This is a genomic window from Acidobacteriota bacterium, from assembly GCA_026393755.1.
Classification (GTDB): domain Bacteria; phylum Acidobacteriota; class Vicinamibacteria; order Vicinamibacterales; family JAKQTR01; genus JBAXOX01.
In genome coordinates this window covers 1-115343 of the sequence record JAPKZO010000028.1, presented here as the reverse complement: position 1 = coordinate 115343, position 115343 = coordinate 1, and the positions used below count along the sequence as shown (strand labels likewise).

At 65.1% G+C, this 115343-nt stretch carries 91 protein-coding genes (1 of these 91 running past the window's edge); 54 read left to right on the top strand and 37 right to left on the bottom strand.

Features of this window, described 5'->3' with window-relative positions:
• Nucleotides 1–2055, top strand: partial view of a DPP IV N-terminal domain-containing protein gene (locus NTV05_11020; GenBank protein MCX6544925.1) — the 3' portion only. The gene continues 759 nt to the left of window position 1, outside the view; 2055 of the gene's 2814 nt are visible here — the last part of the coding sequence; the start codon falls outside the window, past its left edge; the stop codon is at nucleotides 2053–2055.
• A gap of 53 nt (nucleotides 2056–2108) precedes the next feature.
• Here NTV05_11020 and bcp read toward each other — a convergent pair whose 3' ends face one another.
• The 7 genes from bcp to NTV05_10985 form a co-directional block, all read right to left on the bottom strand.
• A complete protein-coding gene (gene bcp / locus NTV05_11015) occupies nucleotides 2109–2576 on the bottom strand; it encodes a thioredoxin-dependent thiol peroxidase (GenBank protein MCX6544924.1) in 468 nt (155 codons plus the stop codon).
• Nucleotides 2577–2677: 101 nt separating this feature from the next.
• Nucleotides 2678–3316 carry a response regulator transcription factor gene (locus NTV05_11010; protein ID MCX6544923.1) on the bottom strand — a complete coding sequence of 213 codons (639 nt, stop codon included), beginning with the start codon at nucleotides 3314–3316 and terminating at the stop codon, nucleotides 2678–2680.
• A complete protein-coding gene (locus NTV05_11005) occupies nucleotides 3313–4659 on the bottom strand; it encodes a sensor histidine kinase (GenBank protein MCX6544922.1) in 1347 nt (448 codons plus the stop codon). The genes NTV05_11010 and NTV05_11005 overlap by 4 nt, the downstream gene beginning before the upstream one ends.
• 63 nt (nucleotides 4660–4722) lie before the next feature.
• Nucleotides 4723–4920, bottom strand: coding sequence for a sulfur carrier protein ThiS (thiS, locus tag NTV05_11000; GenBank protein MCX6544921.1), 198 nt, complete (start codon nucleotides 4918–4920; stop codon nucleotides 4723–4725).
• 6 nt (nucleotides 4921–4926) lie between these two features.
• Complete coding sequence (locus NTV05_10995; protein ID MCX6544920.1) at nucleotides 4927–7134, bottom strand: aldehyde:ferredoxin oxidoreductase; 2208 nt, start codon at nucleotides 7132–7134, stop codon at nucleotides 4927–4929.
• Nucleotides 7135–7296: 162 nt separating this feature from the next.
• Nucleotides 7297–8022: a YdcF family protein gene (locus tag NTV05_10990; GenBank protein MCX6544919.1), complete on the bottom strand. Its 726-nt coding sequence runs from the start codon at nucleotides 8020–8022 to the stop codon at nucleotides 7297–7299.
• Between the two features lie 14 nt (nucleotides 8023–8036).
• A complete protein-coding gene (locus NTV05_10985; GenBank protein MCX6544918.1) occupies nucleotides 8037–9443 on the bottom strand; it encodes a glutamine synthetase in 1407 nt (468 codons plus the stop codon).
• A gap of 112 nt (nucleotides 9444–9555) precedes the next feature.
• On the opposite strand from NTV05_10985, the gene NTV05_10980 reads away from it, so the two are divergent.
• The 8 genes from NTV05_10980 (at nucleotide 9556) to phoU (ending at nucleotide 20163) form a co-directional block, all read left to right on the top strand.
• Complete coding sequence (locus tag NTV05_10980) at nucleotides 9556–10926, top strand: M14 family metallopeptidase (GenBank protein ID MCX6544917.1); 1371 nt, start codon at nucleotides 9556–9558, stop codon at nucleotides 10924–10926.
• On the top strand, nucleotides 10923–12035 hold the full coding sequence (locus tag NTV05_10975; GenBank protein MCX6544916.1) for a hypothetical protein: 1113 nt from the start codon (nucleotides 10923–10925) through the stop codon (nucleotides 12033–12035). Before NTV05_10980 ends, NTV05_10975 begins: the two co-directional genes overlap by 4 nt.
• Nucleotides 12036–12180: 145 nt before the next feature.
• Nucleotides 12181–13485, top strand: coding sequence for a hypothetical protein (locus NTV05_10970; protein MCX6544915.1), 1305 nt, complete (start codon nucleotides 12181–12183; stop codon nucleotides 13483–13485).
• Between the two features lie 159 nt (nucleotides 13486–13644).
• Nucleotides 13645–14601, top strand: a complete 957-nt coding sequence (locus NTV05_10965; protein MCX6544914.1) for a PstS family phosphate ABC transporter substrate-binding protein — start codon at nucleotides 13645–13647, stop codon at nucleotides 14599–14601.
• A 104-nt stretch (nucleotides 14602–14705) separates the two neighbouring features.
• Complete coding sequence (locus NTV05_10960; protein ID MCX6544913.1) at nucleotides 14706–16922, top strand: ABC transporter permease subunit; 2217 nt, start codon at nucleotides 14706–14708, stop codon at nucleotides 16920–16922.
• Nucleotides 16922–18529: a phosphate ABC transporter permease PstA gene (gene pstA / locus NTV05_10955; GenBank protein ID MCX6544912.1), complete on the top strand. Its 1608-nt coding sequence runs from the start codon at nucleotides 16922–16924 to the stop codon at nucleotides 18527–18529. The genes NTV05_10960 and pstA overlap by 1 nt, the downstream gene beginning before the upstream one ends.
• Before the next feature lie 105 nt (nucleotides 18530–18634).
• A complete protein-coding gene (gene pstB, locus NTV05_10950; protein MCX6544911.1) occupies nucleotides 18635–19465 on the top strand; it encodes a phosphate ABC transporter ATP-binding protein PstB in 831 nt (276 codons plus the stop codon).
• Nucleotides 19465–20163: a phosphate signaling complex protein PhoU gene (phoU, locus tag NTV05_10945; protein ID MCX6544910.1), complete on the top strand. Its 699-nt coding sequence runs from the start codon at nucleotides 19465–19467 to the stop codon at nucleotides 20161–20163. The genes pstB and phoU overlap by 1 nt, the downstream gene beginning before the upstream one ends.
• 87 nt (nucleotides 20164–20250) lie before the next feature.
• On the opposite strand, the gene NTV05_10940 is transcribed toward phoU, so the two are convergent.
• Both NTV05_10940 and NTV05_10935 read right to left on the bottom strand, forming a co-directional pair.
• Nucleotides 20251–22026 (bottom strand): ATP-binding protein, encoded by a 1776-nt coding sequence (locus NTV05_10940; protein MCX6544909.1) that lies wholly within the window; start codon nucleotides 22024–22026, stop codon nucleotides 20251–20253.
• A complete protein-coding gene (locus NTV05_10935) occupies nucleotides 22023–22757 on the bottom strand; it encodes a response regulator transcription factor (GenBank protein MCX6544908.1) in 735 nt (244 codons plus the stop codon). The genes NTV05_10940 and NTV05_10935 overlap by 4 nt, the downstream gene beginning before the upstream one ends.
• 125 nt (nucleotides 22758–22882) lie before the next feature.
• Between NTV05_10935 and NTV05_10930 the strand changes: the two genes are divergently transcribed.
• From NTV05_10930 to NTV05_10870, 13 genes are all read left to right on the top strand, one after another.
• Nucleotides 22883–23944 carry a M14 family metallopeptidase gene (locus tag NTV05_10930; protein MCX6544907.1) on the top strand — a complete coding sequence of 354 codons (1062 nt, stop codon included), beginning with the start codon at nucleotides 22883–22885 and terminating at the stop codon, nucleotides 23942–23944.
• Between the two features lie 311 nt (nucleotides 23945–24255).
• On the top strand, nucleotides 24256–24609 hold the full coding sequence (hisI, locus tag NTV05_10925) for a phosphoribosyl-AMP cyclohydrolase (protein ID MCX6544906.1): 354 nt from the start codon (nucleotides 24256–24258) through the stop codon (nucleotides 24607–24609).
• Nucleotides 24606–25493: an ATP phosphoribosyltransferase gene (gene hisG / locus NTV05_10920; protein ID MCX6544905.1), complete on the top strand. Its 888-nt coding sequence runs from the start codon at nucleotides 24606–24608 to the stop codon at nucleotides 25491–25493. Before hisI ends, hisG begins: the two co-directional genes overlap by 4 nt.
• A gap of 7 nt (nucleotides 25494–25500) precedes the next feature.
• Complete coding sequence (hisD, locus tag NTV05_10915; GenBank protein ID MCX6544904.1) at nucleotides 25501–26742, top strand: histidinol dehydrogenase; 1242 nt, start codon at nucleotides 25501–25503, stop codon at nucleotides 26740–26742.
• Nucleotides 26739–27782 carry a histidinol-phosphate transaminase gene (locus tag NTV05_10910; protein MCX6544903.1) on the top strand — a complete coding sequence of 348 codons (1044 nt, stop codon included), beginning with the start codon at nucleotides 26739–26741 and terminating at the stop codon, nucleotides 27780–27782. The genes hisD and NTV05_10910 overlap by 4 nt, the downstream gene beginning before the upstream one ends.
• On the top strand, nucleotides 27767–28354 hold the full coding sequence (hisB, locus tag NTV05_10905) for an imidazoleglycerol-phosphate dehydratase HisB (GenBank protein ID MCX6544902.1): 588 nt from the start codon (nucleotides 27767–27769) through the stop codon (nucleotides 28352–28354). The genes NTV05_10910 and hisB overlap by 16 nt, the downstream gene beginning before the upstream one ends.
• A gap of 2 nt (nucleotides 28355–28356) precedes the next feature.
• Nucleotides 28357–28998: an imidazole glycerol phosphate synthase subunit HisH gene (hisH, locus tag NTV05_10900; GenBank protein MCX6544901.1), complete on the top strand. Its 642-nt coding sequence runs from the start codon at nucleotides 28357–28359 to the stop codon at nucleotides 28996–28998.
• Between the two features lie 2 nt (nucleotides 28999–29000).
• Nucleotides 29001–29777, top strand: coding sequence for an imidazole glycerol phosphate synthase subunit HisF (hisF, locus tag NTV05_10895; protein ID MCX6544900.1), 777 nt, complete (start codon nucleotides 29001–29003; stop codon nucleotides 29775–29777).
• 9 nt (nucleotides 29778–29786) lie between these two features.
• Nucleotides 29787–30479, top strand: coding sequence for a HisA/HisF-related TIM barrel protein (locus NTV05_10890; protein ID MCX6544899.1), 693 nt, complete (start codon nucleotides 29787–29789; stop codon nucleotides 30477–30479).
• A 9-nt stretch (nucleotides 30480–30488) separates the two neighbouring features.
• On the top strand, nucleotides 30489–31169 hold the full coding sequence (locus NTV05_10885; protein MCX6544898.1) for an HAD-IB family hydrolase: 681 nt from the start codon (nucleotides 30489–30491) through the stop codon (nucleotides 31167–31169).
• A gap of 72 nt (nucleotides 31170–31241) precedes the next feature.
• Nucleotides 31242–32183: a 2-dehydropantoate 2-reductase gene (locus tag NTV05_10880; protein ID MCX6544897.1), complete on the top strand. Its 942-nt coding sequence runs from the start codon at nucleotides 31242–31244 to the stop codon at nucleotides 32181–32183.
• 4 nt (nucleotides 32184–32187) lie between these two features.
• Nucleotides 32188–33012 (top strand): sulfite exporter TauE/SafE family protein, encoded by an 825-nt coding sequence (locus NTV05_10875; protein MCX6544896.1) that lies wholly within the window; start codon nucleotides 32188–32190, stop codon nucleotides 33010–33012.
• Nucleotides 33009–33317 carry a DUF1634 domain-containing protein gene (locus NTV05_10870; protein MCX6544895.1) on the top strand — a complete coding sequence of 103 codons (309 nt, stop codon included), beginning with the start codon at nucleotides 33009–33011 and terminating at the stop codon, nucleotides 33315–33317. Before NTV05_10875 ends, NTV05_10870 begins: the two co-directional genes overlap by 4 nt.
• Before the next feature lie 98 nt (nucleotides 33318–33415).
• Here NTV05_10870 and bfr read toward each other — a convergent pair whose 3' ends face one another.
• From bfr to NTV05_10855, 3 genes are all read right to left on the bottom strand, one after another.
• The gene (gene bfr / locus NTV05_10865) at nucleotides 33416–33880 is read right to left on the bottom strand and encodes a bacterioferritin (GenBank protein ID MCX6544894.1); all 465 of its coding nucleotides are present in this window, start codon (nucleotides 33878–33880) and stop codon (nucleotides 33416–33418) included.
• Nucleotides 33881–34108: 228 nt separating this feature from the next.
• Nucleotides 34109–37501 (bottom strand): N-6 DNA methylase, encoded by a 3393-nt coding sequence (locus tag NTV05_10860; GenBank protein MCX6544893.1) that lies wholly within the window; start codon nucleotides 37499–37501, stop codon nucleotides 34109–34111.
• Nucleotides 37498–40083, bottom strand: a complete 2586-nt coding sequence (locus tag NTV05_10855) for a DEAD/DEAH box helicase (GenBank protein MCX6544892.1) — start codon at nucleotides 40081–40083, stop codon at nucleotides 37498–37500. The genes NTV05_10860 and NTV05_10855 overlap by 4 nt, the downstream gene beginning before the upstream one ends.
• Nucleotides 40084–40285: 202 nt before the next feature.
• On the opposite strand from NTV05_10855, the gene NTV05_10850 reads away from it, so the two are divergent.
• Together NTV05_10850 and NTV05_10845 are read left to right on the top strand one after the other, a co-directional pair.
• Nucleotides 40286–42328 (top strand): S9 family peptidase, encoded by a 2043-nt coding sequence (locus tag NTV05_10850; protein MCX6544891.1) that lies wholly within the window; start codon nucleotides 40286–40288, stop codon nucleotides 42326–42328.
• 20 nt (nucleotides 42329–42348) lie between these two features.
• On the top strand, nucleotides 42349–43005 hold the full coding sequence (locus NTV05_10845) for a peptidylprolyl isomerase (GenBank protein MCX6544890.1): 657 nt from the start codon (nucleotides 42349–42351) through the stop codon (nucleotides 43003–43005).
• Nucleotides 43006–43022: 17 nt separating this feature from the next.
• Here the strand turns inward: NTV05_10845 and NTV05_10840 are convergent, their stop codons facing one another.
• Nucleotides 43023–43574 carry a hemerythrin domain-containing protein gene (locus NTV05_10840; protein MCX6544889.1) on the bottom strand — a complete coding sequence of 184 codons (552 nt, stop codon included), beginning with the start codon at nucleotides 43572–43574 and terminating at the stop codon, nucleotides 43023–43025.
• 60 nt (nucleotides 43575–43634) lie between these two features.
• On the bottom strand, nucleotides 43635–43982 hold the full coding sequence (gene queF, locus NTV05_10835) for a preQ(1) synthase (GenBank protein MCX6544888.1): 348 nt from the start codon (nucleotides 43980–43982) through the stop codon (nucleotides 43635–43637).
• A 186-nt stretch (nucleotides 43983–44168) separates the two neighbouring features.
• Here queF and NTV05_10830 point away from each other — a divergent pair, with 186 nt between their 5' ends.
• A complete protein-coding gene (locus tag NTV05_10830) occupies nucleotides 44169–44468 on the top strand; it encodes an HU family DNA-binding protein (GenBank protein MCX6544887.1) in 300 nt (99 codons plus the stop codon).
• 72 nt (nucleotides 44469–44540) lie between these two features.
• Here the strand turns inward: NTV05_10830 and NTV05_10825 are convergent, their stop codons facing one another.
• The 4 genes from NTV05_10825 to NTV05_10810 all read right to left on the bottom strand — a co-directional run bounded on the left by NTV05_10825 (nucleotide 44541) and on the right by NTV05_10810 (nucleotide 51135).
• Nucleotides 44541–46367 (bottom strand): sensor histidine kinase, encoded by a 1827-nt coding sequence (locus NTV05_10825; protein ID MCX6544886.1) that lies wholly within the window; start codon nucleotides 46365–46367, stop codon nucleotides 44541–44543.
• Nucleotides 46364–47890, bottom strand: a complete 1527-nt coding sequence (locus NTV05_10820) for an ABC transporter substrate-binding protein (protein ID MCX6544885.1) — start codon at nucleotides 47888–47890, stop codon at nucleotides 46364–46366. The genes NTV05_10825 and NTV05_10820 overlap by 4 nt, the downstream gene beginning before the upstream one ends.
• A gap of 160 nt (nucleotides 47891–48050) precedes the next feature.
• Nucleotides 48051–49472, bottom strand: a complete 1422-nt coding sequence (locus NTV05_10815) for a radical SAM protein (protein MCX6544884.1) — start codon at nucleotides 49470–49472, stop codon at nucleotides 48051–48053.
• Nucleotides 49473–49758: 286 nt separating this feature from the next.
• Nucleotides 49759–51135 carry a sigma-54 dependent transcriptional regulator gene (locus NTV05_10810; GenBank protein MCX6544883.1) on the bottom strand — a complete coding sequence of 459 codons (1377 nt, stop codon included), beginning with the start codon at nucleotides 51133–51135 and terminating at the stop codon, nucleotides 49759–49761.
• A 304-nt stretch (nucleotides 51136–51439) separates the two neighbouring features.
• Here NTV05_10810 and lpdA point away from each other — a divergent pair, with 304 nt between their 5' ends.
• The 5 genes from lpdA to NTV05_10785 all read left to right on the top strand — a co-directional run bounded on the left by lpdA (nucleotide 51440) and on the right by NTV05_10785 (nucleotide 58584).
• Nucleotides 51440–52855, top strand: coding sequence for a dihydrolipoyl dehydrogenase (gene lpdA, locus NTV05_10805; protein MCX6544882.1), 1416 nt, complete (start codon nucleotides 51440–51442; stop codon nucleotides 52853–52855).
• A gap of 119 nt (nucleotides 52856–52974) precedes the next feature.
• The gene (locus tag NTV05_10800; GenBank protein ID MCX6544881.1) at nucleotides 52975–54348 is read left to right on the top strand and encodes a dihydrolipoamide acetyltransferase family protein; all 1374 of its coding nucleotides are present in this window, start codon (nucleotides 52975–52977) and stop codon (nucleotides 54346–54348) included.
• 110 nt (nucleotides 54349–54458) lie between these two features.
• Nucleotides 54459–55121, top strand: a complete 663-nt coding sequence (gene lipB, locus NTV05_10795; protein ID MCX6544880.1) for a lipoyl(octanoyl) transferase LipB — start codon at nucleotides 54459–54461, stop codon at nucleotides 55119–55121.
• A 167-nt stretch (nucleotides 55122–55288) separates the two neighbouring features.
• Nucleotides 55289–55939, top strand: coding sequence for a sigma-70 family RNA polymerase sigma factor (locus NTV05_10790; GenBank protein MCX6544879.1), 651 nt, complete (start codon nucleotides 55289–55291; stop codon nucleotides 55937–55939).
• 119 nt (nucleotides 55940–56058) lie between these two features.
• Nucleotides 56059–58584 (top strand): protein kinase, encoded by a 2526-nt coding sequence (locus tag NTV05_10785; GenBank protein MCX6544878.1) that lies wholly within the window; start codon nucleotides 56059–56061, stop codon nucleotides 58582–58584.
• A gap of 35 nt (nucleotides 58585–58619) precedes the next feature.
• Here NTV05_10785 and NTV05_10780 read toward each other — a convergent pair whose 3' ends face one another.
• The gene (locus NTV05_10780; GenBank protein ID MCX6544877.1) at nucleotides 58620–59594 is read right to left on the bottom strand and encodes a threonine/serine dehydratase; all 975 of its coding nucleotides are present in this window, start codon (nucleotides 59592–59594) and stop codon (nucleotides 58620–58622) included.
• A gap of 33 nt (nucleotides 59595–59627) precedes the next feature.
• Here NTV05_10780 and NTV05_10775 point away from each other — a divergent pair, with 33 nt between their 5' ends.
• Nucleotides 59628–60269, top strand: a complete 642-nt coding sequence (locus tag NTV05_10775; GenBank protein ID MCX6544876.1) for an MBL fold metallo-hydrolase — start codon at nucleotides 59628–59630, stop codon at nucleotides 60267–60269.
• Here the strand turns inward: NTV05_10775 and NTV05_10770 are convergent.
• Nucleotides 60260–60574: an FHA domain-containing protein gene (locus tag NTV05_10770; GenBank protein MCX6544875.1), complete on the bottom strand. Its 315-nt coding sequence runs from the start codon at nucleotides 60572–60574 to the stop codon at nucleotides 60260–60262. The genes NTV05_10775 and NTV05_10770 overlap by 10 nt on opposite strands.
• The gene (locus NTV05_10765; protein MCX6544874.1) at nucleotides 60546–62240 is read right to left on the bottom strand and encodes an alpha/beta fold hydrolase; all 1695 of its coding nucleotides are present in this window, start codon (nucleotides 62238–62240) and stop codon (nucleotides 60546–60548) included. The genes NTV05_10770 and NTV05_10765 overlap by 29 nt, the downstream gene beginning before the upstream one ends.
• Nucleotides 62241–62293: 53 nt before the next feature.
• On the opposite strand from NTV05_10765, the gene NTV05_10760 reads away from it, so the two are divergent.
• The gene (locus NTV05_10760; GenBank protein MCX6544873.1) at nucleotides 62294–63331 is read left to right on the top strand and encodes a hypothetical protein; all 1038 of its coding nucleotides are present in this window, start codon (nucleotides 62294–62296) and stop codon (nucleotides 63329–63331) included.
• Nucleotides 63332–63520: 189 nt separating this feature from the next.
• Here NTV05_10760 and NTV05_10755 read toward each other — a convergent pair whose 3' ends face one another.
• Both NTV05_10755 and NTV05_10750 read right to left on the bottom strand, forming a co-directional pair.
• Entirely contained in the window at nucleotides 63521–63925 is a 405-nt protein-coding gene (locus tag NTV05_10755; protein ID MCX6544872.1) for a (deoxy)nucleoside triphosphate pyrophosphohydrolase, read from the bottom strand.
• Between the two features lie 59 nt (nucleotides 63926–63984).
• Complete coding sequence (locus NTV05_10750; protein ID MCX6544871.1) at nucleotides 63985–64713, bottom strand: A/G-specific adenine glycosylase; 729 nt, start codon at nucleotides 64711–64713, stop codon at nucleotides 63985–63987.
• 127 nt (nucleotides 64714–64840) lie between these two features.
• Here NTV05_10750 and NTV05_10745 point away from each other — a divergent pair, with 127 nt between their 5' ends.
• The 6 genes from NTV05_10745 (at nucleotide 64841) to NTV05_10720 (ending at nucleotide 71563) form a co-directional block, all read left to right on the top strand.
• Nucleotides 64841–65374 (top strand): cob(I)yrinic acid a,c-diamide adenosyltransferase, encoded by a 534-nt coding sequence (locus NTV05_10745; GenBank protein ID MCX6544870.1) that lies wholly within the window; start codon nucleotides 64841–64843, stop codon nucleotides 65372–65374.
• Nucleotides 65371–66264, top strand: coding sequence for a squalene synthase HpnC (gene hpnC, locus NTV05_10740; protein ID MCX6544869.1), 894 nt, complete (start codon nucleotides 65371–65373; stop codon nucleotides 66262–66264). Before NTV05_10745 ends, hpnC begins: the two co-directional genes overlap by 4 nt.
• A gap of 9 nt (nucleotides 66265–66273) precedes the next feature.
• Nucleotides 66274–67149, top strand: coding sequence for a presqualene diphosphate synthase HpnD (hpnD, locus tag NTV05_10735; protein ID MCX6544868.1), 876 nt, complete (start codon nucleotides 66274–66276; stop codon nucleotides 67147–67149).
• On the top strand, nucleotides 67146–68501 hold the full coding sequence (gene hpnE, locus NTV05_10730) for a hydroxysqualene dehydroxylase HpnE (protein MCX6544867.1): 1356 nt from the start codon (nucleotides 67146–67148) through the stop codon (nucleotides 68499–68501). Before hpnD ends, hpnE begins: the two co-directional genes overlap by 4 nt.
• 283 nt (nucleotides 68502–68784) lie before the next feature.
• Nucleotides 68785–69981 (top strand): tRNA 4-thiouridine(8) synthase ThiI, encoded by a 1197-nt coding sequence (gene thiI / locus NTV05_10725; GenBank protein MCX6544866.1) that lies wholly within the window; start codon nucleotides 68785–68787, stop codon nucleotides 69979–69981.
• 148 nt (nucleotides 69982–70129) lie between these two features.
• On the top strand, nucleotides 70130–71563 hold the full coding sequence (locus NTV05_10720) for a class II fructose-bisphosphate aldolase (GenBank protein MCX6544865.1): 1434 nt from the start codon (nucleotides 70130–70132) through the stop codon (nucleotides 71561–71563).
• Nucleotides 71564–71569: 6 nt separating this feature from the next.
• On the opposite strand, the gene NTV05_10715 is transcribed toward NTV05_10720, so the two are convergent.
• Nucleotides 71570–72202, bottom strand: coding sequence for a hypothetical protein (locus NTV05_10715; GenBank protein MCX6544864.1), 633 nt, complete (start codon nucleotides 72200–72202; stop codon nucleotides 71570–71572).
• On the opposite strand from NTV05_10715, the gene def reads away from it, so the two are divergent.
• From def to NTV05_10690, 5 genes are all read left to right on the top strand, one after another.
• The gene (def, locus tag NTV05_10710; protein ID MCX6544863.1) at nucleotides 72201–72767 is read left to right on the top strand and encodes a peptide deformylase; all 567 of its coding nucleotides are present in this window, start codon (nucleotides 72201–72203) and stop codon (nucleotides 72765–72767) included. The genes NTV05_10715 and def overlap by 2 nt on opposite strands.
• Nucleotides 72768–72831: 64 nt before the next feature.
• Entirely contained in the window at nucleotides 72832–74367 is a 1536-nt protein-coding gene (locus NTV05_10705; protein MCX6544862.1) for an FAD-dependent thymidylate synthase, read from the top strand.
• Nucleotides 74364–75575, top strand: coding sequence for an MFS transporter (locus NTV05_10700; GenBank protein MCX6544861.1), 1212 nt, complete (start codon nucleotides 74364–74366; stop codon nucleotides 75573–75575). Before NTV05_10705 ends, NTV05_10700 begins: the two co-directional genes overlap by 4 nt.
• Nucleotides 75575–75985 carry a thioesterase family protein gene (locus NTV05_10695; protein MCX6544860.1) on the top strand — a complete coding sequence of 137 codons (411 nt, stop codon included), beginning with the start codon at nucleotides 75575–75577 and terminating at the stop codon, nucleotides 75983–75985. The genes NTV05_10700 and NTV05_10695 overlap by 1 nt, the downstream gene beginning before the upstream one ends.
• The gene (locus NTV05_10690) at nucleotides 75982–77427 is read left to right on the top strand and encodes a sodium:solute symporter (GenBank protein ID MCX6544859.1); all 1446 of its coding nucleotides are present in this window, start codon (nucleotides 75982–75984) and stop codon (nucleotides 77425–77427) included. The genes NTV05_10695 and NTV05_10690 overlap by 4 nt, the downstream gene beginning before the upstream one ends.
• Nucleotides 77428–77642: 215 nt before the next feature.
• Here NTV05_10690 and NTV05_10685 read toward each other — a convergent pair whose 3' ends face one another.
• The 3 genes from NTV05_10685 to NTV05_10675 are packed head-to-tail and all read right to left on the bottom strand — an operon-like array spanning nucleotide 77643 to nucleotide 80967.
• Entirely contained in the window at nucleotides 77643–78440 is a 798-nt protein-coding gene (locus tag NTV05_10685) for an alpha/beta hydrolase (GenBank protein ID MCX6544858.1), read from the bottom strand.
• Nucleotides 78437–79990, bottom strand: coding sequence for a long-chain fatty acid--CoA ligase (locus NTV05_10680; protein ID MCX6544857.1), 1554 nt, complete (start codon nucleotides 79988–79990; stop codon nucleotides 78437–78439). The genes NTV05_10685 and NTV05_10680 overlap by 4 nt, the downstream gene beginning before the upstream one ends.
• A 2-nt stretch (nucleotides 79991–79992) precedes the next feature.
• Complete coding sequence (locus NTV05_10675) at nucleotides 79993–80967, bottom strand: alpha/beta hydrolase (GenBank protein MCX6544856.1); 975 nt, start codon at nucleotides 80965–80967, stop codon at nucleotides 79993–79995.
• Between the two features lie 255 nt (nucleotides 80968–81222).
• Between NTV05_10675 and NTV05_10670 the strand changes: the two genes are divergently transcribed.
• The 7 genes from NTV05_10670 (at nucleotide 81223) to NTV05_10640 (ending at nucleotide 90090) form a co-directional block, all read left to right on the top strand.
• Nucleotides 81223–84015: a TonB-dependent receptor gene (locus NTV05_10670; GenBank protein ID MCX6544855.1), complete on the top strand. Its 2793-nt coding sequence runs from the start codon at nucleotides 81223–81225 to the stop codon at nucleotides 84013–84015.
• Between the two features lie 172 nt (nucleotides 84016–84187).
• Nucleotides 84188–85183 carry a ketoacyl-ACP synthase III gene (locus NTV05_10665; protein MCX6544854.1) on the top strand — a complete coding sequence of 332 codons (996 nt, stop codon included), beginning with the start codon at nucleotides 84188–84190 and terminating at the stop codon, nucleotides 85181–85183.
• Nucleotides 85184–85185: 2 nt separating this feature from the next.
• A complete protein-coding gene (fabG, locus tag NTV05_10660) occupies nucleotides 85186–85971 on the top strand; it encodes a 3-oxoacyl-ACP reductase FabG (GenBank protein MCX6544853.1) in 786 nt (261 codons plus the stop codon).
• Between the two features lie 48 nt (nucleotides 85972–86019).
• On the top strand, nucleotides 86020–87228 hold the full coding sequence (locus NTV05_10655; protein ID MCX6544852.1) for a thiolase family protein: 1209 nt from the start codon (nucleotides 86020–86022) through the stop codon (nucleotides 87226–87228).
• Between the two features lie 21 nt (nucleotides 87229–87249).
• The gene (locus NTV05_10650) at nucleotides 87250–87876 is read left to right on the top strand and encodes a TetR/AcrR family transcriptional regulator (GenBank protein MCX6544851.1); all 627 of its coding nucleotides are present in this window, start codon (nucleotides 87250–87252) and stop codon (nucleotides 87874–87876) included.
• 178 nt (nucleotides 87877–88054) lie between these two features.
• Nucleotides 88055–88675, top strand: coding sequence for a TetR/AcrR family transcriptional regulator (locus tag NTV05_10645; GenBank protein MCX6544850.1), 621 nt, complete (start codon nucleotides 88055–88057; stop codon nucleotides 88673–88675).
• A 32-nt stretch (nucleotides 88676–88707) separates the two neighbouring features.
• Nucleotides 88708–90090 (top strand): dipeptidase, encoded by a 1383-nt coding sequence (locus NTV05_10640; protein MCX6544849.1) that lies wholly within the window; start codon nucleotides 88708–88710, stop codon nucleotides 90088–90090.
• 90 nt (nucleotides 90091–90180) lie between these two features.
• Here NTV05_10640 and NTV05_10635 read toward each other — a convergent pair whose 3' ends face one another.
• The 10 genes from NTV05_10635 to NTV05_10590 all read right to left on the bottom strand — a co-directional run bounded on the left by NTV05_10635 (nucleotide 90181) and on the right by NTV05_10590 (nucleotide 104648).
• Nucleotides 90181–93234: a carboxypeptidase-like regulatory domain-containing protein gene (locus NTV05_10635; protein ID MCX6544848.1), complete on the bottom strand. Its 3054-nt coding sequence runs from the start codon at nucleotides 93232–93234 to the stop codon at nucleotides 90181–90183.
• A 264-nt stretch (nucleotides 93235–93498) separates the two neighbouring features.
• A complete protein-coding gene (locus NTV05_10630; GenBank protein ID MCX6544847.1) occupies nucleotides 93499–94152 on the bottom strand; it encodes a DUF1684 domain-containing protein in 654 nt (217 codons plus the stop codon).
• A 24-nt stretch (nucleotides 94153–94176) separates the two neighbouring features.
• Nucleotides 94177–95964 carry an acyl-CoA dehydrogenase family protein gene (locus NTV05_10625; GenBank protein ID MCX6544846.1) on the bottom strand — a complete coding sequence of 596 codons (1788 nt, stop codon included), beginning with the start codon at nucleotides 95962–95964 and terminating at the stop codon, nucleotides 94177–94179.
• Between the two features lie 98 nt (nucleotides 95965–96062).
• Nucleotides 96063–97244 carry an acetyl-CoA C-acyltransferase gene (locus tag NTV05_10620; GenBank protein ID MCX6544845.1) on the bottom strand — a complete coding sequence of 394 codons (1182 nt, stop codon included), beginning with the start codon at nucleotides 97242–97244 and terminating at the stop codon, nucleotides 96063–96065.
• 29 nt (nucleotides 97245–97273) lie between these two features.
• Nucleotides 97274–97966: an alpha/beta fold hydrolase gene (locus NTV05_10615; protein MCX6544844.1), complete on the bottom strand. Its 693-nt coding sequence runs from the start codon at nucleotides 97964–97966 to the stop codon at nucleotides 97274–97276.
• Nucleotides 97963–98778 (bottom strand): alpha/beta hydrolase, encoded by an 816-nt coding sequence (locus tag NTV05_10610; GenBank protein MCX6544843.1) that lies wholly within the window; start codon nucleotides 98776–98778, stop codon nucleotides 97963–97965. The genes NTV05_10615 and NTV05_10610 overlap by 4 nt, the downstream gene beginning before the upstream one ends.
• Before the next feature lie 10 nt (nucleotides 98779–98788).
• Nucleotides 98789–101080 (bottom strand): 3-hydroxyacyl-CoA dehydrogenase NAD-binding domain-containing protein, encoded by a 2292-nt coding sequence (locus NTV05_10605; protein ID MCX6544842.1) that lies wholly within the window; start codon nucleotides 101078–101080, stop codon nucleotides 98789–98791.
• On the bottom strand, nucleotides 101077–101859 hold the full coding sequence (locus NTV05_10600; protein MCX6544841.1) for a TetR/AcrR family transcriptional regulator: 783 nt from the start codon (nucleotides 101857–101859) through the stop codon (nucleotides 101077–101079). Before NTV05_10600 ends, NTV05_10605 begins: the two co-directional genes overlap by 4 nt.
• A 390-nt stretch (nucleotides 101860–102249) precedes the next feature.
• A complete protein-coding gene (locus tag NTV05_10595; GenBank protein ID MCX6544840.1) occupies nucleotides 102250–103650 on the bottom strand; it encodes a sodium:solute symporter family protein in 1401 nt (466 codons plus the stop codon).
• A 2-nt stretch (nucleotides 103651–103652) separates the two neighbouring features.
• A complete protein-coding gene (locus NTV05_10590) occupies nucleotides 103653–104648 on the bottom strand; it encodes a P1 family peptidase (protein MCX6544839.1) in 996 nt (331 codons plus the stop codon).
• Nucleotides 104649–104884: 236 nt separating this feature from the next.
• Between NTV05_10590 and NTV05_10585 the strand changes: the two genes are divergently transcribed.
• From NTV05_10585 to NTV05_10570, 4 genes are all read left to right on the top strand, one after another.
• Nucleotides 104885–106144: a tetratricopeptide repeat protein gene (locus tag NTV05_10585; protein ID MCX6544838.1), complete on the top strand. Its 1260-nt coding sequence runs from the start codon at nucleotides 104885–104887 to the stop codon at nucleotides 106142–106144.
• A gap of 258 nt (nucleotides 106145–106402) precedes the next feature.
• On the top strand, nucleotides 106403–109570 hold the full coding sequence (locus tag NTV05_10580) for a TonB-dependent receptor (protein ID MCX6544837.1): 3168 nt from the start codon (nucleotides 106403–106405) through the stop codon (nucleotides 109568–109570).
• Between the two features lie 239 nt (nucleotides 109571–109809).
• Complete coding sequence (locus tag NTV05_10575) at nucleotides 109810–112266, top strand: DUF1343 domain-containing protein (protein MCX6544836.1); 2457 nt, start codon at nucleotides 109810–109812, stop codon at nucleotides 112264–112266.
• A gap of 79 nt (nucleotides 112267–112345) precedes the next feature.
• Nucleotides 112346–115201 (top strand): carboxypeptidase regulatory-like domain-containing protein, encoded by a 2856-nt coding sequence (locus NTV05_10570; GenBank protein ID MCX6544835.1) that lies wholly within the window; start codon nucleotides 112346–112348, stop codon nucleotides 115199–115201.
• Nucleotides 115202–115343 lie beyond the last annotated feature (142 nt).

The window sequence follows — 115343 nt, the reverse complement described above, 5'->3', positions numbered from 1 at the left end:
CGACCACGATGGGTGCAGATGTCGCCTGACGAGAAGACGATCGTGTTCGCGCGAAACCACAACCTGTTCATGATGGATGCGGCGAGTTTCGCGCTGGCGGAGAAGAAGGCCGACGATCCGAAGATCGTCGAGGTGCAGCTCACCAAGGACGGCGAGGAGAACTACAGTTACGCGCGAACGGCGCCGGTCGGCGGCCAGATCGAGCAGCAGCAGCAGGAAGAAGACCAGCAGCAGGCCGAAGGCGATCAGGCGGCGGTCGACAAGAACGCCCGCGTTGCGGCCATCGGGGTGATCTGGTCGCGAGACTCGAAGAAGTTCGTCGTCGTTCGCCGCGACCAGCGGAAGGTCGCCGATCTGTGGGTGATCGACTCGCTGGCCTCGCCGCGCCCGAAGCTCGAGACCTACCGGTACGCGATGCCCGGCGAAGCCAACGCGCCGCAGTCGGAGCTCAACGTGTTCGATCGCGACACCAAGGCGATGGTCAAGACGAAGATCGACAAGTTCAAGGATCAGACCGTGTCGATCGCCACCATGCCGACTCGTGGCGGCGGCGGCGGACGCGGCGGGCAGGGCGGCGGCGCCGCCACCGGACCGGATGCGCCTCCGCCTCCGCAGTGGCTGAGCGAGACCACCGACAAGCTCTACTTCACGCGCATCAGCCGGGACCTGAAGAAGGTGGACGTCTGTGTGGCCGACCCGGAGACGGGAGACGTGAAGGTCCTCATCGAGGAGCGGCTGAACACCTATATCGAGACGAAACCGCTCCGCCTCATCAACAAGGGCACCGAACTGGTGCACTGGTCAGAGCGGACGGGCTGGGGACACTACTACCTCTTCGACGCCGCGACGGGCGCGCTCAAGAACGCCATCACGTCAGGGGAGTTCGTGACGACCAGTCTCGATGGCGTCGACGAGAAATTGCGAGTTGCCTTCTTCACGGCCCTCGGCCGGGAGGCGGGCGAAGATCCCTACTATCCGCATCTCTATCGCACGAATCTCGACGGCACCGGTCTCAAGCTGCTCAACCCGGGTGACGCGTCGCACGCGGCCACCCTGGCGGAATCCAACCGGTACTTCGTTGACAACGCTTCGCGCATCAACTTGGCGCCAACCTCGGCGCTCTACGACGCCATGGGCACGCTGGTCACGCCGCTCGAGACCACTGACGTCAGCGCCCTTGTCGACGCCGGCTTCAAATACCCGGAGCCGTTCAAGGTGAAGGCCGACGACGGGATCACGGACTTGTTCGGAGTGATGTACAAGCCGTTCGACTTTGATCCGGCGAAGAAGTACCCGGTGATTCTCTACGTCTACCCGGGTCCGCAGCAGGAGAGCGTCACCAAGACCTTCAATCCGAGAAGCAACAGCATGTCGCTCGCCCAGTTCGGCTTCATCGTCGTCGAGGTCGGGAATCGGGGCGGCAGCCCGCAGCGGTCGAAGTGGTACCACAACTACGGGTACGGCAACCTGCGCGACTACGGCCTGGCCGACAAGAAGGCGGCCGTCGAGCAGTTGGCCCGCAAGAACACGTTTATCGACATCAACAAGGTTGGCATTTGGGGCCACTCGGGCGGAGGGTTCATGTCCACCGCCGCCATGCTGGTGTACCCGGACTTCTTCAAGGTGGCGGTGTCGGAATCAGGCAACCACGAGAACAACATCTACAACAACACCTGGAGCGAGAAGCACCAGGGCGTGAAAGAGGTTGTCGGCAAGGATGGCAACGTCACGTTCGAGTACAACATCGAGAGGAACTCCGAACTCGCCAAGAACCTCAAGGGCCACCTGATGCTGTCGACCGGGGATATCGACAACAACGTGCATCCGGCGAACACCTACAGGCTGATCGACGCCCTGATCAAGGCGAACAAGCGGTTTGATTTCGTCGTGCTGCCGGGTCAGCGGCACAGTTACGGGTCGGCCGCCGCGTACTTCAACATGGTGCGGGCGGACTACTTCTGCCGCTGGCTGCTCGGCGAAGCGTCCGAGAGCGTGGACATCGTGGAGCTGAACCGCGAACGCGAGCAGGTTGGCGACAAGCCCGTGAGACGGTAGATCGGCGCAAGCGGAGACGTCCGCCCGCGCCGCGTCCCCGCTCACACAGGCGCTTAGACGCTTCGGAGCGCGGCGATGGCCAGCGGCACGGTGTCGTCAGGTGACACCTTGTACCAGGCGTGCGCGATCTTGCCTTTCTCGTCGATGAGGAACGACGAGCGGATGATGCCGAAGTACTTCTTCCCGTACATCGACTTCTCGCCCCACACGCCGTACGCCTCCGCCACCGAGTGATCGGTATCGGCCAGGAGCGGGAAACCGAGCTTGAACCTGGTGTCGAACTTCTGCTGCGCCTCGGGCTGGTCCGGGCTGATGCCGAGGGCGGCAACGCCAAGTTGGCTGAGGTTCGGTCTCGCGTCGCGCACGTTGCACGACTGCGTCGTGCAGCCGGGCGTGTCGGCCTTCGGATAGAAGTAGACCAGAACCTTCTGGCCCTTGAATGCAGAGAGCTTCACGGTTTCCCCCTGCTGGTTCTTGAGCGAGAACGCGGGAGCCTTATCGCCCGTCTTCAGTTGCGGCATGGTCGTCTCCTGGGGTGCATGATGATGATAGCAGGAGCGAGTTAACATCGAGGAGATCCGGCGCGACGACAGGGAGTGCCGTCATGAAATCCGTCTGGCAACTAATCGAGTTCGTCGAGCGAGATCAGACTGCGCTTCAGCGCCTGCACGATAGCCTGGGCGCGATTCTCCACGCCCAGTTTGCCGAGCAGGTGACCGACGTGCGTCTTGATGGTCTCCTCGCTGACCGACAGCGCTTCTGCGATGTCCTTGTTTGACAGGCCCAACGCCACATGACGCAGCACTTCGCGCTCGCGGGCCGTCAACTCCTCGTGGGCTGTCGCATCCTCGGCGACACGACAAGCCACGTACGGGTCGATGAACGTCCTCCCGCGCGCGACGGCGCGAATCGCCGCGAGGAGAGTTTCCGGTTCTGCGTCCTTCCTGATGTAGCCGGTTGCGCCGGCCCTCAGTGCGGCCATCATGCGTCCCTCGTCTATTGACGCGGTGAGAGCCACGACCCGTATCGACGGCTCACGGGCAAGCGCCCGGCGGGTTGTTTCGATGCCGTCGATGCCGCCCGGCAAGAGCAGATCCTGGACGACAACCTGCGGGTGCCAGTCGGACAGGTGCTCCAGGAGTTCCTCGCCACTTGCCGCGATGCCTACCACGCGAAGATCGGGAAACGACTCCAGGTAGCTCTTCAAACTGCGCGTCACGACCTTGTGATCGTCAACAAGTACGACGCTGATGGCGTTCATTGGCCGGCTCCCTGGGGCTTGCGCGTGTGGAAGTACGCAAGCAGTTCGTGCACGCATCCGGCGAGCATCAGGATCGAGACCGGCACATTCAACATCAGGAGGTCTCTGTCGTGGGACGCCGTGGCCAACCCCATCATGAGATTCGTGAACGCGATCATGCCGTACATGGCCGCGCGCCTTCCGTGGTACTTGGCATCGCCCGAATCCCGGCCCGCGGCGCGGACAGTCAGCCGGACGCGAGTGCCGACACCGGGCTGGCTGACCAGTTCAATTCGCCCGCCGTGCTGTTCTGCTCGCGTACGCATGTTGGAGAGTCCCACGCCTCGGGCCGGCTGACTCTGATCGAACCCCGCCCCATCGTCCTTCACCGTCAATTCGATTTCGCCATCGGAACCGGCCAGCGTCACCTGCACGTGAGTGGCGCGGGCGTGGCGCGCGATGTTGGCGAGCGCCTCTTGCGCGATGCGGAAGATGGCGTTTTGAGTGCCCGGAGGTAATCCCATGCTGGACGGCAACGCGCCCGGCGTGAAGTCAACACGGGCACCGGTTCTGAACGCCAGGGCCTCGCAGGCCTGTTTGAGCGCTTCGACGAGACCGACGTTCTCGAGGGGTGCGGCGCGCAAACCCTGGAGCATCGCGTCCATCTCGCCCGTCGCCGCCCGAGCGGATTCGCGTATCTGGTCAATGGCCGCGCGCGCCCCAGCCGGCTCGCCCTCGAATCGCGCTTGGGCCGTCGCGGCAGCGGTGTGGATGGCGAACAGTTGCTGCTTGATTGAGTCATGGAGATCGCGGGCGAGACGGTTCCGCTCCTCCTGTGCTGCGGCCTGCTGAATGCGACGCTCGTATTCCGAACGAAGCGAGTACGGAACCGACACGTCGCCGTCGGGGAACAGCACGATCATGCCGCCCTGCAACCGGCCGTCGGATCCCTCGCCGAATTGCCACAAGTAGAGCAGCAGGCCGGCGACAGTGAAAAGTGATCCGCCGGCTGCAGCGGACCACGGAGCGATCCAGATGGTGAAATGCTGGCTGATCACGACGGCCGCAACGACGGCGTGACCGATTGCCAGCCACCCGATTCCTCGCCGGCGGGCGTCAGGGTCTTCCACCCTGGCGAGCGCCATCGCGAAGCATCCGGCGGCGAAGATGACCGCGCCAACGACTCGAACGAATGCGTTCTTGGCGTAGGGGAGTCCGTCAACCTCGCCGTGGAACCAGATCGGTCCGAAGGCGGCGAGCGCGGCGCCGAGCAGCATGGCGCCCACCGCATAAATGGCGAGCACGGTGCGGGTGTTGATTCGAACGGGATTGGCGATGGGAACAGGGAGGGTGATACCGTTCATGATGCGGAGTCTACGGCCGGCGGCGAGGCCCCGCATCCCCAATCAGAGGGATACGGTCGAGCGCTATCCGCCGGCGATCTGGTGGATGACTTTGACGTCGGCGCCGTCGGGCACCGGCGTCTTGTCGTACGTGCCGCGCGGGACGAACGTGCCATTGACGAACACCGCCAGCAGGCGCCAGATGTAGCTGCGCTTCTTGAGAACGTCGGCGACGGTCATCCCGGCGTCGTAGTCCAGAGGTTCATCATTGACGACGAGCATCGGACGTCATCCCCAGTGCGGCTTCGCCAGCGCCACCACCTCGGGAAAATCGATCCCGAGGTGCTTCAGCCGCTCCAGCGTCGGCACACCGCCTGGCGTCCAGCCGCGCCGCTTGTACACCGCATCGAGCAGCTTGTTGTAGCGATCGGTTCGCCACTCGCGGTGCAGCTTCATCTTCTCCGCGGTGGTCTTGCCGGCCGGATCGACGCCGACGATGTCCTTGAGCTGCTTGTCGTAGCGATCGGCCCGCGACTCGTACTCCTCGGCCGTCACCGGCCCCATCGCCCGGTACGGCGGCATGTCGTGTTCGCGCAGGCCCGATCCCCTGCGGAGGTTGAAGATGCGCTGGAAGTTGTAGACCCTGGCGGACTGGTCAATCAGCGACGCCCTGTCGAGCGGCTTGCCCGTGATGCCGGTGTAGAGCGCCAGGTAGTTATCCACGTGCTCGGGGACCTTCGCGGCTTCCGGCCCTGGGTACTTCTCGTGATTGTCCGGCGGTTCGATGTCGTTCCACGGCAGCTTACAGAGGCCCTGCAGGCCGAACCACGTGCGGAAGAGCGGGAAGTAGTAGAGCGCCTCCGCCTTGTCCTCGAAGGTCGGGATCTGGTTGTTCACCATGTCCATGAAGATCAGCCACGCCTCGTCGTGCTGGGGCCCCTTGTTGGTCATGCAGTATCCGCCCTGCTGTGCCAGCGACTCCTTCGACATGTACTGTGAGAACTCGAGGCCCTTGTTCTGCATGCCGATGTCGCGAATAAACTGCGGGTCGCCCCACCCCTTCTTGATGAACAGGTTCTGCATGTAGCGGACGCCCTTGCCGACGATGACGCCGAAGCCCTCGCCGCGCCACATTTGATGCAGCAGTTCCACCTCGGCCTCGCCGTTGCCCCACGTAAGGTCGACGCCGCCGGTCCGTTCCTTGTTCAGAATGCCCTTCTCATAGCACTCCATGACGAACGCGCACGAGGTGCCGTACGAAATCGTGTCGATCCCGTACGTATCGCAGTAGAAGTTCACCTCGAGCAGCCAGTCGGGATCGAACAGCCCGCAGTTCGATGCGAGGCCGGCGGCGTTCTCGTATTCCGGGCCGTCCACCGTGACGATGTCCCCCTTGTAGGGGCCCGTGCGGACCAGATGGCCGTCGGCGCCCTTGGAACAGCCCATGCCGCAGCCGTACCAGCAATGGTCGGGGATGCCCTGCGTGAAGCGCTTGTCCCACACCTGGGAATCAATCTTCGGCGTGTCCGGGTGCTTGCCGTACTGGAAGTTGTGCACCGGGAGCAGGTCGTACGCGTCCATCACCTCGACCAGATGCGCCGTGCCTTGCCGTCGCATATGGCACTGCTCGTCGTCATAGTCGCGAATCTCCTGGTTGATCTTCTTGCCGACCTGGACCGTGATGGGAAAGTCGGCGGCGTGATTCAAGTCGGCCTTCATCTTGAAGCCGCGGACGACCAGGGCCTTGAGCTTCTTGTCGCGGAACACCGTGCCCGTCCCGCCGCGCCCGGCCTGTTTCAATCGCACCGCCCCTCGCCTCGGGTCGTACCACGAGAAATTGAGACACCCCATGTAGGCCGATTCGGCCGCTTTGCCGGCCGAGACCACCGACACGTTCTGCATATCCTTCGCATCTTCCGCGTACATGTGCGTGAAGATTTCGCCGGCGATGTGGCTGTCGGGCGTCTCTTCTTCCGCCTCTTCGAAGCGGATCACGCCGCGCGGGCCGTCGATGACGATGATGGTTTCGCTCTTCGCCTTGCCCCGAATCTCGACCGCGTCGAAGCCGCAGAACTTCACCAGGGGCCCGAAGTATCCACCCACGTTGCAGTCGATCGCCAGATCCGTCTCCGGGGAAATCGTCACGACAATCGACTTGCCCGACCCCGCGTACTGGGTGTTGCCCGCCAGCGGGCCGGGGCAGATGATGATCTCGTTGTCCGGATCGTTCCACTTGGTAGTCGGCGTTGTCGCGTGCCAGAGGTAGTAAAGGCCGAAGCCGCGCCCCCCCGTGAAGATGTCCACCATTTCCTTCGTGACGGCCTTCTCCCTGATGCTCATCGTATCGAGGTCGATAAAGAGCGTGCGCCCGGTGTACCCCTTGTCGGGCAGACTTGGCGTGAACGGGAACTCCGCCACGATCCGGTGCGCGGCGCGGAGGCGAGGCACGTCATCGGTGTAAGTCGTTCGGACTTTGTAGTCGTAGGTCGTGGACATGACCGTCTCCTCGACAGGGCTGTATCAGGAAGGAATATAAGGGCTCGGCATCTCGCGCGGCTACCGGCCGAAAATGACCGGTTGACGGCCGTCCAAGGTGCCTGGAATCAGTCTACCAGAAGAGCCGGAAGCGGGGCTCCTCGGATGGTGCAGAAGCCGTCTCTATATGAAGCCTTTGAACTTGTAGACCCCGATGGCGACCGCCTCGCGTGCGATCGTGAGCAGGCTGTCGAGCCCCCACTTCACGCGGTTGATCGGATCGTCGTAGCTCTTGCCACTTGGCCGATAGGACTCAACTGACGAGACGCGCCGATCCCGGATGATGCGGGTGTCCGGGTGATCTGCGTCCGGACCTTTCGCGACGTACGACGTGACCATTCTGACGTTGGTGAATCCCGCCTTGCGGAAGCACAACCAGACGCGTGTCGAGTGGAGCGGCGACGTCACGACGAGCAGTGGCGTGTCCTTCGTCAAACCGAGCGTCGCGATGTTCAGCAGGTTCCGCGGGTGCTCGTTGGTGCCGCCCGGCACCGGATCAAGTACCACGCTCGATGCGGGCAGGCCCAGCCACTGGGCGGTCTCCGAGTAGACCTCAGCCTCGCTGACCTTCTGGGCGCCGCCGCCGCTGAACACCACCACCGGCGCGAACTGGTCGTGGTGCAGCTGCACGGCCGTGTAGACGCGCATCCAGCCATCTTCGGTGGGCAGGTTGTGCCCGCCGAGCCCGCCGCCGATGCAGACGATCGCCCGGGCCTTCACGGGCGCCTCGTTCATCACGAACAGCCGGTCCACCATCACCGGGCAGCCGGCTGCCAGCCAGGCGACAAGCGCCGGCGTGGCGATGCCAATTGACATCACGGCGCCCCGAAGCACCTTGCTGATTCGCACGGGGTGGAACTCCTCTACGCCCTGAGCAGCGCGATCACCCGATCGAGCAGGTTCGCGGTGAACACCCCGCCGGCCTCGAGCACAGGGCGGCTCCGCACCAGACTGTCGGCGACCTCGACCATCGTCAGCGGCACGCGGCTCGCCTCCGATGCCGATCCCTGGGCTGTGACGGCGGATCGTTCGAGCAGTCCTTCCGGATCAGGAATCGACTTGCCCGCGACCACGGCCTGTGCCACGCCGGCCAGCAACAAGTGCGGATGGGCCGATCCGTCGGGCAGGCGAAATTCAATCGTCTCGGCGCTGGTCGGCCGTCCATGCGCATCGGTGGGCACGATCGGGATCCGGACGAGTGCGCGGCGATTGTAGCGGCCCCAGGTCAGCCGGCTCGGGGCTTCCCTGCCCTGACTCAACCGGACGAACGAATCGCGGCTTCGATTGCCAAACGCCATCAGCGCGCCGCCGTGAGTGACCAACCCGCAGATGAGCCAGCTGGCCTCGGCGGTGAGGTGGCCGTCCGGTCCGGTGTGCGGCAGGAAGACGCCGTTGGCGCAGGGCGCGAAGTGGAAGTGCATGCCGCTGCCGGCGTGGCCCTTGCGTGCCATGGGAGCGAAACTGCAGAGCATCCCACTGCGCTGCGCGAGGTTGCGCAGCACCCATTCGGTCAGTACGACGGCGTCGGCGGCTTCGGGCAGCGGCTGGAGCCACAGTTCGATTTCGTGCTGTTCCCACACGCGCGGATCCGTCGCATCGGCTTCGACGTACCCCACTTCCGCGTGGCCGTACTTCACCGGCACACCCATATTGTCCAGATGAAAGAGCGCCTGCCGCCGCAGTGCCTCGCCGAACACGAACGGCGAACTGGCGTGATACCCGCGCTCGTTCGCGCCGTACACCTCGGCCTCTTCGCCGCGCTGGCCGAGAAAGAACTCGATCTCGCCAAGCGCGTGCCACTCGACACCGGTGCTCTCAACCACGCGCTTGTACGCTGCGCGAACCAGCGTATCCGGCGATTCGGCCAGCGGCTCGCCCTGCCGGTTGTAGTGGCTGCAGAGCATGGCGAGAGTCGGTCTCGGCGAGAACGGATCAATGAATGCCGTTGCCAGGCGCGGCCGGATGACGATGTCGGAAGCGCCGACCGGGATCCCGAGATCGCCGAACAGGCTCGACCCGTCGGCCCGTTCGCCGCCAGCCAGGACATCTGCCAGGTGTTCGGCGTTTCGCGGGACGAAGTCGAGCGTCTTGAGCCACCCATCTCCTCCCACGTGCATCAGCGAGAGCAGCCGGATGTCGCGATCGCGGACGAACGCGACAAGATCGTCGACGGTCCACGACGCCGGCGGCTTTCCAATCTGGCGGCTGAGCGGCTGAAGATGGTCGGCCTGTTCGGGGAGCGGGGCGGCGGAAGAGGGATGATGGCTCATGGCGGCATTCTCGGTCGCTATCGTACCGCTTTGCCGCGGACGCGCATAGCCGGCACCCGATCGGCTATCCTGTTCGTTTAGCGTAGACCGCATCCAATCGCGAGGCCCGCTCATGAATCGAGTCAAACTCGTCGCCGGCGCCCTGATCGTCGTTGCGGCAAGCGCTTGCGCCCATGCCAACACCCGCCCGGCGCTGCAGCCGATTCCGCCATCGTTCGCGCCGCAGCAACTGGTCGGCGTCTGGAATCAGGAACACGTCTCGTGGCCAGTGCCGCCGCTCGTCAGGCATGCCGACGTCGAGGGACGGCTGCGCGACGTGCAGCGAAGCGAACCGGACCTGTTTCAACTCGAGGAAGTCGGACGCTCGGTTGAAGGGCGTTCCATCAATCACATCTGGTTCGGCACCGGGCCGCTCCATGTGCTGCTCTGGTCACAGATGCACGGTGACGAGCCGACGGCGACGGCAGCCGTATTCGACATCTTCGAATACGTGCGCCGCCACCGGAATGAGCCGGCGATTGCCCGGATGCTGACCGCCTTGACGATTCACGTCGTGCCGATGCTCAACCCGGACGGCGCTGAGCGGTTCCAGCGCCGCAACGCACAGGGCATCGACATCAACCGCGACGGGCTGCGGCTTCAGACGCCAGAGGGCCTCGCGCTCAAGGCGCTCCGGGACCGGCTGAAGGCCCCGATCGGCTTCAACCTCCACAACCAGAGTTGGCGCACCGAAGCCGGCAAGACCGGCCAGCCGGCGTCCATCTCGCTGCTCTCGGTGGCCTTTGACGAGGCGCGGACCGAATCGGCGGGACGCCTGCTGACGAAGAAGGTGTGCGCCGTGATCCGCGACGCGCTCGAGCCGATCGCTCCTGGCCGGGTGGCCCGGTACGACGATGAGTTCGAGGTGAGGGCATTTGGCGACAATTTGACGAAGTGGGGGACCAGCGTCGTGCTGATCGAAACAGGCGCGTGGCCGGCGACCGAGCCGGATCCGTACCTGGTCCGGCTCAACTTCGTGGCGATCATGACCGCGCTCGATGCGCTCGCGACCAACCGTGTCGAGCAGGCGGACAAGCGGCGATACGAGACGCTGCCGATCAATGAGACGAATCTCTTCTACGTGCTGGTCCGCGACGGCATCGTTGCGCCTGGTACCGGTGTCGCGCCGTTTGTGGCCGATGTCGGCATTGTTGCCACGCGAGGAGTACGAACCGCGGACGGCCAGCGGGCGACGCGGCTGTCGGCGCGGATCGACGATCTGGGCGACCTGCACACGATGGCTGCGCTCGAATCGATCGATGCGAAGGGCCTCCTGGTGGCGCCGCTGTGGGACCCGGCCCTCAAGGAGGGTGATGTGGTGTCGTTGCCCGACTGGAAGGCGAAGCGGGCCGCGCACGTGGTGGCTCAGGGAGAGCCGGCCGAACTTGTTCTCCTGCGGCCGCAAGGGGATCAGTACAAAGTGGAGAAGGTGATCCGATATTGAGACATGAACATTTGAATCGCGCCGCCCTTCGGGCCCAACTCGTCGTCGCAGTTCTCCTCCTGGCGGCCGGCCCGCTCGTCGCGCAGGGAGTGTCTCAGGCTGTGTCTCAGCCGCCGCCACCTCAGTCGGCGCCCTCGCCCGACAAGTTCAGCGGCGTCGTGTTCGGCGACTACTACTATTTCAAGAACGACAATGTGGCGGCATTCAGCGGGCAGCAGGGTTTCTGGTTTCGCCGCATCTACTTCACCTACGATCACACGTTCAGCCCGGCCATCGCCTCGCGGTTCAGGCTGGAGGCGAGCAGCAACGGGAAGCTGGCGTCGCCGACAGCCACGATCAGTCCGGCCATCAAGGATGCCTGGGTGAGATGGGCCTACAGCGGCAAGCACCAGTTGATGCTTGGCATCTCGCCGACCGCGACCATCGAGTTCGTCGACGGGTTCTTCGGCCTGCGCCATGTCGAGAAGACGGCGATTGACCTTTACCGGTTCGACTCGACCCGCGACTTTGGCATCAGCTTCTCCGGCCCGCTCAACGCAGACAACACCGTGCAGTACACGGCCCAGTTCGGAAATGAGTCCGGCAATAGCTCGGAGATTGACAAGTACAAAGCCGTCCGGCTCGCTGTGCGTTATGTCAGCAACCCCGGGCTGGTGGCCGAGGGTTTCTACGCCTATTATCGCAAGCCCCTCTCGGCCAACCGCGTCACGTGGCAGGCCTTCGCGGGGTATCAGAACCCGAAGGGCCGCGCGGGTGTCCAGTATGTCCACCACACCCGTCAGCCCGCTGCGGGCACGACAACCGCGGAGATCACCATCAACGTCGTGTCTGGCTTCGGCGTGTGGATTGTCAGGCCGAACAAGTTTACGGTGTTTGGCCGGCTCGACCATTCGGACGCGAACCCCGATTCGGCCAGCATCGACTACCTGCCGATCTCCAGGAACGCGCCGTTCAATCTGACGGTGGCTGGCGTCGAGTACTACATTCATCCGTCCGTGCGGTTCAGCCCCAACGTCGAATGGGTCAGGTACGGGACGCCGGTTGCGGGCGCGGCGGCGCCGGCGAGCGATGACCTGGTGTTCCGCCTGACGTGGTACTGGAGTTGGTAACACTCATCAATCGCCTGTCCAGGCGCTCTTTCTCCCCACTATTCGGAAATTAACCACGCCGTAACACCCGTGCGACGCCGCGGCAACATGCCGTCCATATGCTGTCCTCTCGCAGGACAACTTCCCTGCATGGAGGCATGAACGCATGAGTGCTCTCTTTCGTCCCCGCCGCGTCGCCATCCTGGCACCGCTCGTCGTAGCAGTTGTCGCCCTGGCGGCCAGCCCGCTGTTCGCTCAGGGTCTGTACTACAAGGAAATCACCAAGGACGGTCGTATCTACGTGTTCAATTCGGCGACCCGCGCCGACGCCTTCGAGAAGAGCGGCGAGATGGGCGTCGGCATCACGAAGCTCAACGCCGGTCCAAATGGCGAAACGGTCGTGGGCGACAGCGAACGTGCGCTGCAGCTCTACTTCTTCAAACGCGGTTTGTCTGAGGCCGTGCCCGAGCCGCCGCCACCTCCTCCTCCAGCGCCGTCACCCGACAAGTTCAGCGGCCTGATGTTCGGCGACTACTATTACTTCAAGAGCAGCAATGTCGCTGCGTTCGACACGCAGCAGGGCTTCTGGCTCCGCCGCATCTATTTCACCTACGACCGGACGTTCAGCCCGGTCATCTCGACGCGCTTCCGGCTCGAGGCGAACAGCAACGGGAAGATGACCTCGCCGACCGCGGCGATCACTCCATACATCAAGGACGCGTGGGTGAAGTGGACGTACTCGGGCAAGCACGTGATCACGGTCGGCATCCAGCCCACCGCCACGTTCGACTGGCTCGAAGGCTTCTTCGGCCTGCGCCACATCGAGAAGACGCCGGTTGACCTCTATCGCATCGATTCGTCGCGCGACTTCGGCGTCAGCTTCTCTGGTCCGCTCAATCAGGCCAACACGCTCCAGTACACGGCACAGATCGGGAACGATTCCGGCAACAACTCCGAAATCGACAAATACAAGGCTGTCCGCTTCGCGATGCGCTATGTGACGAACCCAGGGTTCGTGGCAGAGGGCGTCTACACCTACCATTACAAAGCGCTCTCGGCGAACCGCCAGACGGTTCAGGGATTCGCCGCGTACCAGGGTCCCCAGGGCCGGATCGGCGTCCAGTACGTCCATCACACGCGCCAACCCAACGAAGGCACGACGAACCCGGTGACCACGATCAACGTGATGTCGGGATTTGGCGTATGGATTGTCAAGCCGAGCAAGTTCACGGTGTTCGGCCGGTTCGATCACTCGGATGCGAACCCCGATGCGCTCGGCATCGACTACATCCCCATCTATAACAAGGCGGCGTTCAATTTGGGCGTGGCGGGCTTCGAGTACTACATCCACCCGTCGGTGCGCTTCAGCCCGAACGTCGAGTGGGTCAGCTACGGGACCGTGGCTACTGGCGGGACAGCGCCCGCGAAGAATGAAATGGTATTGCGTGCGACGTTCTTCTGGACCTGGTAGCAACGCACGGTTCGAATCGGGGCGGGCCCGGGAGGCTCGCCCCGGCGCAGGAATTTACCCGGAATTAACATCGGCGCAATCTCCCCGCCCAGGCCAACCGATAGCATCGGAACTGAGCCGTGACGGAGACCGCGCCGGAGACTTGTGGAGGATCGATTCATGAAACACGCACTGATTGCTCTCGCACTCGTTGCCACCAGCGTGGTGCTGATCGGCGCGCAGACGGCCGGGCTGCTGTCCTACCAGAAGGTGAGCGGCGTATCCGGCAGCCTGACCAGCGTCGGCTCCGACACGATGAACAACATGATGACGCTGTGGGCCGAGACGTACCGGAAGTTCTACCCGAGCGTCAAGATCCAGGTCGAAGGCAAGGGTTCCGGCACCGCGCCGCCAGCACTGATCGCCGGCACGTCGCAATTCGGCCCGATGTCACGCCAGATGAAGCCCGCCGAGCTCGACGCGTTCGAGACGAAGCACGGATACAAGCCGACCGAGCTCAAGACCAGCTACGACGCTCTCGCCGTCTACGTGAACAAGGACAACCCCATCAAGTCGCTGACGCTCGCGCAGGTGGAGGCCGTGTTCGGCAAGAACCGCGCGCGCGGCTACAAAGAAAACATCACAACCTGGGGCCAGCTGGGCCTCACCGGCGACTGGGCCAAACGGCCGATCAGCCTCTATGGCCGCAACTCGGCCAGCGGCACCTACGGCTTCTTCAAGGAGCACGTGCTCAAGAACGGCGACTATAAGGACACCGTGAAGGAGCAGCCAGGCTCCGCGTCGGTGGTTCAGGGCGTCACCGAGGACCGGTATGGCATGGGCTACAGCGGCATCGGCTACAAGACGTCCGGCGTGCGTGGGGTCCCGCTGTCGGAATCCGCCGGGTCGGCGGCCTCGGACGGAAGCTACGAGGACGTGAAGAGCGGCAAATATCCGCTCTGGCGCTTCCTCTACATCTACATTAACAAAGCTCCGGGCAGGCCGCTCGATCCGATCGTCGGCGAATTCGTGAAACTGATTTTCAGCAAGGAAGGCCAGGACGTGGTGGTCAAGGACGGCTACATGCCGCTTACCGGCGTCCAGTGCCAGCAGGAACTGGCCACGCTGAACAAGTAACCGCGCCTCCGGAGCCCGGCCAGATGCGTCGGGCCCCGGAGGTGTATTCGGGCCGGCGGCCGTATGTGTCGCCGGCCCATTGCCGTCTCATGATGAACCCTTCGATGCCAAGCGTACGCGAGAGAATGGCCGGCGCCGCCAGGCGCATCGGCCGGCTCAAGCGCATCGATCGCGCCGCGGTGGGTGTGATCACGCTCGGCGGCATCAGTGTCATCCTTGCGGTGCTCGGCATTTTGGTCTTCATTGCTGCGGAGGCCGTGCCGCTGTTCAAGCCGGCCACACTGACCCTGTCTGAACACGTCCGTCTCGGCACCGCGCCGCTGGCCGAAGGCGCGTCCCGTCTGCCCGTCTTCGGTACCGACGAGTACCGGAAGTTCATCTATGCGGTGGATCCGGATGGCCGCCTGGCGTTCTATCGCTACGACAACGGAGAGGCTGCCCGCAAACTGCCGATTCCCGGGCTCGGGTCAGCCACGATCACCGCCTCATCGAAGAGCCTGCTCGGCAACTTTGTGGCCGCCGGCACGAGCGACGGTCGCGTCTCGCTCATGCAGATCCGGTTCACGCCGCAGTACCGGGCACAGACGATGGCCGATCTCTCGATCGAGCTTCGCGACCGAGGGATCGTCGAGATCGATCCGGCGAAGCGCCCGGTTCGAGAAGTGTCGTACCTGGAGCAGGAGGGACAGAAGTTCGTTGCGGCGCTGGTTACCGACCGCGATATCGCGTGCTGGTGGACCGATGCCGACGGCAAGGAGTGGCGCGCCAGTCTCGCCGTACCCGCACCCGAACGCGTGACCGCCATTCGCCTCGGCCGCAATGGCGCACTCGTTGCAGGCACCGATCGCGGCAACGTCTACCACTGGCTTCCGCAGCCTGAGATGCGCCTGACCGACGTGTCGCCGGTCGGCGGCGGAGCCATTACCGCCATCGAATGGGTGCTCGGCGGCAAGTCGTGGGTGGCGGGCACCGAGGATGGCAGCGTGTCGGGCTGGTTCCGAGCGGCGACCAGGCCGGACGGCCCGCAGGCGATGGTCAACGCCCACACCTACCTGCGGCAGTCCAGCGCGGTCGTGGCCATCGCGATGTCGGGCCGCGAGCGGAGTTTCGCCACCGCGGGACGCGACGGCTCCATCGTTCTGCGACATTTCACGTCCGAGCGCGTGCTGGCGGAGATACCAGCGGGAGAAGCGGCACCGACGCTCCTCATCACGCCAAAGGCTGACGGCCTGCTCGTCGCGCGCGGCGGCGTCATCGATTGCTTCGCGGTCGTGAACCCGCACCCGGAAGTCAGCTGGACTGTCCTGTTCGGCAAGGTGTGGTACGAGGGCTACTCGAAGCCCGAGTACGTCTGGCAGTCCACCGGTGCAACCGACGATGTGGAGGCGAAGCTCAGTCTGGTGCCGCTCGTGTTTGGCACCATCAAGGGCACGCTCTACGCGATGCTCTTCGCCATTCCACTTTCGGTGCTGGGCGCGCTGTACACGTCGCAGTTTGTGCACCCGACGATCCGCGCAAGGATCAAACCCACCGTCGAGATCATGGCCGCCCTGCCGAGCGTGGTCATCGGCCTGCTGGCCAGCCTTTACCTGGCGTCGGTGGTTGAGAAGAACCTCGTCGCCATGGGAGCGCTGTTTGTGCTGGCGCCCGTGTGTGGCACGGCGGGCGTCGTGGTGTGGCGCGCTCTTCCGCGAAGGATCCTGGCGCGCCTTCGCCCGGGCACCGAGCTGGTCGTCATCCTTCCCATGCTGCTGGCCGCCGTATGGATGGCACACGCCACCGGGCCGGTACTCGAGCGGTGGCTGTTCGCCGGGGATGCACGCTTCTGGCTGAAGGAGGCGCTGGGCGTCACCTACGATCAGCGCAACTGCCTCGTCGTCGGCGTCGCAATGGGGTTCGCGGTCATTCCGATCATCTTTACGATTTCGGAAGACGCGTTCTCGAGTGTGCCATCGAACCTGACAGCCGCGTCGCTGGCCCTCGGCGCGAGCCGGTGGCAGACCGCCGTGCGCGTGGTGCTGCCGACGGCAAGCCCGGGGATCTTCTCGGCCATCATGGTGGGCTTCGGCCGTGCCGTCGGCGAAACGATGATCGTGCTTATGGCGACGGGTAACACGCCGTTGATGGACTGGTCGATCTTCAACGGCATGCGCACGCTGGCGGCCAACATTGCCGTCGAGATTCCGGAGTCGCCGGAAGGCGGCACGCTCTACCGCACGCTCTTCCTGACGGCGTCACTGCTGTTCGTCCTGACCTTCCTCGTCAACACCGTGGCCGAGCTGATCCGGCAGCGGCTGCGCGACCAGTACAAGGCGGTGTGATGAGCGCGCTGCGCGATCTCATCCGGCGCGGCGACCCCGCCATCTGGCTGGCCGGCACGGGTCTGGGCGTCTGCCTGCTGATGATCGGCGGAATGATCGCGCTCATACTGACGCGCGGCCTCGGCTTCTTCTGGCCCGGCCAGCTGGTTGAAGTCACGCTCAAGAACGGCACCGTGCTCCTCGGCGAAGTGTCCGGACGCGAGATCATTCCCACGCCCGGAGCCCCAGCGCACCTGCCGTCTTTTCGGATCCAGTTGAAGCTGGGAAACCGCGATCTGTTTGGCGCTGACTACCGGTGGGTGGACGAAGAGGAAATCGCGGCGCGCGCGTGGCCGGCCGACGCGGTCTATATCGAGCGGCGCGAGTACGGTCCGCTTCTCGGGCGCATCGTCAAGGTGACCGACGGTGATCGCACCATCGCGCAGGGACCGGAGCCCGGATGGGACGCACTGGTTCCGCTGATCGACAAGGCCGAGTTTGATCGTACGGCCATCCGTCGTCTCGAGCGTGATGAAATTGGCGATGTCAACGCGCGCATCGAGCTGGCGCGGCTTGCGCTCAAGCAAGACGCCGGCGCTCGCGAGCTTCTCGAGCGCGAAACCGCCGCTCTTACAGGCCAATACACCCTGCTCGAACTGCGTCTCGGGAGGCTGGCCGAGGACGCCGCGCGGACACGCGTCACCATCAAGGTCGCCGATGGGCGCGAGAAAGATCTCGCCACTGTCGACGTGTTCCGTGCCTACCGGGCCAACCAGTTGTCGACGTTTGAGCGGGCCCGTGTGTACGCCAGCCGGTTGTGGGAGTTCCTGAGCAGCGATCCTCGCGAGTCGAATACCGAGGGCGGTATCTTCCCGGCGATCTTCGGCACGCTGATGATGGTCATCCTGATGAGCTTCGTCGCTATGCCTTTCGGAATCGTCGCCGCGCTCTACCTGCGCGAATACGCCCGACAGGGCGTGCTGGTTCGGGTCGTGCGGATTGCCGTCAACAACCTCGCTGGTGTCCCGTCGATCGTGTTCGGCGTCTTCGGTCTCGGGTTCTTCATCTACTTCCTCGGCGGCACGATTGACCGGGTGTTCTACGCCGAACGGCTGCCGACGCCGACGTTCGGCACGGGCGGGATTCTGTGGGCCTCGCTCACGCTCGGGTTGCTGACGGTGCCAGTCGTGATTGTTGCCGCCGAGGAGGCGCTGGCGGCCGTCCCGCGGTCGATGCGCGAGGCGTCGCTGGCGACGGGCGCCACCAAGTTCCAGACGATCCTGCGGGTCGTTCTGCCCGCGGCGGCGCCAGGGATTCTCACTGGTCTCATCCTCGCCATGGCCAGGGGCGCAGGCGAGGTGGCACCGCTCATGATCACCGGCGTCGTCAAGCTGGCGCCCGACCTCCCGCTCGACGGGACGTTCCCGTTCCTGCACCTCGAGCGGAAGTTCATGCACCTTGGTTTTCACATCTACGACGTCGGCTTTCAGAGCCCCAACGTCGAGGCGGCCAAACCGATGGTCTACGCCACCGCGGTGCTCCTGCTGGTCATCGTCGTGCTGCTGAACCTGACTGCGATCATTGTCAGGACCAGGCTGCGGCGGAAGTATCAGACGTCGGCGTTCTAGGTTCTTCAGGTCATGAAGATGGTCACGACGTCAGTCACGCAAGACACGCACCGGGAATTGCCTATTGCTAGCGACAACCCGGGGACTCAGGACCCCGGCTTCAGGATGCGTGTCACGGTCGGCGCCGAGGCGGCCCACCGGGCCGAGGCTGACCACAAGGATCCAGGCGCAAGGGCGATCGCCGAGCCCGCGATCGTGGTCGACCATGCCAACCTCTGGTACGGAACCAACCAGGCGCTCTTCGATATCACGATGAACCTGGCCGAGAATCAGGTGACGGCGTTGATCGGGCCGTCCGGCTGCGGCAAGTCCACGCTGCTGCGCTGCTTCAACAGGATGAACGATCTCATCGACAACGTGCGCGTGACCGGACGCGTCATCGTGCGGGGGCAGGACGTCAATGCCGCAGCGACCGACGTCATCGAGGTCCGGCGGCGGGTCGGCATGGTCTTTCAAAAGTCCAACCCGCTGCCCAAGTCGATCTACGAGAACGTCGTTTACGGCCTGCGCATTGCGGGGATCAAGGACAGGCCGACGCTCGACGAGGCCTGCGAGCGCTCGCTCCGGGGTGCGGCGCTTTGGGACGAGGCCAAGGATCGGCTCCACGCCAGCGGCCTTTCGCTGTCGGGCGGGCAGCAGCAGCGCCTATGCATCGCCCGCGCCATCGCCATCGAGCCTGAGATCATCCTGATGGACGAGCCCTGCTCGGCGCTCGATCCGATTGCGACCGCGAGAATCGAGGAACTGATCTTCGAGCTGAAGCGCGATTACACTATCGTCATCGTCACTCACAATCTGCAACAGGCGGCCCGCGTGTCGGACTCGACCGCGTTCTTCTGGCTTGGCAGGCTCATCGAGTACAGCAGGACCGGAGAGTTGTTCACCAATCCGCGCGAGAGGCACACCGAGGATTACATCACCGGGAGGTTCGGCTAATGGAACGGTTTCAACGCGATGCGGATTTGGCCGCGCTTCGCCGTACGGTCTCGTGGATGGGCGACCTCGTCGTGGAACGGCTCACATTGGCTGTCCGATCGCTGGTCGAGCGCGACGAGGCTGCGGCGCGGCTGGTGATCGAGGGCGATCGCGAGATTGACGCACTACAGGTCCAGGTCGATGAGCGTGCGCTGTTTCTGCTGGCCCTTCAGGGCCCTGAAGCCGGCGACCTCCGCTTTGTCGTCTCCGCCATCAAGGCGAACGCGGACCTCGAGCGGCTGGGGGATCAGGCGGTCAATATTGCCGAGTCCGCCCAGCGCCTGATGAACACACCGGAGCTCCCGCAGATCATTCAGATCGGGACGATGTCCCAGCGGGCGCTCGCCATGGGCCGGGACGGCCTCGCCGCCTTTCTCGATCGGGATGCCAGCGTCGCGCGGGAGGTGTTGCGGCAGGACGATGAGGTGGATGCCATGAAAGGCCGGGTGCTGCGCGTCGTGATCGACCAGATGACCCGGGACCCCGCCACAATCGAGCGCGGCATGGAGCTGGTGATCGTGAGCCGTTGCCTCGAGAGAATCGCCGATCACGCGACAAACATGGCCGAGGATGCGATCTTTCTTGTCGAGGCGATGGACGTCCGGCACCATCGGTCGGATCACGGGAATCCCGGAATGGGGGCGAACAACGGGGTCTGACCCCACGGGTCCGGTCGGGCGTGACCCCCTCCGCTAAGGCTACGGCGGTCCGCCGGAGCTTTACGCGAAGGCGGATGAATCGCGCCCCTACGGCAGGGTGATCGTGAAGATGGCGCCGCCCTCCGGGCGATTGGCCGCGAGCACTTCGCCACCAAGCACGTCTACCAGGTGCTTGACGATGGACAGGCCCAGGCCCGTGCCGCCCGATTCGCGCGAGCGGGCCTTGTCGACGCGGTAGAACCTCTCGAAGATCCGGATCAAATCGGCCTCCGGGATCCCTGGCCCGTGATCGGCCACGGTGATTACGGTGCGGGTCGACTCCGCCGTGCCGCCGGGCTCGCGTGCCGCCGAGAGTTCGATCGTCGTTTGCGGCGGGGCGTAGGCCACCGCGTTCTCAACGAGATTGCGAACCGCATCGTGGAGCTTGGCGGCGTCGGTCACGAGCGTGGCGGCTGACGCATCGATGTGGGTCACCACCTGCTGCTGTTTCGCCGTGATCGCGGGCGAGAGCTCCGTGACGACATCGGCAAGCGCAGTCGCCAGCTCAATCGGCGTTCGGTTGACGGGTTCCTGGCCCGCCTCCAGCCGCGCGAGCCGCAGCAGGTCGTGCACGAGCCGCTCCATCCTCTTCGCGTGGCGCGCGATGATCTCCAGAAATCGGCGGGCCTCGCCGGCCTCAGGGGTCTCCTCGTCCTGCAACGCTTCAACGTAGCCCTGGATCGCCGTGAGCGGTGTCCGCAGCTCGTGCGATACGTTGGCGACGAAATCGCGCCGGATACGGTCGGCCTGCCGCAGGTCGGTGATGTCGTGGAGCACGAGCACCGCACCACTCGAGCCGCCCGTCCCGATGGGCGCCACGCGTGCGACGACCGTCCGATTGGCATCACGCGGGGGCGAGAACTCCAGCCCTTCCGTGGACCGGCCTTTGAGAGCGCTGGCAATGAGCGCGCCGAGGTCCGGCTGGTGGACAACCTCGAGGAAGTGCTCACCCGCCGGTTCTCCCTCGATGCGCAGCATTCGCTTCGCGGCGGCGTTGACCAGATGCACGCGGCCCTGCTCGTTCACCACCACGACGCCTTCGAGCATGCCAGCCAGCATCGCCTCCATGCGGGCTCGATCCTGCGCCAATTCTGATATCCGGCCTCCCAGCTCACGGGATGTGTCATCCAGCACCCGGGCCACGGTGCCCAGCTCGTCAGTGCCGTAGTCAGCCGACCGATGCGAGAAATCGCCGACGGCATATCGACGAGCCACCGCCGCTATGGCTTTGACGCGTCGAGCGAGCAGTAAAGACGAAAGCCAGGCGAGAGCCAGGGCGCAGGTCAGCGCGAGAACGAGTGCGACCACGAGTCCGCGGCCAGCGGCACTCACTTGCTCGTTGACGTCACTCAGCGGGAGTGCGAGGCGCACAAACGACACGTACGGGTGTTTGAGAGCGATTGCCACGTACAGGAGGTCTATCCCAAGCGTCGCGCTGTGACGCCGTTCGATCCCCAGCCCGGCCCGTCGCGCCGCCTCTATCTCCGGCCGCGTGCCGTGGTTGTCCAGCTTGGCCAGGCCGGCCAGATCCTCCGCCGAATCGCCCACCACGCGGCCGTCGGCGGCGACCAACGAGACGCGCGCCGAGGTCATCGCCCCGATGCGGTCAGCTTCGGCATCGAGCGCGGCCACCGACCCGTCGGTCTCATGCTCGCCCACCAGCGCAGCGGCCATCCGGGCCTCGGCAATCAGGTTCCGTTCGATGGCGCTCAGCAGTTGCGTGCGAAGCGACGACACGATGAGTGCCGCTGCCACCACGAGCGCGATGGCTGCGACGCCGAATACCGCCAGAAACGTTCCGCCTCTCAGGCCCCTGAATATCACCGCCGTGAGCTCCCCGTTTCGGATGGGGTCTGGTCGTCGCGAGAATCGCCAGGCTCAATCAGCCGATACCCGAATTGCTTTACCGTCTCGATAGCTTCGGCGAGCGCGGGGATCTTCTCCCGGAGGCGCCGAACGTGAACGTCGACGGTACGGGTGCCGCCCGTGTACCGGTACCCCCACACGTCGGTGAGGAGCAAGTCGCGCGACAAGACACGGCCCCGGTGCTGCAGCAGGTACTCGAGCAGCAGAAATTCCTTGGCCGTCAGTCGGACGTCGCGTCCTTCGTCGGTGATCCGATGGCGCTCGCGGTCGAGGACGATCGAATCGAAACTGAGCGTGGATTCGCCCGATTCGGCCCAGCGCTGGGCGCGCCGGAGCAGCGCGCCAACCCGCGCGACCAGTTCGTTGGGGCTGAACGGTTTGGTGACATAGTCGTCGGCGCCCAGTTCGAGGCCGACGATGCGATCCGACTCCTCCGAACGCGCGGTCAACATGATGATGGGCAGGGCGCGAGTGCCAGGCGAGGTCCGGAGCGAGCGGCACACTTCGAGTCCATCAAGCCCCGGCAGCATCAGGTCCAGGATGACCAGATCGGGCGCGCGTTCTCGAATGCGCCCGAGCGCCTCGTCTCCGGCTCGAACCACGTCCGCGACGTGGCCGGCCCGGGTCAGATACCGGCGCACAAGCTGCGCGATGTCGTCATCATCTTCGACGATGAGGATGCGACTCATGCCACGAGTATACAAGGGCGCGGCCAGCCGACGGCGGGAACTGGTATGCTCATGCCCGTCACAGCCGGCGATCTGGGGCGCGCGACATGGCGCGCCCGCGACGTCCTTCTATCTGGGAGCGCATCATGCTGACAACGACACTCTTGGCTCTGACGATCACTCTGGCGCCCGGGCAGCAGCCGGCCGCCCAGGCGGCGGACCCCCATCCGACCATCAAGGTCGGCACCGCCTCTGCCACACGCGGGCAGAAGGCGACCGGCGTCATCGCGGTGCCGGCCGGCGTCGACGCCGCCACAAGCATTGCGGTCGCGGTTGTGCACGGGGCAAAGCCCGGTCCGGTGGTCGCCATTGTCGCCGGCGCCCACGGCACCGAGTACAGCTCCATCCTTGCCGTCGAGCGCCTCATCCAGGTGCTCAATCCGGCGGAGATCGCGGGCACCGTGATTCTGGTGCCGCTGGTCAACGTCGCGTCGTTCGAGCAGAAGATCGCGCACATCAACCCGATCGACGGCAAGAGCATGAACCGCTACTACCCTGGCAAGATGGACGGGACGCAGACCGAGCGGGCGTCGTTCCTGATGACGAAAGAGGTGGTCGACCAGTGCGATCACCTGATCGATCTGCACGGCGGCGACATCGACGAGAGCCTGCGGCCGTATTCCTACTGGACCGTTACGGGCAACGCGAGTCAGGACGCCATTTCGAGAGAGCTCGTGCTGGCATTCGGGCTCGACCACATCATCATCTCTGCCGACAGACCAAAAGACCCCGCGGCATCGCGCTACCTGGAGAACACCGCGTCGACGCGCGGCAAACCCTCCATCACCGCCGAGGCCGGGCACGCCGGCACGACGGAGACTGATGACATCGCGGCGCTGGTCAACGGATCGGTCAACGTGATGCGGCATCTGAAGATGCTGCCTGGCGCGGCCGCGGTTGTCGAACACCCGGTATGGATCGAGAAGATTGCGACGGTGACCAGCGACCAGACGGGCATCTTCTATCCGCTCGTGAAGCGCGGCATGACGGTGGAGGCCGGGATGAAGATCGGCTACGTGACCGACTACGTGGGGAAGGTCATTCTCGACGCTCGCGCGCCGGCCGCCGGCGAGGTGCTCTTTATCCGCGCGGTACCGTCGATGACAAAGGGCGAGACCATCGCCAACATCGGCATCGTCAAGCGCTGAACACCCGTCAGGGCGCAACCAATCGCGACGCAGCAGACGTCGGTGGCGTGAGGCGACATCAATGGCGCCCGTGAGGCGTCGATCGCCGGCGCACCAGACTTGACAGTGGCACGAAGGTCCGCTAACGTGACAGGGAAGCTGAACATGGTTACGGTCCTGCTCGCCGTGCGGCACCACCACCACCACTGCACCACATGCAGACTGGCGATGCTGCGCTTATGAGCTAGGACAGGACACACGCTTCCGATCTCAGACGGCCTCGCCGGCAACCACGCTGGCGGGCCGTTTTGCTTTTGGAGGAGACACACGCCGTGACACTGAACTATTCGAAACTCGGAGGGCTGGTTCCGGCAGTCGTACAGGACGCGACATCCCGGGAAGTTCTCATGGTGGGCTTCATGAACGAGACCGCCTTCGACATCACCAGACACACCGGCTACGCGACTTTCTTCAGCCGGACCCGCAACACGCTCTGGACCAAGGGCGAGACATCGGGCAACCGACTGGCTGTCGAGCGCCTGCTCGTTGATTGCGACAACGACACGGTGGTGCTGCTGGTTCGGCGGCTTGGCGACGGCAACGTCTGCCACACCGGGGAACGGACCTGTTTCCGCCGCAGCGTGGACGTCAAGACGGAGAGGGCGGCGGAGGCGAGCGCGTCATGAAACTGAAGCTTGGCATCCCGAAAGGGTCGCTGCAGGATTCGACCGTCCAGTTGTTCGCGCGGGCAGGGTTCAGCATCTACGTGAACCCGCGCTCGTACTTCCCGGTCATCGACGACCCGGAAATCGAGTGCATGCTCATCCGGGCGCAGGAGATGGCGCGCTATGTCGGCGACGGCGTGCTCGACGCGGGGCTGACGGGCCGGGATTGGGTGTTCGAGCAGGCGCTGGCCGGCGGCGGACGCCAGCCACTGCAGACAGTGTCCGAACTGGTCTACGCCAAGCAGAGCTTTGGCAAGGTGAAGTGGGTGCTGGCCGTGCCCGACGAGTCGCGGTTCAAGACGCCCACCGATCTTGAAGGTGCCACCGTCGCCACCGAACTCGTGCGAGTGACCGAGGACTACTTCCGCCGCCTCGGCGTGCGGGTCACCGTCGAATTTTCCTGGGGCGCGACCGAGGTGAAGCCCCCGGTTCTGGCCGACGCGATTGTCGAGGCCACCGAGACCGGATCGACACTGCGCGCGAACCGGCTGAGCATCATCGACACGGTGATGGAATCGGCCACTCAGTTTGTGGCGAACGAGACGGCGTGGCGGGACCAGTGGAAGCGGACCAAGCTTGAGAACATCGCGATGCTGCTGCGCGCCGCGATCGCCGCCCAGGGCCGCGTAGGCCTGATGCTCAACGCTCGCCTGGTCGATCTGCCGAACGTGCTGGCCCTGCTGCCCGCTCTTCGTCGGCCCACGATCTCGCCGCTGGCCGACGCCGAGTGGGCCGCGTTGAACACCATCGTCGAGGAGCCGACCGTGCGCGATCTGATCCCGCGCCTCAAGGCCGCCAGGGCCGAAGGCATCGTTGAATACCCGCTGAACAAGATCGTCGAGTGAGGACGAGATGGCAACCGTGAGAATCCTCGACGGAGCCGACCACCGGGCCATTGAACAGCTGTTCGAGCGGCCGACGCGCCGTCGTGCGGCGATTGGCGATCAGGTCGCGCGCATTGTCGCGGACGTGCGCCGCAGGGGCGATCGTGCCGTCCGCGCGTACGCAAGGCAACTGGACGGCCTGGCGGCGGCGCTCGAGATCGGGCGGGACGAGATCGAAGCGGGCGCGCGGTCGACGCCGGCGACGACCAGGCGCGCGCTGCGTGAAGCCGCGAGCAACATCCGGAAGGTGGCGCGCGCGCAACGGTTGCGACCATCGTCGGTTTGCGTCGTGCCCGGTATTGTCGTGGAGCAGCGGGTGACGCCGCTCCGCCGCGTGGGCTGCTACGTGCCCGGCGGACGCTTCCCGCTGCCATCGTCGCTACTGATGACGGCCATTCCCGCCAGGGTCGCCGGGGTCGATGAAGTGATCGCCGTGTGCCCGAGGCCGGAGCCAGTCGTGCTCGCGGCCGCCATCGAGGCTGGCGTCGATCGTATGTTCCGCATCGGCGGAGCCCATGCAATTGCCGCGCTGGCGTATGGCACCGACACGATCCCGCGGGTCGACAAGATCGTGGGACCCGGCAACAGCTACGTTGCCGAGGCGAAAGCGCTTGTTGCGCGCGAGTGTGCCATCGACTTCTATGCAGGGCCCAGCGAGATCGTGATTGTCTCGAACGCGGCGCCGGCGACGTGGATCGCGGCCGACATGCTCGCGCAAGCGGAGCACGACCCGGAGGCGCGCGCCATCTTCATCACGACCCGGCGTGCGCTGGCGCGCAGTGTCCTGCGGGCGATTGAGCGGCGGATGCCAGCGAGTGGGCCGGCGCGGGAGTCGCTCGCCAGGCGGGGCGCCATCATTGTCGCCCGGACGCGCGAGGAAGTCATATCGATTGCCGACCGGCTCACGCCGGAACACCTGGTGTGCGATGACGACGAGGTGGCGTCGCGCGTGAGGGCGGGCACGGCGTTTGTCGGAGCGTGGAGCGCGCAGGCCGCAGGTGATTACGCCACCGGGTCGAACCACGTGTTGCCAACTGCTGGCGCGGCGCGTTTCCGCGGCGGGCTGTCGGCGGCCGACTTCGTGCGCGTGTCGAGTGTGCAGTGTGTGACGCGCGCGGGGCTGCGGCGCATCGGCAAGGCCGTCATCACCCTTGCCGAAGCCGAGGGCCTCACGGCGCACGCAGATTCGATCAGGGAGCGGTTGCGATGAGCGATCTATACGAACGAGCGCCCGAGCGGGGCCCTGGATTGCGCCTGCACCTGAACGAGAACACCGCGGGTTGCTCGCCGCGCGTGCTGAACGCGATGCGGGCCGTGACCGCCGGCGAGGCCGCGTTCTACCCGGACTACGGAGCCACCCTCCGAGCGTGCGCACGGTGGCTGGGGATTGACGAGAACCGGTTCTTTCTGACCAACGGTCTCGACGAAGGCATCTACTCGACGGCGGTGGCCTGGCTGCAGCGCCTGGATGACGGTCAACGGGCCGACGCCATCGTTGTCGAGCCCGCGTACGCGCTGTTTGCGGCCAGCGCCTCGGTGGTCGGTGCGCGCGTCATCCGTGTCGGGCCGCGGCCGGACTTTTCGTTTCCGCTTGCGGAGACGCTGAACACCATCGGGCCAGCCACGCGGGTCGTCTTCATCGCGAGCCCGGCCAACCCCTCGGGGGTGCTGGTGACAGCCGAAGAGGTGCGAGCGGTGGCGACTCGGTTGCCCCCCGGCGCCATTGTGTTTCTCGACGAGGCGTATATCGAGTTCGCGGGCACCAGCTTCCTTGACGAGCTTGTCTCGTGCCCGAACGTGCTTCTGGGCCGGACATTCGCGAAGGCGTACGGGCTGGCAGCCGTGCGTGCCGGGTATCTGGTGGGAGCGCGCCAGGCTATCGGTCGCGTTCGCAGCGTGACGCTGCCGTTCAGCGTAAACGTGTTCGCGCTGGCAGCTACGCGGGCCGCCATCGACGACGGCGACTACGTGAAGTGGTACGTCGCGCAGGTTGAGGCATCCCGCCGGCGCATCTATGAAGCGTGCGAGCGGCTCGGCCTCGAGTACTGGAAGAGCCAGGCGAACTTCGTCCTGGTTCGCGTGGGCCCGGGCGCGCCCGCGCTGGTTGAAGCGCTGGCTGCGCGCCGTGTGTATGTGCGGGATCGCTCCAATATCGCCGGGTGCGGCGGATGCATTCGCATCACGGCCGGCTTGGTCGAGCACACGACCGCGTGCCTGGCCGAACTGGAGGACCTGTGCGCAAGGGCGTAGCCGAGAGACACACGGCCGAGACCCGCATCTGGATCGCTATCGGGCTGGAGGGGCAAGGCCGCTACATGGTCTCGACCGGCATTCGATTCCTTGATCACATGCTCGAGCTGGTCGCCCGCCACGGGGCGTTCAATCTGGAGGTCCGGGCGCAGGGCGACCTGGACGTTGACCAGCACCATACCGTGGAGGACGCGGGCATCGCCTTTGGCGAGGCCGTGTCGCAGGCGCTCGGCGCGCGTCGCGGCATCAACCGGACCGGCTACTTCGTGATGCCGATGGACGAGACGCTGGCCGTTGCGGCCATTGACCTGTCCGGCCGGCCGCACGCGGTGGTCGACCTCGGTCTGCGCGCCAGAATGGTCGGCGACCTGCAGGCCGAACTTGTGCACGACTTCTTCGAAGGCTTCGCCGTTGGCGCACGGGCCAACGTCCACCTCAAGGTGCTGTACGGCCGATCGAGCCATCACCGCGTCGAGGCCGTCTTCAAGGCCTTCGCGCGGGCCCTGCGCGTAGCCTGCAGTCGCGACCGGCAATTGGGGCGGATGCTGCCGAGCACGAAGGGATTGCTGTAGCCATGCGCATCGCGCTCGTGGATTATGGGGCCGGCAACCTGACGTCGGTGCACAAGGCGCTTCGTGCCCTTGGCGCCGAGGTGTTCATCCCGTTGGCGCCAGCTGAACTGCACGAGGCCGCCGCCGTTGTGATTCCTGGGGTGGGACACTTCGCGGCGACCGCCGCGCTCGACAATTCGTGGCGCGCGGCCGTGATGGCATCGGTCGCATCAGGACGCGCGCTGCTCGGGATCTGCCTGGGCCAGCAGTGGTTGTTCGAGGGAAGCAGTGAGGCGCCTGACCTGCCGGGCCTTGGCCTGTTTCAGGGTCGCAGCGTGCGTCTCGACGAAATCGATACAGAGCGAAGTCCCGTGCACGCCTTCGGCGAGACAACAAAGATCCCTCATGTCGGATGGAACGACGTTCGCCTCGTGAGGCCATCGGCGTTGCTCACCGGTCTGACCGATGGGGCGCAGGCGTACTTCACGCATTCGTACGCCGTGCCGGTCACCGGCGCCGCAATCGCGACGACTGTTCATGGCGCGGTCTTTGCGAGTGCAGTCGAACACGACCGCGTGTTCGGCGTGCAGTTCCATCCGGAGAAGTCCGGCGACGTCGGCCTGACCCTGCTCGCCAACTTCCTTCGCATTGCAGAGGGGGCATAGCGATGCTGTCCAGGCGCATCATTGCCTGCCTCGACGTCCGTGACGGCGTGGTCGTGAAGGGCGTTCAGTTTGCGGGCCTCACGCGAGCAGGTGATCCAGCGGTGCTGGCCCGCCGCTACAACGTCGAGGGGATCGACGAGCTGGTCGTCCTCGATGTCACGGCAACGATCGAGAGCCGCCGTGCCATGGCGGAAACGATCCGTGCGGTGGCGGCCGAGTTGTTCATTCCGCTGGCTGTCGGGGGGGGCATCAAGACTGAAGCTGACGCCGCGGCTATGATCGACGCCGGGGCGGACAAGGTCAGCCTCAATAGCGCGGCACTGGCCGACCCACGGCTCCTTACGACGCTGGCCAGACGGTACGGCAGCCAGGCGGTCGTCGTGGCCATCGACGCGAAGCGAGAAGCCCAGAGCTTTCGCGTGTACTCGCGCAGCGGGCAGAGCGCGACCACACGCGACGCGGTCGGGTGGGCGCGCGAAGCAGCAGCACGCGGGGCGGGCGAACTCTTGTTGACGTCGATCGACCGTGACGGCACACGTCAGGGTTTCGACTGCGATCTCAGCGCCGCGGTGGCGGATGCCGTCTCGATTCCGGTCATCGCGTCGGGTGGGGCGGGATCGTTCGAACATTTCCTCGAGGTCTTCACGGACGGCCGCGCCGATGCCGCGCTGGCCGCTTCGATCTTTCACTTCGGGGAGCACGCGGTTCGCGACCTCAAGACCTGGCTCGGGCAGCACGGCGTGCCTGTGCGCCAGATGTCCGGGGCGATCGACCGCTGAGAGAAAGCGATGCTGATTCCGTCCATTGACCTGCGCGGGGGACAGGTCGTCCAGCTCGTGCAGGGCAAACGCCTGGCGCTCGCCTTTGATGACGTGTTCGCATGGGTGGATCGCTTTGCGGGCTATCGGCGGGTGCAACTCATCGATCTTGACAGGGCATTGGCGACTGGCACCAATGAGACGCTCGCACGGCAGATCTGCGCCCGGGTTGCGTGTCGGGTTGGCGGCGGCGTGCGCGACATCGCACGCGCACAGCGATGGCTTGACGGCGGCGCTCGGGAGGTGATCGTCGGGTCGGCGTTCTTCGGTCCGGCGGGCATCGATACAGATTTCGCCGGGGCGCTGGCAAGCGCGGTGGGTGCCGAGCGCGTCATTGCGGCCATTGACAGCATCGGCGGCCGGGTCGTCGTGCGCGGCTGGCAGAAGCAGACTACGGTCAGTCCCGAGGAGGCCGCGCGCCAGCTGGAGCCTTACTGCGGCGGGTTTCTCTATACGCATGTCGAAACCGAAGGCATGATGGAAGGAATCGACATGGCTGCCGTCGCTCGGGTCCACGCGGCGACCAGCCGACCGATCAGCGCTGCGGGCGGCATCACGACCGCGGAAGAAATCGCCGCACTCGAGGCGCTTGGCATCGACGCGGTCGTCGGCATGGCCATCTATACCGGCCGCCTGCCGTTACGCGCGCGAAGCGAACCATGACGGAGTTGCATGAAGCGTCTGGCCCTGTTCGATCTCGACGACACGCTGCTCGCCGGTGACAGCGACTATGAGTGGGGTCAGACGCTCATTGACGTGGGCGTGTTCGATCGCGCGACGTACGAGGCGCGCAACCTCGAGTTCTACGAGCGGTACAAGGCGGGCGTCCTCGATCTCCGCGAATATCTCGCCTTCCAGCTGGAGCCGCTGGCGAGCCATCCGCGCAGCCAACTCGACCTGTGGCACGCGCAGTTCATGACGTCGAAAGTGCTGCCCATGATCCGCCCGGGCGCCAGGGGGCTCATCGAACGCTACCGCGACGATGTCGAGGTGATCATCACGGCGACAAACCGGTTTGTGACCGGGCCCATTGCCGACGCGCTCGGCGTGACGAATCTCCTGGCGACCGACCTCGAGGAGGTTGACGGGCGGTTCACCGGACGGGAGCGGGGAACGCCATGCTTCCGGGAAGGCAAGGTGACCAGGCTCGACGAGTGGCTGGCGGCCCGCGGTGAGCGATTGTCCGATTACGACGAAAGCTGGTTCTACACCGATTCCATCAACGATCTTCCGCTTCTGCAGAAGGTGACCAACCCATGCGCCGTGCACCCGGACGAGAGGCTGCGGGCGCATGCCGAGGCTCACGGCTGGCCCATCGTCTCGCTGGATGCGGGTCAATCACTCCCGGAGTGATTATCTCGGCGCGGATCTCGTGCCGCTTCCATAATCACTCCGGGAGTGGTTCGGGCGTGGTAAGTTGCCAATATGTCGATGCATTTTGCGGTCGTCGGTGCTGGAGCCGTTGGCGGGTACTACGGGGCGAAACTCGCTCGGTCCGGTCAGAAGGTGAGCTTCGTGGCGAGAGGCGCGAACCTCAGGGCCATCCGGGAGCGGGGCCTGATGGTCTGGAGCCCGCTGGGTGACTTCACGGTGCGTGCGCAGGCCGAAGACGACCCGGCGAAGATCGGGCCGGTCGACGTCGTTTTGCTGGCTGTCAAGACGTACGACAACCAGACCGTGCTTCCCCGGCTCAAGCCCCTGCTCGGCCCGCACACCGTCGTTCTGTCGCTGCAGAACGGCGTGGACTCGGTCGACGAGGTCGCGGCCGTGGTTGGAGAAGACCACGTTCTCGGAGGCCCGACCTATATCGCCACGGCCCTCTCGTTGCCTGGCCTGATCGAACAGACCGGCGTGCACCGGCGCATCGTCTTTGGCGAGGCGTTCGGCGAGCGGACCTCGATTACCGAACGGGTGGAGCGAATTGCCGTAGTCATGATGGCGGCCGACATCCAGGCCGAAGCTGTGGCCGATGCGCGCGTGGCGATGTGGGAGAAGTTCATCTACCTGTCGCCGTTTGCCGCCTTCACGGGTGCCGCGCGGCTGCCGATTGGACCGCTCAGATCCGACCCGTTCATCTACGAGCAGATCATGGTGGCGGTGTGCGAAGTCGAGACCGTCGCGCGGGCAGAGGGCGTTGCCATTCGTGATCACGGCAGCCTGATGGAGTACGTCGCCAGTTACGTCGCCGCGCTGCCGGCGGCCACGCGTTCGTCGCTGCTGATCGACTTGCAGATGGGCAAGCGGATCGAGCTCGAGGCGCTGCCCGGATCGGTGGTTCGCCGCGGCCGCGCGGCTCGGGTGCCTACGCCAATCATGGGCGCGCTCTACTCGGCGCTCAAGCCGTGGGCAGGCGGAACGAGAGAGTAGTCGGATGTCGCCACTGTTCCTGGCGTTGATGATCGTGATGGGCGGAGTCGCCGGCGCGATGGGCGCGCTGCTCGGTCTCGGGGGCGGCGTGTTCCTCGTGCCGTTCCTCGTGCTGGCGGCGGGGCTGCCCATCAAGACCGCGGTGGGCATCAGCCTGATCACGGTGATTGCCACGTCGAGCACGGTGTCGGCGCATTCGGCCGGACGACAGCTCATCAACCTCCGCTTCGGCATGGTGCTGGAAGTCGCGACCGCCGCTGGAGGTCTGATGGGAGGCCTCACGGCACACTACCTCTCGGAACGAACAATTGAATGGCTGTTCGCGATCGTGGCCTGCGCTGTCGCGGGCGTCATGCTGACGCGACTCGATCGCCGCAACGTGATCACCGAACCCGATGTGGCCCCGGGCACACTGGGAGGCCGGTTCTACGACGCGGAAGTCGGCCGCATGGTGATCTATCGCGTCAGGCGGTTGGGGCTGGCCCTGCTGGCCTCGCTCGTGGCGGGGAATGTCTCGACGTTGCTCGGCGTGGGCGGCGGGATCATCAAGGTGCCGGTGCTGAATGCGTGGTGCGGAATGCCGCTTCGGGCGGCCGCGGCGACAAGCGCCTTTATGATTGGCGTCACCGCCTCGGCGGGGGCGGTGATCTACTACGGGCAGGGCCACATCGTTCCGACGCTGGCGGCCGCGACCGTCCTCGGAGTGCTCGCCGGATCGCGGATCGGCCTGCGGCTTGCGATGCGGTTGCGCACTCGATGGCTCAAGATCATCATGAGCGGCATCCTGGTTGTCGTCGCGGGGCTGATGATTGTGAGGGCGGCGAGATGAGCGACGGGCCGCCGACCACCTCGACGCACGATCTGGAACGGATTCTCGGCCGCGTGCTCCTGATAGGGAGCACGTTGAGCACGATCGTGCTGGCGGTGGGACTGACGCTCGCCGTGCTGTGGCCGGCGCATGCAGCCGGCGCATGGCTGCTGCGCGCCGGTCTTGTCATCCTGATGGCCACGCCCGCACTGCGGGTCCTCGTGTCCGTCTTCGAGTACGCGAGCCGGCGCGACTGGCTGTTTGCAGGCCTGACCGCGACGGTGCTGCTCGTGCTTGCCGGCAGCCTCCTGGTTGCGCTGCACTGACTCCGGGTCCGGCTTGCGGCGCCGAGAGGACGGGCACGGCATGCCGTGCCCCTCCGACGTGTCCCCGGGATCGCCACGCTCTTGCGCGGCCGTCCATCCTACGCCTGGTTCGCCAGATAATTCTGCAGTCCCATCTGGGCGATCAGTTCACGCTGGGTCTCGGCCCAGTCCACGTGCCGCTCTTCGTCGAGCAGGATCTTGGCAATCAGCTCACGAGTGCCGTTGTCGCCGGCCTTGACGGCGGCGGCAATCGTCTCGTTATAGTTCTTGATCGCATCGGATTCGGCGTCCTCGTCTGCGACGATCATGTCGGTGACGTTGGCACCGATCTTCATGTGATTGAGCTTCGACACGGTGGGCAGACCTTCGAGGAAAAGAATGCGCCCGATCAACATCTCGGCGTGCTTCATCTCGTCGATGGCCTGTTTCTCGAAGGCCTCGTGCAGCTTCTGAAAGCCCCAGTTCGCGCACATCTCCGAGTGCACCATGTACATGCTGATGGCCGTCAACTCTTCGGCGAGCCGTTCATTCAACACCCTGAGAATCTGCGGGTTCCCTTTCATGGCGGTCTCCTGCGGTATGAACCACCGGCACCCGGTGGGAAAGGCGTTGCCTGGTCTGCCTGCCCTGAGTTCGGTCGAAGGGACGATCCGGCAACCATTAATTCCGACCTGCTGCCGTCCTGCGCCGACCGGCTGCCAGGACGACAACTGCAGTCCGAGTGTAACTCTCCACGACGCTCGTCTCCAACTTCTCAAGGTCCGCCACCGCCGCTCGCCCGCCCGACCGAATCAACGCGACGCCGCGAAAGCCGTCATTACGGCGCGCCGGATGGAGTCATCCACCAACGGGAAGGAGTCCAGCACGAGGCCCAACTCCTCTTCCGACAGACCATAGAGATGCGCCGCCTCTGCCTGCAGTCTGGCGTAAGCCCCGTCCCAGTCGCGACCGGACCTTCCCAGTTCATGCGCCAGCCTGACCAGACGCGCCGCCTCGTCCGACCGCGCGTCGGGTCGAGGCATCGGCAGCCGCTCAACCGTCTGCGTGCCCAGGTGCAGCGTCACCCACAGCCGAACCAGGTAGTTGGCGACGAGGCTGTTGAGCATGCCGCACAGAAACACCTGATCCCGAAGCGGCAGACGCGTCTTCAGGCAGACGACCGTGTGGACGGCCACGGTATGACGGGGGAGAATCGCGGAGATCAACGTGAGGCGGTTCGAGGACGAAGCGACGTCACGATAGGCGAGTCGCGGCCGCCTCGTGGCGTGCCAGACCGCCCGGGCCGCAAGCGCTTCCGGATTGCCAATCCACCGCGTGCAGGCTGAGAGGCGCACGACAAACGGATCCAGGTGCTTCCCTTCGATGACCGGGATGGTGCCCTGGCTGGTGGTAAAGATGCCGCGATCGTCGGTGGCATTCAGTTCGCGCCCGAAGGTCGCACCCCATCCGCGATGATCCCCAAGCGGCGGGAAGCGATCGACCAGCCGGGTGACCAGGCGCATGTCCGGTTTGCTCCGAAGATGGGGGATGGCCAGGCCTGTTCCAGAAACGCGCTTCAGGAACTCCGGTGTGATCGTCACAGCGGAATCGCGACCGGAGTGCCCGGCCGCGCCAGACGACAGGGCTTCCAGTTCGGATGGGTCACGCGCGCCGAATCGGCAGCGGGTTCGTCGCGTGGGCGTGCCGGTGGTGGTGGACAACAGCAGAAAGCGCACGCCTCGATGGATCGGGAAGATCCCGGCGGCGTTCTCCATGCCGACCAGTCGATCGGTGTTGCACTGTTCGAACAGCACACGCCGGAGGTCGGCACATCCATGGTCCGATGCCAGCCCCCAGGGCACGACCAGGCCCACGCGTCCGCCCCGGCGAACCAGGCGCAGACTGCGCTCGACGAACAACTGATACTGGTTTGCGTGACCGTGATTGCATGATGTGTAGACGCCGGCGGCGCGCGCAAATCGCGTGACCTGCGCGGCGAAGGCGCGCCGATTCTCGCGCTGGTCGTCGGGAGCGCCGTCGCCCCTGAGCATTTCCCACGGAGGGTTTCCAACGATGGCGTCGAACCCTCCGGCGCAAAGTGGCCTGCCGTCGCTGTCGAAGAAGACCTCGGGGAATTCCAGCGTCCAATGGAAGAAGCGCCTCGACTCGGCGATGCGCCGAACCTGGGACAGCCGGGGTTCGACACACCGAGGCGGCAGCGCCGCCGAGCCGTGCGCGACCGCGGCCAGAAGGTCGGCATATTCGTGTTCGTCCGGCGCAGGCGGGGTGGCCGTGTCCCAGAACCAGCACGCGCACCACAGATCGGCCGCCCGCTTGAGCGGGACGAGCGGGCTTGATGCCGACCACAATCCCGCGAGCAGCTGCTCTTTGTCGTGCACCGCCTCGGCGGTATCGTCCTCCACTTGCTCGAGCCGGTTTCTGACCGGCAGGACCCGTTCGAGCGCCGAACCGATGTCGCTTCCGTCGGCCAGCGGCAGCGTTGATGAGCACGCCAGGCGCCGGCCCGTTCCGGGCGGCTGCCGCGCCAGGTCGTCGAGCGATGCGCCGAGCAGGCTGTCTCCAACCGCCAGGTGATGGTCGAGAAAGGTCAGCGGCCGATCGGCGGCGAGCGTGGCCAGCCACAGCGACAGCCGCGCGACCTGCACGGCCATCGGGTTCAGATCGACGCCGTAGAGACAGCGCCGGGCGACGATCCTGCGGAACCCGGCCCGATCGGCTTCTGTGATGTCCGCCGGAAGCCAACCGCGCTCGCGTACAACCGCCTGCTCGTACGCAGACGCCAGGTACCGGCATGCGGAGACAAGAAACGCACCGCTCCCCATGGCGGGATCGAGCACGCGTAACGCGAGGATGCCTTCGGCGGTGGCGCCGCTGACCAGGCGTTGAAGTGTCTGCCGGACCAGATAGTCCGTCATGCTCTGCGGCGTGTAGAACGTCCCGCTCGCCTTTCGCTGGCTGCGATGGGCGACCAGTGTCACGCCAATCGCCGACGTGCGGTCGCGCTTGCCGGCCGGCGGACTGTGTGGTGCCAGCGCAACGACCGGTTCGTAGTCGAGCACGCTTTCGTAGACGGCGCCCAGTTGCTCGACACCCAGATCGCGGAACGAGATTCGTTCGCGTCCCGTCGTGCCCGGGCTCGTTGTCAGTGCCACGAGCGCGTTTCCGACCAGGTTGTCGTCGAGTTCGCGCCGTTCGGCGAGTGGAGTTCGAACCGGAGCAAACAGGCGGCCATTGAAGGGCGTGACGCGCAGCGTGCCCGCATGGCAGCCCGCGTGCGCGAGGCGCGAAAGGGCCTGGAACGCCTCCCACAGGCCGCGTCTGCGTCCAGGGCGCTCGGCTTGAACGCGCAGCGCCTCGATGGTGTAGCTGGCGCGATACACCGGATGCCACACGGGCACCAGGCCGCGCGATTCAGCGAAGAGCAGAAACAGCATGCGGTAGATGATCGTGAGCGCCTGCTCGAAGGCCGCGTCCCGATCGACGGCATTGATCCAACGGCCCGGGTCTCTCCGGCCGGTGTTGAAGAGCGCCTGCAGCAGGAGCGCCAGCGCGTCGCGGACGCCGTCGCGCAGCGACGCGCAGACGGCCACGCCGTGGCGGGCCGATTCGACCGTGATGCGCCGAGTGAGTTCGGCGAGAGCTTCCGGCCGCAACAGTCCCCAGAACAGCGCGAACGACGCCGGAGCGCCTGCGACCACTTCGAGGTCGAAGTCGACGAAGGCCCGGGCGTAGCTGCGGCGGGCGTCACAGAGCCGCAAGCTGCGGCCGTTGAAGCAGGCAACCCATTCCGTACCCGCATGCATCGCCAGCCTTGCGAGATCGGTCCAGTTCCGATCCATGGGATCACCCCACGGGAAGACCGCCACCGGCAGCGTGACACCGGTTGTGCGCGCCACGGCCGGCAGCATCCGCGCGGGCTGTCTGCTCCTGCATTCGCACAGGCAGAAGCCCAGCGCCTCGACCAGCGGCCCCGCTCCAGAATCGGCCAGCGTGCGCAGGCTTGACGCGGGTCCCAGCCGGCTTCCGTGTTGCCTGAACCACGATCCGAGGGCGTGGCACGCGCGTTGGCGAGTCGACTCGCCGAGTTGCCCGGCGAACATTCCGCCGAGCCGGCGTTCCGCGAAGGCGCCCGACACCAGCGTGCCGGTGACGCCCGGAAGACCGCCGCAGCCGCGGGGCGTCACGGCGTGACCATCAGCAGAAGCTGGAGCACCGGATGTTCTGCCAGCGCGACGTCGCCCGGTCCCGCGCCGAGCATCGCCGGAGAGGTGGCCGGCCACTCCTGTTGTTCTGCTTCGCGCTGTCGCTGCTCGGCTTCGCGCTCCGTCCGGCGATCGAACAGCCCGCCCTGGATCATCAGTCCTTCGCCGATCGAGATCAGTCCTTGCGCACGCGACCGCGAGAAACCGGCCGTTTCTTCCTGTGCGTGCATCCTGCGCGTCGTCTCGAGACGCTCAGTCGCTGCGCGCAACGCCAGCGCGTCGGATGCCGGTCGAAACATCGACAGCCACTCCCGCGCCATTGCCACCACCTCGCTCCGGCGGCTCAGATGCGGCAGCATGAACGGCGTAAACAGAGGCAATAGCGCGTCGTCCACGCGGCCGCCAGCGGCGTCAACCGTGGTGGCGTGGTACACGGCGACCGCGCCAGGCCGCGCAAACCGGCCGCGCAGGCGGCGCGCCGGGATCGCCGCGACCATTGGCGAAGGGCGTCGCCAGGCCCCAATGCCGCGGGTACGAGGCACAGGACGCGTCTGGCGTGCGAGCGACACCCGGATTGCGCGCCGCTTGGCCAGGCGTGCGCACTGGTGCAGGACTTCCTGGTCAAGCGAGACGCGCTCAATCGTTGACGACAGCGCCTCCGGCGTCAGAGGTGGCGATGACGACCAGGGAACAGCCGCGCCCGGGTCGTCAGCCAGGACGCCGGCGATCGTCATGTCGCCGCCGGGCCCAAGCACGTCTTCGACCGGCCCCAGCGTGTCGCGAATACACTCGATTCGACGGACCAGGCGGGCAAGAAGGCTGGCTTCGTGCGTGCCCGCCGCGACCAGATTGACGGCATGCACGGTGCGCCGCTGGCCAATCCGGTCGACCCGGCCGATGCGTTGCTCGAGGCGGATCGGACTCCATGGCAATTCGAGATTGATAACGAGCCGGCAGGCGGCCTGCAGGTTCAGTCCTTCGCCGCCGGCGTCGGTGGCGAGCAGTACGCGCGCGCCACCCCCGACGAACCGGGAAACCGCCTCGGCCCGCGAGCGGCGATCCATCCCGCCGTGCAGAATCGCGCGCGACACTCCCGCCGGCAGCACGCGCTCGATTGCCGTGATCGTGTCGCGGAACTCGGTGAACACGATGCACGGCTCCGACACGCGGCGCAGGACGCGGCCAAGCACGCGCGCCTTGCTGTCGGTCGCAGCGGCTGCGCGCGCCAGCTCGACCAGCGACGCGAGCACGCTCCGTTCTTCCCGCTCGTCGTCGAATCCGGGCGAGGCCAGCAACACTGCCGGCGTGTCGTCGGCCGATGACACGTCCTCGTCGAGCGGCAAGTCGAGTTGCGCCACGAGCGCCGAGATCGGGTCGGCCAGATGGGCCATCCTGAATGCGAGCGACTCGGCCAGCGAGGCCATGCTCGAGAAGGCCCGCTTCAGCAGGACCATCGTGGCCAGCCTCGCGTCGGCCCCATCCTTGTCTCTGCGCTCCCGCCAGATCCTTCTCACGTACGCCAGCAGGCGCCCGTGCAGCTCGCGCTCGGCTTCCGTCTGCCGCACCGGCAGCAGATGCACACGCCGCGAGGTCTTGAAGCCGACATCCGTTCTCGATCGCCGGAACAGGACGATGGGCTCGTCGACCGCAGTCGCACCAATCCGGCAGAGCGCATCAAACGCCGCCTGGTCGCCAGAGTGGGGGGTGGCCGTCAGCAACAGCACCCGGCGAGCCCGGCGTGCCAGGGCGTCGGCGGCCGCGCGCCGCAGACTGTCGTCTGATGCGGCATGCGCCTCGTCTATGACGATGATGGTCCATGCGAGACACGCGAGGCCGGGAAGAACATCTGGACGCTTCACAAAATCAATCGACGCGACGATCAGGCGGTCGACTGACCATGGATTGACCGACGCCGGCAGATCCGCGCGGGCCGCGCGCAACCACGCCGCGTCGGCGACGATCGGGTTGAGGCCAAACCGATCGCGCAGTTCCCCGGCCCACTGGTCGCGCAGCCCTGACGGAGTCAGCACGAGCGCGCGCTGCAACGAGTGGCGCGCCAGCAGTTCCGCTATCACCAGCGCCGCCTGGATCGTCTTGCCGAGACCAACCGCATCCGCCAGGAGCACGCGAGGCACACCACGGATCGTCATGGCGAGCGCGGGCTCGAGCTGGTAGGGATAGATATCGATGGCGGCCGCGACCGGTGCCGAGAGCAGGTCGCACCTCCGCTCACTCGAAAGCGCGGCGAGCAGAGCGATCATCCACGCGCGCCGCGTGACGACGAATGGTGCTGGCTCTCGAGCGAGCGCTTCGGGCCGATCGAACGGTTCGAGCAGCACCCGAGTCGGCGGGTCGGCGATCCCCAGGGTGTCACGCCGCCCGGCCGGGGTGCGATCTGGCTCGGTGGACTCGAATGGCAAGTCGTCTGCCGTCCCACTGGCGCAACTGTCAGGATCGACAGGCTCCAGTTCCAGTTCCGTGCAGTCGGCGTGAAGGGTCTGGCGGCGAAGCCGCCAGATGGCGCCTCGCACGGCGAGAAGCTCGCCCGGAATGTGACTTTGCATTTTCTGCCATCATCGCGTGGCGTCCGCGTTGCAGAAATTGCAACGTCCATGGTCCAAAGTGCCCGATTTACGAGCATTCGCGGCGTGGCGTGATTTGTCTACGCAATCCCCGTGCTATCCTCGACCGTTATGGGTTGGCCGGCCAGACGGGCGCGACGAATCGCGCCCCTACGCGGTCGGGTGGTCCTCCGTGGAGGCACTTATGCATCGCCGCGCGTTGTTTCTTCCCGTTCTTGCTGCCATCGTGATGGCGTCCGTGCCACTGGTGCGGGCGCAGGCCCCTCCGCCGTTCACGGTCGAGGAGATGCTGAAGCTGAAGCGCCTTTCCGACCCGCAGCTCTCGCCTGACGCCGCGCGGATCGCTTACGTCCTCACCGAGGTCGATCTGGATGGCAACAGCCGGCGCAACCAGATTTCCTTCGTGCCGGCGATCCGGACACCAGGGCCTCCTCTCCAAGGCGGCCGGCCGCGTTGGTCGCCGGATGGCAAGCAACTCGCGTTCGATTCGGCCGATTCAAGCATCGTCATCTACCGCTTTGGCGCCGCCAGCGCGCCGCCACTTCGCACGATAAGGCTGGCGACCGGTGCAGCCGGCGTGACGTGGTCGCCGGACGGCAAGTGGATCGCGTTTGTGTCGGATGTCTTCTCGGAGTGTGACGGCAACGTCGCAAGCGAGGCGGCGTGCAATCAGTCAGCGCTGAAGAAGCGGGAGGCGGTCAAGACGAAGGCGCGGGTCATCGACAATCTGCTGTTTCGCCATTGGACCGGCTGGAAAGACGGGCGCTACAGCCACCTGTTCGTCGTGCCGGCCGACGGGTCGGCGCCGCCGCGCGACCTGACGCCGGGCCGATCGGACGTGCCGCCGTTCTCGCTGGGCGGGCCAGACGACTACGCCTTCTCGCCCGACTCGAAGGAGATTGCGTACGCGACCAAGACCGATCCGGTCGAAGCCATCAGCACCAACAGCGACATCTTCGCGCTCGATTTTCGAACGCCTGGCGCGAAACCAAGGCAGATCACGACCGCCAAAGGCGCCGATTCCGGGCCGCAGTACTCGCCAGACGGGAAGTACCTGTCGTGGAGGTCGCAGCTGCGGGCGGGCTTCGAGGCCGACAGATGGACAGTGACGCTGCTCGATCGGGCGACCGGCGAACGGAAGATCGTGGCCGGAGACTTCGATCGAGCCGTTGACGCGTGGGTGTGGACGCCCGATTCGAAGGCTGTGTATCTGACGGTAGAAGAAGATGGCGGCGTGCGCGTGTATCGGGCTGAATTGGCCGGCGGCGCGCCCAGGCTGATTCTCAAGGACGGATCGAACGGCGACGTGCAGTTGTCGGCCGACGGGAAGACCCTGGTCTTCACGCGCAACTCGCTGACCGCGCCCGCCGAGATCTACAAGTCATCTGCCGACGGCACCGGCATCACCGCGGTTACCACGCTCAACAGGGAGTTCCTCGCAAAGTTCAGCTTGAGAGCTGGAGAGGCCATCACGTTCGCCGGTGCGGGCGGCGCGCAGGTGCAGGCCTGGATCGTCAAGCCGAACGGGTTCAAGGAAGGGCAGAAGTACCCGTTGCTCTATCTCGTGCATGGCGGCCCGCAAAGCGCGTGGAGCGATTCGTGGACCTATCGGTGGAATGCGCAGGTGTTTGCGTCGGCCGGCTATGTGGTCTTCATGCCGAATCCGCGCGGATCGACCGGTTTCGGCCAGAAGTTCACCGACGACATCAGCAACGACTGGGGAGGCAAGCCGTTCGACGATCTGATGAAGGGCGTCGATGCCGCCGAGAAGCTGCCCTATGTGGATGCCACGCGGAAGGTTGCGGCAGGCGCCTCCTATGGCGGCTACATGATGAACTGGTTTCTCGGCCACACCGATCGCTTCAAGGCGATCGTTTCGCACGCCGGTGTGTTCAACCTGACGAGCATGTACGGCGTCACCGAGGAGTTGTGGTTCCCGGAGTGGGATCTGGGCGGCATGCCATGGACCAATCCGGAGAGCTACGCGAAGTGGTCGCCGCACACCTACGCGAAGAACTTCAAGACGCCGACGCTCGTTTCGCACGGCGAGCTCGATTTCCGCGTGCCGGTCGGCGAGGGTCTCCAGCTGTTCACGACGCTGCAGCGCCAGGGCGTGCCGTCGCGGCTGCTGTACTTCCCTGACGAAGGGCACTGGATCAATAAGCCGCAGAACAGCGCCTTGTGGTATCACACCGTTCTGGACTGGCTGGGACGCTGGATCAAGTAGACCAGATGAAGGAGCCGATCATGAGTATGCGACCGTTTGCCGTGTTCATGTCAGTGATGATGGTGTTGGCCGTGGCCGCGGTGGCGTGCGCGCAGCCCGCGTCGGGTGGGCTCAAGAATCCCGCCGCCCTGAAAGAGACGGCGCCGGCCGTCTACAAGGCGAAGTTCGAGACCAGCGCCGGCTCGTTCGTCGTCGAGGTGCACCGCGACTGGGCGCCGCTTGGCGCGGACCGGTTCTACAACCTCGTCAAGAACGGGTTCTACGACGACTGCCGCTTCTTCAGGGTGGTCTCTAATTTCATGGTGCAGTTCGGGATCAGCGGTGATCCGGCGGTGTCGGCGGTCTGGCGGGGCGCGCAGATCGGCGTCGATCCGGTCAAAGAGAGCAACAAGCGCGGCTACATCACCTACGCGATGGGCGGATCGCCAGATACGCGGACGACGCAGGTGTTCATCAATTTCGGCGACAATGTCAGGCTTGACGGGATGGGATTCGCACCCTTTGGGAAGATCGCGTCCGGCATGGACGTTGTCGAAAAGATCTACTCCGAGTACGGCGACGGCGCGCCGAGGGGCAAAGGTCCCGATCAGGGCCGGATCCAGGCGGAGGGCAATTCCTACCTGGCGAAGGAATTCCCGAAGATGGACTACATCAAGAAGGCGACGATCGAGAAGTAGGGAGGGCGCGACCCGATCTATCCCGGGTATGCCGCCTCGAGTTCGTCAATCACCTTGTGGAAGCGTTCGTGCTCGCCAGGGCCCGTGACTCTGGCTTCGTGCTCGTCGTACGCCTGCAGGATTTCCGCGTCCTTGTGGGCCCCGATCACCTGGTCGGCCATCCGGAACAGGATGTTGTTCTCTTTGTGGATGTGATTGGTGAGCAGGTTGGCATAGGCTCGCGCCGCGCGGGCGAACTGTGCCAGGGGCTCGGCAGAAGCGCCGAAGGCAGATGCCGCGGCTGACATGGCCTTGACTGCCGCGCGGCCTTGATCATGCTCCGCGAGCATCACGGCGATTGGGCCGCCGTCGCGGGGCATCCCGGCTGCTTCCATCGCGGGAAACAGCACGCCTTCTTCCTTGGCGTGATGGCATCCGTCGGCGAACTTCCTGATGAACTCGATGATCGCGTTCGCATCCGCGACCGGAACGGGCTGACCGGATTCAGCCTTATCAGCCATGCGGTCGAGCACCGTCACGCCGCGCATGATGAGCTCGTGTTCGTGCATCAGGATTTCGGTGGCTTTCATGTCTCCCATTGAACCACGGTTCGGGGAGTGGCGCTACGACGGTCGTCATCTCGGTCCCAGTCACGGCTGGACGAAGGTTGCAGTGACCGATGTCTTGATGCCGCCGCGGGCCGTGAAATTGCCCACGACTGTCATCCTGCGCGGCTGGCAGGCTGCCACCAGGTCGTCGAGAATCTGATTGGTGGCCGCCTCGTAGAAGATGCCCCGGTTTCGATAGTCGAGCAGGTAGAATTTCAGTGCCTTTAACTCAAGGCACCGTTGGTCGGGCACGTATGTGACCAGGATTTCGCCGAAATCCGGGAGTCCGGTCATCGGGCAGACCGAGGTGAATTCCGGCGCGCTGATGACGACCTGGTAATCACGGCCGGGGCTGGGATTCGGAAACGTCTCGATCGTCACACTTGACATCGAGGTGAATATTATCACTTAGAGGCCTGAATCCGGGCTGCATCCACGGATTTGAGCAATTGACACTGGCCGATTCTGCGCGTTAGGATGCAACGACATTCGAATTGACTCCTGAGGTCGCTGGCCGCGCGCACAGCAGACCATCCAGCAGCACAACGCGCGCGGGCTTTGACGAGGAGAGAAGCAATGGCTGAGGCCCGGAGGATGGGCAAGTCGGAACTGTTTGCGCACTTTGCCGAGCGCTTCGAGGTGAAGCGGGCAATGGCGCGCGAGTTCTTCGAAGAGCTGACCATGCTCTCGGAGAAGGAACTGAAGCGCTCGGGCGAGTTCGTGCTCCCCGACATGGTGAAACTGGTGATCCAGAAGCGCAAGGCCCGCCTGGGGCGCAACCCGGCGACGGGGGAGCCCATCAAGATCCCGGCCAAGACCGTGGTCAAGGCGCGCATTGCCAAGAAGCTGAAGGACGCTGTTCTGCCGCGCAAGTAAGTTGGGGATAGTCGTGTGGCTCGGTCCGGCCTGGGGCCAGGCCGTGCCACACGGCATCTCATCCATCCCTCGCTATCCGGCCGTCTCAGGCGGCGGGATCTGCCCGAATTCCAGGACGAACGTCGTGCCCCGCCCGACCTCGCTCGTCACGCTGACGTTCCCTCCCAACTGTTCGACGATCTTCTTGACGATGGCCAGGCCCAGACCGAGGCCTTGACGCTTGGTCGTCGTAAAATCCTCGAACACGGTGGCGATCCGGTCCGGCGCGATGCCGCACCCGGTATCGCTCACGCGAATCCGGACCTTCCCGCCGATCGCCGCTGCGTCCATGACGATCCTTCCCCGCGGAGGGGTCGCCTCGATCGCGTTCAGCACCAGATTTCGGCACACGCGGCCGAGCGCGAACATGTCGCCCAGCATGAACAGGCGTGCGCGGCCCAGTTCCACACTGAGCGCCACGCCGGCGGTGGCGGCGTTGGCGCGCATCGACTCGCCGATATCTGCCACCAGGGTGTTGAGATCGAGCGGAAAGCGCTCGAGCGGCATGGGGCGCGCAATGTTCCGGAGATCTTCGAACACGCGCCTGATCGTGCCGAACTCGCGGTCGACGGTCCGGCGGAACATCTCGCGATACTCCGGGTCGTCGTGCATCTTGAGTATCAGCCGGCAGTTGTTCTGAACGTTCTTGAACGGGTGCGACAGGTCATGCACAAGGCCTGCCGCCACACGTCCGAACATCGCATGGCGCTCCTGCCTTCGGACGTCTGCCTGCAGCTCCACCAGGCGATCGGCCATCCCGTTGAATGCGGCCCCCAGCGTGCCGAGTTCCGACTTCGACTCGATGGCGACGCGCTCATCGAGTCGCCCACTGGCGATTGCCTGCGTGCCCGTAATGAGCGCCGTGATGGGCCTGATGAGCGATCGCCCCCACACCCAGCCGACCAGGATCATAATCAGCAACGCGAGGCTGATGGCGCCGACGAGCTGATTCTGCAGCTGGTCAGCAATCGCGTATGCTTCGCGGGTCGGCTGCGAGACCACGACCGTCCAGCCAAGGTCCGGAATGTCGATGCCGACCGCAAGCATCCGACCACCGACAAGGCGTTCGTCTTCCCTGACGACGGGTGCGTCGGTACTCTGCCCATGCAGGGCGTCGATGATGGCGTTGATCGTTGGATCGCTGCCCTGTATCCGGCCGCCCTGTGTGCGCACGACGGCGTCGGTGGCCACTCTCGACCGCTCGTCCGGATTGCCATGCGCGAGCAGTTCGCCGCCCGGACCAAGAACCAGTGCGTATCCCTGTGCGCCGAAGCTGATGCGGCCGACCATTCGCCACAGTTCCTCAATGCTGAATTCGCCCACCAGCCATCCGGCCCCCTGCTGGCCGCTCGCCGCAATCGGCGCGACCACCAGCGTGGTTGGCAGCATGTCGCCGTCGACGAACACGTGCGACATCCGGACCCTATCGATAATCCTCCCGGCCGCCTGCCCGCTCCGCGGAGTCCAGTCCGCTGTGAGTTGAGTGAACTCAGCTGCCTTCAACACAGCCGGGAGGCCCAGCCGGCTGGTTGCGACGGCGTTGCCTGAGCCGTCGACGACCGTGAGTTCGCGGAATTCCGGAAAACGCAGCACGTAATTCTTCAGGATTCGATCGGTCTGCTGGGGCGTGAGGCTGGTGTTCTCCAGGTCCGCGGCCAGGGCCTGGAGAATCTGGAGGTTGGTGGAGATGTACCGCCGCACCTGTTGGGCGACCTGGCGCGCGACATTGAGGTGGCTCTCCACCACGGTGCGGCGCGTTCCGACATTGAGCGAATAGAGCGACACCGCGCCGTACGTCAGCAACGGCACGACGGCGGCCGTCGCCAGCATGACGGCAAAGCGGACGCGCAGTGTCCTCATGGCGGCACGCCTCCGGGAGTTCGGATGCGCCACCGGCTCAGGGTGTGTAGCGCGTCCCGGCCCGCCGCGCCCTCGGGCAGTTCGAACCGGCGGCTGACGGCCTGAACCGAGTCGCTCCACGCAAGCACGATGGCCGGCGGGTTCTCGCGCAAGGCGAGACGCAACGCCCTCATCGCCATGCGCGTGCCGTGATCGTCCGGCGCGTTGCGCATCTGCTCGAGCGCCGCGTCAACCGCCGCATCCCGGTAGCCCCAGAAATTCAAGCGCTTCGACGTTCCCGGCGAATGCCAGAACTGGTAATGAATCGTCCGATATGGCCCGCCGACCAGGTTCGTCAGCACCGCGTCGAAATCGCCCGCGTTGATGCGCCCGTTGTAGACGTCTGCGGGCAGCGCCTCAATCCGCATTTCGACGTTGACCAGCCGCAGCTGGCGCTGCACCAGCAACGCCAGGCGTTCGTAGATGGTGAAGCCCTCCGGCAAGAGGCATGTGAACTCGACGACTGGCGCTCCGGCCTTCGAGCTGCTCGGCGGAAGGCCGCCGCTGCGGCGGGCGGCGTCAAGCAGGCCGGCCGCTTCGGCAGGATCGTACCGCCACGCAGGCACACTGTCATCGCGCGCCCAGAACGACGGCCAGATCGCATCGACGCCGGCGCGGCCCTGGCCCTTGAGTGCCTGCTGCACCAGTTCGGCGCGGTCGACGCCGAGGTTCAAGGCGCGCCGCACTGCCCGATCGCGGAAGACCGGCCGCCCCGAGTTCATGACGATCGTGTAGGCGAAGTAGCTCAGATACGAACGCACCTGAACGCCCGACTGGTCACGGAGGAACTCGGCGGTGTCCGGCCCGACATCCCACAGGAAGTCAACGCGCCCGCGCATCATCTCGGCCCAGGCCGTTCTCAGCGTGTCATACGCCTTCACGATCACCCGGCCGATTGCCGGCTTGCCAAGATAGTAGTAGGGGTTCGCGTCCAGCACGATCTCGTCCTTCGTCGCCGATGTGATTGCAAACGGGCCGGTCCCGACCGCGGGGCTGTCGTCGGCTGTCTGGTGCGCGACGGTCATGACCAGATCGTCAAGCAGGAACGCGCAGCGGCGGTTGAGCCGGACGACCACCTCGCGATCGCCCTCGACCGCCGTCTCCCTGATGTCGGAGACGCACACCGAGAGCGTCTGACCGGATCGATTGTCGCGTGCTTCATCGCGTGCCTGATCGAGATGGCGCTTGATGTCGGCGGCGGTCAGCCTGGTGCCGTCCTGAAACTGCAACTGCGGCTTGAGCACAAGCCGCCAGGTCAGGCCGTTGTCGGTTTCGGACCAGCTGTCGACGAGTCGCGGAGAGGTTCTGCCGCTGGCGTCACTGCCGGTTGGCCGTTCGCGGGCGAGGGTATTGGCGAGTGCGCGAATACTGTGCGATGGATCGATCTGGCGGCTTTGCGGCACGCCGATGACGATGGTCGCCGGTCCCGATGGCGGGGCGGGCGGCGTGGAGGTCCCGCACCCGAGGGCAGACAGCGCCCACACGATGCCCGAGGCGATACAGATCGCGCGGGCGGAGCAACTGCCTGCCCCCTCCCAGGGTGTGCATGGTTGCCGCGCTAGTTGATGTCCTCTGGTGGGACGCAGATCATCCACGGGCAGAAATCGATCGGGGGCTTCTCGCCCCGCTTCACCACTGTGATCCTCATTGTAACCCTCCTGCTATGGCGCCGGCGGTATCTTCCGCCAGCGCAATCAACGCCGATTCAAACGCACGCTTGTGACATGACGGCGCTTTCATGTCGCCAAGTTCCGCGTGGGAAGCGACCGCACAGCCGCCCCCGCACACCGGAACGAACGAGCAGTCTCCGCACTGGTGCCAGGGCGCGAGCCGCTCAATTTGTGAGGCTGCCTCAGACAGCACGCCGTTTTCGCCGGCAGCGATATTGCCAATCGCCAGCGCGTTGGCGCCAGTGAATCCAGGGCATGCGTAGCGCGACCCGTCGGGTCCGATCGTGTGCGAGTGCCGGCGGTACAGCTCGCACGGGCCCATGTGTACGCCGTCGGCGGTGGAGAAGCCGTGCCGCTTCGTTTCTTCGCGCAACGTCGCCATCTGGTCGTCGGCGAAGCGGCAGCTGTCGCACGCCGACGCGCCGCCGCTGCCCGCAACGCTCATGCACGATCCGTTCTGCGACGGGCGGTCCGTTCCCACGTCGGTGAGTGGAATCGACCCAGCGGGCGCCTCCGCCGAACGCGGAGCGATCACGGGCTTGAATGTGACCTTCGAGATGCGGCCGGCGAAATCCTGACTCTTGAGAAAATCGAGCAGCGCGGGATAACTCCCGGCAGTGGAGCCGTCGAAGTTGCCGCCAATCGCGACAGGCGTTCTGTCCGCCACGCGCCGGATGTTGGCGATGATGCGATCGAACGTGCCCTCGCCGCCGCGCGCCGGGCGCACCCGGTCGTGCGTGGCGCGATCGCCGTCGAGCGTCACCTTGACGCCGGTCAGCCCGAACGGCAGCATCCGATCGACGATCGCGGGAGAAAGAAGGAGGCCGTTCGTGATGATGCTGACCAGTTGCCGCACGCCTCTGGCCTGCGTCGCCTGCCAGCAACGGCCGGCGATATCGATCATCGCCGGCGTGTTCAGCAGCGGTTCGCCCCCGAAGAAGGTGAGCACCAGGCGGCGCGGATTGACCGCGTCGAGCTGGCCCGCGATCCACTCGGCTACCCGGGCAGATGTCTCGAGCGACATCTTCGGGGCCGGACGTCCGGCCGCCGCATGGTCGCCTTGATAGCAGTAGTCGCACGCGAAGTTGCACTGCAGCGTGGTCAGAATCGTGATCCGCAGCTGTGAGGTGTCTTCGCGGAATTCGTGGAAACGCCGCGCGAGCGCCGCCTGTTCGGAGGTGCGATCCTGGACCAGGAATCCATGTTCGGCAAACGTCGCGAGCGCGTCGCGAACGTCGGCAGCGGCATGTACCGTGTCCTCGCAGGTATCGCCTGGCCGGTCGACCAACCGCGCCGCGTCCGCCGAAACCACCACCTGGGCGTCAGTCAACGTGTTCATCAAGAACACGTCGCCCGTCGACAGCGGCACCCGGACGTTAAAGGCGGACGGCTCCATGGTCAGTCGATCTCCGCCCTCGCCAACTGCAACCGCCGGGCCAACACCCGGCGGCTGAGCAACTTCGTGTATCAATGTGAAACAGCGGTCAGCAGGACGAGACAACTCTCAACAATTTTGGAGGTATGCCGCGAGTTCTGGCATCACGGCGTGTAGCGGCTGCGCCATTGTGTGCAGACGGCAAGCGGGCGGGTGCCGGCCCGGATTCCGGTCGATTGCAGAAACTGCAATCCGGAGCCACCAAAACGGTTGCAATTTCTGCAATATCGGGAGGAGACGGAGTGGGCTAGCTGCTGCGCAGTTTCCTGGCGATCTCGCGGATGTCGAGGCGGTCCATCTTGTGTTTGAGCGTGCTCAGCGGCACGCCGAGCGCCCTGGCGGCGGCTGTCACGTTCCAGCCGGACTGTTCCAGCGCGCGGAGAATGAAGTTGCGCTCGAAGGTCTCGCACGCTCTGTCGAGCAGCGCTTCGGTCACCGTTTCAGGCTTCACCAGCGATGCGAGGTGGTACTCATAGGGCAGATGCGCACTCTCGATCACGTCCTGGTCGCACACCGCGACCAGCCGTTCCACCAGGTGTTCGAGTTCGCGCACGTTACCCGGCCAGCGATACCCCTGGAGCACCACCATCGCCGGCGCGCTGATTCCGCGGATCGACTTCTTGAACTTCGCGTTGTACCGCGACAGAAAGAACAGCGCCAGTTCCGGCAGGTCCTCGACGCGATCCCGGAGCGGCGGGACGTTGAGCGGAATCACATTGATCCGGTAGTAGAGATCCTCGCGGAACCGTCCGTCCCGCACGGTCTTCTCGAGATCGCTGTTGGTCGCGGCGATGATCCGCAGATCCACCTTGATTGATCTGGTGCCCCCGACGCGCTCGATTTCGGATTCCTGAAGGGCGCGCAGCAGCTTCGCCTGCACGTCTGGTTTCAGTTCGCCGATCTCGTCGAGGAACAGCGTGCCGCCCGAGGCGATCTCGAACTTGCCCAGCTTCTGCCGCACCGCACCGGTGAACGCCCCCTCCTCGTGGCCGAAGAGCGCCGACTCGACCAACTCGCCCGGAATCGCGGCGAGATTGACCGGCACGAACGGCGCCTCGGACCGGTCCGATTCGCGGTGAATCATCCGTGCGAGCAGTTCCTTGCCGGTTCCGCTCTCGCCGAGGATCAGGACTGTTGCAGACAATCCCGCCACCTTGCGCACCAGTTCCGCCACCTGCCGCATCTTGACGCTCGGACCCTGGATGAACTGGCGTTCGCGGTCGTCGGCGACCTGCGCTGACAGCGTCATGACCTTGCGGCTCAGGTCGATCCGTTCGCATGCATTGCGCACGAGCGACAGCACGGCGTCGTACTCAAAATCCTTGGAGATGTAGTGGTAGGCACCCAGCTTCATCGCCTGGACCGCCGTCTCGACTTCATTGATGGCGGAGATCACGATGACTTCGACGAGCCGCTGCGTCTCCTTGACGCGGCGCAGCACCTCCAGCCCTCCAATACCGGGCATCCGCACGTCGAGCAGGATCACATCGACGGTTTCGCGGTTGAGCACGCCCAGCCCGTGTTCGCCGTTCGAGGCCCGCAGCACCCGATAGTCACGGCGCAGGATTGCCGCCAGGGTGTCGCGCATCCCCTCGTCATCATCGACAATGAGCACCGTCTTCATGCTGGGCTTCACGCTTGGGGATCTCCCGGGTTACGAGCGCCTGATTGTAGGCGCCCGATGGCTGCAAGTTCAAGCGTGACGGGCGGCTACCGGGCGCAACCGCGCCCGCGGCCGTTGCTTGACAGTGCCGCGAGCCTCCCGGTAACGTGAACTCTCGACGCCTCCGGAACCGGAAGTAGAGCCGGTTTCAGAACCTCTCCTCGCCGCTCAGGAGGGTTGTGAAGCCGTCTCCAGTGACGCCCAGGCCCGCGTCCGACACGTTGTCGTTCGTGGGGCTCGTGGTCCACCGCAGGAGCAGCCACCCGTGGCCAACCAGTACGACGTCATCATCGTCGGCGCCGGCACCGGAGGATATCCGGCGGCCATCCGCGCCGCGCAGCTCGGCCTCAAGGTCGCGGTCGTCGAGCGCCAGAAGACGCTCGGTGGCACCTGCCTGAATTGGGGCTGCATTCCGACCAAGGCACTCCTGGAGCACGCGCACGCGCTCAAGATCGCGCAGGGTGCGAAGGAATGGGGCCTGGTGATTGGACCTGACGCGCCCCGCATCGACATGAACCAGGTGCAGGTGCGGAAGGACAAGATCGTGACGATCCTGACGCGCGGCATCGAGTTCCTGTTCAAGAAGAACGGGATCGACTGGATCAAGGGCAGCGGCCGGCTGGCCGGCCCGGGCAAAGTGGAGGTCACCGGCGGAGAAACGCGGCTGGTCACCGCAACCCAGATCATCGTCGCGACGGGGTCGAGCGCGCGCAGCGTGCCGGGCATCGAGCTCGACCGGAAGCGCATCATCACAAGCGACGAAGCCATCTTTCTGCGCGAGGTGCCGAAGTCGATTGTCGTGCTCGGTAGCGGTCCAATCGGGGTCGAGTTTGCCACTGTCTTCAAGCGGTTCGGCAGCGACGTCACGGTCGTCGAGCTGCTGCCGCATCTGGTGCCGCTCGAAGACGAAACCGTTTCCATTGAGCTGGAGAAGGCGTTCAAGAAGCAGGGCATCAAGTTCCACACGTCGACCACGGTCACCGCCGCCCGCGCACGAGCGGATGGCGTGGATCTCGACATGAAGATGCCGGACGGCTCGACACAGACGCTGTCGGTGGAGTACCTGCTGGTGGCGACCGGCCGCGGCCCTGTCACCGCCGGACTCGGCGCCGAACAGGTCGGCCTCGCCCTCGAGAGAGGCTACGTGCGTGTCGACGAACAGTTCCGGACGAGCGTCGCTGATGTGTCGGCGATCGGTGATGTCATTACGTTTGGCGCGCCCGGGCATCTGCAGCTCGCTCATCTCTCGACGGCCGAGGGCATCGCGCTGGCCGAGCGGCTGGCAGGCAAACCCTTCCACGCGATCAATTACGACCAGGTGCCCAAGTGCACGTATTGCGATCCCGAGATCAGCAGCGTCGGCCTCACCGAGAAACAGGCCGTCGAGCGGGGCTACGACGTTCGGATCGGGACGTTCCCGTTTGGCGTGCTGGCGCGCGCCCGCATCGCCAATGAGACCGACGGCCTCGTCAAGATCGTGGCCGACAAGAAGTACGACGAAGTGCTCGGCGTGCACATGATCGGCCCGCGGGCGACCGAGTTGGTGGCCGAGGCCACACTGGCGCTTCGGCTCGAGAGCACGGTCGAGGAGCTGATTCGCACGATTCACGCGCACCCGACGATGTCCGAGGCGGTGGGCGAGGCCGCGCATGCAACGCACGGGGCGGCGATACATGGGTGATAGAGGAGACTGGGGATGCGGGCGCAATGAATTGCGCCCCTACGAGACCGCACCTGCCAATCGGCCGTAGGGGCGCGATTCATCGCGCCCGACGATCACACATCCGAACGAGGTTCTTCATGTCCGATGTCGTCATGCCGCAGATGGGCGAGTCGATCGCTGAGGGGACCATTGTTCGCTGGATCAAGAAGGTCGGCGACCGCGTCGATCGCGACGAGCCGCTGTTCGAAATTTCGACCGACAAGGTCGATGCCGAAATCCCCTCCCCGTCGGCCGGCGTACTGCTGGAGATACGAGCCAAGGAGGGAGAGACCGTTCTGGTGAACAGCGTCGTTGCGGTGATTGGCGAGGCTGGCGCGGTCGCCGCGGCCGCTCCCGTTCCCGCCAAGGCGATAGAGTCGCCATTGCAGCCGGCAGTGCCAGCTTCACCGCCGCCCGCTCCCGCCACTGCCGCGCCCGCCGCTCCGCCGGTCACTGCGGCCCAAGTTTCGGCGCCTGTCGCTTCGGCACCCTCTGTGGGGGCGGCGATGGCGGTCCCCCCGGTTCAGCCGACGGCACCGAGTGGCTCCGGGCTGTCTGGCGATCAGTTGCGGCGGATCAAGTCGTCCCCGCTTGTCCGCAGGATTGCCGACGAGCATCACATCGACATCTCGATGATGTCCGGCACCGGACTCGGCGGCCGCGTGACCAAGCAGGACATTCTCGCGCACATCGAGAAGGGACCGGCGACAGGAGGGGCGGCGCCACAGGGCGCGCCACTTCCGGCGCAGGCGGCGACTCATGTTCCGGTATTCAAGGCGGGAGACAGCGTAGAAGTCGTCCCGATGTCGGTGATGCGCAGGAAGATCGCCGAGCACATGGTGTTCAGCAAGCGAACCTCCGCGCACGTGCACTCGGTGTTTGAGGTCGACTACACGAGGATCGCGACGATCCGCGAGGCGAACAAGGCCGACTACGAACGACAGGGCGTCAAGCTCACCTTTATGTCGTTTCTGATGAAGGCGGCGGTCGACGCGCTCAAGGCGGTGCCCATCGTCAACAGTTCGGTTGACGGGGACACCATCGTATACAAGAAGGAGATCAACCTGGGCATCGCCGTCGCCCTTGATTGGGGCCTCATCGTCCCCGTCATCAAGAAGGCTGATGAGAAGAACATGCTGGGTCTGAGCCGGGCCATCCAGGATCTGGCGTCTCGCGCGCGGGCCAAGCAGCTCAAGCCCGAAGAGGTTCAAGGCGGGACGTTCACGATCACCAACCCCGGCGTGTTCGGCGCCCAGTTCGGCATGCCCATCATCAGCCAGCCGCAGGTGGCCATTATGGGAGTCGGCCACATCGAGAAGCGCGTTGCCGTCATCGACGACATGATTGCGATCCGAACCAGGGGGTACCTCTCGCTCGGGTACGACCATCGCATTATCGACGGCGCGGTGGCCGACGAGTTCATGTCGCACGTGAAGAGAGCGCTCGAGAATTTCGAGGCGAGTGCTGTGTAGCACGACACGGTGCCGGCGGGATGGCGGTTTCCGGAGCGGCCCCTCGAACCAGGAAGGAACAGGCAGAGACGCGGAGGAACCGGCGTCCCGCCGGCAGTCATCAATCAGCGATGTCGTCAACCCGCCCGCTCACCGTCCGACGTCTGGGACTGATCTCCTACGCCGAAGGCCTCGAGCTTCAGCGGGCACTGGTCGCGAGGCGCATCGCCGGCGACGTCGGCGACGAACTGCTCCTGCTGCAGCATCCGCACGTGCTGACGTTCGGCGTCAAGGCAGGGGAGAGCCGGCAGCACGTGCTGGCTACGCCCGGACGGCTTGCCGAACTGGGAGTCGAGATCCACGAGACCGGCCGCGGCGGCGACGTGACCTATCACGGTCCCGGCCAGATCGTCGGCTACCCGATTCTGAGCCTCAAGCCCGACCGGTGCGACGTCCATCGCTACGTGCGGGATCTTGAAGAGGTGATGATTCGAGTGACAGGCGACTACGGATTCGCCGCCCGGCGAATCCAGGGGCTGACCGGGGCATGGGTCGGGGCCGAGAAGATCGGGGCGATTGGCGTCCGCATCCAGCGCTGGGTGACCAGCCACGGCTTTGCGTTCAACGTGAATACAGATCTCGACTTCTTCAAGCTGATTGTCCCGTGCGGAATCTCCGACCGGGGTGTGACCTCGCTGGGGCGGCTCACCGGGCGCGACCTGCGGATTGACGAAGTGGAAGATCGCCTGATTGCGGCGTTCTGCGACGTCTTTCAACGCACAAACACAAACTGACACTAGCATAAGTCGTTTGCAATCAATAATTTGAAGACTCGGTTAAAACACGATTGAATTAGTCGGAATAAACAGGGATAATTGGCATGGCGCAATCAGACACGTATGGTTTCGATTCCGGAATGCGGTTGGGGGCTCCGTGATCCGGGTAGCTGGAGAAGGTAGTCATGGCAAGTGTTCTTGCTCAAAACGTCAAGGATGCGGAGCTGGTCAGGCGCATGCGTGGGCGCGACGAATCGGCGCTCGATGAGCTCGACACCATTTACCGGTCGCGGATCAAGCAGCTGGCCCTGCGCTACGTCAAGACCCCGGAAGATGCCGAGGAGATCGCGCAAGACGTGCTGATGAAAGTGTACCGGCGCGTTGATGCGTTTCGCGGGGATGCCGCGTTGTCGTCGTGGATCTACCGCATCACGTTCAACGCCGCGATGTCGAGACTCCGCTCCCGGCGAAGCGCGTCACATTTCGAAGTGCCTGAACACGCTCTGATGGCCGATGTCGAAGAGCGCGGCGGCCACGCTCGTCACGAAACCCCGGATTGGTCGCGGATGGCCGATGAGGCGCTGCTGCGCGGCCAGATGCGCCGAAAGCTGGCGCGGGCGTTGCCCGAACTTCCCAGCATTTACCGCGTGCCGGTCATTCTGCGGGATATCCAGGGGTTATCGACCGAAGAGGCGAGCGCGAGGCTTGGCATCAAGGAACAGACCCTCAAGTCGCGGCTCCACCGTGGCCGCGCGTTTCTCCGGGCTCGCCTGACCGAATTCCGGGGCGGCCTGGAGATGCACCGGGCGATCCGGGCCGGCGTAGCCGCGGCATGATCCGGCGTCCACTTGCCTCGCCGGCGGCGGGTGCTAATCCAACTGCCTGGATCGGTCGATAACGTTCTCGAGACCAACGCGGGTGGCTTTTTCTGGATTGCCCACCTTGCGGACCATCCATGAGTCAGGCAATCGGCCACTACGACATTCTCGCTGTCGTCGGCACCGGTCGACAAGGAACCGTCTACCGGGCGCGCGATACGCGAATCGGCCGTACCGTGGCGGTCCGCGTGCTGGGCGATGTCATTCCCGACCCGCTGCATCGCACGCGCCTGGTCGACAGCATCAGGCCGTACACGGCGCTCTCCCACTCCAACATCGCCACGCTGTTCGAAGTGGGCGAGCATGAGGGCCGCGTCTACCTGGTGTACGAGTTCGTGGCGGGCGAGACGCTGTCGGCGCTGGAATCGGGCCGGGCGCTCAATGTCCGTCGCGCGCTGGACCTCGCCGTGCAGGTGGCGGATGCGCTTGCAGAGGCACACGCCTGCAACCTCATCCACGGCGCACTGACTCCCACGTCCATCTGCGTCACGTCGAAAGGCCGCGCGAAGGTCCTGGATTTTGGCCTCGCCGAACGAAGCCAGCCGCAGGACACCGCCGGGGTCGCCTATCTGTCGCCAGAACAGATCCAGGGTCTGCCGGTCGACCACCGGACGGACATCTTCGCGTTCGGTGCGGTCATCTGCGAGATGCTCACGGGACGTGAGCCGTTCGTGGGGTCGAACCCAGGCGGCACCGGTCCCGGTTTCGGGCAATCTCCCCGCACGGTGCCGAGTCTGACCAACCCAGCGGTGCCGCATTCCCTTGACGCCATCGTCGCCAAGGCGCTCGCCAGGGACCCTTTCGACCGGCACCAGAGCGCCGCCGAAATGGCCGCCGCGCTGCGTGCTACGTCTGAGGCGGTGCGGGCCCGCGATGCGGCCACCGAGCCGGCCGAGCCAGCTCCGCGACAGGGCGCACGATGGGTCCGAATGGGACTGGTGAGTCTCTTCCTGGTTGCTGGCGCGGCGTTGGCGGTCTGGCATTGGCAGAACGTTCTGCTGAAGACCTGGCACGGGCACTTCGGGCCACGGCCGACCCCGCTCGTGGTGGCGTTGCCCTTCACCATCGGCGGCGGAGAGGTCACGCGGCCGTACTTCGGGCCCGGACTGGCCGAAGACCTGATGATGCGTCTCGGTCAGACGACGGGCGTGACCACGCTCGGGCGATCGTCGATTCGGGCATTTGCCGGCCGATCGCCTCAGTCGGTGGCCCGGGACGTGGAGGCGAGCGTGGCGCTGACCGGAGTGATCTCGCCATCCGATCCGGACTGGAAGAGGCTGGAGGTCAGCATCAGCCTGATTGACCTGGCCGACGGCGAGACGATCTGGAATCGGAGCTACACCGCGGAGACCGGCGACATCATCGCGCTCGAGACGCGGATGGTCAGGGACATCTCCGGCCGCCTCGGCATCGCGTTCGCTCAAACGTCCACGACCGATCGCGCCGCCCTCCGGATCGTCGCCCCGGCAGCGTTCGACGCCTACTTGCAGGCGCGCGAGGCGCTGGCCGCGCAGGACGCCAGCCGTGCCATCCAGCTGTTCGAAGGCGCGATCGCGGCAGACTCCTCGATGTTCGAGGCGCAGACCGGACTGGTCGAGGCGTTGTCGATCGGTGCCGCGTTCGAGGGGCGCCTCGGATTTGCGGAAGTGTCGAGCCAGATGCGCGAAGCCGCCGAGCAGGCCGCGACGGCCGATCCGGATGCCGCATCGGTCCAGTTTGCCCTCGGCCTGTCGTCGCCAACGTTGCACGAAGCGCTGTCGCGACTGCGCCGGGCGATCGAGATCGATCGATCGTACGTCGCCGCGTACTCGGCGATTGCGGACCTGTTGAGAGATGTCGATCCCGCCAGATCGATGAGGTTCGCCAGGCGCGTCGTCGAGCTCGATCCGGTATCGCCACTGGCGCACTATCAACTCGCCACCGGCTACATCGCGCAGGGTGAATTCGAACAGGGCCTGACGGAGGCAGCTCGAGGTCAGGCGCTGGCACCCTCATTGCCGTGGTGGGACACCCTGCGGGACCGCGTCCGGATTGCGCGCCCGCCGACTGGGAACGCGGCCGTTCGCGGGGCGGCAAGGTCGGGAGCGGATCTGCCCCCGGCCGCGCTCATGCTTGCGTCCTCACTGCTGCTCGACGGCCGCACGGCCGATGCGGCCGCCGCCATCATCAACATTACGCGGCTGTACCCCACCGCCTGCGACCCGTGGGCGATGCTCGCCGGCATCCCGAGATCCGGCGCCGACCGCACCGACGGCCGCAGACTCGGAGAGCAAATCCTGACACACGCTGGAAAGGTTGAAGATCCCGCGCCATTGGCCCGCTGCGCCGCGATGACCGCGGCGGCGCTTCATGACGCCGCACGGACAGCGGCGTGGATCGAGCGCGCGGCCGGCTCTGATCGGGTGTTGCGGATGTGGGGCGCGACCAACGGCGTCATGAGCCCGCGTGCGGCAATCCACCAGCAGCTCTTCCCCTGGCGCAACGTCACCGCCAATCCCGGCGTCATCGCCGCGGTGGCGGCGCTCGACGCCAGCTACGCCCGCACCCGGGATGACGCGGCCAGACTCCTCGAAGGGCTCCTGGAACAATCAGCCGTCCGATAGCGGCTCGGGCCGACGTGCCTGAGGAGGGACGGCGGCTACTCCAGGCGATCCATGAGCAGCGCGCCAAGCCTCGCCGAATCGATGTTGGCTCCCGACAGCACCACCGCGACCTTCCGTCCCGTGACCTGAAAACCTTCGGCGAGCGCGGCCACGGCGGCTGCCCCGGCTCCCTCCGCCACGAGATGTTCGTGCGTCATCAACCCGCGCACCGCTTCCTCGATCGCGCGCTCAGGTGCGACGACGACCCGATCGACGTAGCGTTGAACCAGATCAAAGGTGACAGAGTCGGGATCCATATTTCCGGCCAGCCCGTCGGCAATTGTCGGCTTCACCGTGACCTCGGTGATGCGTCCCGCGGCGAGCGAGGTGGAGAAGGCCGGGGAGGCCTCCGCTTCGACGCCGATCACCTGGACGCGCGCTGACGCGGCCTTGATGGCGAGGGCGATGCCGCTCACCAATCCGCCCCCTCCGACAGGAGCCATAATCGTCTCAACCTCCGGCCAGTCTTCGAGGATCTCGATCCCGATCGTGGCCGCGCCGGCAATCACGTCCGGGTGGCTGTACGGCGAGATGTACGTGATCCGCTCGGCGGCCGCGAATTGCTTCGCCAGCAATTCAGCCTCTTCGTAGTTTGACGCGACCGCCCGCAGATCCGCGCCATGCGCCGAAATCGGATCCAGTTTGGCGCGCGGCGCGTGCTTCGGCGTGAAGACCACCAGCCGCAACCCCAGACGCTCGCACGCGTAGGCCATGGCCCGTCCGTGATTGCCTGCCGACGCGGTCACGAGGAAGCGCGATCGCCCGACATCGCCGGCTTCGCGCTCGAGCCGTGCGGCAGCGACGTTGACCGCGCCGCGAGCCTTGAACGAGTTGGTCACCTGGAGCGACTCGAGCTTCAACCTGACCGTCGCGCCCGATTGCGACGAGAGCCACGGTGAGTGGACCAGCGGCGTGTGCCTGATGTACGGAGCGATGCGCTGCCGTGCTGCGAAGACGTGCGTCAGCCTCATGCGTCAGTATTCTAACTCCTGTATTCTGTTTCCATGCTCTTCGAGACCCGCGCCGCTGCTCCCTTCTTCAAGAACGGCTTCCTGCTTGGCTGCGAGACCACTCGCAAGGCCATCGTCATCGACCCTGGAGACGAGGCGCAGGAGCTCGTCGACCTCATTGAACGCGGCCGCCTGACCGTCGATTACATCCTGCTGACGCACGCCCATATGGATCACGTGAGCGGCGTCGCCAGGATGAAGCGGGCCACCGGCGCCCCCATCGGGCTTCATCACGACGACCTCTTTCTCTACGATCTTGCCGTGCAGCAGGGGCTGATGTTCGGCTACACGGTCGAGCCGCCGCCGAAGCCGGATTTCTTCTATCAGGCCGGCGTGCCGCTCGCATTTGGCAGGTACGAGGTGCGCGTGCACCATACGCCCGGCCACAGCCCGGGCGGCGTGGCCCTGCAGGTCGGCCCCGCCGGCACCAACGGCCGCGACGTGTTCGTCGGCGACTCACTATTTGCGGGATCGATCGGCCGGACCGATCTGACAGGCGGCGACGCCGACACGCTGATCAATTCGATTCGGACGGTGCTGTTTGCCCTCGGGGATGACGCCGTCGTCTACCCGGGGCACGGGCCGCAGACGACGATCGGCGAGGAAAGGCGCAACAACCCGTTTCTTCAGGAGTGATGGCCCCGATCGTCGCGCTCGAGCATCAACTCGGCGCGCCCGATCGTCAACACCGCCCCTTCCGCGAGCGTGGCTCGCTGCACCCGGTCTCCATTGACCCACGTGCCATTCGTGCTGTCGAGATCCTGCAGCTCGACGATGCCCTCCGGCGACACCGTGAACCGGCAGTGCAACCTCGACACCAGCGGCGCATCGATGATGAAGTCCGACCGCGACGAGCGGCCGGCCGTCTTGACGTGACCCGGCATCAGCCGGAACGTCAGGGCATTCTCAGGTTCAACGCCCAGGGCGCGCAATATCCACATGAAGCGTGTCCTTCAGCCAGCCGACCAGCGCGGCAATCAGCCCGGGGCTGACAGCGCGGTCCCGCAGCGACGCGTACTCGTCCATCTCCCCGGTCGCGGCCGGCACCAGCAGGTGATTGGCGCCTTCCACCACCGAAAGCTCCGAGACCGGGTTGTTCTTGCGTGCTTTCGCCATGCCGGCCAGCAGTTGACCGTGGCGAGCCATCACCTCCCGATCGCGATCGGCCTGGACGATGAGGATCGGCTGTGGCACCTTGCGCATGATCCTGGCGGGGTCGAACGTGAGGAAGCTCTTGAACCACGGCGTGTCGGCCTGTCGCCTGTACGGGGGCGGGATGGCTTCCCACCCATTGCCGGTAACGACCGCCGCATGGATCTGCTTCTGCAGACCCATCCTCCGTTGCTTCTCCTCGTCGGACAGGTTCATTCCGCCCAGCAGGTGACGCTGCTGCTCGAGCACAAGATCCGCGCCGGTTGTGCCGGGTGTTGCGATGAGCGCGAGCGCCGCGACATTCTTCCTTTCCTCGGATGCCGCCAGCATGCTGACCAGTCCACCCTCGCTGTGGCCAACGAGTGTGACGCGTTTCGGATCCACGTCTTTGCGCTTCGTCAGGTACCTCACGACCGCGCGCACATCGTCTGAGTAGTCCACCAACGTCGCCGACTCGTCTCGGCCGCCGCTTTGTCCGATCCCGCGCTTGTCGTAACGAATCACCAGGAAGCCCGCGTCGGCGATCGCGTTGGCCAACTGCGCGAAGATCGACACACCAGAGACGGTCTCGTCGCGATCGGCCGGGCCGGACCCCGGCACAAGGACCACCGCCGGCAACCGGATGGCCGCTCCGGTTCCTGCCGCGGCCGGCTTGGAGACAGTGGCGGCAAGCGTGAAACCGCTGGCCTGGATGCGCGTTTGTTCGTCCGTCGGTCGTGCCATCCGCTCGACCCGCGACGAGACTGCCGCGACATCATCGCGGGCCACATCGAGTCCCTGGGCCGGCACGCGGAAACGAACCAGCCTGCTGCCTTCGTCCGCCCACACCTCGGCCGCCACGGTCCCCTTGGGATTGATCAACGTGATGTCATACCGCTTTGCGACGATCATCCGCGACGCCGTCTGGATGCGTTCGTCACTGATGGTGTCGAGGCGGATCGCAATTTCAGCCTCAGGCGCGACGTAGGCTTTGAGCTGGCCTCCGGGACTGACCGCCGCCAGCCGCAGGGCGAGTGCTTCGAAGGCCCCGAAGAACATGTTCGGCAGCACCATCGTGTCGATGGCCACGTCGTCGGTCTTCTGGGATTCCTGACCGGCCTGGATGATGCTGCTGGTGGCCTTCCCGTTCGCGAACGCCGTTCGGAGCATTCGCGGCTGTCCGCGCAACGCCGCGTCAATTTCGAGGGAGAGCGGCTTCCAATCACGGTCGTACCGGAGTTCGAAGCGGGACGTCGACAGGCTGATCGGCGCACCAAGCCGGCCCGTGGCCCTGATGGTCCATCCTTCTGGCGATGCGGTAACGGTCACCTGCTCGGAACCTATCGCGCCACCCGACATGAAGACGGTGAAACTGGCAGGCAGGGCCTGCGTGGATGCGGGTTGCGGCTGCGCCGGCGCCTGCGCCGCGGTTCCTAGGACGAAAATCGCGGCGAGGATAGAATGGAATCGAACCATAACGAGACTGAGCATATCAGCAAATAGTGCGACCACGCCTCGCGCGGCGAACCATGCTTTCACCCGATCAGATACGCCAGTACACGAACATCCGCAGGGGCGCGGCCCTCATCGATCGGCATCACCGCGGACGCATCTTCGTCCGGGGAGGCGACCGGAAGTCGTTTCTGCAGGCTCTTCTGACAAACGACGTTCTGGCGCTTGGCCCGGGCGCGGGCTGTTACGCTGCGATGCTGACTCCGCTTGGCCGGATGGTGACCGACATGCGCGTCTTCGAGCTGGGGGACGCGACACTGCTGGAGGTGCCGCGCGCCGTCAAGGACGCATTCATCGCCTTGCTCGAGCAGGTGATCTTCAGCGAAGACGTGCAAGTGGGAGATCTGACCGATCCGCTTGGATGCGTAAGCGTTCAGGGGCCCATGGCCGCGGCGGTGATCGAACACGCACTGGGTGACCGACTTCGGAACGGGCCGGCGGCGCTTCTCGACGAACTGTCGAACTGGCCCGCGTATCACAATCAGCGAATCGGCCTCGACGACGAAATGGGCGTCCTGGCCCGCGTCGACGAATTCGGCATGCCCGGTTTCCTGATTCTCGCACCGCCGAATCGCCTGCCCGCACTGGCCGCGGCAATCGCCGCGGCTGGCGCGATCGTGCCGGATGCCGAGGTCGTTGAGACACTTCGCATCGAAAGCGGGACGCCCGCGTTCCTGGTCGACATGACCGACGATACGATTCCGCTCGAAGCGGGCATCGAAGCCCAGGCCATCAGTTCGACGAAGGGCTGCTACCCCGGCCAGGAGGTCATCGTCCGCATTCGTGACCGCGGGCAGGGGCGGATCGTCAGAAGACTGGTCGGCCTCGCCATCGACGGCGATGCTGAACCATCACGCGGTGACACGCTGCAGGCGAACGGGAAAGACGTTGGCCATGTGACCAGCGCCGCGTACTCTCCGGCGCTCGGAAGACCAATCGCACTCGGATACGTCCACCGGGACCACATTGCCCCGGGCAGCCGCCTCACCGTCGCGCACGCCGGCGCGACGCTATCAGCGACCGTCACCGCGCTGCCGTTCGTTGCCCACGGCTGAAGGTGGGATGGCCTTTCTCTCGAAGCGGCCCCTCGAACCAAGCCGATCAGCGTGAGTTCGCAAAACGCACCGTGACGGCCAGGACGGGCTGCGCGAAGAGCGCACACGTCAGGTCGGCGACGAGTCCGGTAAGGTGCGCTTTGCCGGCTTGTGTGAGCGGGGACGCGGAGAGAGAGGCCATCCCGCTATTCAGATCTCCCGGGCGATCAGTCTACGCACCAGTTCGTTGTCGGCAGGGGGAAGCGGGAAACTGCAAAGATCCGCGCGCGGCACCCAGCGCAGCGCCTGGCCGAGGACCGGCCGCGGGTCGCTCTTCAACTCGCACCGGAAGAAACGCAGTTCGACGACGCGCTCGGGATACTCGTGAGTAGTGGCGAGGATTTCGACACCCACGTCGATCTCAGCGTCGAGTTCTTCCTTGATCTCCCTGATCAGGCAGGCCTCGAGTGTCTCGCCCGGCTGGCGCTTGCCGCCAGGGAACTCCCAGTGCCCGGCCAGATGGGTGCCGTCGAGCCGGCGCGCCATCAGGAACGCCCCGTCCCGCTCGATAACTGCAGCCGTCACGACGACGTGTCGCCGATCGCGTGGTCTCATCTGTGCCATATGGTCATGCGCCCACGAAAAGGGGCCTGGCCCCTTTTCTCGTGCCAGTCTCATTCTCGCACGCGCACTGCCCGGGTCGGGCGGAAGGGGTACGAGCGGCAGATCGACGACATCGTGCACATTCCACACTTCGGCTTGCGTGCAGTGCACACCATCGCGCCAAAATCCATCATGCCCTGGTTGAAATCAAAGACGCGCTTGTACGGCATCGTGATGTCAGCGAGCAGCCAAAGATGTTTCTTTACCCGGTGTGTTGTGAAGTCGCCGCGGCCCACAAAGATCCGGAACAGGACCCGTGCGACATTGGTATCGAGAATCGCAGCCCGCTGTTTGAATGCGAAGCTCCGCACGGCTCCGGCCGTATACGGACCAATGCCCTTGAACGACAGCAGCGTCGCCGAGTCCGACGGCAGCTCACCGCCGTAGTTCGCGACCGCCTCACACGCGATCGCGTGCAGACGGCGGGGCCTGATGTTGTAACCCAACGGGTACCACGTCTTGACCACCTCGTCCTCAGGGGTCGCAGCCAGGGCGCCAAACGACGGGTACTTCTCGAGCCACTCCGCGAACTTCGGCAGCACGCGATCGACCTGCGTCTGCTGGAGCATCACCTCCGATACCAGTATGTGGTACGGATCATCGGTCTGCCGCCACGGCAGGTCGCGGCCGTTACGGTCGTACCAGTGCAGCAGTCTGCGCCTGAACTTCTGCCTCAGGGCGGGGCCGGGCAACCGGGAGGCCTGGAGGCGCGACGGGGGCGTGGTTGGTTTGGCCATCATTGGGGACGGCTTCAGAACCTGCGCGAGCGACCCGTCCCGAGACATTGGCTCGCCGCAGCCGCGCGGGAGAAAGCGGTTGCGAGAACGGGTTCTGAAACCGGTTCATCACCCTTATAATCCAATCGGCATGAAGATCTACACTCGAACCGGCGACGCGGGCACCACGAACCTGGTTGACGGCGCCAGGATCGCGAAGTCCGACCCGCGGGTGGACGCTTGTGGCGAGGTCGACGAGGCCAACGCGGTGCTCGGTCTGGTCAGGGCTCTAAGCCTCGATCGCGACCTCGACGACATGCTGGTGCAGGTCCAGCGGGACCTGTTCGCGCTCGGATCCCGGCTGGCGGATCCAGCCGGGAAGATTGCGACGCATCCCGAACGGACCGCACTCGGACAACAGGACGTGGTTCGGCTCGAGGGGTGGATCGACCGACTCGAAGGAGAACTCACGCCGCTCCGCCGCTTCATTCTTCCCGGGGGGGCGGCGCCCGGCGCTGCGCTTCACGTAGCGCGAACCGTCTTTCGCCGCGCCGAACGCCGCATCGTCGCGCTCGGCGCCGTGGAACCGCTGCTGCTGGCCTACGCCAATCGTCTCTCCGATCTGTTCTTTGTCATGGCCCGGGTCACCAACGCCCGGGCGGGCGTGCCCGAGGTCGAGTGGTGAACGTCGGCGAGGCCTATGCGGCTTGCCAGCGCCTCGCCCGGACGCATTACGAGAACTTCCCAGTGGCATCGTACCTGCTGCCGCGCCGGATGCGCCCGCACATTGCGGCCATCTACGCCTTCGCGCGCACGGCCGACGACTTCGCCGACGAAGGTACGCTCTCGGCGGACATGCGTCTCGCGCGTCTCGATGAGTGGCTCCTGCGGCTCAAGTCAGGCCCTGCCCCGGGACTCGTCGAAGGTGTTCCGGACGCTGATGCGATCTTCGTGGCGCTCGCCAACACGATTCGCGAGCGCGCGCTGCCCGTTGATTTGTTCGAAGACCTGCTGAGCGCCTTCCGGCAGGACGTCACGACGACCCGCTATGAGTCCTGGCCGGAGGTGCTCGACTACTGCCGGCGGTCGGCCAACCCGGTTGGGAGACTGGTCCTCCGTGTTGCCGGTTCCGCCAGCGTGGACCTCGATCAGGCGTCGGATGCGGTCTGCACGGCGTTGCAGCTCACCAACTTCTGGCAGGACTTCGAACGCGACTGGCAGAAGGGTCGACTGTATGTGCCGCTTTCCGACATGCGCGCGTTGGGCGCGCGCACCGAAGATCTCGAGAGGCGGTGTCTCACCGCCAACTGGCGCAGTGTCCTGTCGCTGATGGCCGGCCGGACACGGGCGCTGTTCGACCAGGGCCGCTGCGTCTGCGACGGCGTTTCTGGCCGTCTCCGCTTCGAGCTCCGGATGACCTGGCTCGGCGGCCGCCGCATTCTGGATGCGCTCGAACGTGACGGCTTCGATGTGTTTGCGAATCGGCCCGCGCTCGGCGTCGGGGACATTCCAGCACTCGCGTGGGGCGCACTCGTGTGGCGCGCGTCACACCCGGCCGGGTTGGCAGAAAACTGAGTCGATCTCATGGCCCGTCGCGACACCAGCTTCTACTACTCGTTCGTCGTGCTGCCGTCCGACCAGCGACGCGCGATCGTCGCGGTGTGGGACTTCTGTAGGGCCGTAGACGATGCAGTCGATGAGAAAGCGGGAATGGCTGACCGGGCGGCGGCCAGAGCAGCAGCGGCGGCGGAGCTCGCAAAGTGGCGTCGCGAACTCGCGGCGTTGTTCGAGGGCGGGCCGGTCGACTCGACCGTCGCGCTGAATCTCAGGCCGCACGTCCATGTGTTCAACCTGCCGCGCAGGGCGTTCGAAGACGTGATCGACGGTGTGGAAATGGACCTCGACGAGCGCAGGTATGCGACCTTCGACGATCTCCGTCAATACTGCCACCGCGTAGCGTCGGCCGTCGGCCTGATATGCATCGAGATCTTCGGCTACAAAGATGCCCGCTGCCGGGAATACGCGCTCAACCTCGGCGTGGCGCTCCAGTTGACCAACATCCTGAGAGATGTCGGAAAGGACCTGGGTGTCGGCAGGCTCTACCTGCCGCAGGAGGATCTGGTCCGGTTCGGCGTGACTGAGGACGCGTTGCGCGCCGGCGTCGTATCCGAGCCGGTACGGAATCTTCTGGTGTTCGAGGCAGAACGGACGCGCGAGTACTACCGGCACGCCGCTCGCGCGCTTCCCCCGATTGACGCCCGGCGTCTTGTGGCCGCGCGCATCATGGGCGCTATCTACTTTGATCTCCTGCGGCGGATCGAGCGCAGCGGGTACGCCGTGTTTGGCGCGCCCCTTCGCGCCACGCGCGGGCGCAAGGCTCTGATTGCCGCCACGGTGTGGACACAGTCGATGCTGGGCATGCCCGTCGAACGCTCCCTCGCCGGCTCACACCCGAAATGAACGGCCACGCGTTCGACGTGATTGTCATCGGCGGCGGCGTGGCAGGGCTCAGCGCCGCCGCGGCGCTCACCGATCAGGGTGCCCGCGTGCTGGTTGTCGAAGCGCGCCCCGTCCTCGGCGGCCGGGCGTCTTCGCACCGTGATCCCGCCACGGACGAAATCGTCGACAACGGCCAGCACATCCTCCTCGGGTGCTATCGCGAGTCGTTTGCCTTTCTCAAGCGAATCGGGGCCGAATCAGCTGTCCGCCTGCAGCCGTCGCTGGAAGTGCCGTTGGTCGACCCGGCCGGCGTGCGGACGACTCTGAAGTGCCCCGCATTGCCGGCGCCGTTTCACTTGCTTGCCGGTTTGCTGGCTTGGAACGCGTTGTCGTGGGCCGATCGGCTGTCGGCGCTCAGGATGGCGCCCGTCGTCAGGCGGGCGCAGCAGCAACTGCGCGGCCGCCCAGGCAGGATCGCGGCGTCACCGGAAGAGACCGTCGAGAACTGGCTTGTCCGCCATGGACAGCGCCCCCGCCTCCGCGAGATGTTGTGGGAGCCGCTGGCGCTGGCCGCGCTCAATCAGCCCGCCGACGAAGCCGCGGCGCCGCCGTTCGCAAGAGTACTCGCGGAGATGTTCGGCAGCGACCGACAGGCCTCCGCGCTCGGGTTCCCCGCGCGGTCGCTGGTCGAGACGTATGCCGCGCCCGCCCGGCAGTACGTCGAATCGAGAGGCGGGGCTGTGCACACAAACGCCCTCGCGACCGTGATCGTTGAGGGCGGGCGAGCGATGGGTGTGCGCGTCCGGAGCGGAGAGGAGCATCGCGCTGGTGCCGTCGTGTCGGCCGTGCCGTGGTTCGCACTCGCCAATCTGTTCGACTCGCCGCCGCCGGAACTTGCGGATGTCGTCGCATGCGCCGGCCGGATGGGAGCGTATCCGATCGTGACCGTGAATCTCTGGTTCGATCGACGCGTGCTCGATACCCCCTTCGTCGGATTGCCCGGGCGGGCGATGCAGTGGATCTTCGCGACGCGCCTGATCGTCGGCGAGGCCGCGAGCCGGTTGTCGTTGGTCTCGAGCGGCGCGTCCGAGATCGTGTCGCGCGGCAATCACGAGGTGGTAGCGCTGGCCGTCGCAGAACTGCGGGACGGGGTGCCGGCCGCACGCGGCGCGACGCTGAAGCATGCGACCGTCGTGCGGGAACGGCGCGCCACATTCTCGCTCGCGCCAGGCCAGCCGCGCCGCCCCGGCGCGGAGACCGGGCTCGCCGGATTCCTCCTGGCGGGCGATTGGACCGACACGGGTTTGCCGGGTACCATTGAGAGCGCCGCCGCGAGCGGACACGTTGCGGCGAAGCTGATCGGGCGCAATTAATTGCGCCCCTACGGGACGGTCGATCACCAGACGCACGGCGCCCGTGGCGCGGGAGGACGGTTTCCGAAGTGTCCCCTCGAACCAAGCCGACAGCGAAGCCCTGAGCAAAGTCGAAGGGCGTGAGTCTGCAAAACGCGCCGTGAGGGCCAAGACAGGCCGCGCGAGTAGCGCAACCGTCAGGTCGGCGACCCGTCCCGGCAAGGCACGTTTTGCCGGTTTGTGTGAGCGGGGACACGTAGGAACCGTGCTCCCGCGTATCCGGGGCAGCGAGCAAGAAACACACATGAACTCGATCATCGTTCACTACCAGGAGATCGCGCTGAAGGGGCGCAACCGGCCCTACTTCATCGCGAAGCTCGTCCGGAACCTGCGCAGGCAGACAGCCGACATCGGCGTGCAGGACGTGCGGGCGCTCATGGGCCGGATCGAGATCGTGCTCGGACCGTTGGCAGAGTACCAGCGCGTCGAGGAGCGGCTTCACCACGTCTTCGGCATCGCGAATTTCTCGAAGGCCGGACGGGTCGCCCTCGATTTCGAGGTCCTCTGCCAGGCGATCCTGGCCGATTTGGAGGGCCACCCGCCGGTGACGTTCCGGGTCAACGCGAAGCGCGGCGACAAGCGCTTTCCGATGACCTCTCCGGAAGTCGAACGCGAGATCGGCGGGCGTATTGTCGAAGCGCTCGGGTGGAAGGTGAAGCTCGACCGCCCGGAGCTGTCAGTCAACGTCGAACTGCTGTCGAGTCAGGCGTTCTACTCGTGGGGAAAACAGAAGGGCGCCGGCGGCATGCCGACCGGCGTCAGCGGGCGCGTAGCCTGCCTGTTGTCGGGCGGGATCGATTCCCCGGTCGCGGCCTGGCGGCTGATGAAGCGCGGGTGCACGGTTGTGCCCATCCACTTTCACAGTTATCCGTTCGTCACGCGCGCATCGCAGGAGAAGGTGCGTGAGATCGTCGAGATTCTGACGCGGTACCAGATGAAGACCACGCTGAAGCTCGTGCCGTTCGGCGAGTTGCAGCGGCAGATTGTGCTGAGCGTGCCGCCCCCGCTTCGAGTCGTGATCTACCGGCGCATGATGCTGCGCATCGCCGAGCGGCTTGCGCGGGACACTCGCGCCAGGGCACTGGTCACCGGCGAAGTCATCGGACAGGTGGCGTCGCAGACCCTCGAGAATCTCACCGTGATTGCGGCGGCGACCCAGATGCCGATTCTGAGACCGCTCGTTGGCATGGACAAGGAAGAGATCATCGTCGAGGCCCAGCGCATCGGGACCTACGAGATCTCAATCGTGCCCGACCAGGACTGCTGCCAGTTGTTCACGCCGCGCAGCCCCGAGACCCACGCGCGCGGCTGGCAGGTCGATGCGGTAGAGGCTCGACTGCCGGTTCAGGACATGGTCGCCTCCGCCATCGAGGCCACGGTGACAGAGAGCTTCGAGTTTCCGGAGCGCCTGCCAGGCGCCGAACCTGATCCGCTAAGATAGAACGTGCACCGAGCCCGTTATTCTCGCGAGAGCTGGAATTCACGGCTGGACCCCGGATGCCACCCCAACGCGGCTGCCGCATCGGGGGCCCCGGATACCGCCGGGGTGACGAGAAACCTGCTTCATTTATCTTCTGACAGGTGAATCCATGGAGTTCGAATCTGTCGCCCGGATAATTGATGGGTTGAAGCCGGCCTGTGTTGTTTCCGGCGAAACGGTCCAGGTTGTTGGCGAGGTTCCGCCGGCGGTCATCGACCGGCTGGCCTGGACGGCCGCATTCGGAGCGTCCCCGGAGATCAAGGGGACCGCGCGGTGGATCATCCGCGGCATCGGGGCACACATGGGGCTTGTGCCCGCGTCGATCCACGACCTGTATGTGGCGGTTGGACGAGGGGACGCGAAAGGGTTCACTGTTCCCGCGATGAACCTCCGCGCGATGACCTACGACACCGCACGCGCCGTGTTCCGTGCGGCCATCAATCTGAAGGTCGGGGCATTCATCCTCGAGATTGCGCGCTCCGAGGTCGGCTACACCGAGCAGCGCCCCCACGAGTACTCGGCCATTCTGCTGGCCGCGGCGCTGCGCGAGGGCTTCATCGGCCCGCTCTTCATCCAGGGCGATCACGTCCAGGTGAACGCGAAGAAGTTCGCGGGCCCGGAGCGCGAGAAGGAACTGGCGGCGCTTCGGGACCTGATCCGGGAGGAAATCGCCGCCGGGTTCTTCAATATCGACATCGACACCTCGACGCTGGTCGATCTGGACCAGCCCACGCTCGCCGGGCAGCAGCACGTGAACTGCGAGCAGGCGGCCTCCTTCACGCGGCTCGTCAGGGGGCTCGAGCCCAAGGGCGTCACGATCTCGATCGGCGGGGAAATTGGAGAGGTCGGCGGCAAGAATTCGGATGTGCACGAACTGCGCGCGTTCATGGCTGGATACGACAAGATGCGCGGCAGCCTGGCCGGCATCAGCAAGATCAGCATCCAGACCGGCACGGCCCACGGCGGGTTCGTCGCGCCGGACGGCAGCGTGCGGATGGACGTCAAGATCGATCTGAACACGCTGCGTGAGCTTTCCGAGTTGGCCCGCAAGGAATTCGGGATGGCGGGTGCCGTCCAGCACGGCGCGTCGACGCTGCCGCCGGACGCCTTCCACGAGTTCCCCGACGCAGGCGCATGCGAAGTCCATCTGGCCACCGACTTCCAGAACATGGTCTATGAGCACCCGTCGCTGCCGGCATCGCTCAAGGCCGAAATGTACGCGTGGGTTCGCGAGCACGCCCAGGAAGAGCGCAAGCCGAAGGACACCGAAGAACAGTTTCTCTACAAGTCGCGCAAGAAGGCGATCGGGCCGTTCAAGCGGCAGCTGTGGAGCCTGCCGGAGGGCATCAGGGCCGCCATCGGCGCGTCGCTCGAGCAGCGGTTTGCATTCCTGATGACGCAGTTGCGCGTGAACGGCACCGCAGATGTGGTGAAGAAGTTCGTCAAGCCGGCGCCGGTCGCGTTCGATCGCGCCGCCGAAGTCCGGGCCGCCGGCGGCACGATCACCGCGTCCGAGCGAAAAGCGGAGGGGCTGGCCGATTAGCGCCCACTACCTCTTCTTGAGTAACTCCGAACCCGAGATGGACACGCCGCAGACGGTCGCGTGGTAGTTCACCCGGACTCCGCCGTCTTCGAGCGCTGCCGTTCCGGTCACGGCGAACGTGCACGTGAGGCTGCCCGTCACATTGCCGGCTGCACCCCAGACGACCCCCGCGCCATCGAGCGAGGCCGTCGCGTTGCCAGCCAGTGAGAGACCTCCGCCGCAGTCCGCCCCGAATGTGCCGGCCGCGCTGACCGGCGTCAGTGAAGTGACGGACCACCTGAAGTTCCCGCACGTACCCGGATTCAGGTTGAAGCTTCCTGGAAACGCGCCGCCCGCAGACGAAGCCCACGTTCCAGCCGACAACGATCCCATCGTCTGGGACCCACCGGGCTGGGTGCCGCTGGTCGGGCTCGGAGACGTTGGTGTCAAGGTAGACGAGGCCCCGCATCCCGAAGCCGACAGGCCGGCAGCTGCGACGAACAGTGCCGCGCCAATCCAGTTCTTCATTAGTCGGCTCTTGGCGCTCAGATTGCATCCGATCATGATTCTCCACCCCTTCTGCACGGTATCGGCCGAAGCGGCTCTCAACTGTAGCCGCCTGGCGTCAAGCCGCACCTGCCCCGTATAATCAGGATTCATGTCTATCCTGAAGGTTGCGCGGATGGGTCACCCGGTCCTCCGCAAGACAACCAAGCCCGTGCCCCAGTCGGAGATCGCCGGCGTCGCGATCCAGCGCCTGATCGACGACATGATCGAAACGATGATCGAGTACAACGGCGTCGGGCTCGCCGCGCCGCAGGTGCGCGAGGATCTCCGGATCTTCGTGGCCCGGGTGGATGCTGACAATGAGGAAGACGAAGAGGGCGCGGAGAGAGCGGAGCGGCGCCCGGCTTCCACATCAGACGTCATCGTCATCATCAACCCCGAAATCACCCCGGTCGGCCGCCGCATGGTTGAAGACTGGGAAGGATGCCTCAGCATCCCGGACCTGCGGGGCCGGGTGCAGCGGCACCGCGACATCAAGATGCGTGCGTTCAACCGGGAGGGACAGCGCCTCGAGATCGAGGCCACTGGTTACGTGGCCCGCGTCATGCAGCACGAAGCCGACCACCTCGACGGCGTGCTGTTTCTGGATCGGATGAAGACGCTCCAGAGCCTCAGCTTCATCGAGGAGTACGTGCGGTACCACTCGAAGCAGGAATGAGAATAGAAGTAAGAATCACGAAGTATTGCTTCTTCCTTCTTGCTTCTGACTACTGACAAGCACCGTGCTACAAACCTCTCCCCCCCTCGTCACGCTGCGCAATGCGCCGCCGGCCCCCTTTGACGGGGCGATTGCGGCCGCGCGGACGTGCTACTCGCCCCGAGTCGTCGGGATTGGCGAGATCACAGACGCGCAGCGCGAGACGATCGGGGCGCTCACCTTCGACGCCGGCCATCACACGGTCTATCAGCACGCGCACTTCGAGTTCGGCCTCGAGAACATCTCGCGGCAGTTCGTGTGGAGTTTCCTGCACGCGCATCCGTTCTACAACTCCGAGCAATCGAGCCAGCGCTACGTCAGGTTGAACGAGCCCCGTGCCTTCGTGCCACCGCTCGATGGTGAAGCGCGCGCCGTTTACGAACAGGCCATTCTGCGGGCGTGGGACGACTACGCGACCCTGTCGGCGCTGTTGAAGCCGGACGCGTTCGCCATTTTGAAACAGCTGCGGCACGTAACGCCCCACGCGTCGGCGCCGCGCCTGGCCGGTATCGAGCGAGAAGCCGGGAAAAAAGCCATCGAAGTGGCGCGCTACGTGGTCCCGATTGCCGCCTTCACGTCGATGGTCCACACGGTGTCCGGCATCACGCTGTATCGCCTGCGTCGGATGATGAATGTCGGCGACACGCCCTTCGAAGCCCGGCAGGTCATTGGCGCCATGGTGGATCTGGTGAGCCGGCACGACCCGCTGTTCTTCGAGCGCGCCGGACGCGAGCCGCTTGGCCGCGACGCTGCGCCAGAGACGGCATTTCCCAGGCCGGTTGCCGGCTCGGATCGGTTCGCGAGGGAGTTCGACGCGAAGCTGGGCGGCCGGGTGTCCAGGTTGATCGACGCGTCCGATGACGCGGAAGCGCTCGTGGCGGATGCGGTGCGGGCCACCTTCGGGCTCGCCTCCGACGAGATGTCGGACGGTGAGGCGATCGACCGGGTGTTGAATCCAGCGCGCAACCGCTACCTGCTGGACACGCTCGACGTGTCGCACCACTCGCCGCTGATGCGCGCGCTCCATCACGTCAGCTACACGTTCGCCAGGCGCATCAGCCATACCGCAGACTCGCAGGACCAACGGCACCGCTGCGTGCCGGCGTCGCGCCCCCTGCTGACGTTTGCGACGGCCCGGACGCCGGACTTCATCACGCCCGGGCTTGTCGCAAGCAACCCCGCCGCCACCGCGCGGTTCCAGGAGTCGATGCAAGCCGCCTGGGCCTCGAGCCGCCGCCTGCTCGATCTCGGCGTACCCCTGGAGTTCGCCGTCTGCGTGCTTCCCAACGCGCTGGCCGTACGCACGATCGAAACGGGCCCGCTCAGCGCGCTTGGGCACAAGTGGACGCAGCGGACGTGCGTCAACGCCCCGGAGGAGATCTACAAGGCGTCGATGGACGAGCTCGATCAGGTGCGCGCGAAGCACCCGAGGCTCGCGCGTCACATCGGCCCGCCCTGCGTCGTCCGCAACGGCCTGATCGCGCCGCGCTGCACCGAGGGCCGGCATTTCTGCGGCGTTTCCGTGTGGCTCAACTTCCCGAACGTCGAGCGGCGCCTGTGAAGGCCTCCCCCCTGATCGTCGTGTTCGTGACGGTCTTCATCGACCTGCTGGGTTTCGGGATCATCATCCCGCTCCTGCCGTTCTACGCGGAAACGTTCGGAGCCAACGCGTTCACCATCGCGATGCTCGCCACCTCGTTTTCGGCTATGCAGTTCATCTTCGCGCCACTCTGGGGGCGATGGTCGGATCGAATCGGCCGGCGGCCCATCATCCTGATGGGCTTATTCGGGTCGTTTCTCTCGTACCTGGCCTTCGGTCTCGCCAGCTCCCTGGCGCTCCTGTTCACCGCGCGCATCTTCGCCGGGATTGCCGGAGCCAACATCCCGACGGCCCAGGCCGTGGTCGCCGATGTGACGACGCCAGAGAACAGGGCGAAGGGGATGGGAATGATCGGCGCGGCGTTCGGGCTGGGGTTTATCTTCGGGCCGGCGATCGGCGGATTCCTGAGCCGGTGGGGCTACGCGACGCCGGCGTTGTTCGCGTCGGCGCTTTCGCTCGCCAATTTCACCGCCGCCTGGTTCCTCCTGCCCGAGACGCTGAAACCCGAGCACCGGGCCAGAGTGCGCGTCGGGCGGCTCGACGCGCTTCGCCAGGCGGTGACCCGTCCGCATCTGCCGCTGCTGCTGCTCGTGAGCTTTCTGGCCGTGGGCGCGTTCTCCGGCTTCGAGACCACGTTCGCCCTGTTCGCCGAGCGGACGTTTGCGTTTCACGCGTCGACGATCGGCTATCTGTTCGCGTTCGTCGGCGTGATCCTCGTCCTCGTGCAGGGCGTTCTCGTCGGGCGTACGGTCAAGCTCATCGGCGAGCACCACATCGTGCCCATCTCGCTTGGGGTCGTGTCGATAGGCCTGTTGATGATCCCGGCGTCATCGACCGTCGCCGTTCTCATGGTGACGCTGGCCGTGCTGTCTATGGGGATGGGTTTCAACAACCCGTCGCTCATGTCGCTGATCTCGCAGTGCTCGGCCGCGGAGGATCAGGGCGGTGTTCTCGGCCTGACTCAGTCACTCGGCAGTCTCGCCCGGATTGTCGGCCCGCTGTGGGCAGGATTCGCGTTCGACAACCTCGGCATCGCGGTGCCGTACATCAGTTCCGCCGCGATGATCGCCGTTGCCTGCCTGATCAGCATCGTCTCGCTCTGGCGAACGCGCACCGACAGGTCGTCGGGCGCTCCGGTGACGCCAGGCCCGATGAGGGGGAGTCATTGATGGCGTTCAAGTACAGCTGCCCGGTGGAAGTCCGGTTCCGCGACTGCGACCCGATGGGCCATGCCAATAACGCGGTGTATCTGACCTACCTGGAGGTCGCGCGCTTCGCCTACTGGCGCGATGTGTGCGGGGGCCGCGGCTGGGGCGACATCAAGTTCATCATGGCCCGCATCGAGGTCGACTACAAGGCGCCGGCAGAGCAGGGCGACGTGCTGAGCGTGCGTCTCGGGATCACCAGCTTTGGAAGGACCAGCTTCGTGTTTGAATACGAACTGCTCAACCAGCACGGGAGCGTGATCGCAATCGCCCGCACCGTGCAGGTGATGTACGATTACGCGGCCGGGAAGCCGGTCCCCGTCCTTCAGGAATTCAAGGACCGGGTGCTCGCGTATGAGGGATTGGCGGGATGAGCACGATTGCCCTGGGTTGGACCGCCGTCGTCGCGTACTTTCTCCTGACCAGTGCGCTCGCCTACCGGAGTTCGCGCCGCACGAGTTCCGTCGCGACTTACGCGGTGGGCAACAGGGACATCCCCGCCGTGGTGGTTGGACTTTCGCTCGCGGCACAACTCACGAGCGTCGCGACGTTCGTCGTGAACCCCGGCCTCGTGTACGCGTACGGGTACTCGGCGCTGCTGGGCTACGGGTTCTGCGCCGCGATGGGGATTACGCTGGGGCTCGCGTTCTTCTCGCGCCGGTTCCGGACCCATGGCGCCCGCGTGCGGGCCGTCACCGTGCCTCAGTGGATCGGGACGCGTTACGAGTCGACGCCGCTACGCACCGGCTTCGCGGTGCTGTCGCTCGGCCTGATCACGTTCGCGACGCTCATCGTCGTTGCCCTGTCGCTCGTGCTGTCGCGTCTGCTGGTGGCGCCTCCCGAAGCCGTTGCTGCCGCCTTGATGACCATCGTCGTCCTGGGAGTGATGATGGGCGGCGCCACGGGACACGCGTGGACCAACGCCGTGCAGGCGTCGGTGATGGTCGTCGTGGCGGCGCTCCTGATCGGCGCCGGATGGCCCCTGCTTGGAGCGGGCGGAGGCATCACCGAGAGACTGGCGGCCATCGATCCGAATCTCGTGCTGGCGACCAACCCGGCGTCGCTCTATTTCCGCAACCTGTTCGAGGTCGTCGTCTGCAACTTCGTCATTGGCCTCGCTATCGTCTGCCAGCCGCACATCATCAGCAAAGCCCTCTACCTGCGTGACGACAGGGAAGTGCGAAAGTACCTCGCCACCGCGATTGGCGTCGGGTTGCTGTTCACCGGCGTGCTGGTCACCGGCATCTGGGCGCGCTTCGCGCTGACGCAACCCGTGGCGATCGATCGCGTGATCTCGACGTGGATCGCGAGCAGTTTTCCAGCGGGCGTGCAAGTGCTGATCACGATTGGGTTGCTGTGCGCCGGCCTCTCGACCCTCGAAGGGATTCTGCTGGCGCTGTCCGCCACGTTTTCGGCGGATTTCTACCCGCTCTTCGTGCGGGGCGGCACAGACCGCGCCGCGCTGCGCGCTGGCCGGGCCGGCCTCGCGATGGTGGCTGTCACGACAGTCCTGCTTGCCATCTGGCAGATCTCGCATCCGACTGGCGGCACGGTGGCCATCTTCGCGCAGTACGGGGTCTACCTCCTCTTCTCGGCGTCGTTCCTCCCGCTCGGCTGCGGGATGTTCCTGCCGCGTGTCGGCCGCAGCCTCGTGTCGGCTGCAGTCGTGGCCGTCGTCGTGACGTATGTGGCGGTGGCGCTGCTGAAGTTGACGACACTGCACAATAACCCGGCGTTTCTCGCGACGGCTGGAATCGCCGTCGGGTGGGTCGTAATCGGTGTCGGGAGTCTGGTCGGGCGGCTGCGATCCACCTGAGCCGCTCATGGTGTTGACGCCGGCAATCGGCGTCAGAACGATGCCTTTGATTTCGTCATTCCGGCGTACGCCGGAATCCAGCCCTGTACCTCTCTGGACCCCGTATACCACCCCAACGCGGTTGCCGCGTTGGGGGCCCCGGCTTGCGCCGGGGTGACGAGAGCTTGCTTCACTCGATGAGATGAAACCCGTAGAAGGTGTCTGGTACGGCGAGTCTACAAGTTCGGCAGTCCAGCCAGGAACCCCTCGCACAAGCGCAGGAACACCTCTAGCTGTTCGACGACCAGTGCGTGGCCGCTGCCGCTCACAAATGCCTCTTCGGCTCCCGCGATGCCGGCGACAATCGCCCGGGACCGATCGAGCGGCATGACGCCGTCGTGTTCGGCGATGATCACAAGCGTCGGGCACACGATGTCCCGAAGACGCGGGCGCAGGTCGAGACCCACCATCGCGCCGACGATGCTGGCCGTGCCATCGAACCAGGAGTCGGGAAGAGCGGCCACGTGTTCACGCCTGGCGGCAAGCCATGCGGCGTTGGCGTCGAGGAAGGCTGGCGAGTAGGTCGACGGCAGCAGCAGGTCGTAGAACGCGAAGCGATTCCCTCCCCTCGTCGCCTCGTGGCACGCCTCGACCAGCGCTCGGGAACCAGCCATCATCTCGGGCGTGCTCCAGTCGGTCGCCGTCGCCGCGACCAGCGAGGCCACGCGATCGGGATGGCTGGCCGCCAACAGCAGTCCAACCTCGGCGCCGAAGGACGTACCGATGATGTGCGCCCGGGCGACATCCAATGCGTTCAGCAATGCCACAACGTCAACAACGTGACCCGAAAGATCCGTGTGGAGCGGTGGCCCTGGGCTCAGCAGTTGTCCCCGGAAATCGCAGCGAACGACTCGCCAGCGGGTCTGCAGGCTCTTCGTGGCATTGTTCCAGTTGCTGATCGTCATCATGCCGCCGTTCAGCAGCAGGACGGGATCGCCGGATCCGTCCACACGGCGGGCGAGTGGCTGGCTCATAATCTTCTTCCGGCGTCGGCGTCCGAACCCGGAGAGGCCAGCACGAGATCTCGCAACGAGCCCTTCACCAGCTTTCCGTACGGCGTGCGCGGCAGGGCATCAACTAACACCCACCGCCGCGGGATCTTGTATTTCGCCAGTCGGCCTTCAAGAAACGCCGCGAGCTCATCGCCGGTCGTGCCACCCGGTTGCCTGGGCACGACGATGGCCGCGCCTATCTCGCCCCAGGTCTCGTCCGGAATACCCACCACGGCGGCATCCTTCACGGCAGGATGAAGCAGGAGCGCACCTTCGATCTCGGCGGGATAGATGTTGACGCCGCCCGAGATCAACATGTCCTTCTGGCGCCCGGCGATGAAGAAGAACCCATCGGCATCGCGGCGTGCCAGGTCGCCGGTGCGAAACCACCCGTCACCATCGAGCGCGGCCGACGTGGCGTCAGGATTACGCCAATAGCCTTTACAGACGTGCGGACCGCGCAGCCACAACTCGCCGACGTCGTCGATCGGGACGTCGCATCCGTCTTTGCCAGCCAGTCTCGCTTCTGTGAACATGAGCGGCTTGCCGATCGAACCCTTCTTTCTGACCGACTCCTCGATGGTCATCGCGAAACAATTCACACCGACCTCCGTCAGGCCGTACCCCTGTTTGAACACGACGCCGCGGCGCTGATACGCCTCGATGATGTAAAGCGGCAGCGGTGCGCCTCCGCTCATCAATGCCCGCACGCTCGACAGATCTGTTCGCACGAACTCGGGCGACTCCATCAGCAGCTTGTAGATGGTGGGCACGCCCAGGACGACCGTGCAGCGCTCGCGCGCGATCGTCTGCCAGATCTCCACAGGATCAAACCCCGCGTGGAGCACGATCGTTCCGCCAATCGTGAAGATCGGCACGAGGAAGGCCCCCAGGCCGCCCGCGTGGTAGAGCGGCGTGAAGATCGGGCTCACGTCTTCTTCCCGCAGCTGCCAGCCAACCACCGTGTTGTAACCGTTCCAGACGATCATCCGGTGCGGCACCATCACGCCCTTGGGCTGGCCTGTCGTGCCGCTGGTGTAGAGGAGGCAGCAGATATCTTCTGGCACCGGGCGGCTCAACCGGGTCGCGGCAACGGGAATCAGTTCGGGCAGTCGCTGGTCGCCACTGGTCGCCGGTTCATCGAGAGCGATCCAGCGCTCGATGTCCACCATGGCACGAAGCGTCCGCACCGTGTCGCCGAATGCCCCGTCATAGAGAACCGCTCGAAGCCCGGCATCGCGGGCAATGTGTGCCAGTTCGTGCGCGGTGAGCCGGGTGCCGAGCGGCACGAGGATGATGCCCGACTTTGCCGTCGCGAAGAACGCGTCGAGGAACTCGATGCGGTTGTGGGCCAGCAGGCCAACCCGATCTCCCGGCAGCAACCCGCAGACGTCGATCCACATGGACGCCATGCACGCGGCGCGGTCGTCGAGCTCGCGGTAGGTATGCCTCGTGCCTTGTGGGACGCAGACAAGCGCGACCTTCTCAGGTGTCAGCCGTGCGCGCTCACCGAGCAGATCCGCGTGGCGCATGGCTACCTCCGTCCGGGGCCCTGCGCGGCGGCGCCAGCCACGGTGCCGGGGCCTTCGACCCGGCGCGAGGGCGGCGCCGATTGCAGGATGTCGGAAAGGGCTGCGTCGAAGCGCGACGGGCACTCCACGTGCGGCACGTGGCCGCAGGCCGGCAGCGTGGTCAGACGCGAGGCGGGGAGATCGGCCATCATCCGCCGTGCGTATGCGAGCGGCAGCAGTTTGTCCGATTCGCCCCAGAGCAAGTCGACTGGCGCGGCGATCTCGTGCAGCTTGCCTTCAAGGAGGAACCGATCCATCTCCGAGGCGGTCTGCGCCATGCGCGCGATGGGGCCAACGTTCGCTTCGCGGACCACATCATCGAGTACGTAGCCGGGAATCGGATCCGAGCCGGGATCTCGCAACTGGCTCATGAGCGCGACGGCCTCCTCGCGTGACCTGGGCATCAGACTCAGGTCCTGGCGATCGCCCCTGAGAGCGCCCCCGTCGACCAGTACCAGTCGGGCCACTCGATCCGGGTGCTCTCGCGCGTACAGAAGCGCGATCCACGCGCCAAGCGAGTTGCCGACGATGATGACCGGATCGTGCGATATCTGGTTCATCACCGCTTCGAATCCGGCGAGCACCTGGCTGACCGACAGCGGCCCTTCTGCAGGAGCGCTCGCCGCGTGACCCGCGAGATCGGGAATCACGAGGCGATAGCGGCCGCCCAGCTTCTCTGCCACGTGCGACCACGTCCCGGCGTGGTCGCCGGCACCATGCAGCAGGACCAGTGTCTGGCCCCGGCCTCCACTCCAGTACGTCTGAGGGCCCACGCTGGCGGCTACCGTGGACTCGGTGAGCCCGGCGTCTTTCAACAGCCGCCGGTTGAACCACGCGTAGACACTCAGTGGACGTTTGTAGACATAGCCGGCCGCTGTCATCAGGACCAGCACGACCAGGACACCTGCCGAGACGCCGACCTTGGTTCCAACCGTCATACGTGCCTCCCCGGGAGCTTCCTGCCGACCTCTCCAGCCGATCGCCATATTGGCACTTGACCAGCACCGGTTACCCTCGGTATTGTATGCGAGGCCGAAAACATATCAACCGCCCGATATGTTTTGGCTATCTCAGAGGCCAAGGTTGTTGTCCTCCGAAAAACTGGGCTCTAGCGAGATGTCAGCTTCAGATTTCGGACACCAGTAGGTTCGGTTGGGCGCGCCGCGGACGTCGGCCGCCCGGGGGAGGAAGACATGGAGAGGAACTGGATGCGCATTCCGGCTGGCGGCCTGTTGACCGCCGCACTGATTGCCGCGATCGTTGGTCTGGCGCCGGCACCCGCCCGCGCACAGATTGCCGACGCCACTATCGAGGTCATTGCCCAGGACCAATCGCAAGCCGTGCTGCCTGGTGTGACCGTCACTGTGCTCCGGCCCGATACGGGCTTCACACGGACCGGCGTCACGGATGCGAGTGGCACCGTCCGGTTCATCGCCCTTCAGCCTGGCGTGTATTCGGTCAAGGCCGAACTCTCCGGCTTTGCCACGGTCAACGAAGAAAACGTCACGCTTCGCGTGGGCCAGACCGCACGGTTGACGACGACCCTCAAGGTCGCGAAGGTGGCCGAGACGGTAACCGTGACGGCGGAGGCGCCGCTGGTCGACGTCTTCAAGACCGACTCCTCGACCAACATCGTTCCCGAACAGATCGAAGCGTTGCCGGTACCCAACCGCGACTTCCAGCAGTTGGCGTTCCTGGCTCCCGGCGTGCAACGTGAGCGCGGCGGATTCCGGTTCGTCACGAACCAGCCCGTGCTGGGCGCAGGCGGCAACGCGAGCCAGTCAACGATCCTGGTGGATGGCGTCGATTTTACGGACCAGACGCTGGGCCTGGCCCGGGCGCGATTCAGCCAGGATGCGATCAGCGAGTTCCGCGTCATCACGAACCGGTTCGACACCGAGATCGGCGGCTCGGCCGGCGGCGCGCTGTCGATTGTGACCAAGTCGGGCACCAACGTTCTGCACGGATCGGGCTTTGGTTTCTTCCGCGACGACTCGCTGCGCAGCAAGGGCGAGCTCGAGCAGTCGAAGAACCCGTACTCGCGCCAGCAGTTCGGATTCACGCTCGGCGGTCCGGTGGTCCAGAACAGGACCCACTTCTTCGGCTCGTTCGAACAGGTGAACGAAGACAACATCGCGCTGGTCCGCCCGCAAGGCACCACCTACGCTTCGCTCGCGCACGACGTCACGGTACCAATCAAGCAGTCGCTGGCGTACGTCGGCCTCGACCACCGGATGTCTGACGACCAGAACGTCCGCGCGAAGTTCATGTACGAACGGTCGCGTCAGGACAACTTCCGCGTCGGCGGCCTGTCGGACGTGTCGAACGGCATGGCGCTCAATCGCGACAACTGGAACCTGACCCTTTCGCACGCGTGGACGCTAAGCCACTCGTCGCTCAACCAGATCGCGGTCCAGGTTGGCCAGCGGAAGTTCGTCGAGCCGAACAATTCCACCTCGATGGCCGAGTCGTTCACCTTGGGCAACACCTACTCGATCGGCGCCAACTACGTCGGCGACCAGAACGACACGGCGAGGCTCTTCGAAGTGCGAGACACGTTCTACACGCGGATCGGCAGCGGCCGTTTTGCCCAGGACATGAAGATCGGCGGCGGCGTCCAGCACGTGAAGGACACGTGGAACTTCCCGGTGTATCCGAAGGGGTGGATGATCTACCTGAACGACACAAGGTTGTTCCCGTACCTCTACGTCTACGGCAAGGGCACCAGCGAGTCGACGATTTCCACGAACTTGATCTCGGTCTTCATCCAGGATGATATCAAGCCGTCATCGAGGGTCACGATCAGCGCCGGCGTGCGGTACGACCTCGATACCAACGGCAACAACCCGAACTTCACGAGTCCCGCCATGACGACGGCTCGTGGACGCGACACCAACAACGTCCAGCCGCGCGTCGGCCTGTCGTGGGATCTGACGGGCACGGGCAGCCACGTCCTGCGCGGCGGTGTCGGCCTCTTCACCGGCCGGTTCCTCCTGGTACCGGCGCACTCCGAGTTGCAGCGCAATAGTTACACCGGGTGGATCACGCAGCAGCGTCTCAACGGCGCCCTGCTCGGCTATCCGACCCTCGCGCTGGATCCGGCCAATCCGCAGACCACGGGGCTGGCGCTGGCGTACGACGCCACGCATTTGGACAACAAGTTGGTGAGCCCGTGGGCCACGCAGGCGACGGTGGGCTACGCAGCTCGCCTCGGCAAGACGGGTTTGACGGCCGACTTCGAGGGCGTCTACGTGAAGGGTGACGACGAGATCGTGCTCCAGGATCAGAACTGGCGCGGCAATGGCGTGGCCGGCGGCCGGCTGGACGCGACTCGCAACTTCATCGACACCTACACGAACAAGGGCCACTCCACCTACAAGGCGTTCGTCATGAGCCTGAGCGGGAACATCAAGGGCGGCCACCTGGTCAGCGCCTCGTTTACCGTGGCGGACAAGAAGAACATCGAAGACGACTTCAGCCCGGCGCTCACCGATTATCCGAACGATCCCGCGAACATGGAGGCCGAATGGGGCCGGTCGCGCGGTGACGAGCGGTACCGCTTCGTGACGTCCGCCGTCATTCGGCTGCCCATGCGATTCACCGTCGCTCCGATCTTCAGCTACGGCTCCGGCCAGCCGTGGAATCTCCGCCTGGGCTACGACGCCAACGGCGACGGCCGCAACTCGGATCGCCCGACAGGCACGGCACGATTCAGCCAGAACGGCCCGAACTACATGTCGTTCGACCTTCGCCTGACGCACCGGCTGCCGCTCGGGAGCCGTGTGAGCGCGGAGTTCATCGCCGAGGTGTTCAACCTGCTTAATCGGACAAACTACGACGTCAACTTCATCCAGGGCAACCAGAATCTGGCTGGGCCGACGCCATCGGCGCCGACGACAGCGCTGACACCCAACCCGAACTTCGGGAAGTACCTGGCGACGCTGCCAAGCCGCGAGGCGCAGCTGGGCCTGCGGATCAGGTTCTAGCGCAGGACCGCTCAATCGTTCGTCGTGGGGCAGGTTCGGGGACGTTCGGTCCCCGGACCTGTCAGCACGCGAGCCTCGCCCCTCGATGCGCACCACCCCACCTGGTCCCGGCGGAACGGGCGGTGCCACGCGTCCTTTCATCGGAACGGCCGGGTGTCTCCGGAGATCATTCATGACTCGCTATGCCACGATTACCGGAACGGGGCGGTACCTGCCCACGGTCCAGGTGACCAACGACCAATTGCGGGCGCGCTTCGCGCACCTGCCGGAGTTCGTCGACAAGATGGAGGAGTCGAGCGGCATCCGCTGCCGCTGGCATGCTCCCGAATCCTGGGCGACTTCCGACGTGGCGCTGCCTGCCGCGCAGCAGGCGCTCGAGCGTGCCGGCCGCAAGCCCGAGGATGTCGACCTGATCATCCTGGGCACCGACTCGCCCGACTACATCACGCCGGCCACCTCGGTCGTGCTCCAGCACAAGCTGGGCGCGAAGAACGCCGGCAGCTTCGATGTGGGATGTGCCTGCGCCTCATTTCCCACAGGCCTTGCGGCGGGCGCGGGGATTATCGCAACGAATCCCGCCATCAAGACTGTCCTCGTCGTGGGCGTCTACCTGATGCACAAGCTCACCGCGGCCACTGACCCGATGATCTTCTTCTACGGGGACGGAGCCGGCGCGGCCGTGCTGGAAGCGTCGGACACGCCGGGCTTCCTGAATGCGGCTTTCGTGGCCGACGGCGCGTATCACAAGCACTGGGGCATCTACTCGGGCGGCACATACGAGCCTGCCACGGAGGAGTCGGTCCGCGCCGGACGCACGAGCTGCCAGATCAACGACCGCTATCCACCCGAGATCAACCACGAAGGATGGCCCCGGCTGGTGCGCAAACTGGCGCGCGAGGGCGGTTTCGCCGTCAGCGACATCGACTTCATCATCTTCACGCAGGTGCGGAAGCCGTCGATCGATCTGGTGATGGCCGACCTCAGCCTGCCGCTCGACCGGACGCACACGATCATGGAGGAGTGGGGCTACACCGGCTCGGCCTGCATTCCCATGGCGCTCGACGACGCGCTGCAGAGGGGAAAGATCAAACCGGGCGCGCTGACGGTGTTCGTCGGATCCGGCGTCGGATACAACCAGGCCGCAACGGCCATCCGCATGAGGGCGTGAACATGAGTCTCGAAACCGGTCTTGCAGGCAAGGTGGTCATCGTCACGGGCGCGGCGGCCGGCATTGGATACGCCACGGCCGTGGGTTTCGCGAAGGAGACGTGCCGTGTGGCGGCATGGGATGTCTCGGACGCGAAGGCTGGCGAGATCGTCTCCTCGCTCTCGGCGGCTGGCGGCGACGCGGTGTTCCAGAAGGTGGACGTCGCCAGCCCGGCGAGTGTCGCGGAGGCCGTGGCAGCGACGGTGGCGAAATGGGGCCGCGTCGATGTCCTCGTCAACAACGCCGGCATCGTGCGTGATGCGCTGTTGATCAAGTGGAAGGACGGCGCCCAGGTCGGGATGATGACCGACGAGAGCTTCGACCAGGTGATCGACGTGAACCTTCGAGGGCCGTTCCTGTGCACGCGTGCGGTGGTGCCTCACATGATTAGAGCAGGCGGCGGCGCGATCCTGAACGCCTCCTCCGTCGTGGGCCTTTACGGCAACTTCGGCCAGACCAACTACGTCGCCACCAAGGCGGGGCTCGTCGGGATGACCCGGACGTGGGCCCGGGAGCTTGGACGTCACAAGATCCGCGTCAACGCCGTCGCCCCGGGGTTCGTCGCCACCGAGATCCTGAAGGCGATGCCCGAAAAGGTGCTGGAAGGTATGATTGCCAGAACCCCGCTCGGCCGGATGGGCCGGCCCGAGGACATCGCCAACGCCTACGTCTGGCTGGCCTCGGACGCCGCCTCGTTCGTGACGGGGACCGTCATCTCGGTCGATGGCGGAATCGTCATCGGGACGTAACAGGCGCACGCTGCAGGCTCCCCGGCGCCAGCCAGGATGAGGTGTCATATGAACAAGCCGGTCTATATTGCCGCGTATCACCAGTCGAAGTTCGGCAAGCTGATGGGCATGACGGTGCCCGCAATCGTCACGAACGCGGTGACCGAGGTCTGCCAGCAGATCAAGATCGATCCGTCGCAGATAGACGTCGGATCGATTGGAGCCGCGTGCCATTTCACGCTCAATCAGCAAGGGCTGCTCGCCGGCCTGATGGCCTCGGTGCCCGGGCTCGAGGGCAAGCCGATTGAATCGGTCGAGAACGCGTGCGCTTCGGGCGGCCAGGCTGTGCTGTCGGTGGTCTACAAGTTGTTGCTCGGGATGGGCGAGGTCGGAATCGCGGTCGGCTACGAGAAGATGCGCGACCCCGAAGGCAAGGCGGACGGCAAGCTGATCGGCGCGGCCCTGGGCGTGTTCTCGCACCCGGACGAGCGGGCCGGCAAGGTCTTCGTCTTTCCCCACATCTTTGCCGAGGTGATGGCCGAGTACATGAAGACGCACGGCGCGACAGAGGCCGACTTGGCGCAGATTGCCGTCGCCGAATACGCCAACGGCAACAAGAATCCCTATGCTCAGATGCAGAAGGCGACTGTCACGCTCGAACAGGCCATGACGATCGAGGGCATCAATCGGTACATCGTCGATGGTCTCCCCCTCAAGACGTATGACTGCTCCCAGATGACCGACGGTTACGCGGCACTCATCATTGCGACCGAGGAAGGACTGAAGCGGCTCGGCGTAGCCAAAGCCGACTGCGTGCAGATTGCGGGCTACGCGCAAGCCACAGACTCGTTGCTGCGTGCGGGCCGAGACGTGCTGCGCCCGGGTGGAGCGCTTGGCGCGATGAACAAGGCGTACAAGATGGCCGGCGTCTCACCGGGCGACGTCAATGTCGCCGAGGTCCACGATTGCTTCACCGTCATGGGCGCCATCGGCACCGAAGTCATCGGCAAGGCCGCCTACGGCCAGGGCGCGAAGTACTGGGTTGACGGCCGCGCCAACGTGGACGGTGAGTGCGGCATCAACACGTCGGGCGGACTCATCGCCAAGGGCCACCCGGTCGGTGCCACCGGCATCGCCATGATCGGCTGGTCCGCCTGGCAGTTGCTCGGCAAGGTGCCGCCCGCGCTGCAGGTGAAGAACGCGAAGGCGGCCGCCACATTCAACATCGGTGGCCCGATTTGCGCCTCGGTGTGCACGGTGCTGAAGCCGGCGTCGTAGATGGGCTGACACGGGGATCTGATGAACCAGGAGGAACGATCGGAACGGAGCCGCGCCCAGATCCTGGAGGCGGCGCTCGCGCTGTTTTCTCACCAGGGGTATCGCGCCACCACGACCCGCGAGATCGCGCAGCGGGCCGGTGTGTCGACCGGCAGCGTCTACCATCAGTTCAAGGAAAAGGAGGCGATCTTCCGCGAACTCCTCGATACCTACTGGCGCGCGATCGATGACCCCGACTTTCCGCCCAACAAGGCTCTCACGACCGGGAGCTTTCCCGAGAATCTCGAGGAGATCGGCCTCGCGGCGCGCGCAAGCGTGGAGCACTATCGCCCCTATGTCGCCCTGATCTACGTCGATGTCGTCGAGTTCGGAGGCAGCCACATCCGGAAGTTCTACTCGGAAATGGCCGGGCGTTTTGAACGTTTCGTGGTGGCCCACAGGGATGAGCTCAAGCTCGAGGGAAAGCTCAGGCCGGAGATCAAAGCCGCTTCGGCCGTCATGCTGGCGTTTCGGACTTTTCTTCAGTACTTCGCCGTGGAATTCGTGTTTGGCGTGCACGATCACTTCGGCAAGAGCAGCGAAGAAGTCGTGAAAGAGATCGCCCACATCCTGCGCCACGGCATGCTCAAGCCTGCGTCTGGTGACTGAGGCCGCTTCACGCAGGACGCCTGCGTCGCCTTCGTCCCCCCGCCCACAATCCCGGTCTGCCGCTTTGCGGGTGTATCATGGCGCGATCGGGACGGGGTCCGCTGGAACGCACCGGGCCGGACGTGCGACGAGACTGGCCCTTCGCGGGCTTCGGGCGAAAGGCGGCCAAGCCAAAGCCATGAACCAGGAAGAACGCACACAGCGAAGCCGCGCCGCCATTCTTGACGCGGCGCTCGCGCTGTTTGCGACGCAGGGCTATCGCGCGACATCCATGCGAGACGTGGCCCGGAAAGCCCTGGTGTCGATCGGCAACGTCTACCATCACTTCGAGGACAAGGAGACCATCTTCCGGGAACTGCTCGATGTGTTCTGGCGGGTGGTCGAGACGCCGGACTTTCCCGTGACCCGCGCTCTGACCGAGGGGACCTTTCCGGAGAACCTGGAAGCCCTCGGCCACGCGGCCCAGGAGAGCATTGCCAAGTACCGGCCCTACGTCCGGCTGATCTACGTGGACGTCGTCGAATTCGAGGGCAGCCACATCCGGAAGTTCTACTCGGAGATGGCCAGCCTGTTTGGACGATTCGTGGAGGGCCACCGGGACCAGATCCGGATTGAAGGAAAGCTGCGCCGCGACATTCCGCCTGCCGAGGCGATCATGTTCGTGTTCCGGACCTACCTGCAGCACTTCGCAGTCGAACTGGTCTTTGGCGTGCCGGATCTCTACGGCAAGAATACCGGCCAGATCGTCCGCGAGATGTCGGACATCATGCGGAACGGCCTGCTTCAGACGAAGGCTTGAGAATTGATAGCTGCTCCCGGGGGATTGGTTCCATGAACAACATCGTCGACTTCATCCAGTCAAGTCGTGATCGGTACGTCGAGGAACTCAAGCAGTATCTTGCGATTCCCAGCATCAGTGCCCTGCCGGAGCACGCCGGGGACGTGAGACGGGCCGCCGAGTGGAGCGCGGCCGAAATGACCCGCATCGGCCTCGATCATGTCCACATCGTCGAAACGGCCGGGCATCCCATCGTGTACGGAGACTGGCTGCATGCTGATGGCGCGCCGACCGTGCTCCTCTACGGGCACTACGACGTGCAGCCGGTGGATCCGATCGATCTGTGGAAATCGCCGCCGTTTGAGGCCACCGTTCGGGACGGCGAGATTTATGCGCGGGGCGCCTGCGACGACAAGGGGCAGGTGTTCATCCATCTCAAGGCGATCGAGGCACACATCGGCAAGGGCGGCCGGCTGCCCGTCAACTTCAAGGTCATCCTCGAAGGGGAAGAGGAAGTCGGCAGCGTCAATCTGGCGCCGTACGTGCGGGACAACAAGGCGGCGCTCGCCTGCGACATGGTCCTGATTTCCGACACCGAGATGTTCGATCGTGGCGTGCCGTCGATCTGCTACGGCTTGCGTGGCCTCGCGTACATGCAGATCGACTTGCGCGGCACCAGCCAGGATATGCACTCCGGCTCGTACGGCGGGGCCGTGGCCAATCCGGCAAACGTGCTCGCTCATGTCATTGCGCGCCTCAAGGACAAGAGCGGGAACATCAAGATTCCGGGGTTCTACGATGAGGTGCTGCCGCTGCGCGAGGAAGAGCGCGCCGAGTTCAAGCGCCTGCCATTCAACGAAGTCGGCTTCAGAAAGCACATCGCCGCCCCCAGGCTCGCAGGCGAGCGAGGCTACAGTGTGCTGGAACGCATCTGGGCGAGGCCAACACTCGACGTGAACGGACTGCTTGCGGGCTGGACCGGCGAAGGGAGCAAGACCGTCATCGCCGCTACCGCGATGGCGAAGGTGAGCATGCGGCTCGTGCCGAACCAGAATCCCGACAAGATCGCCGCGCTCTTCGAGGCCTACGTCAAAAAGATCACGCCGAAGACCGTCACCGTGAAGGTGACGAACCTGCACGGCGGGAAGCCGTGGATGACGGATTTCGACAACATTTACGTGCAAGCCGCCGGGCGCGCGATCGAAAAGGGGTTCGGCAAGCGGCCGGTCTTTACGCGCGAAGGCGGATCGATCCCGATCGTCTCGAACTTCCAGGAAGAACTGAACGCTCCGGTCGTGCTGTTCGGTTTCGGCCTGCCCGACGACAATCTGCACGCGCCCAACGAGAAGTTCAACCTCGACAACTTCTTCAATGGAATCCTGGCGTCGGCGTTCCTGTATCAGGAGATCGCGGAAACCAGGACCTCCGCGCCGTAGTCAGTAGCCGCCTTCCCCTTCGGTGGGCCAGCGGCGTACAAAGAAAAAGGGGGCGGGCCCGACGTCGGACCCGCCCCCAGACCCTGACTCTTACCACGTCACGCGCACGCCGAACCGCGCCACCCGCGGCGCCACGATCGAGCTGATGTTGTTCGCGATGGTCGAATTCTGCCTGGTGCGGCGCGACTGCACCGTGGCCGTGTTGAACAGGTTGAAGATGTCCACGCTTGGCGACATCTTGACATGATGGCCGACCGTGAACGGCCGATCGACGCGGAAGTCCATCGCCTGGTAGTTCGGCAGCCTGGCACTGCCGTACTGAAAGACGTAGACGTCGGCCTGACCCCCGCTGAATGGACGGGTCGGCGTCTGAACGGTCTGCGGGAACGGGTAGCCGCCGCGGGCATTGTAGAAACCCGCGATGTTCACTTCGCCCAGCGGCAGCGTGTACGAGCCGGACGCGCGGAGGAGCCACGCCGAGTTCAGGAACACATTGTCAAGGCCGCTGCCGCTCGTCTGCGGCGCGTACTGCCCGCCGTCGAGGTTCGCGATGTTGGTCGGATCCTGGTACGACCCCGCGGGGTAGTGCTGCGGCGTATTGCTGTACGAGAAGCTGGCATTCGCCATCCATCGGTTCGACATCCGCTTCCGGACGGAGACTTCCAACCCGCTGTACGTCCGGTAGTAGCCCGGCTGGTTGGTCAGCGTGTAGGCGGTACCGGGCTGGCTGGTCCGCTGATAGTAGGTAATCTGGTTGCACAACGCACCCGCCACCGGGCAATTGGCTGCGGGGGGCGTGTACTGGGCGGCGACATAGTTCGCCGAGCTCCAGTTGTCGAGGGGCGACCACGAGAAGTTTGTGTACTTCCGGTAGATGTAGCTCGCGCTCACCGCAAACTGGTTCCCGATCTGCTGGTCGAAGCTCGCGATGAACTCGTTGGTCTTCTCGTCGGTCAGGTTCGGGTCGATCTTGCCGGTGGTCGTGAGCTGCGCCGGGTTGAGGTAGTTGTACCCGCTCGATGACGCCAGCGGCGCCGCCGCGCTGATGTCGATCTCATTGGCCTGGATGAAACCGTCGCCGTTGAGGTCGTGCCAGGGGTATCTCACGTAGGCGCTGGACACCGGATTGTACGTGCCTGAGAGGCTTCCGGTACCGAGTTGGCCGACATAGTGGGCGAAGCTCGCCTTGACGACGCTGCGTCCGCTGCCCAACAGGTCGTAGGTGAGGCCGACGCGCGGCGACCATGTCTTGTAGGCCACGCCGGCCTGGGCGCCCGCGAAGGTGACCGAGGGCAACTGAGGGAACGTCGCACCAGGGCCCGCGTACGTCCCGTCGGCGTTGAAGAGCCCGGTCGTCTTTCCATAGAACGGCGACCCCGGAACGGTCGACCCGTTGGCGAAGTCGGTCTGGTAGTCGTACCGGAAGCCCACGTTCACCGTCAGCTTCCTGCGCGTGTAGCCGTCCGACAAGTAGAAGCTGCGGTTGTGCAGCCCGTACTCGGTGACCGAGTCGCGGGTGATCTGGCCTTCATACGCGACTGGCGTGAGGCTCCCGTTGACCAGGACATCGTGAAAACGCGCGATTGCGTTGCCGCCAGTGTGCCCCTCGGAATGGGCGATGTCGTTGCGGTACTTGAACCCGAACTTGATGGCGTTGTCGCCGCCGAGGAAGCTCGTCAGGAAGTAGTTGCCTGTCACGTCGATGCTGTCGGTCGGTCGCACGTAGATGCTCCGCGATGAGGAGCGCCCGTTCATGCTGGTCGTCGTATCGAGACTCGGCTGCACGTCGGAGAGGTCCGGTTCGTGGAAGTCGAGCACGAAGTTGTTGCCGACGTGCGCGTACTGAATCTCCATCATGAAGCGATCGCTGAAGATCTGGCGGTCGCTCCACTTGTAGGTCTTTGGCACGCCCGTCTTCCACCAGCCCGAACCGAGGGCCGGATTGTCGACGCCCATCTGGCGGCTCGTCGTCTCGATCGGGTGCAGGTCGTCGGCGCCGCGCGCGTTGCGGATCTTTCCGGCGGCGTTCATGAAGAACGAAAACTGGTTGTTGCGCGTGATCTGGAACGCGGCCTTCGTGTTGAAGGTCTTGAGTTCCGTGAGGTCCGTGTTCAGGCAGTCCCAGACCTCCTTGATCTTGAAGGTGAGCGGCGCCGCCTTGACCGCCGCGCAGGCGGTGGAGGGCTGATAGAAACCGTTGACCCCGACCTTGACGTTCTGGACGCCGTAGCTGGCCCAGATCCACGCCCGGCCCTTCTTGATCGGGCCGCCGACCTCGATGCCGTAGTCCCGGATGTCCTGGATTGGGTTGCCGGACGTCGCGCCCTGGGTACGCAGCGCGTCGGTGATATTGACCGACTCGAAGCGCTGGCTCGTCACGTAGTATCGCCCGGAGCCCCGGAACTTGTCTGTGCCACTCTTGGTCACCAGGTTGATGCCGACTCCCGGCGTCTGCATCGTCACGTCGGCGCCGCCAGTCGAAATCTGCATCTCTTCGAAGGCGTCGAAGTCGTAGTAGACCGGAGAGCCGCCCGTCGCCGACATGTCAGTGATGTCGACCCCGTCGAGGTTCCACTTCTGCTGCGTCGTAGACGCGCCGCGGGCGACGAAGTTCGACTGCTGGCCAGATGCGTTGCCGCCGATGTTCTGGCGATCCATCACGATGCCCGCCGACTGTTCGAGAATGACCCACGGGTCGCGCGCCGACGGGATGCTCTGCAGGGATTCCTGCGTGAAGCGGCTCGTCTTCGACGTGTCCTTGAGGTCGACCAGCGGTACTTCGCCGCTGACGGTGACGGTTTCCTGCACTGTCGAGATCGCGAGCGTCTCGTTGACCTGCGCGTTCAGGCCGATCTCAACGCGGACGCCCTGCTTCACAATCGTCTTGAAGCCGGCGAGATCAAACTTGACCGTGTAGAGGCCGATGGCGAGACGCGGAAACTGGAACGTGCCAGTCTCTGTCGTGATGGCCGTTTGCGGCTGCAGCAGGACGGTGCCGGTGAGCGTGACCGTCACGCCGGGCATCGTGGCGCCGCTGGCATCGGTCACCTTGCCGTAGATGCTGCCTGTGTCCTGCGCGATGGCAGCGCCAACGCTTCCGACCAGCGCCAGCACCGTCAGCAGTACGAGTAGTCGAGTCTTCATCCTTGCATCCTCCTGAACTGGACCACTGAGGGCGTGCCGCAAAAGGCAGAAAGCTGCCGCGCCGCCGCCGAGGCTGCCCGTACCAGCGTCCATAGGAAGGTCTACTGAAGGCGTGGGCAGCGGTTGTGAGAGAAACCCATCTGACCGCTAGCCATTCTTGTGCCACCGGCGCAAGTAGGGAAAGCAGGCCATTTTTGGCGAAAGCACGAGACTTTCCACATCAAAGATCCGGAGAATCAAAGCGGCACGATCCAAAAAACCGGATCAGCGTGCGGGAATCGCCGATTGCGCCATCTTCTCTCCGGCGTGAATCGGGATCGGCAGCCGGTTCTGCTTCGGCGGGTACGGGCAGTCGTACTCGTGGTTGTAGTAGCAGTACGGATTGAACGCCCGGTTGAAGTCGACGATGTAGATGCCGGTCTTGCTGAGGTCGATCTCCAGGTAACGGCCGGCGGAGTAGGTCTCGGTTCCGCTGGTCAGGTCGCTGAAAGGGATGAACAACCGATCGGGCGGCGTGCCGGCCTCGACAAACGCGGCCAGCGAAAGCGCGCGGCCGGCGAGCGTAAACTCCAGCGACCCCACCTGTTCCATATCGCGAAGTTTCCCGGTTGAGGTCGGCATCGTGACCGGTGTGCGCACCAGCGCGGGCGCGAACGATGCAGGCACGGCGTACGCGGGGTCCGGAGCGAAGTACTTGAGCGGGAGATAGGTTGCACGGGCGTTGGCGGGAATCGGGGAGTTCTCTGCCGACAGGAAGGCCGCGTCTTTCCGGGCCCGTTCGGCCTGCAGCGTCCTGATGTAGTCCGCGTCCGGATCGACAGGTCTACCGCCACACGCACCCACGGTGGCGAGCAGGACGAGCAGACAGATAGCGAATCCCGCAGTCCGAAGCCCGCGGTCCGAAGCCCGAATCCTCAATCCCAGCCCCCGAATCCCCAATCCCTATCTGAACAAGTATCCCCCCTTGGCGACGGTTGCGTCTGCGATCCGGCGCCTCGAAGCAATCGTATTCACTGGTGCCGGCTTCAACAAGCGCCGCAGCGCGGCCAGGTGAGTGCGGAGCATGTCGCCGTCGGCGAGCGCGGCGAGCGCCTGTTTCGCGTTGAAGTCCACGCGCGCGGCGGCATCGTTGACGAACACCTGTGCGGCATCCTGCTGCAGCGCCGCCCTCGGCAGCGATCGCGCGGCGGCGGCGATCGCCCGCAGCACAGCGCTTTCGGCCTGATACGTGTCGATGAGGATGTCGGCGATCGACATCATCACCTCCTGCTCGTCGGCGAGCTTCCCGGCGTGCCTGAGCATCCCGACGCCCATCACGGCGAGAGCGACTTTCTTGAGGCTCGCAATCGTCTGCAGTTCATCACCGAGCACACCTCCCGTCGTCCTGGCGCCCATCTGCGGCGGGCCCATCAACTCGTCCTGCAGCTTCTTCGCCGCCTGGATAATGGGCAGATCGCCCTTGAGCGCGCGGCGCATCAGGATCCCGGGAATGAGCAACCGGTTGATCTCGTTGGTGCCCTCGAAGATCCGGTTCACCCGGGCATCGCGGAAATGGCGCTCGGCCGGGTAGTCCTTGACGAATCCGTTGCCGCCGTGGATCTGGATGTTCTCATCGAGGACGAAATCGGCCACCTCGCTGCCGGCGACTTTGGCGATTGAGGCTTCGACGGCGTATTCCTCGCCGGCTGCCAGCACGGCCGTCATGTCCTCTCGGGACGTCTGACGTTGGGTAATCGCCGCGTCGAGCAGGCCGGCGGTCCGGTACAGCATGCTCTCGAGCGCATATGTACGCGCGCTCATCTCGCCGATCTTGTACTTGATGGCGCCGAACGTGGCGATCGGGTGACCGAACTGCTGCCGGGCGGCAGCATACCGGGCCGATTCGCCGATGACCGCGACGCTCCCTCCGGCGCACATGAAGCCGAGCTTGAGGCGGCCGAAGTTCAGCACGTTGAAGGCCACGCGATGGCCCTTGCCGACTTCACCCAGCACGTTTTCGGCCGGCACATGCACATCCTGCAACAGCACAGATGTGGTCGAGGAACCGAGCAGCCCCATCTTGTGTTCTTCCTTGCCGCTCGAAACGCCAGGGGTCGCCCGCTCCACAATGAACGCGGTGAAGTGCTCGCCGTCCACTTTGGCGAAGATGATGTAGAGGTCCGCGAACCCGCCGTTCGAAATCCACATTTTTTCGCCGGTGATGACGTAGCTGCCGTCGGCCTGACGCATCGCTCGCGTCTTGGCCGCAAGCGCGTCGGACCCGGCGCCAGACTCGGACAGGCCGTACGCGCCGATGATCTCCGCCGTCACCAGCCGCGGCACGTACTTCTGCTTCTGCGCCTCGGTGCCGAAGAGCAGGATCGCGTGCAGCGACAGGTTGACCTGCGCGCCGTAACTGGTGGCGAATGAGGCGCTGATGGCCAGGCGCTCGCTCAGGATGAGTGACGAGACCTTGTCGAGGTGGACTCCGCCGTAGGCCTCCGGCGTGTCGGCGCCGAGCAGGCCCAGTTCTCCGCACTGCCGGAGTAACTGCCTCGCGAAGGCCCAGTCCTTCTGCTCGAGCCGATCGATGTTCGGCAGCACCTCAGTCGACATGAACTCGTCGGCCGTCTGCGCGATGAGCTTGTGCTCTTCGGTGAACCGGTCTGGAGTGAAGATGACCGACGGCTCCGTGGTCGCCAGCAGCCACCCGCCACCCTTTGTTGCCAACGATGGTGTCTCTACGGTCATACGGACTCCTTGATTTCTGACCGGGCGCGACATGTCGCGCCCCTACGCTTTCATTCTTACTTCTTACTTCTTGCTTCTTGCTCCTGTTCCCCAGTGCGTCAGATCCTTTCGAAAATCCCCGCCGCGCCCATTCCACCGCCGACGCACATCGACACCATGCCGTAACGCGATCCACGCCGGTGCATCTCGTAGATGAGCGACGTCGTCAATTTCGCGCCTGTGCATCCGAGCGGATGGCCGAGCGCCACTGCGCCTCCGTTCACGTTGAGGCGATCGGGGTCAATCGGCAGCTCGCGCAGGCACGCCAGCATTTGCGAGGCAAACGCCTCGTTGAGCTCCACCAGGTCGATGTCCTCCAGACGCAACCCCGTGCGCGCGAGGAGTTTCCTGATCGCCGGCACCGGGCCCACGCCAAAGCGTTCCGGTTCGACGCCAGCTGTCGCGTAGCCGACGAACCGGGCGAGCGGTGTCAGGCCCATCGCGTCAGCCTTCTCGCGCGACATCACGACGAGCGCGGCCCCGCCATCGCTCATCTGGGAGGAATTGCCGGCCGTCACCGTGCCCTTGGCGTGAAACGCCGGTTTGAGCTTCGCCAGCGCCTCCATCGAGGTGTCACGCCGCGGCCCCTCGTCCACGTCGAACACGAATTCGCGCGCCGTGGGCGCCGCGCCGTCAGCGGACGGTTCGACCAGCATGACGCGAACCGGCGCGATCTCGTCGCGGAACCGGCCTGCGTCGATGGCCGCGATCGCGCGCTGGTGGCTGCGAAGCGCAAACGCGTCCTGCTCCTCGCGCGTCAGCCCGCATTCGCGCGCGTGGTTCTCGGCGACCAGCCCCGTGCTCAGATACGCGTCTGGATACGTGTCGACCAGCGCCGGGTTGGGAGACACCTTGTTGCCGCCCATGGGCACGAGGCTCATGCTCTCGGTGCCTCCCGCCACGATGACGTCCGCACCGCCGCCGATGATGCGTTCCGCGGCGTACGCGATCGCCTGGAGGCCCGACGCGCAGAACCGGTTGACCGTGACCGCCGAGGCCGACACGGGGATGCCCGCGCGCAGGCTGCTGATGCGCGCCACATTCAGGCCTTGTTCCGCCTCCGGCATCGCGCAGCCGAGGATCACGTCATCAATCAGGGCCGGATCGAGGTTCGGCGCGCGGCGCAAGGCCGCGATGATGGCGGTGGCCGCCAGTTCGTCGGGGCGCACGGTGTGAAGCGCGCCTTTAGGAGCCCTCCCCATAGCGGTGCGCGCCGCGGAAACGATGACTGCTTCTCGCATGAGCCTCTCCTTGGGGTCAGATCCAAAAGTCACCTGACCCCATAGTCACCAAGCAGGTCCTCGACGGCTTCTCCGAGTTCAAACGTCTTGCCGTCAAACAGATGATCAGCACCGTCAACTACCACCAGCTCCTTGGGATCCGGCAGCTGTGCGTAGAACTTCGTCGTCTCCCTGTACGGGCACAGTTCATCGCGGTTTCCCTGGATGAGAAACTTCGGCTTCAGACTGTTGGTCACGGCCGAGAAGTCATAGCGGCCTATTGGCGGAGCGATGCCGATCACGGTGGAAACACGATCGTCGGTGGCGCCGACCGTCATCGCGATCCACGCGCCGAACGAGAAGCCGGCCGCCCAGATCTCGACTCCGGGATACCGCGCGGCAACCATGTCGAGAGCGGCGCGAAAGTCGGCCATCTCGCCCGGGCCGTCGGTGAACATCCCCTCGCTGGTGCCGACACCCCGGAAGTTGAAGCGCAGCACGGCCGCCCGCGTGCGGCACAACGACTTGGCGACCTGGTACACCACCTTGTTGTGCATCGTGCCGCCGCCAGTGGGGAGCGGATGCGCCAGCACGACCGCGACGCGGGGCGGACTATCCACGCCGGTGTCGGCCGCCGGTCCGCTGCCGTCCGCCAACCGCACGGGTCCGATATGGCAACCCCACGCCGGCTCGTCGAGCAGCGCCTCGAGGCGGCCCGCCGGGCCATTGAACTCGGCGCTCACGCGACAACCTCCTGCTCCTGATGCGCACAGAACGCATTGACCACGTCCGCGAACGCACCCGCCTGCGTCACCATCCCGATGTGGCCCGTGCGCGCCAACGTCGTCATCCGCGCGCCGGCGATCAGCTCGAGGTACTCCTTCATGCCGTCGACCGGCACCACGCGATCCAGTTCGGGTTCGCCCGACACCACCAGCGTCGGTGCCGTGATGCGCCGGCACACGCCAACAAAATCTACTTCGCTCGCGAGGACGATCCGGTCCGCCATCCTTCGCGGAGACATCGGGGCAGCGAGGATTCGGCCGAGATGGCCGGCGAGAAACGAGAACCGCGGACCCCATGCCGGCTGCGCCGCCGCAACCTCTGGATAGAGGCGGCCTGCCGCACGCGCGACAAAAGCGGGAACCGATGCCCGAGGCGCATTCACGTAACGCTGCGTTCTCAGGTCAGGCTTCCACCGGGGACCAGGAACCGAAGCGAGCACCAGCGCGCGGACGCGGCCCGGCCGGCTGGCCGCGTACGCCGTGGCCACCAGGCCGCCGAACGATACGCCGCAGATCACCGCGGAGTCCGCCCCTGCGCGGTCGAGCACGTCGTCCACCTGCCGCAGGAACAGCTCGAATCCCAGGCTCGGGTCGTGCGGACAGCCGCTGCCGTGTTCGCCTGGCAGAGAGAAGGTCAGCACGCGAAATGTCCGGGCCAACGCATGCGCGGTCGGCGCAATCCACTCCCAGCGTCCCTGGATGCCAGGAAGGAGCACGAGCGGCGGACCGGTACCGATATCGAGCATGTTCTTCACGTTCCTCGCGCCCATCGCCTGACGCCTAATTCCGTAGCGTCTTCCCTGTCTTCAACGTGTAGCCGATCCGCTCCAGCGTCTTCGGCTCGCCGCACAGGCTGATAAACGCTTCACGTTCGAGCTCCAGCACGTACTGCTCAGACACAGTCGTGGCGTGCGGCAGCGAACCGCCCGACAGAATCCATGCGAGCTTCCTTCCGATCAGCGCATCGTGATCGCTGATGCGGTCGCCCCGACGAGCCAGGTGGACGCCAAGCGACAACGTGGCCAGCATGTTCTCGCCACCCACCGGGATGGCCGTTGGTCTTGCCGGCGGCTGATAGCCTTCGGCGACGCGGGCGAGCGCCCGCGCTTTCGCATCGGCAATCAGCCGGTCGCGATTCATCGTGATGGCGTCGGTCGGACGCAGGTAGCCCAACCGCTTCGCATCGGGGCCGCTGGTGGCGACCTTGCCGAACGCGATCGTCTCGAATGCGCGCTGCACGTACGGCAGCAGGTCCACCTGCGCACCTGGAGGTCGCGACTCGAGGCAACGGATGAGCATCTCCTTGGTGCCCCCGCCAGCCGGGATCAGGCCCACGCCCACTTCGACCAGTCCCAGATACGTCTCGGCCGCGGCTTGTACCCGATCTCCGTGCAGCACGAGTTCGCATCCCCCGCCAATGGCGAGTCCGACGGGCGCGACGATGACCGGCACGTCCGCGTACTTGAGCGCCTGCGTTGCGCCCTGGAACGCACGTACCATCATGTCGATCTCGTCCCAGTTGCCCTCCTGCGCCTCCAGCAGCACCAACATCAGATTTGCGCCGGCAGAGAAGTTGACCGACTCGTTGCCCACCACCAGCGCGCGGAAGTTATTCGCCGCTTCCTGGGTGCCCGCGTGGAGCATTTCAATGGCGTCTCCGCCGATCGCGTTCATCTTTGAGTGGAACTCAACGGCCAGCACCCCGTCGCCAAGATCGATCAGGCTGGCGCCCGCGTTCTGCTTGACGATCCGCGACTGCTCCCTGGCGGACCTCATGATCTCGAGGCCTGCACCGGCAGGCGGGAGCGCGCCGTCGCGGAACCTGTCGCGGCCGGTGTCAAGAACCTGCTTCACCAGGTCGGGTACAACATCGCCGTGAGGAACGGCATCGAGCACAACTCGAACGCCAATCTGGTCGAAGATCTCAAACGGCCCGGTGTCCCACCCGAATCCCCATCGCATTGCCCGATCCACATCGTCGATGCCATGGGCAATATCCGGAGCAACCTGCGCCGCATACAAGAGGGAAGGGCCAAGCGTCGACCGCATGAACTCGCCCACGCGGTCCTTGCCCAGGAACAGTGTTCGCAGCCGCTCTCCCGGATCCTCGATAGCGCGCGCCGCCTCGAGCGCGGGCAGCGACACATGCTGCGACGGCCGATAATCCAGCGTCGACGGATCGAGCACGAGGATCTGGGACTGGCCACCGGGCCCCTTGACGCGCTTGTAGAAGCCCTGCCCGGCCTTCTCGCCAATCCATCCCCGCTTGAGGAGTTCCTGGACGAGCGCCGGCGGCTCGAACGCGCGCCGCGCATCGGGGTCGGTCACTGTGTCGGCCAGCGTTCGGGCGACGTGGGCGAACACGTCGATGCCAGCGATGTCGAGCGTGCGGAACGTCGCGCTCTTCGGCCGGCCGATCGCCGGGCCCGACATCGCGTCGATCTCTTCAATCGTGTAGCGGCCCGTTGCCAGCACGTCGAGCACGCGGAACACGCCGTGGATGCCAATGTGGTTCGCTATGAAGTTGGGGGTGTCCTTCGCCACCACCACGCCCTTGCCGAGCCGGAGGTCGGCGTACGCCCGCACGCGCGCCAGCACGTCGGGATCGGTCGCCGGCGTCGGGATGATCTCGAGCAGGCGCAGATAGCGTGGCGGATTGAAGAAGTGTGTGCCAAGCCAGTGCCGTCGGAAATCCTCCGACCGGCCTTCGGCCAACGCCGCCACCGACAGGCCGGACGTGTTGGTGGATACGATCGTGCCGGGGCGCCGGATCTTGTCGATGCGTTCAAGCAGCGGCCGCTTGATCTCCGCGCGTTCGACGACAGCCTCGATGATCCAGTCGCAATCAGCGAGCACATCGAACTGCTGCTCGAAGCCGCCCGTCCGGATGCGTGATGCGGCATCCGCCGTGTAGAACGGATCCGGTTTCATCTTTCGCACCCGCTCAACGCTCTCTTTGGACAGCTGAGGCGTGAGGTCGAGCAACCAGACATCCACGCCGATGCTGGCGAACAGCGCCCCGATCTGCGCGCCCATCGTGCCCGCGCCGACGATGCCAACCGTTCGGATCATGATGAAGGACTCCTTCGCTTCGTGGAGCCGGAGCCCCGACTCCGTTCCGGTTTCGACCGTCGGCGCTCGTGTCTGGCCGTCCGGCTGTCGGCGGCCGAAAGCGGGATCGCCGCGGCCGATTGGTCTGGCGCTGGCCGGCGAAGCCCGCCGACCAGCAGATCAACGACCTCGTTGGCATCGGCCGTGAGCGCATAGCGGCGCCGGCTCAAGATCCAGTTGGTCGCCATTTCGTCGAGGGCGCCGAAGAGAATCTTAGCGACGGTGGTCGCTTTGACATCCTGCCGGAAGACGCCGGCCGACTGTCCGTCGGCGATGACGCCGCGGATGATGCCGAGGTACTCGCGCAGCAGCGTCGACGAGAAGCGCTCCATGTGCTTGATGGACTGGCGCAGTTCCACCTGGAAGACGATGGCCAGGTCGCGGTCGCGGCCCAGCCGGTCGAGGTGGAGCCGGGCGATGGCGGTCAGCCGCGCGAGCGGATCGGTGACGCCGGAGAGCGCTGCCCGGCCCTCGTCGATGGCGGTGCGCATGGTGCGCTCGAAGATCGACGCGAGCAGGTCGTCCTTGCTCCGGAAGTAGAGGTACACCGTGCCGGCGGCCACGCCCGCCTCGCGGGCGACGTCGGCGACCTGGGCGTTGAAGAACCCGTGGCGTGCAAACACGCGGGTGGCGGCGCGGAGGATGGCGTCGTGCTTGTCTGTCTTTGCGGCAGACGGCCGGGCCGCGGGCCTCGACGTGTCGCCGGTGCGGACGGCAAGGGCAGAAAGGGCAGTGGACATCAGGGACCCGAGACAATGAATGACTGTTCATTCAGTCTGGATCCCTCCCGCCGATCTTGTCAAGCGGGTCGAACTGGCAGCGCGCGGGAGGGCGATTTCCTCCGCGTCCCCGCTCACACAAACCGGCAAAACATGCTTTACCGGGGCTACGGTGCCGTGGCGCTTCGCTCCGCGTCCCCGCTCACACAAGCCGGCAAAACGAACCTTGCCGGGACTCGTCGCCGGTCTTACGTTTGCGCTCTTCGCGCAGCCCGTCTTGGCCCTCACGGTCCGTTTTGCGAACTGACGCTGATCGGCTTGGTTCGAGGGGCCGCTTCGCAAAGCGCCACGGCACCTGTTCCCCAGTTGACCGCAGGTCTAGCTTGTGGGGACGCGGAACGAGTCGCCGCGTCACCTATGCGCGATCTTCGTGATGGCCACGCCCAGCAGGTAGGTGACTCCGGCCGACAGCACACCCAGCGTCGCCGGCGTCCAGAGAGAGCCCGCGCCGCTGATCCCCGACACCTGGACGGCGACGACCGCCGCGGCCCCCGCGAGAATCGACGCGAGCACTTCGCGCCGGCGATCGACATGCGCGTGGGTCGCGACCAGCACCGGTACGAGCACGGTCGCGCCGAGCATGGCGTAGAAGAAGCTGAGCGCGCCCACAATGGTCGGCGTCGCGATGGCGACGATGATGCCGAGCCCGCCGCCGGCGACCGCCGCCAGGCGCGCCACGCCGAGCACCTGGCTGTCGCGGGCTGATGGATTGATGAAGCGGCGGTAGAGATCCTGCGACAGTGAGGTCGACAGCATGAACAGTACCGCGTCGGCCGCGCTCACTTCGGCAGAAAAGATCGCGGCCAGCAGCAGGCCGCCGACGCCGACGGGCAGGTTACTGACGAGCAGCGTCGGCAGCGCGAGTTCCTGCGCAATCCCGGGATGGTGGAGCCGGGCCGCCATGCCCAGCAGCGCCGGCACGAACCCGAACAGCATCAACATGATCGCGTTCAGGCCGATTCCTATGCGGACGGCCCGGCCGGATCTCGCGCCGTAGATCTTCTGCAGCAGCCCCGGAGAGCTGATAAACGCCGGGACCATCAACACGACAAACCCAATCGACGTGGTGCCGTGCCAGAACATCCCATAACTCGCGGCATCCGGCGTCGCAGCGGGCACTGCGTGCAGAAGCCGGTCGAGACCGCCGGCATTCGAGATCACGAACGGCAGCGCGAGTGCAAAGCCAGCCAGTTTGACCGTCAACTGCACGACATTCACCCACACCGCACCCAGCAATCCGCCTGCGGCGAAATACGTCGTCAGCAACCCGCCGCCGATCAGGCAGCCGACCCACTTGGGTGTGCCGGCCACGACATTGAGGATCCAGGCGATGCCAATCAACTGCCCGGCGAGAATTGACAGCGTGGCGAACCAGAGCATGCCCGATACCAGGCCACGCACCGACCTGCCGAAGTGGTGTTCGATCAGATCGCCCGTCGTGAGAAATCCGTTTTGTGTGGCCTGGCGCCACACGCGCGGACCGATCCAGAACGCCAGCACCAGCGATCCGATGCCCGCCGACCCGTTCCACCACCACGCGCTCAACCCGTCGCGGTACGCGAGCCCCGTGGCGCCCACCGTCGAACCGGCTCCGATGTTGGCGGCAAGGACCGTCGCGAACAGCAGCCCTGCGCCGAGCGATCTATTGGCGACAAAGAAACTGCTGGCGCTGCGGACGCGCCGGCTGACGGCCAGGCCGACGCTAAGCAGAGCGGCCGAGTAACAGATGAGCAGGACCAGATGGAGGTTCAACGCTACCGCCCGGTGACGGCGGCGAGATCGCGGACCGCGGGAAGGCCAGGAAGGCCGCTCGCCTGTCGCACGGCGTTCAGCACGGCTTCGGCCACGACGTCGGCAGCCAGCGCCCCGATGATGTTCACGTCGGCTGTCCCGATCCATCGGCCGGTCGCCAGCGCGAACAGCGTATCTCCGTCGTTCATCGAGTGCACCGGCGCAATGGCCCGGGCGAGCCCGTCGTGCGCCATCTGCGCCACCTTCGTTGCCTGCACCTTGGTCAGCCGTGCGTTGGTCGCGACGACGCCGATCGAAGAGTTCTCCCCGACCGGATTCGTCTGGGTAGCACCGGAGCGAATCAGGACGCGCGCGTCGGCCAGTCCGCGCCCATCGGGCGTTCGCACGCCAGCCACCACGCGGCCCGTCGACGGATCGATGATGTCGCCCAAGGCATTGACGGCGACAAGCGCCGCGACCGTGAGGCCCCCCGGAAGCGTAATCGCCGCGCTTCCGATCCCGCCCTTCATCGCACGATCCATGCCGAGCAGTTTGCCCACCGTCGCGCCCGCGCCCGCGCCGACGTTGCCTTGCGGAACGGGGCCGTCAGTCGCAGCCTTGGCCGCCGCGTAGCCGCAGTCGGCTCCCGGACGCACGCGCGGATCACCCACCCCGAGATCGAACAGGATGGCGGCCGGCACAATCGGCACCACGCCGTAGTGCGTCGGATACCCGATTTTGCGCTCGTCGAGGTACCGCATCACGCCCGACGCGGCATCGAGGCCGAAGGCGCTCCCGCCGGCCAGCACAATGGCATGCACCTGGTCGACCAGATTCAGTGGATTGAGCAGATCGGTTTCGCGCGTGCCAGGCGCCGCTCCACGGACGTCGACCCCAGCCACCGCGCCCGCGCCCGTCAGCACCACCGTGCACCCGGTCGGACGTTCCGCGAGGGTGTGATGGCCGACCGTGATTCCCGGGACAGCCGTGAGGCCGCGATCGTCGAATCGGTTCTGCATCTGTGCCTCGGTTCCGGACGGGAGAAAAACGCACAGCAGCGCGGCGCATGTCCACAGCCGGAAGGAGCCAAGTGTCTTCATGGATGATTCCGTCCAAATGGTACCACACGGCGAAGTCGGTTGCCGGTGCCGCATGGCCTTGACAGTGCCCCGCCTTGGGTACGATCATTTCCAGTGGCGGGGAATGTTCTGATGATTCATACATCCGTCATCGGGTTGGAGAAGAGATAACGACTATGCCTACGAACCAACGCACACTCGCGTGGCTGCTCATTCTGGTCTTTGCAATCCCTGGGCTCGCCTTCGCCGGACAGAAGGGGAGGCTCATCGGCAAGGTCATCGACCCTGAGGGCAAGCCCATTCCTGGGGTCACCGTGACAGCCACCTCACCACAGGTTCCGAGCTTCAGGGAAGTCCGGACAACTGATAAGAAGGGCATCTTCATCCTGGACTTCCATGACATCGACGTGACCTACCGGTATCGATTCGACAAGGTCGGCTACCAGTCCCTTGATGCGCAACAGGAGTGGCATCTGGATGGCACCGAGAATCATGAATGGACGATGAGCCCGGGAAGCGCGCCGTCAACGGGCGACCTGCCCCCTGTTTCGACTTCGGAGCCCGCGATCCTGGCGTTCAACGCCGGCGTCACAGCGCTCAAAGCCAAGGATTATCCGACGGCTGAGGCGAAATTCACGGAGGCTGTCGGGCACGACCCCAGTCTGCTCCGAGGATGGGTGGCGCTGAGCGCGATCCAAGTGCAGACGGGGCATAACCAGGAGGCGGCGGCTGCAGCCGAGAAGGCGATGGCCCTCGGCTCTGTGGACGAGGCGGTCCTGACGTCGCGGTGGCAAGCCTACCGCAACCTCAAAGATGACACCAAGGCGGCAGCGGCACTGAAAGATCTGGAGAAGGTTGGTCGCCGGGCCGAAGAAGCGAAAAAGATCCACAACGAGGCCGTGGCCCTGGTAAAGGCTGGCGACAACGCGGGCGCGTTCGCGAAATTTCAGGAAGCCCTCAACGTCGACCCGAACCTCCAGGCCTCACAGCTCGGACTCGCCACGGCGGGTTTCAAGATCGGCCGCAATGCAGAGGCGGCGACCGCTGCGGAGGCCGTCCTGAAGGTGGATCCGAAGAACCAGAACGCAATACGACTTCGGTACAACGCATGTTTGGCGCTGGGGGACAATGACAGGCTCGTCGAGGCGCTCGTGGGTCTGTCTGCGGTGGAGCCCGCGGTCGCCACCAACGGGCTCCTGAAGCTGGCGTTTGAAGCCTATGATGCCAATGACAAGGTCAAAACCAAGGAGCGGTTCCTCAAGGTTCTCCAGGTCGATCCGAGCCAACCGCTGGCTCACTACTATCTGGCGATGGCGTACGTGAACGAGGGCGACACCGCCGAGGCGCGGAGCCACCTTGAACGCGTCGTGGCTCTCGCACCCAACAGCGCGGAGGCCAAGACCGCGAGGGAGATGCTGAAGCAACTGATCAAGTGATAAACGAGGAGATCTGGCTGTAAATCTAATTCTTTGGATCTGATGGACGTCGGGGATCCAATGATCTAGATTTCGGATCTTGGCAGACACGTCAACGTTGATCTGCTAGCCTGTAAATGATTTATAAGTATAGACTTGTCAGAAATTGTCAATGCTCGGCGACCGCCTGATTCTGGCATGGCGTGTGCAAACCAGACTTCCATTCGGGTCTTGCGTTTTTTCGGGGCGCCGCCGAGGGGCGTCACCAGGGAGGATACGATGAAGAGATTGGCATGGGTGATGGTTGCTCTTATGGTTCTGGCGCTGCCGCTGGCAGGCGCAGCCCAGACCGGGACCGGCCGCGTCACCGGGACAGTCAGCGACGCGACTGGTGCGGTGTTGCCCGGCGTGACGGTTACGCTCAAGGCTGAGGGCCTGGCGGGCGCGGTCCGCTCGACCGTGACCGACTCAGCAGGCCGCTACACGTTCACCGACGTGACGGCAGGTTCGTATGAACTGAGCTTCGATTTGGCGGGATTCAGCAAGCAGGCGAGCAAAGTGGCCGTCGCGGCCGGCCAGGCTCTCACACAGGAAACGAAGCTCCAGATCGGCGGCCAGACCGAGCAGATCCAGGTGACCGGTTCGCTGATTCCGCGTCCGTCGCTGGAAGCGATGAGCCCGGTAACCACGTTGGACATCGAAGAGCTCACGTATCGGGGGATGGCGCGAGTCGAAGACCTCCTCGCCAGCTTGCCACAGGTGTTCGCCGCGCAGAACTCCTCGGTCTCGAACGGCGCGTCCGGCACAGCGACCGTGGACTTGCGCTACCTCGGCACACAGCGCACGCTGGTTCTGATCGACGGTCGCCGGATGGCCAGTGGTGACGCGTTCGCGACCGCTCCCGACCTGAACTTCATTCCGTCCGCGCTCGTGAAGCGGGTCGACGTCCTCACAGGTGGGGCATCTTCAGTCTACGGAGCCGACGCCGTCGCTGGCGTTGTCAACTTCGTCCTGGACACGGACTTCGAAGGCGTCAGGGGCGGTGTTCAGTTCAGCGGCTATCAGCACAACAACCGCAACGCACTTGCCGAGAAGATCAACGCGGCCAAGGGGTTCCCCATCCTGAAGGGGAATGTCTGGGACAACGCGCCGTCCGACTTCAACGTGGCGCTCGGCGGCAAGTTCGCCGATCGTAAGGGGCATGCGTCGATCTACCTCGACTACCGCACCAACGACGCCATCACGAAGGACCGGCGCGACTACACCAACTGTTCCGTCCTCGGGGGCATGACCATGACTGGCCCGACCTGTGGCGGTTCAGCCACGTGGCCAGCAGGCCGTTTCTCCGTGTATAACGCGGACTTCAGTGTCGGCAAGAACTACGTGCTGGATGTGAATTCCCCTGGCGGCGATCAGCTCAGGCTCCGCACGGGAGCGGACGTGTACAACTACGCGCCCGCCAACTTCATGCAGCGTCCAGACAAGAGGTGGGCCGGTGGTGGTTTCCTGAACTACGAGTGGAACAAGAAGATTCAAGCCTATCTTGACGTCATGTTCATGGACGACTACACGGACGCGCAGATCGCGCCCTCAGGAGACTTCGGCAACACGGGACTGCTCAACTGCGACAACCCGATGCTGAGCGCCCAGCAGCGGAAGACCCTGTGCACGGATATGGGTTATGGGCCGACCGACATGGCGAACGTCTACATCTACAGGCGCAACGTCGAGGGTGGCGGCCGGGTCAGTCAGTTGAGTCACACCTCTCTCCGGTACTCCTTCGGTCTTAAGGGCGATCTCAACAACGTGTGGAGTTACAACGCCTACGCCCTGCAGGCTGAGGTGCACTCCCCGCAAGGGTACGCCAACGACCTCAACTACCAGAACATCCAGGATGCGTTGATCGTCGACGGCACGCCGGGCGTCCCGAGCAGCTGGGTTTGCCGTTCTGGCAATACCGGTTGTGCTCCGTGGAATATCTTCAAGGTGGGTGGCGTGACTCAGGCGGCGCTGGATTACCTCTCGCTGCCCGAGTTGTTGAATTCCGGCACGAGGACACGGGTTGTGAGCGGGAAGCTCACGGCGGATCTCAAGCCTTACGGCATGGTTTTCCCAACCGCCTCTGAGGGCATCAAGCTCGCTCTTGCCGGCGAGTATCGGCAGGAATATCTGTTTGTCAATCCCGACCTGGCCTTCAGGAATGCCCTCGGTGCCGGTTCGGGCGGTCCTACGCTACCTGTCGAAGGTAAGTACGACGTGAAGGAGTTCTTCACCGAGGCGCTCGTTCCCATCGTTCAGAACGCCAGCGGATTCAAGGACCTCAGCCTGGAACTTGGCTACCGCCTCTCTGACTACAGCAGCACAGGCAGACACTCCACTTACAAGGCGCAGGCATCCTGGGCGCCAGTCGTCGACCTGAAGCTCCGCGCGGGTTTCAACCGCGCGACTCGCTCGCCTAACGTCGTGGAGTTGTTCACTCCGCAGGGGCTCGGTCTCAATGGCTCTCAGGACGTCTGTGCGGGCACGCACCCGACAGCATCTCTGGCGGAGTGTCAACGGACTGGCATGACCGCTGCCCAGTACGGCACGGTCTCCGAGAACCCCGCTGGCCAGTACAACACCCTCGGTGGAGGTAACCCGAACCTCACTCCCGAGAAAGCCGACACCTTTACCGGCGGACTGGTGATCACCCCGAAGGCGTTCCCGGGCTTCACGGCCGCGCTCGATTACTACAACGTCAAGATCGACAGCACCATCGGCAGCCTTGGGGCCGACGACATCCAGAACCAGTGCGCAACGACGGGCAATACGTTCCTGTGCGGCCTGATTCACCGTGACAGGCTGGGTACGCTGTGGATGACAAATGACGCCTACACCATCACCACCAATCAGAACGTCGGCAAGCTCAGCTCACAGGGCGTCGACGTAACTGCCGCCTACGCCAAGAGCCTTGGCAGCGCCGGCTCGGTCAACCTCAACCTCATTGGCACCTACCTGATGCATCAAAAGGTTGACACCGGGCTCTATGCCTATGACTGCGTGGGTTACTTTGGCAACCAGTGCGGTATTCCGACCCCCAAGTGGAGACATCTCGCCCGCTTGTCGTGGGAGACGAATTTCCACACGACGTTCTCTCTCGGCTGGCGCATGATCGGTGGCGTTACCAATGATGATGGCAGCCCCAATCCGGCTATCGGAGATCCCGGCAACGTCGCGTTGTTGAAGGCCAACGACATCTACACGATCTCGGCCCGCCACTACTTTGACCTCGGGATCAACTACAAGTTGTTGAAGAACTACCAGATCGTTGTTGGTGTCAACAACATTCTCGACAAGGAACCCCCGCTCGCGCCTGGCATGTCTCCGAACGACTACGGGGCGGGTTTCTACAACACGTACGATTCTCTGGGCCGCTACTGGCACGTGAGCCTGCAGTTCAACTTCTAGCAGACTCATCGTCCGCGGGGCGCCACGCGGTGCCTCGATTCTCAATGGGGGAGCCAGGTGGCTCCCCCGTTTTTTTTGGAGGAAAGCAATCACTCCCGGAGTGATTGTCTGGCGCGACCCAACCAACGGGCACGGCATGCCGTGCCCCTACGGCCCTCGGCGCTCCAGGGCGGAGCTTCCGCGAGTATGCTATGGCGGTGGCGGCGTACCAGCGGGACTCTGCCGCCAGGGAGGCTATCGTGCGAAGACGCAACGCGCGGATGCTGGTGATGGCGGTGATGCTGGCGACGATGACCACTGGCTCGATGGCGCAGTCGCCGCAGGCCCAACCCGCAACCATGGCCTCCCGCCCGGCTGTGACGCCTCCGAGGTCGGTCGCGTTCGACATGGCGCGCCTTTCGACGGTCGACAAGGTCATCGAGCGGGCCATTGCGGACAAGCAACTGCCAGGAGCCGTGCTGCTGGTCGGCCGCGGGTCGGAAGTCGTGTACCTGAAGGCCTACGGGATGCGGGCCCTGGTTCCGCAACCCGAGCGGATGACACTCGACACCATCTTCGACATGGCATCGCTGACCAAGGTGATCGCTACCACCACCAGCATCATGATCCTCGTCGAGGAAGGCCGCATCCGCCTGAACGACCGTGTGGCGACCTTCATCCCCGATTTTGGCCGGCACGGCAAGAATCAGATCACCATCCGCCATCTTCTGACGCACTACTCGGGACTGCGCCCCGACCTCGATCTGAGCGACGACTCGTGGACGAGCTACGAGACGGCAATCGCGCGCGCCTGCGACGAGGTGCCGACCTCGGCGCCCGGCGAGCGGTTCGTCTACAGCGACATCAACTTCTTCGTGCTGGCCGAAGTCGTGGCGCGCGTCAGTGGCCAGCGCGTCGATCAGTTCTCGCGCGATCGAGTCTTCAAGCCGCTGCGCATGAACGACACGATGTTCAACCCCCCCGAGGCGCTTCGCCCGCGCATCGCGCCCACCGAGATGTGCGTGCCGTTCGGATGGCCGTGCAGCGGTCCTGGACAGGTGATGCTGCGCGGTATCGTGCACGACCCGACCGCGCGGCGGATGGGCGGCGTCGCAGGCCACGCGGGACTGTTCAGCACGGCGGACGATCTGTCGCGTTTCTGCCGGATGCTGCTTGATGGAGGATCGCTGGGAACGACGCGCATCCTGTCTCCGCTCACCGTCGCGAAGATGACGACACCGGCGTCACCGGCAGGAATGCCGAGCATGCGCGGCCTCGGATGGGATATCGACACGAGCTACTCGTCGAATCGGGGCGAGCTGCTGCCGATCGGATCGTTCGGCCACACCGGGTTCACGGGTACCTCGATCTGGATCGATCCGCTGACGCGGGCCTACGTCGTGCTGCTCTCGAACCGCGTGCATCCAGACGGGAAGGGTGACGTGACGCCACTGCGCGCACGCGTCGCGACCATCGTCGCGTCCTCCTTGCGTGGGGTGCCGGATGCCGCCGCGCTCAGGCAGCAGCAATGGACCGGCACGGACTTCGGCGCCTCGGGTACGGCTGCGCGACGCGGCGACGAGACGGAGGGACGGACACGGAACGGCCTCGACGTGCTGCGCGCCGACGCGTTCAGACTGCTGCAGGGCAAGCGCGTGGGCCTGGTCACCAACCACACGGGCCGCTCCCGGGACGGCCAGGCCACGATCGATCTCCTCGCCTCCGCGAAGGGCGTGCAACTGGTTGCGCTCTTCAGCCCCGAGCATGGCATCCGAGGCATTCTCGACGCGAAGGTCGATTCCTCGACCGACGAGAAGACAGGCCTGCCCATCTACTCACTGTACGGCTCGACAATGAGGCCGACCGACGAGATGCTTAAAGGCCTCGACACCATCGTCATCGACCTGCAGGACATCGGGGCACGCTTCTATACCTACACGACCACGCTGGCCTATGTGATGGAAGAGGCGGCCAAGCGCAAGATCGCCGTCGTCGTGCTCGACCGGCCGAACCCGATCACCGGCGTCCAGATAGAAGGGCCGTCACTCGATCCGGCCGAGCTGGGATTCACTGCCTACTTCCCGATGCCCATCCGGCATGGGATGACACTCGGCGAGCTGGCGAAGCTGTTTAATGCTGAGAACAAGATTGGCGCGGCGCTGACCGTCGTCGAGATGAAGTACTGGAACCGGGACGACTGGTTTGACGACACGGGCCTGATGTGGGTGAACCCGTCACCCAACATGCGCGACATGGTGGCGGCCAGCCTCTACACCGGCATCGGCGCGATCGAGGCATCGAACCTGTCGGTCGGGCGCGGAACCGACACGCCGTTCGAGCGGGTGGGGGCGCCGTGGATTGACGGCATGCGGCTGGCGGCGGAGCTGAACAAGCGCAACCTGCCGGGCGTGCGGTTCTACCCGATGACGTTCACGCCTGTCTCGAGCAAGTTCGCGAACGAGCTCTGCCAGGGCGTGTTCATCACCGTGACCGATCGGAGCAAGCTGCGGCCGGTGCGCGTGGGCGTCGAAGTGGCGTCGGCGCTGTTCCGCCTGCATCCGACTCAGTTCAACCTGGACGGCGTGGCGCGGCTATTCGGGGCGGACACAGCAAAGCGCATCCGGCTGGGTGACGACCCGGCCGATATCGCAAACACCTGGGCGCGGGCCGAGGCGCAGTGGCGGATCCTGCGCGCGAAGTACTTACTGTATAGGTGACAGGGAGCCTTGATGCCGGCGGGAGGGCGGCTTCCGGAGCGGCCCCTCGAACCAAGAAGGGAAGGGCGGGAACGCCATTATGAAGTTTAACCAACTCTCGATGATCGCGCTTCTGACCCTCTCCGTCGGGATTCCGGCCGCCGCACAGGTATCGACCGGCCGCATCGAAATCACGGCAGTCGATGGCACGGGAGCAGTTCTGTCCGGTGTGCTGGTCGAAGTGACGGGGCCGCAGCACGACACCAGGGTGACGGGCCCCGATGGCGCCGCCCGGTTCCTGAGCCTCGCTCCGGGCACGTATCAGATCACGGCCTCGCTGTCCGGGTTCGCCGACTACGTCAATGCGTCAGTGTCGGTCGCAGCTGGAGGCAACGTCCAGCTCAAGGCGGCCCTCGCGATCGGCGGCCTCAGGGAGAAGGTCGAGGTGGCGGCTAGGACTCTTGTGATTGACAGGAACAAGATTGCGACCTCGACCAGCGTGACGCTCGATGAGCTCCAGAATATTCCGCTGGCGCGTGATCCGTGGATTGTCCTGCAGACCGTGCCAGGGGTCATCGTGGATCGCGTCAATGTCGGGGGGTCGGAATCAGGCCAGCAGTCCGCGTATCAGGCGAAGGGCGCACCCAGCGGCGACAACACGTGGAACCTCGACGGCATCCCGATCACCGACATGGCAGCCACCGGATCGACGCCGACCTACTACGACTTCGACATGTTCCAGGAGATGAATGTCACGACGGGGGGGAGCGACATGTCGAGCGCGACGGGTGGAGTCGCGTTGAACTTCATTCTGAGATCCGGCAGCAATACGCCGCGTGGATCGGCCCGCATCTACTACGAAAGCCAGTCGATGCAGGGCAACAACATGCCCGCCGTGCTGGCCACTGCGCTTGGAAGTCCGGACGGCAATGGCAACCGGATCAAGAAGTACCTGGACACTGGTTTCGAATCCGGCTTCCCGATTGTCAGGGACAGGCTGTGGATGTGGGGGTCGATGGGCCGGACCGACGTGGACACGCTGACCATCAGGCAGACCCCGGACGATACGTCGCTCACGAACTGGGCGACGAAGATTCCGGGACAGGCGACCGGGAACGTCCGCGCCAGCTTCTTGTGGTTCCACGGCGACAAGCAGGCGTTCGGGCGCAACGCGAGCGCCACGCGTCCGCCCGAGACGACCGTCAACCAGACCGGTCCGAGCAATTTCTACAAGGGCGAGGTGAATGTCGTCGTGAACAGCGACCTGTTCCTGACTGTGCGCGGCTCGCACATGCCCAGCAGGTTCGACCTCGTGCCTCAGGGCGGCATGAACAGGGACGTCTACTACGACGACAGCGGTGTCTGGCACGGTTCCTCATGGGATTACCACACCAACCGGCCGCAGCAGGTAATGATGGCGGAGGGCAGTTATTTCCGCGGCAGCCACGAGCTGAAGTTCGGCGTGTCCTGGCGCCGGGCCACGGCCGAAACGACGTCGGAGGTGTCGAGCAGCAACGGCAAGTCCATCGTGTCGTACTACAACGGCTACCCGGACATCTTCGTTACCGTTGAGAGCCCGTTTGCCTCGAACGCCCGCGCAAAGTACATCTCCGGTTGGATTGGCGACACCGTCACGTCCCGGCGGGCAACCATCATGGTGGGCCTGCGCTACGATCACCAGGCGGATGGCACGCTTCAAACGAGCGAGCCCGCAGTCCCAGGCTTCGAGAGGTGGCTGCCCGCGATCACCGCGCCGGCCGTTGCTGACGCGATCACATGGAATTCATTTTCCCCACGCCTGGGCATCACCTATGCGCTCGACGACGAGCGCAGGATGCAGCTCCGGGCCAGCTTCGCGCGGTTCGCTTCGCAGCTGGGGAACGGCACGTCGAGCGTGATTTCGCCGGTACAGGATCGATACATCGCCTTTCGTGCCGTCGATTTGAATCGTAACGGCGTCGCCGACCCTGGCGAAATCGACACCTCGTCTCTGGCCGGCTGGGGCGGCTTCGATCCCGCCACGCTGATGGCGCGCAACCAGCTCGGGAGTTATGGGGTGCCGACGATTGACGAATTTGTCGCCGGCATCGATCGCACACTGTTCAGCAACGTCGGCATCAGCGCGTCGTTCACCTATCGCCGGTTCACCAACTTCAACTGGACGCCCTACATCGGCCTCAGGTCGCCGGCATACACTCTGGCCGGGACGCTCACTGGCGGGCCGCTGCCCGACGGCTCCAGGTTCAGCGTGCCCTATTACTCGGTGCTGGCCGCAAACGTCCCGGTGTCGGCCCAGACCGGTGGTGTGGAATACACGCGCCGTGACGGGTACCACCAGAGGTACCTGGGCTTCGAGGCAAGCGCCACAAAGCGTCTGTCCAACAGGTGGATGGCGCGCGTGGGGTTCTCGACCAACGACCATCGCGAGTACTTTGACGACCCGGCGACTGCGATTGGTGATCCGACTCCATCGCCGGGCGAGCCGCTGGTCAATGGCGGTCTGGTGGTGACCGCGTCGGCTGGCTCGGGCAAGAGCGGTATTTACCAGATCCTCCCGAGGTACCAATGGGTTGCCAACGGCCTCTATCAGGCGCGATGGGGCATTCACGCCGGATTCAATATGGTGATGCGCCAGGGCTTCAGCCGGCCCTGGTTCCGGAGCAGCGTGACGGCCACGGGCGATTACTTCAGCAGCAGCAAGTCGGTGCTGCTGCTGAAAGACGTCGGGGCGAACCGTCTTCCGACCGTCACATCGATCGATGCTCGCATCGGCAAAGAGTTCAAGATCCAGAAGGTCAGCGTCAACATCGACCTCGACGTTTTCAATCTGGTCAATGCCGGCACCGTGCTGGGCAGCCAGTACGACTATCGCCTGAGCGGGGTCACCGGGTTCGGCCAAGTCCTCGAGATCATGAATCCCCGCATCCTTCGCCTCGGCATGCGGATTGGTCTCTAGCCTGAAGTTCCGCGCTGTCGACAGTAACTGATTGCATACTTTCTGGCCGAAACCTGTATCTTTCCGTAGGTTTTGTGGGCGCATAATGTAGTCACTAAATATGGCTTGACAGATCGGGTTGGTAGCCCTATATTGTGCGTAT

Bases quoted from the DNA above. Each gene is read 5' to 3' on its own strand.
- bcp (MCX6544924.1), bottom strand. From the start codon at position 2,576: ATGCCGCAACTGAAGACGGGCGATAAGGCTCCCGCGTTCTCGCTCAAG.
- NTV05_11010 (MCX6544923.1), bottom strand. From the start codon at position 3,316: ATGAACGCCATCAGCGTCGTACTTGTTGACGATCACAAGGTCGTGACG.
- NTV05_11005 (MCX6544922.1), bottom strand. From the start codon at position 4,659: ATGAACGGTATCACCCTCCCTGTTCCCATCGCCAATCCCGTTCGAATC.
- thiS (MCX6544921.1), bottom strand. From the start codon at position 4,920: ATGCTCGTCGTCAATGATGAACCTCTGGACTACGACGCCGGGATGACC.
- NTV05_10995 (MCX6544920.1), bottom strand. From the start codon at position 7,134: ATGTCCACGACCTACGACTACAAAGTCCGAACGACTTACACCGATGAC.
- NTV05_10985 (MCX6544918.1), bottom strand. From the start codon at position 9,443: ATGAGCCATCATCCCTCTTCCGCCGCCCCGCTCCCCGAACAGGCCGAC.
- NTV05_10980 (MCX6544917.1), top strand. From the start codon at position 9,556: ATGAATCGAGTCAAACTCGTCGCCGGCGCCCTGATCGTCGTTGCGGCA.
- NTV05_10970 (MCX6544915.1), top strand. From the start codon at position 12,181: ATGAGTGCTCTCTTTCGTCCCCGCCGCGTCGCCATCCTGGCACCGCTC.
- NTV05_10965 (MCX6544914.1), top strand. From the start codon at position 13,645: ATGAAACACGCACTGATTGCTCTCGCACTCGTTGCCACCAGCGTGGTG.
- NTV05_10960 (MCX6544913.1), top strand. From the start codon at position 14,706: ATGCCAAGCGTACGCGAGAGAATGGCCGGCGCCGCCAGGCGCATCGGC.
- pstA (MCX6544912.1), top strand. From the start codon at position 16,922: ATGAGCGCGCTGCGCGATCTCATCCGGCGCGGCGACCCCGCCATCTGG.
- pstB (MCX6544911.1), top strand. From the start codon at position 18,635: ATGCGTGTCACGGTCGGCGCCGAGGCGGCCCACCGGGCCGAGGCTGAC.
- phoU (MCX6544910.1), top strand. From the start codon at position 19,465: ATGGAACGGTTTCAACGCGATGCGGATTTGGCCGCGCTTCGCCGTACG.
- NTV05_10935 (MCX6544908.1), bottom strand. From the start codon at position 22,757: ATGAGTCGCATCCTCATCGTCGAAGATGATGACGACATCGCGCAGCTT.
- NTV05_10930 (MCX6544907.1), top strand. From the start codon at position 22,883: ATGCTGACAACGACACTCTTGGCTCTGACGATCACTCTGGCGCCCGGG.
- hisG (MCX6544905.1), top strand. From the start codon at position 24,606: ATGAAACTGAAGCTTGGCATCCCGAAAGGGTCGCTGCAGGATTCGACC.
- hisD (MCX6544904.1), top strand. From the start codon at position 25,501: ATGGCAACCGTGAGAATCCTCGACGGAGCCGACCACCGGGCCATTGAA.
- NTV05_10910 (MCX6544903.1), top strand. From the start codon at position 26,739: ATGAGCGATCTATACGAACGAGCGCCCGAGCGGGGCCCTGGATTGCGC.
- hisH (MCX6544901.1), top strand. From the start codon at position 28,357: ATGCGCATCGCGCTCGTGGATTATGGGGCCGGCAACCTGACGTCGGTG.
- hisF (MCX6544900.1), top strand. From the start codon at position 29,001: ATGCTGTCCAGGCGCATCATTGCCTGCCTCGACGTCCGTGACGGCGTG.
- NTV05_10890 (MCX6544899.1), top strand. From the start codon at position 29,787: ATGCTGATTCCGTCCATTGACCTGCGCGGGGGACAGGTCGTCCAGCTC.
- NTV05_10885 (MCX6544898.1), top strand. From the start codon at position 30,489: ATGAAGCGTCTGGCCCTGTTCGATCTCGACGACACGCTGCTCGCCGGT.
- NTV05_10880 (MCX6544897.1), top strand. From the start codon at position 31,242: ATGTCGATGCATTTTGCGGTCGTCGGTGCTGGAGCCGTTGGCGGGTAC.
- NTV05_10875 (MCX6544896.1), top strand. From the start codon at position 32,188: ATGTCGCCACTGTTCCTGGCGTTGATGATCGTGATGGGCGGAGTCGCC.
- NTV05_10870 (MCX6544895.1), top strand. From the start codon at position 33,009: ATGAGCGACGGGCCGCCGACCACCTCGACGCACGATCTGGAACGGATT.
- bfr (MCX6544894.1), bottom strand. From the start codon at position 33,880: ATGAAAGGGAACCCGCAGATTCTCAGGGTGTTGAATGAACGGCTCGCC.
- NTV05_10855 (MCX6544892.1), bottom strand. From the start codon at position 40,083: ATGCAAAGTCACATTCCGGGCGAGCTTCTCGCCGTGCGAGGCGCCATC.
- NTV05_10850 (MCX6544891.1), top strand. From the start codon at position 40,286: ATGCATCGCCGCGCGTTGTTTCTTCCCGTTCTTGCTGCCATCGTGATG.
- NTV05_10845 (MCX6544890.1), top strand. From the start codon at position 42,349: ATGAGTATGCGACCGTTTGCCGTGTTCATGTCAGTGATGATGGTGTTG.
- NTV05_10840 (MCX6544889.1), bottom strand. From the start codon at position 43,574: ATGAAAGCCACCGAAATCCTGATGCACGAACACGAGCTCATCATGCGC.
- queF (MCX6544888.1), bottom strand. From the start codon at position 43,982: ATGTCAAGTGTGACGATCGAGACGTTTCCGAATCCCAGCCCCGGCCGT.
- NTV05_10830 (MCX6544887.1), top strand. From the start codon at position 44,169: ATGGCTGAGGCCCGGAGGATGGGCAAGTCGGAACTGTTTGCGCACTTT.
- NTV05_10825 (MCX6544886.1), bottom strand. From the start codon at position 46,367: ATGAGGACACTGCGCGTCCGCTTTGCCGTCATGCTGGCGACGGCCGCC.
- NTV05_10815 (MCX6544884.1), bottom strand. From the start codon at position 49,472: ATGGAGCCGTCCGCCTTTAACGTCCGGGTGCCGCTGTCGACGGGCGAC.
- NTV05_10810 (MCX6544883.1), bottom strand. From the start codon at position 51,135: ATGAAGACGGTGCTCATTGTCGATGATGACGAGGGGATGCGCGACACC.
- NTV05_10800 (MCX6544881.1), top strand. From the start codon at position 52,975: ATGTCCGATGTCGTCATGCCGCAGATGGGCGAGTCGATCGCTGAGGGG.
- lipB (MCX6544880.1), top strand. From the start codon at position 54,459: ATGTCGTCAACCCGCCCGCTCACCGTCCGACGTCTGGGACTGATCTCC.
- NTV05_10790 (MCX6544879.1), top strand. From the start codon at position 55,289: ATGGCAAGTGTTCTTGCTCAAAACGTCAAGGATGCGGAGCTGGTCAGG.
- NTV05_10785 (MCX6544878.1), top strand. From the start codon at position 56,059: ATGAGTCAGGCAATCGGCCACTACGACATTCTCGCTGTCGTCGGCACC.
- NTV05_10780 (MCX6544877.1), bottom strand. From the start codon at position 59,594: ATGAGGCTGACGCACGTCTTCGCAGCACGGCAGCGCATCGCTCCGTAC.
- NTV05_10775 (MCX6544876.1), top strand. From the start codon at position 59,628: ATGCTCTTCGAGACCCGCGCCGCTGCTCCCTTCTTCAAGAACGGCTTC.
- NTV05_10770 (MCX6544875.1), bottom strand. From the start codon at position 60,574: ATGTGGATATTGCGCGCCCTGGGCGTTGAACCTGAGAATGCCCTGACG.
- NTV05_10765 (MCX6544874.1), bottom strand. From the start codon at position 62,240: ATGGTTCGATTCCATTCTATCCTCGCCGCGATTTTCGTCCTAGGAACC.
- NTV05_10760 (MCX6544873.1), top strand. From the start codon at position 62,294: ATGCTTTCACCCGATCAGATACGCCAGTACACGAACATCCGCAGGGGC.
- NTV05_10755 (MCX6544872.1), bottom strand. From the start codon at position 63,925: ATGAGACCACGCGATCGGCGACACGTCGTCGTGACGGCTGCAGTTATC.
- NTV05_10750 (MCX6544871.1), bottom strand. From the start codon at position 64,713: ATGATGGCCAAACCAACCACGCCCCCGTCGCGCCTCCAGGCCTCCCGG.
- NTV05_10745 (MCX6544870.1), top strand. From the start codon at position 64,841: ATGAAGATCTACACTCGAACCGGCGACGCGGGCACCACGAACCTGGTT.
- hpnD (MCX6544868.1), top strand. From the start codon at position 66,274: ATGGCCCGTCGCGACACCAGCTTCTACTACTCGTTCGTCGTGCTGCCG.
- hpnE (MCX6544867.1), top strand. From the start codon at position 67,146: ATGAACGGCCACGCGTTCGACGTGATTGTCATCGGCGGCGGCGTGGCA.
- thiI (MCX6544866.1), top strand. From the start codon at position 68,785: ATGAACTCGATCATCGTTCACTACCAGGAGATCGCGCTGAAGGGGCGC.
- NTV05_10720 (MCX6544865.1), top strand. From the start codon at position 70,130: ATGGAGTTCGAATCTGTCGCCCGGATAATTGATGGGTTGAAGCCGGCC.
- def (MCX6544863.1), top strand. From the start codon at position 72,201: ATGTCTATCCTGAAGGTTGCGCGGATGGGTCACCCGGTCCTCCGCAAG.
- NTV05_10715 (MCX6544864.1), bottom strand. From the start codon at position 72,202: ATGAATCCTGATTATACGGGGCAGGTGCGGCTTGACGCCAGGCGGCTA.
- NTV05_10695 (MCX6544860.1), top strand. From the start codon at position 75,575: ATGGCGTTCAAGTACAGCTGCCCGGTGGAAGTCCGGTTCCGCGACTGC.
- NTV05_10690 (MCX6544859.1), top strand. From the start codon at position 75,982: ATGAGCACGATTGCCCTGGGTTGGACCGCCGTCGTCGCGTACTTTCTC.
- NTV05_10685 (MCX6544858.1), bottom strand. From the start codon at position 78,440: ATGAGCCAGCCACTCGCCCGCCGTGTGGACGGATCCGGCGATCCCGTC.
- NTV05_10680 (MCX6544857.1), bottom strand. From the start codon at position 79,990: ATGCGCCACGCGGATCTGCTCGGTGAGCGCGCACGGCTGACACCTGAG.
- NTV05_10675 (MCX6544856.1), bottom strand. From the start codon at position 80,967: ATGACGGTTGGAACCAAGGTCGGCGTCTCGGCAGGTGTCCTGGTCGTG.
- NTV05_10670 (MCX6544855.1), top strand. From the start codon at position 81,223: ATGGAGAGGAACTGGATGCGCATTCCGGCTGGCGGCCTGTTGACCGCC.
- NTV05_10665 (MCX6544854.1), top strand. From the start codon at position 84,188: ATGACTCGCTATGCCACGATTACCGGAACGGGGCGGTACCTGCCCACG.
- fabG (MCX6544853.1), top strand. From the start codon at position 85,186: ATGAGTCTCGAAACCGGTCTTGCAGGCAAGGTGGTCATCGTCACGGGC.
- NTV05_10655 (MCX6544852.1), top strand. From the start codon at position 86,020: ATGAACAAGCCGGTCTATATTGCCGCGTATCACCAGTCGAAGTTCGGC.
- NTV05_10650 (MCX6544851.1), top strand. From the start codon at position 87,250: ATGAACCAGGAGGAACGATCGGAACGGAGCCGCGCCCAGATCCTGGAG.
- NTV05_10645 (MCX6544850.1), top strand. From the start codon at position 88,055: ATGAACCAGGAAGAACGCACACAGCGAAGCCGCGCCGCCATTCTTGAC.
- NTV05_10640 (MCX6544849.1), top strand. From the start codon at position 88,708: ATGAACAACATCGTCGACTTCATCCAGTCAAGTCGTGATCGGTACGTC.
- NTV05_10635 (MCX6544848.1), bottom strand. From the start codon at position 93,234: ATGAAGACTCGACTACTCGTACTGCTGACGGTGCTGGCGCTGGTCGGA.
- NTV05_10625 (MCX6544846.1), bottom strand. From the start codon at position 95,964: ATGACCGTAGAGACACCATCGTTGGCAACAAAGGGTGGCGGGTGGCTG.
- NTV05_10620 (MCX6544845.1), bottom strand. From the start codon at position 97,244: ATGCGAGAAGCAGTCATCGTTTCCGCGGCGCGCACCGCTATGGGGAGG.
- NTV05_10610 (MCX6544843.1), bottom strand. From the start codon at position 98,778: ATGGGCGCGAGGAACGTGAAGAACATGCTCGATATCGGTACCGGTCCG.
- NTV05_10605 (MCX6544842.1), bottom strand. From the start codon at position 101,080: ATGATCCGAACGGTTGGCATCGTCGGCGCGGGCACGATGGGCGCGCAG.
- NTV05_10600 (MCX6544841.1), bottom strand. From the start codon at position 101,859: ATGTCCACTGCCCTTTCTGCCCTTGCCGTCCGCACCGGCGACACGTCG.
- NTV05_10590 (MCX6544839.1), bottom strand. From the start codon at position 104,648: ATGCAGAACCGATTCGACGATCGCGGCCTCACGGCTGTCCCGGGAATC.
- NTV05_10585 (MCX6544838.1), top strand. From the start codon at position 104,885: ATGCCTACGAACCAACGCACACTCGCGTGGCTGCTCATTCTGGTCTTT.
- NTV05_10580 (MCX6544837.1), top strand. From the start codon at position 106,403: ATGAAGAGATTGGCATGGGTGATGGTTGCTCTTATGGTTCTGGCGCTG.
- NTV05_10570 (MCX6544835.1), top strand. From the start codon at position 112,346: ATGAAGTTTAACCAACTCTCGATGATCGCGCTTCTGACCCTCTCCGTC.